This is a genomic window from Desulfuromonas soudanensis (genome assembly GCF_001278055.1).
In the GTDB taxonomy this organism is placed as follows: Bacteria; Desulfobacterota; Desulfuromonadia; order Desulfuromonadales; family WTL; genus Deferrimonas; species Deferrimonas soudanensis.
This window is the reverse complement of the sequence record NZ_CP010802.1, coordinates 1306553-1418310: the sequence shown is the minus strand read 5'-3', so window position 1 is coordinate 1418310 and position 111758 is coordinate 1306553. Positions and strand designations below refer to the sequence as shown.

110 protein-coding genes (2 of these 110 running past the window's edge) are annotated in these 111758 nt (G+C 63.6%); 17 read left to right on the top strand and 93 right to left on the bottom strand.

Annotation, left to right across the window (positions count from 1 at the left end; genetic code table 11):
- Window positions 1–591: the 5' portion of a tyrosine recombinase XerC gene (gene xerC / locus DSOUD_RS06320; RefSeq protein ID WP_053550213.1), read on the bottom strand. It extends 297 nt beyond the left edge of the window; the window shows 591 of its 888 coding nt (coding positions 1–591); its start codon is at window positions 589–591; the stop codon falls past the left edge of the window.
- A 156-nt stretch (window positions 592–747) separates the two neighbouring features.
- Here xerC and DSOUD_RS06315 point away from each other — a divergent pair, with 156 nt between their 5' ends.
- Together DSOUD_RS06315 and DSOUD_RS06310 are read left to right on the top strand one after the other, a co-directional pair.
- A complete protein-coding gene (locus tag DSOUD_RS06315) occupies window positions 748–1581 on the top strand; it encodes an esterase/lipase family protein (RefSeq protein WP_053550212.1) in 834 nt (277 codons plus the stop codon).
- The gene (locus tag DSOUD_RS06310; RefSeq protein ID WP_232426509.1) at window positions 1571–2728 is read left to right on the top strand and encodes a DUF362 domain-containing protein; all 1158 of its coding nucleotides are present in this window, start codon (window positions 1571–1573) and stop codon (window positions 2726–2728) included. Before DSOUD_RS06315 ends, DSOUD_RS06310 begins: the two co-directional genes overlap by 11 nt.
- Before the next feature lie 7 nt (window positions 2729–2735).
- Here the strand turns inward: DSOUD_RS06310 and DSOUD_RS06305 are convergent, their stop codons facing one another.
- From DSOUD_RS06305 to DSOUD_RS06280, 6 genes are all read right to left on the bottom strand, one after another.
- Window positions 2736–3305 carry a nicotinamidase gene (locus DSOUD_RS06305; RefSeq protein ID WP_053550211.1) on the bottom strand — a complete coding sequence of 190 codons (570 nt, stop codon included), beginning with the start codon at window positions 3303–3305 and terminating at the stop codon, window positions 2736–2738.
- An 18-nt stretch (window positions 3306–3323) separates the two neighbouring features.
- Complete coding sequence (locus DSOUD_RS06300; RefSeq protein WP_053550210.1) at window positions 3324–4196, bottom strand: alpha/beta fold hydrolase; 873 nt, start codon at window positions 4194–4196, stop codon at window positions 3324–3326.
- 173 nt (window positions 4197–4369) lie between these two features.
- Window positions 4370–4564 (bottom strand): hypothetical protein, encoded by a 195-nt coding sequence (locus DSOUD_RS06295; protein ID WP_053550209.1) that lies wholly within the window; start codon window positions 4562–4564, stop codon window positions 4370–4372.
- Between the two features lie 31 nt (window positions 4565–4595).
- Window positions 4596–4817, bottom strand: coding sequence for a NifU family protein (locus tag DSOUD_RS06290; RefSeq protein WP_053550208.1), 222 nt, complete (start codon window positions 4815–4817; stop codon window positions 4596–4598).
- Window positions 4818–4879: 62 nt separating this feature from the next.
- Window positions 4880–6052, bottom strand: coding sequence for a class I SAM-dependent methyltransferase (locus DSOUD_RS06285; RefSeq protein WP_053550207.1), 1173 nt, complete (start codon window positions 6050–6052; stop codon window positions 4880–4882).
- 219 nt (window positions 6053–6271) lie between these two features.
- Window positions 6272–6916 carry an HAD family hydrolase gene (locus tag DSOUD_RS06280; protein ID WP_053550206.1) on the bottom strand — a complete coding sequence of 215 codons (645 nt, stop codon included), beginning with the start codon at window positions 6914–6916 and terminating at the stop codon, window positions 6272–6274.
- Between the two features lie 347 nt (window positions 6917–7263).
- Between DSOUD_RS06280 and DSOUD_RS06275 the strand changes: the two genes are divergently transcribed.
- From DSOUD_RS06275 to DSOUD_RS18370, 5 genes are all read left to right on the top strand, one after another.
- Window positions 7264–8070: a rhomboid family intramembrane serine protease gene (locus DSOUD_RS06275; protein WP_053550205.1), complete on the top strand. Its 807-nt coding sequence runs from the start codon at window positions 7264–7266 to the stop codon at window positions 8068–8070.
- A 21-nt stretch (window positions 8071–8091) separates the two neighbouring features.
- Window positions 8092–8574, top strand: coding sequence for a Cys-tRNA(Pro) deacylase (ybaK, locus tag DSOUD_RS06270; protein ID WP_053550204.1), 483 nt, complete (start codon window positions 8092–8094; stop codon window positions 8572–8574).
- 138 nt (window positions 8575–8712) lie between these two features.
- Window positions 8713–9543, top strand: coding sequence for an SIR2 family NAD-dependent protein deacylase (locus tag DSOUD_RS06265; protein ID WP_053550203.1), 831 nt, complete (start codon window positions 8713–8715; stop codon window positions 9541–9543).
- Between the two features lie 36 nt (window positions 9544–9579).
- Complete coding sequence (locus DSOUD_RS06260) at window positions 9580–11013, top strand: nicotinate phosphoribosyltransferase (protein WP_053550202.1); 1434 nt, start codon at window positions 9580–9582, stop codon at window positions 11011–11013.
- Window positions 11014–11133: 120 nt separating this feature from the next.
- Window positions 11134–11712 (top strand): hypothetical protein, encoded by a 579-nt coding sequence (locus tag DSOUD_RS18370; RefSeq protein WP_157671778.1) that lies wholly within the window; start codon window positions 11134–11136, stop codon window positions 11710–11712.
- Window positions 11713–11918: 206 nt separating this feature from the next.
- On the opposite strand, the gene DSOUD_RS06255 is transcribed toward DSOUD_RS18370, so the two are convergent.
- The 10 genes from DSOUD_RS06255 to DSOUD_RS06210 form a co-directional block, all read right to left on the bottom strand.
- Window positions 11919–12566 (bottom strand): metal-dependent transcriptional regulator, encoded by a 648-nt coding sequence (locus DSOUD_RS06255; RefSeq protein ID WP_053550201.1) that lies wholly within the window; start codon window positions 12564–12566, stop codon window positions 11919–11921.
- Window positions 12563–12754 carry a hypothetical protein gene (locus tag DSOUD_RS06250; protein WP_053550200.1) on the bottom strand — a complete coding sequence of 64 codons (192 nt, stop codon included), beginning with the start codon at window positions 12752–12754 and terminating at the stop codon, window positions 12563–12565. Before DSOUD_RS06250 ends, DSOUD_RS06255 begins: the two co-directional genes overlap by 4 nt.
- Window positions 12751–14715 (bottom strand): ferrous iron transport protein B, encoded by a 1965-nt coding sequence (gene feoB, locus DSOUD_RS06245; protein WP_053550199.1) that lies wholly within the window; start codon window positions 14713–14715, stop codon window positions 12751–12753. Before feoB ends, DSOUD_RS06250 begins: the two co-directional genes overlap by 4 nt.
- A gap of 216 nt (window positions 14716–14931) precedes the next feature.
- Window positions 14932–15375, bottom strand: a complete 444-nt coding sequence (locus DSOUD_RS06240; RefSeq protein WP_053550198.1) for a Fur family transcriptional regulator — start codon at window positions 15373–15375, stop codon at window positions 14932–14934.
- Window positions 15376–15471: 96 nt separating this feature from the next.
- On the bottom strand, window positions 15472–16221 hold the full coding sequence (locus DSOUD_RS06235) for a cytochrome c biogenesis CcdA family protein (RefSeq protein WP_053550197.1): 750 nt from the start codon (window positions 16219–16221) through the stop codon (window positions 15472–15474).
- Window positions 16222–16224: 3 nt separating this feature from the next.
- Window positions 16225–16758, bottom strand: a complete 534-nt coding sequence (locus tag DSOUD_RS06230) for a TlpA disulfide reductase family protein (protein WP_053550196.1) — start codon at window positions 16756–16758, stop codon at window positions 16225–16227.
- A gap of 66 nt (window positions 16759–16824) precedes the next feature.
- Window positions 16825–17220, bottom strand: coding sequence for a metallopeptidase family protein (locus DSOUD_RS06225; RefSeq protein ID WP_053550195.1), 396 nt, complete (start codon window positions 17218–17220; stop codon window positions 16825–16827).
- Complete coding sequence (locus tag DSOUD_RS06220; RefSeq protein ID WP_053550194.1) at window positions 17217–17681, bottom strand: PaaI family thioesterase; 465 nt, start codon at window positions 17679–17681, stop codon at window positions 17217–17219. The genes DSOUD_RS06225 and DSOUD_RS06220 overlap by 4 nt, the downstream gene beginning before the upstream one ends.
- An 85-nt stretch (window positions 17682–17766) precedes the next feature.
- Entirely contained in the window at window positions 17767–19125 is a 1359-nt protein-coding gene (locus DSOUD_RS06215) for a sigma-54-dependent transcriptional regulator (protein ID WP_053550193.1), read from the bottom strand.
- A gap of 8 nt (window positions 19126–19133) precedes the next feature.
- Window positions 19134–20228: a two-component system sensor histidine kinase NtrB gene (locus DSOUD_RS06210; protein ID WP_053552312.1), complete on the bottom strand. Its 1095-nt coding sequence runs from the start codon at window positions 20226–20228 to the stop codon at window positions 19134–19136.
- A gap of 246 nt (window positions 20229–20474) precedes the next feature.
- Here DSOUD_RS06210 and DSOUD_RS06205 point away from each other — a divergent pair, with 246 nt between their 5' ends.
- On the top strand, window positions 20475–21422 hold the full coding sequence (locus DSOUD_RS06205) for an AEC family transporter (protein WP_053550192.1): 948 nt from the start codon (window positions 20475–20477) through the stop codon (window positions 21420–21422).
- Between the two features lie 48 nt (window positions 21423–21470).
- Here DSOUD_RS06205 and DSOUD_RS06200 read toward each other — a convergent pair whose 3' ends face one another.
- The 3 genes from DSOUD_RS06200 to DSOUD_RS06190 all read right to left on the bottom strand — a co-directional run bounded on the left by DSOUD_RS06200 (window position 21471) and on the right by DSOUD_RS06190 (window position 23312).
- Entirely contained in the window at window positions 21471–22028 is a 558-nt protein-coding gene (locus DSOUD_RS06200; RefSeq protein ID WP_198300375.1) for a menaquinol oxidoreductase, read from the bottom strand.
- 41 nt (window positions 22029–22069) lie between these two features.
- Entirely contained in the window at window positions 22070–22924 is an 855-nt protein-coding gene (locus DSOUD_RS06195; protein WP_053550190.1) for a hypothetical protein, read from the bottom strand.
- A gap of 151 nt (window positions 22925–23075) precedes the next feature.
- Entirely contained in the window at window positions 23076–23312 is a 237-nt protein-coding gene (locus tag DSOUD_RS06190) for a hypothetical protein (RefSeq protein WP_053550189.1), read from the bottom strand.
- Window positions 23313–23761: 449 nt separating this feature from the next.
- Between DSOUD_RS06190 and DSOUD_RS06185 the strand changes: the two genes are divergently transcribed.
- Complete coding sequence (locus tag DSOUD_RS06185) at window positions 23762–25174, top strand: sigma-54-dependent transcriptional regulator (protein WP_053550188.1); 1413 nt, start codon at window positions 23762–23764, stop codon at window positions 25172–25174.
- On the opposite strand, the gene DSOUD_RS06180 is transcribed toward DSOUD_RS06185, so the two are convergent.
- The 7 genes from DSOUD_RS06180 to DSOUD_RS06150 form a co-directional block, all read right to left on the bottom strand.
- The gene (locus DSOUD_RS06180) at window positions 25175–26770 is read right to left on the bottom strand and encodes a sensor histidine kinase (protein ID WP_053550187.1); all 1596 of its coding nucleotides are present in this window, start codon (window positions 26768–26770) and stop codon (window positions 25175–25177) included.
- A 95-nt stretch (window positions 26771–26865) separates the two neighbouring features.
- Complete coding sequence (locus DSOUD_RS06175) at window positions 26866–27522, bottom strand: cytochrome b/b6 domain-containing protein (protein WP_053550186.1); 657 nt, start codon at window positions 27520–27522, stop codon at window positions 26866–26868.
- Window positions 27519–28574: a cytochrome c3 family protein gene (locus DSOUD_RS06170; RefSeq protein ID WP_053550185.1), complete on the bottom strand. Its 1056-nt coding sequence runs from the start codon at window positions 28572–28574 to the stop codon at window positions 27519–27521. Before DSOUD_RS06170 ends, DSOUD_RS06175 begins: the two co-directional genes overlap by 4 nt.
- Before the next feature lie 49 nt (window positions 28575–28623).
- The gene (locus tag DSOUD_RS06165) at window positions 28624–28860 is read right to left on the bottom strand and encodes a hypothetical protein (protein ID WP_053550184.1); all 237 of its coding nucleotides are present in this window, start codon (window positions 28858–28860) and stop codon (window positions 28624–28626) included.
- A 408-nt stretch (window positions 28861–29268) separates the two neighbouring features.
- Complete coding sequence (locus tag DSOUD_RS06160; protein ID WP_053550183.1) at window positions 29269–32721, bottom strand: pyruvate carboxylase; 3453 nt, start codon at window positions 32719–32721, stop codon at window positions 29269–29271.
- Window positions 32722–33034: 313 nt separating this feature from the next.
- On the bottom strand, window positions 33035–33763 hold the full coding sequence (locus DSOUD_RS06155; RefSeq protein ID WP_423739493.1) for a slipin family protein: 729 nt from the start codon (window positions 33761–33763) through the stop codon (window positions 33035–33037).
- Window positions 33764–33823: 60 nt separating this feature from the next.
- Window positions 33824–35158, bottom strand: a complete 1335-nt coding sequence (locus DSOUD_RS06150) for an NfeD family protein (RefSeq protein ID WP_053550181.1) — start codon at window positions 35156–35158, stop codon at window positions 33824–33826.
- 145 nt (window positions 35159–35303) lie between these two features.
- Here DSOUD_RS06150 and DSOUD_RS06145 point away from each other — a divergent pair, with 145 nt between their 5' ends.
- The gene (locus DSOUD_RS06145; protein WP_053550180.1) at window positions 35304–36698 is read left to right on the top strand and encodes a sigma-54-dependent transcriptional regulator; all 1395 of its coding nucleotides are present in this window, start codon (window positions 35304–35306) and stop codon (window positions 36696–36698) included.
- A gap of 11 nt (window positions 36699–36709) precedes the next feature.
- Here the strand turns inward: DSOUD_RS06145 and DSOUD_RS06140 are convergent, their stop codons facing one another.
- Window positions 36710–37606 carry a selenium metabolism-associated LysR family transcriptional regulator gene (locus DSOUD_RS06140; protein ID WP_053550179.1) on the bottom strand — a complete coding sequence of 299 codons (897 nt, stop codon included), beginning with the start codon at window positions 37604–37606 and terminating at the stop codon, window positions 36710–36712.
- A 268-nt stretch (window positions 37607–37874) separates the two neighbouring features.
- Here DSOUD_RS06140 and DSOUD_RS06135 point away from each other — a divergent pair, with 268 nt between their 5' ends.
- The 3 genes from DSOUD_RS06135 to DSOUD_RS06125 all read left to right on the top strand — a co-directional run bounded on the left by DSOUD_RS06135 (window position 37875) and on the right by DSOUD_RS06125 (window position 40889).
- Window positions 37875–38288, top strand: coding sequence for a hypothetical protein (locus tag DSOUD_RS06135; protein ID WP_053550178.1), 414 nt, complete (start codon window positions 37875–37877; stop codon window positions 38286–38288).
- A 131-nt stretch (window positions 38289–38419) separates the two neighbouring features.
- Entirely contained in the window at window positions 38420–39709 is a 1290-nt protein-coding gene (locus tag DSOUD_RS06130) for a B12-binding domain-containing radical SAM protein (protein WP_053550177.1), read from the top strand.
- A gap of 31 nt (window positions 39710–39740) precedes the next feature.
- Complete coding sequence (locus DSOUD_RS06125; protein ID WP_053550176.1) at window positions 39741–40889, top strand: beta-ketoacyl-ACP synthase III; 1149 nt, start codon at window positions 39741–39743, stop codon at window positions 40887–40889.
- Window positions 40890–41029: 140 nt separating this feature from the next.
- On the opposite strand, the gene DSOUD_RS06120 is transcribed toward DSOUD_RS06125, so the two are convergent.
- From DSOUD_RS06120 to DSOUD_RS05955, 34 genes are all read right to left on the bottom strand, one after another.
- Entirely contained in the window at window positions 41030–41302 is a 273-nt protein-coding gene (locus DSOUD_RS06120; RefSeq protein ID WP_053550175.1) for a phosphopantetheine-binding protein, read from the bottom strand.
- Window positions 41303–41339: 37 nt separating this feature from the next.
- Complete coding sequence (locus tag DSOUD_RS06115; protein WP_053550174.1) at window positions 41340–42692, bottom strand: ABC transporter permease; 1353 nt, start codon at window positions 42690–42692, stop codon at window positions 41340–41342.
- Between the two features lie 37 nt (window positions 42693–42729).
- On the bottom strand, window positions 42730–43536 hold the full coding sequence (locus DSOUD_RS06110) for an ABC transporter ATP-binding protein (RefSeq protein ID WP_082351095.1): 807 nt from the start codon (window positions 43534–43536) through the stop codon (window positions 42730–42732).
- 31 nt (window positions 43537–43567) lie between these two features.
- Entirely contained in the window at window positions 43568–44569 is a 1002-nt protein-coding gene (darH, locus tag DSOUD_RS06105) for a BtrH-related acyltransferase DarH (protein WP_053550173.1), read from the bottom strand.
- The gene (locus DSOUD_RS06100) at window positions 44566–45012 is read right to left on the bottom strand and encodes a DarG family dialkylresorcinol biosynthesis protein (protein WP_053550172.1); all 447 of its coding nucleotides are present in this window, start codon (window positions 45010–45012) and stop codon (window positions 44566–44568) included. The genes darH and DSOUD_RS06100 overlap by 4 nt, the downstream gene beginning before the upstream one ends.
- 25 nt (window positions 45013–45037) lie before the next feature.
- On the bottom strand, window positions 45038–45604 hold the full coding sequence (locus DSOUD_RS06095; RefSeq protein ID WP_053550171.1) for an acyloxyacyl hydrolase: 567 nt from the start codon (window positions 45602–45604) through the stop codon (window positions 45038–45040).
- Entirely contained in the window at window positions 45591–46688 is a 1098-nt protein-coding gene (locus tag DSOUD_RS06090; protein WP_053550170.1) for a beta-ketoacyl synthase N-terminal-like domain-containing protein, read from the bottom strand. The genes DSOUD_RS06095 and DSOUD_RS06090 overlap by 14 nt, the downstream gene beginning before the upstream one ends.
- Entirely contained in the window at window positions 46685–47887 is a 1203-nt protein-coding gene (locus tag DSOUD_RS06085) for a beta-ketoacyl-[acyl-carrier-protein] synthase family protein (RefSeq protein ID WP_053550169.1), read from the bottom strand. The genes DSOUD_RS06090 and DSOUD_RS06085 overlap by 4 nt, the downstream gene beginning before the upstream one ends.
- Entirely contained in the window at window positions 47884–48138 is a 255-nt protein-coding gene (locus DSOUD_RS06080) for a phosphopantetheine-binding protein (RefSeq protein WP_053550168.1), read from the bottom strand. The genes DSOUD_RS06085 and DSOUD_RS06080 overlap by 4 nt, the downstream gene beginning before the upstream one ends.
- 4 nt (window positions 48139–48142) lie before the next feature.
- Window positions 48143–49111 (bottom strand): LpxL/LpxP family acyltransferase, encoded by a 969-nt coding sequence (locus DSOUD_RS06075; protein ID WP_053550167.1) that lies wholly within the window; start codon window positions 49109–49111, stop codon window positions 48143–48145.
- Entirely contained in the window at window positions 49098–50267 is a 1170-nt protein-coding gene (locus DSOUD_RS06070; RefSeq protein WP_198300374.1) for a DUF2062 domain-containing protein, read from the bottom strand. The genes DSOUD_RS06075 and DSOUD_RS06070 overlap by 14 nt, the downstream gene beginning before the upstream one ends.
- A 1-nt stretch (window position 50268) precedes the next feature.
- A complete protein-coding gene (locus DSOUD_RS06065; protein WP_053550166.1) occupies window positions 50269–51720 on the bottom strand; it encodes a B12-binding domain-containing radical SAM protein in 1452 nt (483 codons plus the stop codon).
- 7 nt (window positions 51721–51727) lie between these two features.
- Complete coding sequence (locus tag DSOUD_RS06060; protein WP_053550165.1) at window positions 51728–53092, bottom strand: lipid biosynthesis B12-binding/radical SAM protein; 1365 nt, start codon at window positions 53090–53092, stop codon at window positions 51728–51730.
- Window positions 53089–54354, bottom strand: a complete 1266-nt coding sequence (locus DSOUD_RS06055; protein WP_053550164.1) for a B12-binding domain-containing radical SAM protein — start codon at window positions 54352–54354, stop codon at window positions 53089–53091. The genes DSOUD_RS06060 and DSOUD_RS06055 overlap by 4 nt, the downstream gene beginning before the upstream one ends.
- Before the next feature lie 28 nt (window positions 54355–54382).
- Entirely contained in the window at window positions 54383–55126 is a 744-nt protein-coding gene (locus tag DSOUD_RS06050; RefSeq protein WP_053550163.1) for a beta-ketoacyl synthase N-terminal-like domain-containing protein, read from the bottom strand.
- Complete coding sequence (locus DSOUD_RS06045) at window positions 55123–56256, bottom strand: beta-ketoacyl-[acyl-carrier-protein] synthase family protein (RefSeq protein ID WP_053550162.1); 1134 nt, start codon at window positions 56254–56256, stop codon at window positions 55123–55125. The genes DSOUD_RS06050 and DSOUD_RS06045 overlap by 4 nt, the downstream gene beginning before the upstream one ends.
- A complete protein-coding gene (locus DSOUD_RS06040) occupies window positions 56253–56714 on the bottom strand; it encodes an acyl-CoA thioesterase (RefSeq protein WP_053550161.1) in 462 nt (153 codons plus the stop codon). Before DSOUD_RS06040 ends, DSOUD_RS06045 begins: the two co-directional genes overlap by 4 nt.
- A complete protein-coding gene (locus DSOUD_RS06035) occupies window positions 56711–57094 on the bottom strand; it encodes an ApeI family dehydratase (RefSeq protein WP_053550160.1) in 384 nt (127 codons plus the stop codon). The genes DSOUD_RS06040 and DSOUD_RS06035 overlap by 4 nt, the downstream gene beginning before the upstream one ends.
- Window positions 57084–57770, bottom strand: a complete 687-nt coding sequence (locus tag DSOUD_RS06030; protein WP_053550159.1) for a DUF3261 domain-containing protein — start codon at window positions 57768–57770, stop codon at window positions 57084–57086. The genes DSOUD_RS06035 and DSOUD_RS06030 overlap by 11 nt, the downstream gene beginning before the upstream one ends.
- On the bottom strand, window positions 57767–60136 hold the full coding sequence (locus DSOUD_RS06025) for an MMPL family transporter (protein WP_157671776.1): 2370 nt from the start codon (window positions 60134–60136) through the stop codon (window positions 57767–57769). The genes DSOUD_RS06030 and DSOUD_RS06025 overlap by 4 nt, the downstream gene beginning before the upstream one ends.
- A 3-nt stretch (window positions 60137–60139) precedes the next feature.
- Window positions 60140–60763: a LolA family protein gene (locus DSOUD_RS06020; RefSeq protein ID WP_053550157.1), complete on the bottom strand. Its 624-nt coding sequence runs from the start codon at window positions 60761–60763 to the stop codon at window positions 60140–60142.
- Window positions 60760–61218: a hotdog family protein gene (locus DSOUD_RS06015; protein WP_053550156.1), complete on the bottom strand. Its 459-nt coding sequence runs from the start codon at window positions 61216–61218 to the stop codon at window positions 60760–60762. The genes DSOUD_RS06020 and DSOUD_RS06015 overlap by 4 nt, the downstream gene beginning before the upstream one ends.
- Before the next feature lie 73 nt (window positions 61219–61291).
- On the bottom strand, window positions 61292–62878 hold the full coding sequence (locus DSOUD_RS06010) for an HAL/PAL/TAL family ammonia-lyase (RefSeq protein WP_053550155.1): 1587 nt from the start codon (window positions 62876–62878) through the stop codon (window positions 61292–61294).
- Window positions 62879–62883: 5 nt separating this feature from the next.
- The gene (locus tag DSOUD_RS06005; RefSeq protein WP_053550154.1) at window positions 62884–64245 is read right to left on the bottom strand and encodes a phenylacetate--CoA ligase family protein; all 1362 of its coding nucleotides are present in this window, start codon (window positions 64243–64245) and stop codon (window positions 62884–62886) included.
- A gap of 12 nt (window positions 64246–64257) precedes the next feature.
- Entirely contained in the window at window positions 64258–65058 is an 801-nt protein-coding gene (locus DSOUD_RS06000; protein WP_232426508.1) for a lysophospholipid acyltransferase family protein, read from the bottom strand.
- 9 nt (window positions 65059–65067) lie between these two features.
- The gene (locus DSOUD_RS05995; RefSeq protein WP_053550153.1) at window positions 65068–65331 is read right to left on the bottom strand and encodes an acyl carrier protein; all 264 of its coding nucleotides are present in this window, start codon (window positions 65329–65331) and stop codon (window positions 65068–65070) included.
- A complete protein-coding gene (locus DSOUD_RS05990) occupies window positions 65324–66559 on the bottom strand; it encodes a beta-ketoacyl-[acyl-carrier-protein] synthase family protein (protein WP_053550152.1) in 1236 nt (411 codons plus the stop codon). The genes DSOUD_RS05995 and DSOUD_RS05990 overlap by 8 nt, the downstream gene beginning before the upstream one ends.
- Window positions 66550–68040, bottom strand: a complete 1491-nt coding sequence (locus tag DSOUD_RS05985) for a phytoene desaturase family protein (RefSeq protein ID WP_053550151.1) — start codon at window positions 68038–68040, stop codon at window positions 66550–66552. The genes DSOUD_RS05990 and DSOUD_RS05985 overlap by 10 nt, the downstream gene beginning before the upstream one ends.
- The gene (locus DSOUD_RS05980; protein WP_053550150.1) at window positions 68037–69257 is read right to left on the bottom strand and encodes a beta-ketoacyl-[acyl-carrier-protein] synthase family protein; all 1221 of its coding nucleotides are present in this window, start codon (window positions 69255–69257) and stop codon (window positions 68037–68039) included. The genes DSOUD_RS05985 and DSOUD_RS05980 overlap by 4 nt, the downstream gene beginning before the upstream one ends.
- A 36-nt stretch (window positions 69258–69293) precedes the next feature.
- Window positions 69294–70022, bottom strand: coding sequence for a 3-oxoacyl-ACP reductase FabG (gene fabG, locus DSOUD_RS05975; protein ID WP_053550149.1), 729 nt, complete (start codon window positions 70020–70022; stop codon window positions 69294–69296).
- 80 nt (window positions 70023–70102) lie between these two features.
- Window positions 70103–70693, bottom strand: coding sequence for a hypothetical protein (locus DSOUD_RS05970; protein WP_053550148.1), 591 nt, complete (start codon window positions 70691–70693; stop codon window positions 70103–70105).
- 447 nt (window positions 70694–71140) lie between these two features.
- Entirely contained in the window at window positions 71141–71935 is a 795-nt protein-coding gene (locus DSOUD_RS05965) for an ABC transporter permease (RefSeq protein WP_053550147.1), read from the bottom strand.
- Complete coding sequence (locus tag DSOUD_RS05960) at window positions 71913–72680, bottom strand: ABC transporter ATP-binding protein (protein WP_053550146.1); 768 nt, start codon at window positions 72678–72680, stop codon at window positions 71913–71915. The genes DSOUD_RS05965 and DSOUD_RS05960 overlap by 23 nt, the downstream gene beginning before the upstream one ends.
- Window positions 72677–73414 carry a uracil-DNA glycosylase gene (locus DSOUD_RS05955; RefSeq protein ID WP_053550145.1) on the bottom strand — a complete coding sequence of 246 codons (738 nt, stop codon included), beginning with the start codon at window positions 73412–73414 and terminating at the stop codon, window positions 72677–72679. The genes DSOUD_RS05960 and DSOUD_RS05955 overlap by 4 nt, the downstream gene beginning before the upstream one ends.
- A gap of 60 nt (window positions 73415–73474) precedes the next feature.
- Here DSOUD_RS05955 and DSOUD_RS05950 point away from each other — a divergent pair, with 60 nt between their 5' ends.
- Entirely contained in the window at window positions 73475–74386 is a 912-nt protein-coding gene (locus tag DSOUD_RS05950; protein WP_053550144.1) for a zinc dependent phospholipase C family protein, read from the top strand.
- A 14-nt stretch (window positions 74387–74400) separates the two neighbouring features.
- Here DSOUD_RS05950 and coaBC read toward each other — a convergent pair whose 3' ends face one another.
- The 17 genes from coaBC to DSOUD_RS05865 all read right to left on the bottom strand — a co-directional run bounded on the left by coaBC (window position 74401) and on the right by DSOUD_RS05865 (window position 93715).
- On the bottom strand, window positions 74401–75591 hold the full coding sequence (coaBC, locus tag DSOUD_RS05945) for a bifunctional phosphopantothenoylcysteine decarboxylase/phosphopantothenate--cysteine ligase CoaBC (protein ID WP_053550143.1): 1191 nt from the start codon (window positions 75589–75591) through the stop codon (window positions 74401–74403).
- Window positions 75592–75672: 81 nt separating this feature from the next.
- Complete coding sequence (locus DSOUD_RS05940) at window positions 75673–76290, bottom strand: MBL fold metallo-hydrolase (protein WP_053550142.1); 618 nt, start codon at window positions 76288–76290, stop codon at window positions 75673–75675.
- Window positions 76280–77440: a 3'-5' exoribonuclease YhaM family protein gene (locus DSOUD_RS05935; RefSeq protein ID WP_053550141.1), complete on the bottom strand. Its 1161-nt coding sequence runs from the start codon at window positions 77438–77440 to the stop codon at window positions 76280–76282. Before DSOUD_RS05935 ends, DSOUD_RS05940 begins: the two co-directional genes overlap by 11 nt.
- Window positions 77441–79030, bottom strand: a complete 1590-nt coding sequence (locus DSOUD_RS05930) for an NAD(P)/FAD-dependent oxidoreductase (protein WP_053550140.1) — start codon at window positions 79028–79030, stop codon at window positions 77441–77443.
- A 78-nt stretch (window positions 79031–79108) separates the two neighbouring features.
- Window positions 79109–80272, bottom strand: coding sequence for a hybrid sensor histidine kinase/response regulator (locus tag DSOUD_RS05925; RefSeq protein ID WP_053550139.1), 1164 nt, complete (start codon window positions 80270–80272; stop codon window positions 79109–79111).
- Window positions 80273–80433: 161 nt separating this feature from the next.
- Entirely contained in the window at window positions 80434–80880 is a 447-nt protein-coding gene (locus DSOUD_RS05920; RefSeq protein ID WP_053550138.1) for a universal stress protein, read from the bottom strand.
- A 25-nt stretch (window positions 80881–80905) separates the two neighbouring features.
- The gene (locus tag DSOUD_RS05915) at window positions 80906–81304 is read right to left on the bottom strand and encodes a sigma-54-dependent transcriptional regulator (protein WP_053550137.1); all 399 of its coding nucleotides are present in this window, start codon (window positions 81302–81304) and stop codon (window positions 80906–80908) included.
- Window positions 81305–81418: 114 nt separating this feature from the next.
- Window positions 81419–82273 (bottom strand): purine-nucleoside phosphorylase, encoded by an 855-nt coding sequence (locus DSOUD_RS05910; protein WP_053550136.1) that lies wholly within the window; start codon window positions 82271–82273, stop codon window positions 81419–81421.
- 2 nt (window positions 82274–82275) lie between these two features.
- Window positions 82276–82800, bottom strand: coding sequence for a response regulator (locus DSOUD_RS05905; protein WP_053550135.1), 525 nt, complete (start codon window positions 82798–82800; stop codon window positions 82276–82278).
- A 47-nt stretch (window positions 82801–82847) separates the two neighbouring features.
- Window positions 82848–83600 carry a tetratricopeptide repeat protein gene (locus DSOUD_RS05900; RefSeq protein WP_053550134.1) on the bottom strand — a complete coding sequence of 251 codons (753 nt, stop codon included), beginning with the start codon at window positions 83598–83600 and terminating at the stop codon, window positions 82848–82850.
- A gap of 10 nt (window positions 83601–83610) precedes the next feature.
- Window positions 83611–84189: a hypothetical protein gene (locus DSOUD_RS05895; protein ID WP_053550133.1), complete on the bottom strand. Its 579-nt coding sequence runs from the start codon at window positions 84187–84189 to the stop codon at window positions 83611–83613.
- Window positions 84190–84211: 22 nt separating this feature from the next.
- The gene (locus DSOUD_RS05890; RefSeq protein WP_053550132.1) at window positions 84212–85123 is read right to left on the bottom strand and encodes a PfkB family carbohydrate kinase; all 912 of its coding nucleotides are present in this window, start codon (window positions 85121–85123) and stop codon (window positions 84212–84214) included.
- Window positions 85124–85205: 82 nt separating this feature from the next.
- Window positions 85206–86072 (bottom strand): S-methyl-5'-thioadenosine phosphorylase, encoded by an 867-nt coding sequence (gene mtnP, locus DSOUD_RS05885; protein WP_053550131.1) that lies wholly within the window; start codon window positions 86070–86072, stop codon window positions 85206–85208.
- 49 nt (window positions 86073–86121) lie between these two features.
- Complete coding sequence (gene rlmN, locus DSOUD_RS05880; RefSeq protein ID WP_053550130.1) at window positions 86122–87207, bottom strand: dual-specificity RNA methyltransferase RlmN; 1086 nt, start codon at window positions 87205–87207, stop codon at window positions 86122–86124.
- Window positions 87208–87459: 252 nt separating this feature from the next.
- A complete protein-coding gene (gene ndk / locus DSOUD_RS05875) occupies window positions 87460–87873 on the bottom strand; it encodes a nucleoside-diphosphate kinase (RefSeq protein ID WP_053550129.1) in 414 nt (137 codons plus the stop codon).
- A gap of 116 nt (window positions 87874–87989) precedes the next feature.
- On the bottom strand, window positions 87990–91913 hold the full coding sequence (locus DSOUD_RS05870) for a translocation/assembly module TamB domain-containing protein (RefSeq protein ID WP_053550128.1): 3924 nt from the start codon (window positions 91911–91913) through the stop codon (window positions 87990–87992).
- Window positions 91907–93715, bottom strand: a complete 1809-nt coding sequence (locus DSOUD_RS05865; RefSeq protein WP_053550127.1) for an autotransporter assembly complex protein TamA — start codon at window positions 93713–93715, stop codon at window positions 91907–91909. Before DSOUD_RS05865 ends, DSOUD_RS05870 begins: the two co-directional genes overlap by 7 nt.
- Before the next feature lie 201 nt (window positions 93716–93916).
- Here DSOUD_RS05865 and DSOUD_RS05860 point away from each other — a divergent pair, with 201 nt between their 5' ends.
- Window positions 93917–94114 carry a hypothetical protein gene (locus tag DSOUD_RS05860; RefSeq protein ID WP_053550126.1) on the top strand — a complete coding sequence of 66 codons (198 nt, stop codon included), beginning with the start codon at window positions 93917–93919 and terminating at the stop codon, window positions 94112–94114.
- 79 nt (window positions 94115–94193) lie between these two features.
- On the opposite strand, the gene DSOUD_RS05855 is transcribed toward DSOUD_RS05860, so the two are convergent.
- The 6 genes from DSOUD_RS05855 to DSOUD_RS05830 all read right to left on the bottom strand — a co-directional run bounded on the left by DSOUD_RS05855 (window position 94194) and on the right by DSOUD_RS05830 (window position 101639).
- Entirely contained in the window at window positions 94194–94784 is a 591-nt protein-coding gene (locus tag DSOUD_RS05855) for an XTP/dITP diphosphatase (protein ID WP_053550125.1), read from the bottom strand.
- 2 nt (window positions 94785–94786) lie between these two features.
- Entirely contained in the window at window positions 94787–95518 is a 732-nt protein-coding gene (rph, locus tag DSOUD_RS05850) for a ribonuclease PH (RefSeq protein WP_053550124.1), read from the bottom strand.
- Window positions 95519–95520: 2 nt separating this feature from the next.
- A complete protein-coding gene (locus DSOUD_RS18985) occupies window positions 95521–96591 on the bottom strand; it encodes an N-acetylmuramoyl-L-alanine amidase family protein (protein ID WP_053550123.1) in 1071 nt (356 codons plus the stop codon).
- A gap of 67 nt (window positions 96592–96658) precedes the next feature.
- Window positions 96659–97696 carry a DHH family phosphoesterase gene (locus DSOUD_RS05840; protein WP_053550122.1) on the bottom strand — a complete coding sequence of 346 codons (1038 nt, stop codon included), beginning with the start codon at window positions 97694–97696 and terminating at the stop codon, window positions 96659–96661.
- Complete coding sequence (locus tag DSOUD_RS05835) at window positions 97693–100371, bottom strand: heavy metal translocating P-type ATPase (RefSeq protein ID WP_198300373.1); 2679 nt, start codon at window positions 100369–100371, stop codon at window positions 97693–97695. Before DSOUD_RS05835 ends, DSOUD_RS05840 begins: the two co-directional genes overlap by 4 nt.
- 20 nt (window positions 100372–100391) lie before the next feature.
- Window positions 100392–101639 (bottom strand): tetratricopeptide repeat protein, encoded by a 1248-nt coding sequence (locus DSOUD_RS05830; protein ID WP_053550121.1) that lies wholly within the window; start codon window positions 101637–101639, stop codon window positions 100392–100394.
- Between the two features lie 247 nt (window positions 101640–101886).
- Here DSOUD_RS05830 and DSOUD_RS05825 point away from each other — a divergent pair, with 247 nt between their 5' ends.
- Window positions 101887–102378 (top strand): ferritin family protein, encoded by a 492-nt coding sequence (locus tag DSOUD_RS05825; RefSeq protein WP_053550120.1) that lies wholly within the window; start codon window positions 101887–101889, stop codon window positions 102376–102378.
- 57 nt (window positions 102379–102435) lie between these two features.
- On the opposite strand, the gene DSOUD_RS18825 is transcribed toward DSOUD_RS05825, so the two are convergent.
- Window positions 102436–104553, bottom strand: a complete 2118-nt coding sequence (locus DSOUD_RS18825) for a methyl-accepting chemotaxis protein (RefSeq protein WP_053550119.1) — start codon at window positions 104551–104553, stop codon at window positions 102436–102438.
- A 219-nt stretch (window positions 104554–104772) separates the two neighbouring features.
- The gene (gene cooS / locus DSOUD_RS05815) at window positions 104773–106719 is read right to left on the bottom strand and encodes an anaerobic carbon-monoxide dehydrogenase catalytic subunit (RefSeq protein WP_053550118.1); all 1947 of its coding nucleotides are present in this window, start codon (window positions 106717–106719) and stop codon (window positions 104773–104775) included.
- Window positions 106720–107009: 290 nt separating this feature from the next.
- Here cooS and DSOUD_RS05810 point away from each other — a divergent pair, with 290 nt between their 5' ends.
- A complete protein-coding gene (locus tag DSOUD_RS05810; RefSeq protein ID WP_053550117.1) occupies window positions 107010–107534 on the top strand; it encodes a heme NO-binding domain-containing protein in 525 nt (174 codons plus the stop codon).
- 106 nt (window positions 107535–107640) lie between these two features.
- Here DSOUD_RS05810 and DSOUD_RS05805 read toward each other — a convergent pair whose 3' ends face one another.
- The 6 genes from DSOUD_RS05805 to DSOUD_RS05780 all read right to left on the bottom strand — a co-directional run.
- Complete coding sequence (locus DSOUD_RS05805; protein ID WP_053550116.1) at window positions 107641–107949, bottom strand: rhodanese-like domain-containing protein; 309 nt, start codon at window positions 107947–107949, stop codon at window positions 107641–107643.
- A 41-nt stretch (window positions 107950–107990) separates the two neighbouring features.
- A complete protein-coding gene (locus DSOUD_RS05800; protein ID WP_053550115.1) occupies window positions 107991–108356 on the bottom strand; it encodes a YkgJ family cysteine cluster protein in 366 nt (121 codons plus the stop codon).
- Window positions 108337–109218, bottom strand: a complete 882-nt coding sequence (gene ylqF / locus DSOUD_RS05795; protein ID WP_053550114.1) for a ribosome biogenesis GTPase YlqF — start codon at window positions 109216–109218, stop codon at window positions 108337–108339. The genes DSOUD_RS05800 and ylqF overlap by 20 nt, the downstream gene beginning before the upstream one ends.
- A gap of 131 nt (window positions 109219–109349) precedes the next feature.
- The gene (locus DSOUD_RS05790) at window positions 109350–110180 is read right to left on the bottom strand and encodes a class I SAM-dependent methyltransferase (RefSeq protein WP_053550113.1); all 831 of its coding nucleotides are present in this window, start codon (window positions 110178–110180) and stop codon (window positions 109350–109352) included.
- Between the two features lie 31 nt (window positions 110181–110211).
- Window positions 110212–111309: a phosphotransacetylase family protein gene (locus DSOUD_RS05785; RefSeq protein ID WP_053550112.1), complete on the bottom strand. Its 1098-nt coding sequence runs from the start codon at window positions 111307–111309 to the stop codon at window positions 110212–110214.
- 150 nt (window positions 111310–111459) lie between these two features.
- A protein-coding gene (locus DSOUD_RS05780; protein ID WP_053550111.1) for a TlpA family protein disulfide reductase crosses the window boundary here: on the bottom strand, window positions 111460–111758 show its 3' portion. Its footprint extends 805 nt past the window's final position; the window shows 299 of its 1104 coding nt (coding positions 806–1104); its start codon lies off the right edge, out of view; the stop codon is at window positions 111460–111462.

Sequence of the window (111758 nt, the reverse complement as noted above, 5' to 3'; positions counted from 1 at the left end):
GGGGCCGCGCTCATCGAGATAGCGGGCGAGAGCCTCCCGGGCCTTGGCGCCGATGGGGACGATCCGCTCCTTGCTCCCCTTGCCGAGGACCCGCACCAACCCCTGCTCGAAATCGACGCTGCCGACGTTGAGGCCGGTGAGTTCACCGACGCGCACTCCGCTGGAATAGAGGGTCTCGACGATGGCCCGGTCGCGCAGGGCCAGCAGATCGCCGCGGTCCGAGGGGGGCTCCATCAGATTGTAGGCCTCGTCGACGGAGAGCGTCTTGGGGAGATATTTTTCCTGGCGCGGGGTGGCGACGAGTTCGCCGGGATTGACGGAGAGGACCCCCTCGCGCACCAGGAAGCGGAAGAAGGTGCGCAGGGCGGCGAGCTTGCGGGCGATGGTGCTCTTGCGGCAGCTACGGTGGAGCTGGGCCAGGTAACGGCGCAGCAGCAGTTTGTCGACGCGGCGAATATCGTTTCCCCCCGAGACCTCGGCGAGAAAAGCGCTGAAACCCTCGAGGTCCTGGCGGTAGGCCCGCCGGGTGTGGGGGGAAAGGTTGCGCTCCACCGAGAGATGTTTTTCGAACCGCTTGATGAGCTCCTGCATTGGCTGCCCCCCCTGAACCTGAATCGGAACTTGGACCTTAGCATGGATGACCGGCAAAAAGCGCGTATTCCCTGCAGCCGGCGGGTCCGCCGAGGCTCCCCATTAGCCGTTGACGCTCCGCATCCGCCGTGACATAATGTCGCCCCTGGAGGTCATATGTCTATTGTTTTCGGTATCTTACTTCTGCTATGCGGGGCCGCCGCCGCGGTGGTGCTCCTGAGCTATGCCTTTGCCTGGTGCGAGTACGCCAACAGCCGGCCAGCCGCCATGGAAGGCCGTTTCGCCCTCAAGCATCTCGGTCTGGCCTCCTGGCTCTTCCTTCTGGAAACGGCCTTCCTGCTGCTGAACCTGCTGCTGCACCCCCTCGGCTGGCATTCGCCGCGGGAGCGACCGCGGCAGGAGGAGCGCGGCATCCCGGTTCTGCTGCTGCACGGCCTCTTTCTCAACCGCGCCTGCTGGACCTGGATCCGGCTGCGACTGAGGCTTCAAGGGATCCGCAACGTCTACGCCCTCAACCTCCCCCCCTGGAAGGACGTCGAGTCCCTCACTGAACGGGTGTCGAAAAAGGTGGATGAACTGCGCCACACCACCGGCATCGAGCAGGTGCATCTGGTCGGCCACTCCATGGGGGGGATCATCGCCCGCAACTACCTGCAGATCCGCGGCGGAGCCCACAAGGTCGGGCACTGCGTCCTCCTCGGCGCCCCCAATCACGGCTCGCGCCTGGCGCCCTTCGCCATCTCCCCGATGGGGAGGCTCCTCCTCCCCGGATCGAAATTTCTCAGCCTCCTGGCCGCCGCGCCGATTCCGGACGAAGTCTGCATAACCAACATCTACACCCGCCACGAGAACATGGTTCTCCCCGCCGAAAACGCCCATCTCTCCGGGGTCAAAAACATCGAACTGGCCGGCATGGGACACCACGGCCTCCTCTACCACCCCCGGGCGGTTGCCGCCGTCCTCGACGCCCTGAAACAAGATGAGCCGTGATGCCGGGATGAGCAACCGCGTCTCGCTTCTGGCCGCCGCCGATTACACCCCGGCGCTCATCGAAGAGCGACTCGTCGCTCTCCTTGCCCCCCTGGGAGGGATGGCGGCCTTCGTCCGTCCCGGCCAGAGGGTGCTGATCAAGCCGAACATGCTCTCCGGCCAGGCGCCGGAGAAGGCGGTGACCACCCATCCCCAGCTGGTGCGGGGGGTGATCCGCCTCGCCCAGCAGGCCGGAGGGATTGTTTCCGTCGGCGATTCGCCGGGGGTCGGCTCACCCCTTCAGGTCGCCCGGCGCTGCGGGATTTTAGCCGTCGTCGAGGAGACCGGGGCGCACTTCGCCCCCTTTTCCGAGTCGGTGCGGGTGCGACCGGGGGAGGGAATTTTTCAGGAGCTGGAAATCGCCCGGGACATCATCGAGGCCGAGGTGGTGATCAACCTCCCCAAGCTCAAAACCCACCAGATGATGGGCCTGACCTGTGCCGTCAAGAATCTCTTCGGCGCCGTGGTCGGCATGCGCAAACCGCGCCTCCACCTGCAGGCCGGAACGGACAAGGGTTTTTTCGCCCTGATGCTCCTCGAACTCGCCGAGCACATCGCCCCGGCCCTGTCCATCGTCGACGCCATCACCGCCATGGAGGGGAACGGCCCCGGAAGCGGCGATCCGGTCCACATCGGCGCCCTGCTGGCCGGAGCCAACCCCCTGGCCGTGGACACCGTCGCCACCGCCCTGGTCGGCCTGCGCCCCGAGTCCGTCTGGACCCAGAAAACGGCTTTTGCCAGCGGCCGGAAGTACTCTTCCCTGAACGAAATCGAAATGGTCGGCGCCGACCTTGCCGACCTGCGGCCGCGCCGTTTCCGCCCGGCCAAAAGCACCGACGTCAACTTCGGCCTCCCTCCCTTCCTCAAGGAACCGCTACGCCAATCCCTGACGGCCCTCCCCAGGCCGGTGATGAAGGCGTGTGAGCGCTGCGGCCTGTGCGTCAAGCATTGTCCGCCGCAGGCGATGACGATTGCCGACGCCGATCTGGTGATCGACTACCGGCGCTGCATCGGCTGCTTCTGCTGCCAGGAGCTCTGCCCCCGGGGGGCCCTGGTCACCCGCCAGGGACTCCTGCTGCGCCTGAGCCGCTTTCTCCGCGGCGATTAACCCCTCTTCAGCCGGTCACGACCTGCGCCCCCGCCTTCGCCATCGTCTCCAGAGCCTCCTCCCCCCCATCCGCCGTCACCGGCCGACAACCGTCGCGCAGCAGCCGGACCTCGAAACCGAGGCGGCAGGCGTCGAGGACCGTCGCCAGGACGCAGACATCGAGAGCCAGCCCGCCGATCCACAGCCGTTCTATCCCCTCTTGCCGAAGACGCACCTCGAGTCCGGTCTGGTCGAAGGCCGAGTTCTGGTCCTGATCGAAGCGCACCCCCTTGGTGACCGGGACCGCCGTCGCCGGGAGGTGCAGCTGCGGATGAAAACGGGCGCCCTCGCTGTCCTGCAGGCAATGGATGGACCATTTCCCCCCGAAGCCGGCAAAGCTCGGATGCCCGGACGGGTGCCAGTCCCGCGAGGCATAGATCGCCGCCCCACCGGTTAGAGCCCTTTCGATCCAGCCGTTGAGGATTGGGACCACCTCGTCCCCCTCTTCGATGGGGAGCGCCCCTCCCGGACAAAAATCCTTCTGCACATCGACCAGGAGCAGGGCATCGCCGGCCGACAACTTTTTCGTCGTCTTCATGGAAAGTCCTCCGCTGTTTCATTCGACCAGGGCGCCGAGTATCTCCACCATATGGTCTACGGGGAGGGAATAGTGCCCTTCGTCGGGGAAAAAAGAGGGCCGGCATTTGGGGATGGATCCGGCGAGAAAACGCCCCATGGCCGGAGGGATGATGCTGTCGAGCTCGCCGTGCCAGAGGATGACCTCCCGGGGGATTTCCTGGAGAAGAAACCCCCAGGGGCGGCTGTAGAGAACCAGTTCCCGGGCGCCGCCCCGCGACCCGTCGGCGACCGCCGCCTGCGCGGAGGCGACGAGCACCCTCTGCACCTCGCTGCGGGCCAGGGCCTGCCGGTCGATCTCCGGAAGCGACTCGGCCATCTGTTCGAGGAAGCGCCGGGGGTCGCGACGGATCAATCGGCAGAAGCCGGCGTAGAAAATCCGCCCCAGGAGGGGGGAACCTCCGGCCAGACGCAGCCCCAGACGACCCAGGGGGAGCATCCTGAGGGTCGCCTCCGGGGCGCTCAAGGGGCTGATGCCGGCGACGATCCCGACCCGGGTGAGGCGATAGGGGATCCGGGCCGCACAGGCTGCGGCGTAGGGGCTGCCGCCCGAGACACCCAGCACGGCAAAGGTCGCCAGACCGAGGGCGTCGGCCAGTTCGAGAACGTCGGCGGGCCAGTCGGCAAAGGTGCGATTTTTCAGGTAGCTGGAGAGGCCGATCCCCGGGCGGTCGATGGAGATCACGCGGATGCCCTGTCTCTGAGCCGTCTCGTCGGCGATGGCGGCCTCGAGGCGCGAACCGGGAAAACCGTGGCAATAGAAAAGTGGCCGGCCGCAGGGATCCCCGTATTCGGCGTAGCCGAGGGTCCTTCCGTCCCGGAGCTGCATGTGGCGGCTGTCGGCAACAGCCATGGTCACCGTCCTTGAGGGCTTCTGCCCCCTTCATATCCGAACCATCCTCGTTCATTATACCGGGTAATTCAGCGGCCGCCTCATGAGGGGCCGGGTTCCACGGCAAGCCGCCGACAAAAAAAGGAGCCCCAGGGGCTCCTTTTTTCGTTGCGGCATTCATGACAGAGGAATGATCACTCCTCGTAGACGAGGACGCGGATCAAACCGATGGTCGAACCGTCCTCGGCCGTCGTGCTGTCGCTGACCGAGATGACCTTTTTGATACCGTGGTCGCGGAGAAAGGCGTTGACCCGGGCGTCGAGCTCATGGAGTTCCCTTTGGGTCTTGAACGGTTCCAGCGGTTCACCGAAGGTTTTCACCTTGATCATCGCATCCTCCTTGGATCGGTAAGGGGCGGTCTCAGACCTGGACCACCGATTTGACGGCGGGGATTTTTTCCTTGAGGGTCTTCTCGATCCCCATCTTGAGGGTCATGGTCGACATGGGGCAGGAGCCGCAGGCTCCGGTGAGCCGGACGCTGACCACGCCGTCCTCCGAGACATCGACCAGTTCCACGTCGCCGCCATCGGCCTGCAGGGCGGGACGGACGAGATTCAGCACTTCCTGGACCTTTTGTTTCATGGGATAACCTCCTTCTGTCGTGTTTAGTATAGCCCCCTCCAAGGGGGGCGCAAGGGGCGGACCTACATGCCGAGGGGGGGGAGGGGAAGATCCCGGAGGGCGCGGGCACAGAGGAGGTCGGGGCGCCCGACCCCCTTTCCCTGCACCAGAACCTTGAAGGTTTCCCCCATGCCGCCGTCGGGCATGATCAGGTTTTTCAGGGTCAGCCGCAGGGCCTGGGCCCTCTTCGGGTCGCTTTCCCGCGCCTGCAGCTCGATCAAGGCCTCGACAAAGCCGAGCCCCATGAGAAAACGGTACTGCTCGCCGAAATAGAGGGGGACGAGGCCCACTCCCTCCCCTTCCCGCTCGAGGGCGGTGAAGTCGACGTGGGCAGTGATATCCTGGGCACCGGGATTGCGGTAGGGATCGTCGCTGGAGCAGTGACGGTGATAGCACATCAGGGTGCCGTTGCGCCGGAAGGGGGCGTAGAGTTCGGCGGCGGGATACCCGTAGTCGACGGTGAGGACGAATCCCCGGCCGAGGAGGCGACCGACCTCGGCGACCCAGCGCCGGGCCTCGAGATTGACCTCGGCGCGGTTGCCCTCCACCGGCGCCACCCCCAGCCAGTGGAAGTGATCGGCCAGGGCTTCGGTGGCCGGCGGCCGCAGCTCCTCGGTGAGCTCTCCGGCGCTCTCCGTCACGTAGACTTCCAGCAGTTCGCCATCGCGCTTCTCCACCAGGTGCACCGGGAAGGCGTCGATGAGCTCGTTGGAGAGGACGCACCCTTCCATCCCCTGCAGATCCTCGAGGCGGCACCAGTCGACCCGAGGCAGGTGCCTGTCGAGACGCTGCCGCTGCCGCGACCGGTTGTCGGGGCTGATCTCCACCAGGAGGTAGCGCACCCGGCCGTAGAACTCGGGGTCCTCCTCGGCGAGGGCGTCGAGAATATCGAGGCAGAGGTGCCCTTCGCCAGCCCCCTGCTCGGCGATGGTGAAGTCGTCTTTTCCGAGGATTTCTCCCATCTGCCGCAGTTGCCGGGCAAGCAGACGGCCGAAAAGGGAATGGACGCTGGAGGAGGTGAAGAAGTCCCCCTCCTTGCCGATGCGGGTGCGCGGCGCCATGTAATAGCCGTATTCGGGATGGTACAGACAGAGCGCCATGTAGTCGGCGAAGGAAATCCCCCCTTCGTCGGCGATCCGGCGACGGATCTCCGCCTCAAGCTGCGGCTTGCTGTCGATGGCTTCGTTGCCCCTCATGCCCTGTCCTTCGGAAACGGATGAAAAAATATCCGGTTTTTCGCTTCGACCCGTAGAGTCAACAGGTTCCTCGATCGTCTGGAACATCGCCCGGGAGATGCCGACCTTTCTACCAGGAAGATCGAGAATGCGACACAGATTAAATGAAGGGCGGATTCTAACCCACGGGGAAGGGAATTGGCAAGACCTGATGTGCCATGGAGGAGTCCGGAGAAGAGATCAGGGGATTATGCCGAGGAGTTTGTGGATCTGCAGCAGGTCTCCGGTTTCGCCGACGAGCAGGGTCGGAATCCCCAGGGTCGAGGGGACCTTGAGGTCGACCTGCTGGCGGTCACCGATAAAGAGAAAGGTCTCCGGAGGGCCGCCGATATCCTCGAGGACCCGGCTCAGACTCTCGGGGTCCGGCTTGGGGATCCCGGTGAATTCGATGGTGTAGAGGCGTTTGAAGACTCCGTCGACGCCGAGGAGGGCGAGGATCTTCTGCGTCAAGGGGAGGCTGTTGTTGGTGTAGATATAGAGATCGCAGAGGTCGCGCAGGGAGTCGAGAAGGGCATAGAGAATCGGATCGGAATCGAGGTGCCGTTCCGGATGCACCCGATCGCGCAGGGCCCGGTGAAAGGCGGGGACTTCGATCCCCAGTTCCATGCAGGTGCGGGTCAGGGTCGGCTCCTCCTCCAGCAGCTCGGTGAGACGCCGCCGGGCGCAGGCGATGAGCTTTCGCCCCTCCTCCCGGCTGACCCCGCGGCTCTCCCCCACGAGAATTTCGGCGGCCGCGGCAATTTCGTCGGCAATGGCCTGACTGGTGTAGAGGGTGCCGTCGAGATCGAAGACGATGGAGCGGACCTGGTCGAGGTTTGTCAGCATGGCTTATTCTCGTTGGCCGATAAAGATGAATGAACAAATAAGCATTTTTCACCACGGAGGCACTGAGAACTCAGAGAAAGACACTTAATCAGATTCATAACTTCTCTTTTTTATTTTCCTCCGCCTGGCAACGAAGCGACGACTGCTGCCGCCCGGCATCGAAGCGTTCCCATTTTATCACGCCGTCATCGGCTGTCAAAACGACTCCTCCCCTTTCGATTGCAATATTGGCTAGTTATTGCCGGCCGCGGGGACGTTGCGGACGACTGCTTCCAGCGACAAGAGGGTTGCCCGGAGCCCCCTTTTCTGCGATAGTTGGAGCCTCATCCCCCGCAAAGGAGCCCCTTTTGGACTGGAAACGTTTCTTCGACAACCTCGGCATGAACGGCACCCGCTGGCAGTGGCGGATCATGAACTGGGAGCGCCGCCTCAAGGGGGGCCCGGGAGCCCCTCCCCTCTTCGGCCATGGCGGTCCGTCGCTCACCGGCATCCTGATCTTCGCCAACCTCGCCCTCTTCACCCTGATGGTCATTCACGGCACGATCCTCGGACTCGGGCTGCAGGCGATCCTCAACCCGCCGACCCAGCTCCTGGTCTACTGGGGGGGGCAGTACTGGCCCCTGGTCCTCGGACAGGGGGAGTGGTGGCGCTGCCTGACCTACGCCTTCACCCACGGCGGGCTCATCCATCTCGGCTTCAACATGATGGTCCTCTACCAGGTCGGTCCCCTTCTCGAGGCCGAGCTCGGCAAACCGCGCTTCCTCTTTCTCTATACCCTCACCGCCCTTACCGCCACGGGCCTCGGCTATCTCTGGCACCCGGCGGTCCCGGTGGTCGGCGCCTCCGGCTCCCTCTTTGGCCTGATCGGCTTCTCCGTCGTCTATTACCACCGGATGGGCCGCGCCGGGGAGCAGATCCGCAACTTCATGTTTCAGTGGGCGATCTTCGCCTTTATCTTCGGCCTGCTGGTCGGCGCCGATAACGCCGGCCACCTTGGCGGCGCTCTCGGAGGTGCTCTCCTTGGAGGGGTGCTCCCCATCGGCGTCCGCTCCCGCCGGATCATGGACCCTCTCTTCAAGGGGCTGGCAGCGCTGAGCCTGGCTGCCATTGTCGGCAGTCTCCTCCTGCTGGCGGCCTCCCTGCTGACCACCTGATAAACTGAAAAAGGAGAGCCCATGGCCAAGGACAAAACACCGGTCACGGCCGCGATTCGTCAACTGCGCCAGGCGGGGGTCAGCTTCACCGGTCACCCCTACGCCTATGAGGAAAAGGGGGGGACTGCCGTCTCGGCCCGGGAACTCGGAGTCGATGAACACCAGGTGATCAAGACCCTGATCATGGAGGATGAGAACAAAAAACCGTTGATCGTCCTCATGCACGGCGACCGCCAGGTTTCGACCAGGGAACTGGCCCGGGTCCTCGGCGTCAAGACCATCGCTCCCTGCGCCCCCGAGGCCGCCAACCGCCATTCCGGGTACCTGGTCGGGGGGACCTCCCCCTTCGGCACCAAAAAGGCGATGCCGGTCTACCTCGAAGAGACGATTCTCGATCTGCCGCGCATCTACCTCAACGGCGGCAAGCGCGGCTTTCTCGTCGGGCTCGACCCGGCCGATGTGGTGCGGATCCTCAAACCGACGCCGGTGCACGTGGCGATCTAGATTCAGGACAAAGGCTTCAACGCAGAGGCGCTGAGAAGGAGAGAAAGTCAAAAGGGTCAAAAAAATTTCAATGTCCTTTTTTCTCTCCGTCTCTCCTTTCTTTGCGCCTCAGCGTTAAAAAGGCCCTTTGAGGACTTTATGGACAAGAGTGAAGAGGTACAGAAGGCGGCGCGGATCATCCGCAGCGCCCGGGCCCTGGTGATCACCGCCGGGGCGGGGATGGGGGTCGATTCGGGACTCCCCGATTTTCGTGGCGACCACGGTTTCTGGAACGCCTACCCCATGTACCGGCACCTCGGCATCAGCTTCATCGCCGCCGCCAACCCCGCCCATTTCGAGAGGGATCCCCCCTTCGGCTGGGGTTTCTACGGCCACCGCACCAACCTCTACCGCCAGACGGTTCCCCACCACGGCTTCGAGCTGCTGCGCCGCTGGGCGGAGCGTTTCGACCTCGACACCTTCGTCGTCACCTCCAACGTCGACGGCCAGTTCCAGAAGGCCGGGTTCGCCGAAGAGGCCATCCTCGAGGTTCACGGCTCCATTCATCACCTGCAGTGCATCAAGCCCTGTTCCATGGAGATCTGGCCCAACGACGCCGAGATTCCCGTCGATCCGTCGACCATGCGCGCCGGCGTCATCCCCCGCTGCATCCGCTGCGGCGACACGGCCCGTCCCAACGTCCTGATGTTCGGCGACTCCTCCTGGATCGGCGGGCGCAGTCACGGCCAGCAGATGCGCTTCGATCTCTTTTGCGAACAGCACCGCGCCGCCCCCCTGGCGGTGATCGAACTCGGAGCCGGAACGGCCATTCCCACCATCCGTTATCTCAGCGAAGAGCTCGGGCGCTACCGGGAGGCCGGAGTGATCCGCATCAATCCCCGAGAACCCCACATCGGCCCCCCGCACGTCTCCCTTCCCTGCGGCGCCCTGGAGGGGCTGTCCGCCATCGAACGGGCCCTCGGAGAGTGACCGACTAATGACGACTTCAGTCCCCCCGGAGAAACCATGAAACGCAGCCAGTATTCCGCCCTCCTCACCGACCTCTATGAGCTGACCATGCTGGCCGGCTACTTCGACGAGGGGATGCACCAAAAGCCGGCGGTCTTCGACCTCTTTTTTCGCACCAATCCCTTTACCGGAAGCTATGCGGTCTTTGCCGGTCTCGAACCGGCCCTGCACTATCTTGAGGGCCTGCGCTTCACGGAGGACGATCTCGACTACCTGAAGAGCCTGGAGATTTTCAAGCCCGCCTTTCTTCACTTTCTGCGGGATTTCCGATTTACCGGCCGGGTCACCGCCCCGCCGGAGGGGACGGTCGTCTTTGCCAACGAGCCCCTCCTCACCGTGGAGGGGACGCTGGCCGAGGCCCAGTTCGTGGAGACGGCGCTCCTCAACATCATCAATTTCCAGACCCTGGCGGCGACCAAGGCGGCGCGCATACGGCTTTCTGCCGGCGACGGGGAAGTCCTCGAGTTCGGTCTGCGCCGCGCCCAGGGCCCTGACGGCGGGCTGTCGGTAGCACGGGCCGCGTTTATCGGCGGGGTGCGCAGTACCAGCAACGTCTGGGCCGGAGAGCGCTTCGGAATCCCCGTCAAGGGGACCCATGCCCACAGCTGGATCATGGCCTTTGCCGATGAACTGAGCGCCTTTCGCGCCTATGCCGACTCCTTCCCCGACGCCTGCATCCTGTTGGTGGACACCTACGACACCCTCAAAAGCGGCCTTCCCAACGCCCTCACCGTCGCCCGGGAGTTGCGGGAGAGGGGGCACGAGCTCTTCGGGATACGCCTCGATTCGGGAGATCTCGCCTATCTGAGCAAGGAGGCGCGCCGCCTCTTCGACGAGGCCGGCTTCCCCGGGGTGAAGATCGTCGCCTCCAACGAACTCGACGAGTACGTGATCCACTCGATCCGCGACGAGGGGGGAAGGATCGACATCTACGGGGTGGGGACGCGCCTGGCGACCTGCGACGGCGAAGGAGGAGGGGCTCTGGGGGGGGTCTACAAACTTGTCCGCTTCGACGGCCGACCGAAACTCAAGGTGACCAGCGACATCGCCAAGGCGACCCTGCCGGACTGCAAGCGGGTGCTCCGGGGAATCAAAAGGGACGGTTCCTTCCTCATGGATATTCTGTGCCTCAAGGAGGAGAATATCGCTTCGGGAGCCAGGGTCTACGACCCGACCAACCCCCTGCGCAACACGACGGTTCCCGAGGGAGTCACTCTCGAAGAGATCCGGCAGACCGTTATGGAAGGGGGAGAAATCACCGTGGAATCCCCTCCTCTGCAGGAGATGGCGGATCGCTCTCTTGCCGAACTGCAACGCCTCCCCGAAGGATCGCTGCGCCTCTTCAACCCCCATCGCTACAAGGTGGCGATGAGCCAGGGACTGCACGATCTGCGCAGCCGCCTGATGGAGGAAATCCGAAGGAACGACTAGCAGGCCGTTACGGCTTCCACCGGGTTCGATTCCTTGCCTTTACCCTTTCCGAGGAGTCGGACATCCGGATCGATGATCGACGTCTTCACCTACCCTGCAAACACATTGGCGGGAGGAACTATGATCAAGTCGACTCTATTCATATTGCTCTTATCATTAAGCTCCTGCGCTTATCATTCGGAGCCAAAAAACAATAGAGATTTCCAAAAGGTATCTAACCTTTCGGAGTTTGAAGGAATCTATAAAAACAAAGGCAATCCGTCAGGCTATCTTTCGCAAATCATTTGGAACGATTTCAAATTAGGCAATGACGATAAAATAGACCATGAAACAATCGAATTCATAGAAGTGATTGCAAGTGACAACTCACTCATAGTTAAAGCAATCACAAATGGCTGTACCTCATACGAAAAAAGTTACAATGAAGGCAAAGACTTCAAAATTACCGATGGAAAAATAACAATAAGGAGAGAGGCCTATCTGCTGTCACGAGGCAGCGGCGATGTTGTTGTTGGGCCAAGCTATGAACAATTAACTTTGGGTTTAGACACTAGCAAACATGGCAAATCCAAAAGATCGGAGTATGTCGCAGGCTTAGTTCTATTTATTTTACCAGTTTCAGTCTCCGACACCAGAGAGACCGAATATGAAAGAGTAAGCGACAAGCCCAGGGATTTCCGAAGCTGCAATAACCGCTAACCCTTATCAGGCCCCCGGCCGCGTAGAGGCAAATTTCATCGCGCACGGAGGGAAAGACCGGGTCGAGAAAAGACAAAGGGGTCCGAAAAAAGACAAAGGGGTCGCGTCTACACATTTCAGAAAATGAAATCTGTAGACGCGACCCCTAAAAATTTAAGAACGGCCTCCCCCCTGCGAAGTCGGGGGGACTGAGGGGGGTCAGAGTGCTACCCCTTGCGAATGAAGATCTCCCGCGCCAGCTCCTCGTCGACGGCGAACTCGGAGTTGCCGACCTTGAAGATGTAGGAGGGATAACTGCGGCTCAGAGACAGGGTGTTGCCGGGGAGGACTCCCATGCTCATGAGCTTCTGCATCTTCTTGGCGTCGACTGTGGAGAGATAGGCGATCTCCCCCTGTTCGCCCGCCTTGAGCTCGGTGAGGGCGACGACGCCGACCTCTCCGGCGGCGCGGGCCGCCTCGCAGCACTTCCCCGGGGGGATCGGCTTGCCGTGGGGGCAGGTGGTGGGATGGTTGAGGAGGGTGCAGATCTTGGTGTCGACCCCCTGGTGGAGGAGGTGCTCGAACTCGCAGGCGCGGGCGTCCCCCTTCTCCCCCTTGAGGTCGAAGATGTCCATCACCAACCGTTCGGCGAGGCGATGGCGGCGCACGGTCATCTGCGCTTCGGGGCGTCCTTCGGGGCGCAGGTAGACCCGTTCCCCTTTGATCTCGATATAGGCCAGGCGCACGAGTTCGCCTAGATCCTCGTCGTCGGGACCGACTCCGAGGGTTTCGAGATGGGCGGAGTTGTCTCCCCCCTCGACGGTGGCAAGCCACAGTGCCTCGAGGAGATCTTCTGCTTTGGCGGTCAGTTTCATCGTTTTTTGTCCTCTCCTGAGTCGTCACCGGCCTTGGCCAGACGTTTTAAAAAATCGGGGATCACCGGATTGGCGTAGCCGCAGTCTGGGCAGTGTATCTTGCGACAGCCGCCGCCGCACTGGCCGCACCCTTTTTGTTTAGTGTCGACCTCGTCGGGGAGGTCTTTGCCGCAGAAACCGCACTTCATGAGAGGACTCCGCTGAAGAGAAGGGCCTTGTTCAGAGCCCAACCGGTGGTGAAGGCCAGCAGGGTGACGAGGGCGAAGATCCCTCCCGAGACCTTCCACCCCCGCTCCTTCTGCATCATCAGAAACTGGGCGACGCAGGGGACGAAGAGGGTCAGGGTCACCGCGGCGACGGTGAGCTGCACCGGGGTGAGAAGGCCTGCGGTCTGCAGGTCGTAGAGACCGGCGGCGCCGAAGTCGCGGCGGAAGAAACCGAAGATGAAGGCCGAAGACGCTTCCTCGGGGAGGCCGAGGACGCGCATCACCGGGGCCATGACACCGACCAGCCACTGCAGAGCCCCGGTCATCTTGCCGGCCCAGAGGAGGACCGAGGCGATGACGAAGAGGGGGAAGATCTCCATGAAGTACCACTGCATGCGGGTCAGGGTCTTGACCAGAACGTTGCGGATCTGCGGGAGACGCAGCGGCGGAATCTCCATGTAGAACATCGGCCGCTCGCCGGGAACGAGATGGGCGGCGAGAAGGCCGATGAGCAAAAAGATGCCGACCATGGCGCCGGTCCAGACGGCCAGAGCGCCGGGGACGCCGGAGAGGAGGCCGAGGATGACGCCGAGCTGGGCGCTGCAGGGGATGGCCAGGGCGAGGAGGAGGGTGGCCAGGACGCGCTCGCGCACCGTCTCGAGGGTCCGGGTGACCATGGTCGCCATGGTGTCGCAGCCGAAGCCGAGAACGATGGGGATGACGGCACGGCCGTTGAGGCCGATCCTTTTGAAGACCCGGTCGACGAGCATGGCCAGTCGGGGGAAGTAGCCGGTATCCTCGATCACAGAAAATGCGATGAAGAAGGTGCCGACGATGGGGAGGACGAGGGCGACGGCGTAACGCACCCCGAGGGTGAAGACTCCGTACTCGCCGACGAGGAGTTCATGGAGCCAGTTCCAGGTCAGATAACGATCGGCGAGGGCGATGGCAAAGGGGTTGATGATTTCCTCGAAGAGGGTCCCCTCCAGGAAATCGACCACCGTACCGGCGCCGAAACCGCCGACGAACTTGTAGAGCCCGAAGTAGAGGACCAGCAGGAGGAGGGGGACGCCGGTCCAGGGGTTCATGGTCCAGCCGGAGAGGCGCTCGGCGAAGGGGATCCCGTCGCGCTGCTGCTGGGTGATGACCCCGGCGAGGAGCCCCTTGCAGACCCTTCGCCGCTCGAGACTGATGCGGAGGTGGAGATCGACGCGGCGCTCGAAGACCACCTCATTGACGGTGCGCTCGACGGCGCCCCCCCCTTCCCTTTCGGTGGCGCGGACCAGTTCGGCGATCTCCTGGTCTTTTTGCAGCAGGAGAAGGGCCAGGGCGCGGCGGTCGATGCGGTAGTCGCCGTCCAGGGCGGCGGCGACCTTCAGGATGTCCCGCTCCAGGTCGCTGGCGTAGGCGAAAACCGCCCGTTTTTCCGAGACAGGGGCGCCAAGGGCGGAGCGGATCTCCTTGAGGCCGCGCTTGCGGGCGGCGGCGGCGCCGAAGACGGGGATGCCGAGCTTCTCCTGCAGAAGGGGGATGTCGATGGCCATACCGAGACGCTCGGCCTCGTCCAGGATGTTGACCACCAGGACGACGGGGAGGCCGGCCTCCACCAGCTGCAGGGTCATCGGCAGCATCCGCTCGAGGTTGCGGGCGTCGATGACATGCACCACCACATGGGGATCTTCTGCCAGGAGGATCGCCCGGGCGACCCGCTCCTCTTCGGTAATCGGCAACAGCGAGTACATCCCCGGGGTATCGAGGACCTCGTAGCGCACCCCCGCCAGGTCGCAGTAGCCGCGGGAGACCTCGACGGAGGTCCCGGGATAGTTGGAGACGGTGGTGTAGGACCCGGTGAGGGCGTTGAAGAGAACGCTTTTGCCGACGTTGGGGTTGCCGACCAGAACGATCTTCGGCGGGGTGGCAAGGTTATGGGCGGTGGAGGTCATCGGAGTCTTTCCAAGGGCTTAAGATTGACAATCATTTTCATTCATTGAAACCGGGTTTGACTTAGCAGCCTGCTGGTGGAAACACTTTTCAACGCTGAGTCGCAGAGGGTCGGAGAGTCGCAGAAAAAACACCGAGCCCAGGTTCAACCCTATTTTCTCTTTTCTCCCCGCCTCTCCCTCTCTGCGCCTCTGCGTTGAAATCCTGGTCCTTGCAGATCAACCCGTTTGCGGCCGGGAAGAACAGGCGGAGCAGAGGCCGTAGAGTTCCAGGCGGTGGCTGGTGATGGTGAAGCCGTGGTCCTTGGCCACCTTTTCCTGGAGCTGCTCGATGCGCGGATCCTCGAATTCGCTGATCGCGCCGCAGGCGGTGCAGACCAGATGGTCGTGGTGCTCGGCGCTGGCCGTCGATTCGTAGCGGGTCTGGCCGTCCCCGAAGTGCCGGGCCTCGGCGATGCCGGCCTCGGCGAAGAGCTTCAGGGAACGGTGTACCGTGGCGTAGCCGATCCCCGGGTGCTTTTTTCGCAGCCGCAGGTAGAGCTCCTCGGTGGAGGGGTGGGAAGCGCAGCGCAGGAATTCATCGAGAATGAGGTCGCGCTGTCTGGTCGACTTGAGACCCTGCCGGACCAGATATTCGTGAAATTCCTTTTTCCCTGCCGCCATCAGCCGCTCCAGTTGAAATTGGATTTCAATTTAACAGCAGGGGGCACGCCTGTCAAGGGGAAAATCGCTCGGGCCTGGTACCTTCGGAGCCAGTCCCTAACCGGTGACGGGGAACCAGCGGTAGAGATAGCCGGAGAGCCTGCCGAGGAGATCGAAGAAGAGCATCGCCCCCACGACCATGAGGAGCACTCCGGTGAAGATTTCCAGGAGACGGATGTGCTTGCGGAAGCGGTTGAAGGCGGTGAGAAAGGAGTGAAAGAGCACCCCGGAGAGGAAAAAGGGGATGCCGAGTCCGGCGGAATAGGCGGAGAGGAGGAGGATGCCGTGGCTGGCGGTGGCGTTGGTTCCGGCGGCGAGGGCGAGAATGGCGCCGAGGATCGGGCCGATGCAGGGGGTCCAACCGGCGGCAAAAGCGAGGCCGACGAGGAAGGTACCGACAAACCCATGGGGTTTGCTGTGGATCTGCACCCTCTTCTCGCCGAGAAGGACGCCGAAATGAAAGAGGCCGGACATGTGCACGCCGAAGAGGAAGATCAGGATGCCGCCGACCTTCTGCACCCACATCAGCCCCTCGCGGAGATGTTCCTGAAAGGTGAAGGAGGCGATGCCGGCGATGGCGCCGAGGGTGATAAAGACCGCTGAAAAGCCGGCAATGAAGGTCAGGGAGTGGAGAGCGACGGTGATCCGCACTTTGGCGGTGGGGTTCTCATCCTTGAGCTGGCCGAAGGAGAGTCCGGTGATATAGGTGAGATAGGAGGGGATCAGCGGCAGCACGCAGGGAGAGAAAAAGGAGAGGACGCCGCCGGAAAAGGCAATCCAGAAAGTGACATCGGCACTCGGATTCATGGCCTATCTCCCGACCAGTTTCTTGAAATATTTCACCGTATCCTCGGAGGCCCAGTCGATGGCGCCGATGATGTGATCGGTGACGATGCCGTCCTTGCCGACGACAAAGGTCTCGGGAAAACGGTAGACGCCATAGCGCGCCTGGACCTCGGCTTCCGAGTCGAGAAGGATCGGAAAGGTGTGGCGATTTTTCTTGAGGAAGTGTTTGACGTTTTCCTCGCCGTCTTCCTCGACGTTGATGGCCAGCAGGACGAACTTCTCACCGGCCATGAGCGTCTGCAGCTTTTCCATACTCGGCATCTCTTCCAAGCAGGGGGGACACCAGGTGGCCCAGAAATTCACCAGGACCACCTGCCCGCGGAAGCTGGAAAGTTCGACCGTCTTTCCCTGGAGATTTTTCAGGGCGAAGTCGGGGGCGAGGGTCCCCTTGGCAACAGCTGTCGTCTTGGGCTCGGGGCGGCTCCCGCCGGCAAAAGCCGGGCTGAAGAGGGGGTGGAGAAAAATCGCGCAACCGAGAATCACCAGAGAAATACGCATGGAGAAGGGTCCTTTCCTACGAATGCCGTGAATAAAGGCCATTTCTACCCCCTGCCCTGAAAAATGTCAAGATGCGTCCTCCTTGCCCGCCCACAGGTCCTCGATCCGATCCATCTCCTCTTCGGAGAAGCCGAAGTAGTGGGCCAGTTCATGAACGACGGTCTGGCGGATGATGCGCAGCAGCGGCTCTCCCGTCTCCAGGCGGTAATCTTCCACCGCGCCCTGGTAGATGATGATCAGGTCGGGGAGACAGTTGCCGTACTCGTGGCCGCGCTCGGCCAGGGGCCAGCCGCGGTAATAGCCGAGGAGATCGCGGGGATCGTCGAAACCGACCTCGGCCAGGGTCTCGGGATCGGCCCAATCCTCGACCTGGATGGAGAGGTTTTTCACCTTGCCGAGAAATTCGTCGGGTATACCGGCCACCGCCTTGCGGACCAGCCCCTCGAAGGTCCGGCGGTTCATTCGTCGAACCCCTGGCCGCGGGCGACCCGGAAGACCGAAGTGAAGCGGGCCACCTCGCACCCTTCTTCGTCGCGGACCGTCGCCTCCCCCTGAAAGGTGCGCCCCTGCGGACCGGTCACGCAGGCCTCGGCGGTGACGCGCCCGCGGCACAGCGGGGCGAGAAAACGGGTGGAGAGTTCGGTGGTGGCAAAACGGGTCCCGGCCGGAAGAAGGGTCTTGATCGCCATGGCGACGGCGGTATCGGCCAGGGTGGTCAGGGCCCCGCCGTGCAGCACCCCTCCCCCCTGCGCCAGGCGCACGACGAAGGGGAGAGAGAGCCTTGCCCTCCCCTTCCCGGCACTCTCGATGACGATGCCGAGAAGATCCTCGAAGGGGGCGGTGTCGACCCACCCTTCGAGGGCGAACTGGGGAGGTCCGTCGGGGCTTACGGGCGTCATTTCAGGGACCAGAAGTCGTGCCATTGTTTCCTCTCGTTATTACCGGGCAATTTGACAGAAGAAGATGTGCCCTCTGTCCTGGGGGAAGACAGGGTTCATTGGCGTTCCCTCAGGAGGGTTTGCGGATTTCATATTTTTCCATGCGGTAAACCAGGGTATGGCGGGGGATGCGCAAAAAAGCCGCCGCGTGCGTCTGATTCCAATTGTTGCGCCGTAGCGCCTCGACGACCGCTTCCCGCTCGAGGGCTTCGAGGGAATACCCCTCATCGGGAAGGGTAAGGACTCCGCCCCTTTCCTTTTTCTCCCCCTGGCGGATCTTGGGAGGGAGGTCCGCCGCCTCGAGAAGGTCGCCGCGCCGCAGGATGATCATCCGCTCCACGGCGTTCTCCAGTTCGCGCACGTTCCCCGGCCAGTCATAGGCCTCAAGAGCGGCCATGGCCGAGTCGGCGACGGTAATTCCGGCACCGCCGTGCTTGGCGAGGAAGTGCTTCACCAGCAGCGGCACGTCGGCGGAGCGCTGGCGCAGGGGAGGGAGGAGCAGGGGGATGACCGCCAGCCGGTAATAGAGATCCTCGCGAAAGGTCCCCTCCTCCATCCCCCCCTCGAGATCGCGGTTGGTCGCAGCCACCACCCGGACATCGACCCTGCGCAGCCCCCCTCCCACCGGCTCGATCTCCCGCTCCTGCAACGCGCGCAGCAGCTTGGGCTGCAGGTCGAGAGGGAGTTCGCCGATCTCGTCGAGGAACAGGGTCCCGCCGTCGGCCAGTTCGAACTTCCCCTTGCGGTCCTTGACGGCACCGGTGAAGGAGCCGCGCACATGTCCGAAAAGCTCGCTCTCGAGGAGCTCCCGGGGGATGGCGGCACAGTTGACGGCGACGAAGGGGGCTCCGCTCCGATCACTGCCGCCGTGGATCGCCCGGGCGATGAGCTCCTTGCCGGTCCCGCTTTCGCCGCTGATCAGCACCGTCGCCTCGCTGGGAGCGACCCGCCGCACCAGGTTGAAGACCTCCTGCATTTCATCGGAAATTCCGACCAGGCGGCTGAAATCGACCCGGTCGGAGAGTTGTTCCCGCAGACGCCGGTTCTCCTCGACCATGCCGAGAAAGGCAAAACCCTTGGCGACCACCATGCGCAACTCGTCGCGGCTGAAGGGTTTGGTGATGTAGTCGTAGGCCCCCTCCTTCATCGCCTCGACGGCGTTTTCCACGGTGCCGAAGGCGGTGATGACAATCACCAGGGTGTCGGGGCGCTCCTCCTTGATGCGGCGCAGCACTTCATACCCCGAGAGGACCGGCATCTGGATATCGGTGATCACCACGGTTGGCGCCTCCCGGGTGAAGACGGCCAGACCGTCCTTGCCGTTGGCGGCCACCAGGACCCGGTATCCGGCCTCGGACAGGGTATATTCGGTGACCCGGCGCAGGGAATCGTCGTCGTCGATGACCAGTACGGTCTGTTTGTCTGCCACGGGGTCTCCTAGACTGCGTTGACGGGGAAGGTGAGGAGGAAGGTGGTGCCGGCGCCGAGGCGGCTTTCCACGGCGATGCGCCCTCCGTGCCCCTGGACGATGCGGTGGGTGATGGCCAGTCCGAGCCCGGTCCCCTCGTCGCGGGTGGTGAAGAAGGGATTGAAGATCCGGTCGAGGTCTTCCGGGGGGATACCGCCGCCGCTGTCGGTGAAGCGGATCTCCAGGACCCCTGCGGAGGCGGCGGTGGAAATATCCAGGGAGCCTCCGGCGGGCATGGCCTGCAGAGCGTTGAGGACCAGGTTGAGAAAGGCCTGCTTGAGCTGCTCCCCGTCCCCGTCCATTTCCGGAACCGCCCCGGCGTCGAGCCGGGCCGTCACCCCGTTTTTCAGGGCCGGCGGCCCGGTCAGGGTCAGCACCTCGGCCAGAAGCCTGTTGACGTCGACCAGATCCCGGTCGCCGGCCGAGGGGCGGGCGAAATCGAGAAAATTCTGTACCACCTTGTTGAGGCGATCGACTTCCTTGATGAGGATGCATGTGAACTCGTAACGGCGGTCCGCCGGGTCGATCCCCTCCTGAAGGATTTCCGCCGTCCCGCGGATGGAACCGAGAGGATTGCGGATCTCGTGCGCCATCCCGGCGGAGAGCTGGCCGAGGGCCGAAAGACGGTCGGCGCGGCGCAGCTGCTCCTCGATCTCGAGGATCTGGTCCGCCTGGCTTTTGAGCTTGTCGTAACTCTCTTCGAGACGGTGGGCCGCCTTCTGGTACCGCACCTTCTGGGTCTTTTCCTTTTCGGCGAGAAAACCGGTGAGAAAGCCGATGACGTTATAGAGGAGGATTTCCAGATACTGCTCGGGATCGGCGGCGGGATGGTGCCCCCACTGAAAGACGACGTGGGGGGCAAAGAGAACCGAAACGGCGATGGCGGTGGCCAGACCGCCGCGCAGGGTAAACCAGAGTCCGCCGAGAACGATGGGAATGTAGTAGAGGCGGCGATAGATGTCGTGAAAATGGACCTTCTGGGTGGTCGTCAGGTAGTGGAGGGAGGTGATGACCAGCACCAGGGCCACCAGGATGAGAAGGCGGATGATTTCGTTTTTTCGCATATCCGATTTGTAAACGATGCCTCCGGCCAGTACAAGCATTTTCCGCCCCGGCCCCTGCCGGTCGAAAAAAAACCCTTCCTTTGTGAAAAGGAAGGGAACAAGGAGGCAACTGACAGCGCGTTGTCCGTGCCTGTTGTTACTCTAGCAGCAAAGGGGAAAAAGAAAAGGTGTGCGGCACAAATAAATATTGGACACCCGCCGATTTGCTACGTTATGCTGGGCCGCGATCGCCCGCACGGAGGTTCCATGCCCCTGTTCCTCGAAATCCTGACCATCGTTCTCCCGGTTTTCCTCGTCATCGCCCTCGGCTATTTCCTGAAACGACTGGCCCTGATCGACGCCCCCTTTCTCTTCCAGACCAACCGCCTCGTCTACTACATCGCCCTCCCCCTCCTCCTCTTTTACAAGATCGGCAGCGCCGACTTCTTCGCGAGCTTCAACGGCACCCTGGTCCTCGGCTCGGCAGCGGCCATCGCCATCGCCTTCGCCTGCTCCTACGGCTACGCCGCCCTGCGCCGTTATCCCCCCGCCGCCCGGGGGGTCTTCAGCCAGGGAGCCTTCCGCGGCAACCTCGCCTATATGGGACTGGCCATCGTCCTCAACGCCTATGGCGACGAGGGTCTCACCCGGGCCGGCATCCTCATGGGATTTCTCGTCCCGGTGCTCAACTTCTTCGCCATCCTCGCCCTCCTCCTCCCCCATCGCCAGGACGGCACCGCGACCGGCAAAGGGTTCTGGACCCGGCAGATTCTCCTCAATCCGCTGATTCTCGCCTCCTTCGCCGGGATTTTCTGGAGCTTTTTCGACCTGCCGATACCGACGATACTCGACCGCACCCTGCATATCGCCACCGGAATGACGCTCCCTCTGGCGCTATTGGCCATCGGCGGTTCCTTCTCCCTGCAAAAACTCAAGGGAGACCTGGTGATGGCCGGATTCGCCACCGGCATCAAGATCGTCTGGCTCCCCCTGGTGGCCGCGGCGATCCTGGTCGCCCTCGGGGTGCGCGGTCAGGATCTGGGGATCGGCGTGCTGATGGCCGGCACGCCTGCCGCCACCGCCACCTACATCATGGCTCACCAGCTCAAGGGCGACGCCGAACTGGCGGGCTCGATCGTCATGATGTCGACCCTCCTTTCGGCTTTCACCTACACCCTCTCCCTCTTCATCCTGCGCGGTTTCGGCTTGCTGTAACCCTCCTTAAAGTCCCGGTCCTGATACCGCTGGACAATGGATAGGAAATCAGTCTCCCTCCCCTGGTTTTTCCTGCGCCGAAAGGAACCTCAGCACTTTCTCTTCCCGGCGTATCTCCTCCTGGCAGGCGGTCCAGAGGTTGAAGTACTCGAGGGCGAAGATGGTTATCCCCGCAGCGAAGATCGCCCAAAAATTCTCCTTCAGGGCCCCGGCATAGAGATAAAAGAGGAAAAAGCCCCCCATATACCCCAGGTGGACCCAGCCGCGGTAGCGCAGATCTCCCCCCATCATCCGGGAGAGGATAAGAATCAGGGCCGAAAAGCTGTAAACGACCAGGGCGATGTTGATCAGATCGGTTGACGGGGACGCACCGAGAAGGCGGCGCAGACCGGCGGGGATCACCGGGAAGAGGGCCTCGACCCGCAAAGCGAGAAGGCTCAGCAGGACGAAGAGGACCACCCCCAGTGCTCCCTGAACAGGTCGCCCCCGCAGCCCCTTGATTCTCAGGCTGCAAGCCTCCAGACGCCCACCCCCCTCCCCTTCGCTGCCCGCCGCGGAATTTGTCAATTCAGGCCCTTCCAGTCCCTTTTGCTGACCCGTTTCCATTTCCCGCCTCGTATGCACGGAATCGTCGATCCCTTTTCACCCTACTCCCCAAGGCGCTTCTCCAATGCGGCGATCCTCTGCCGCGCCGCGACCAACTCCTCCCGGGCCCGAAAAAGGGAGGCGCTTAAGTCCCTCACATGCCCGCCGATCTCTTCCACCTCCTCGGCGCCGCCGGAGAAAAAATGCTCTCCGGAGCCGTCGAGGGCCGCCGACCTGACATAACCCCGCAGACGGTAGAGGGGAAGAAAGACGTTGCGCAGCAGCAGCGCCAGCACGCCGCCGACGGTGAGAACCAGAACCATGGCGCAGAAGATCACCATCCGGCTTCTGAGGTTCAAAAGATTGCCGCGCAACTCGTGCTGGGAGAGACCGATGTCGAGAGTCCCGAGGACCCGGTTCCCCTCGGGATGAAAGTGGCAGGAGGCCTCGGCACACCCCGCTTCGTTGTAGATCGGCGCGGTAATGGCCAGGACCTCCTCCCCCCGGGCGTTATGGAAATTGCGGGCCTGTTCCATGGGGCCGAGGCGCAGGGCCGGAGTCTCCCCGGAGTGGCATTCGCTGCACCCCTCCGTCTCCTTGTCGACGAGGGCGCCGATTTCCCTCGGATCGGCGGAGAACATCACCAGCCCCTTTTTGTTGAACACCCGCACATGCTCGACCCCCTGCTGACTGCCGATATCATTTATCGTCTGACGCAGGGTTTCGCGATCGGCCTTGAGCATGGCATAGCGGGTCGACTTGACGATGGTGTCGGCCAGACCGATCTCCTGCCGCACCGCCGTACTGACCATGTCCGCCCGGATATACCCGTAGAGCAGACTGCAGCAGACAACAACAAAACCGGTGACGGTCAACGCAACCGGAACCACGGCCTTGGCCGCCAGAGTCCTGAGCATGGTCTCTCCTTTTGCAGAAAGTATTTCCTGGGATCAACGGCAAATTAACGTTCGTTGAATATTAGCACAAAAAAATGCGGAAGACGATGGCGTCTTCCGCAGCCAGGGGGCGTTAGGGCCCCGTTTTTTCCTCCATGCCGCAGTCCGCACCTCAGCGCAGTATCACCGGGCGGGAAACCTTTTTTTTGGCCATCGATTCCTCGATGAGGCGACGCAGCGCATGGAGAGCGACCAGCAGCTGGGCAATCACGATCAGGGCACAATAGGCGAGAAAGACCCAGATGACGACCCCGACAAATCCTTCCGTCGGTCCGGGAAGAGCCCAGGCTCCGCTGGCGGTGCCGCAGATCAGCGAGGCGACAAGCAGTAACCGTGCAACCGTTTTCATAGCTGACTCCTTTCGACGTGGGCGAGCCCCGAGCCTGGAGACACCTTGGGGGTTCATGGCCTCGACCTCACCTGAGCCCCCGACCTCCTCCCTCTTCACACTGGAAAAGAGCATAGGACGTGCCAGAAGCGATCCTTTTCTCGCTCCAGATTAAGTAATTGTTATTACAGCGCTTTTCATGACATGGAGAGGGAGGCAACATCATTTGCAGGCGCCGGAAATGTATAGGCGGAACAGGCACCCCGAGCCTTTCGGAAGGAAAAATCCCCCTGCCGACCGTTTAAATATTCGAAATCACAACTTTTTGTCACCGATCGAGCAGGAATGAGCGATTCAGGCACCTGTATATTCTGTAAATACACCCGTCGGGGAACTCCCAGCGGTTGTCTTTTTTGATTTCTCCGGGTAAGATTACACTAATTAACTGGCGATACAGGAGGCGGACGAAAATGAGCAGGCCGAACGTCCTGGTGGTGGATGATGAAGCGGTGATTCGTGAAGGGATGAGACGGATCCTCGAGGAACGGGAGTACCGGGTGCATTCGGCCGACAGCGGACATGCCGCTCTCGAGCGGCTGCAGCAGGACGCCTTTGATGTCGTCATTACCGACTTGAAAATGCCCGGCATGGGTGGGATGGAAGTTCTCAAGGCCATCCGGGTGTTGCAGCCGGAGGTCCCGGTGATCGTCATAACCGGCTACTCGGCGGTGGAAACCGCCGTCGAGGTGATGAAGAACGGGGCCTTCGATTATCTGGCCAAACCCTTCAATCCGGCCCAGATCGTCGGCATGATCGAAAAGGCCCTCGAGCAAAAGAATTTCATGATTCAATCGTCCCCGCCTGCGGGGGACTCGGAGGGAAACGGTTTCGATCTCTTCATCGGCAACAGCCCGCAGATCCGGCAGGTTTACCGGCGTATTCTTCAAGTGGCGCCGACGGACAGTACCGTCCTGATCCACGGGGAAAGCGGCACCGGCAAGGAGCTGGTCGCCCGGGCCATTCACAGCAACAGCCAGCGTCAGGGTCGCCCCTTCATCACCGTCGACTGCACTTCCCTGGCGGAAACGCTCCTCGAAAGCGAGCTTTTCGGTCACGTCAAGGGGTCCTTCACCGGCGCCTTCCAGACCAAAACAGGCCTTTTCGAGGCGGCCGACGGCGGCACCCTCTTTCTCGATGAAATCTCCAACATCTGCCTGACGACCCAGGCCAAACTGCTGCGGGTCCTTCAGGCGCGGGAAGTCACCCCCATCGGCGGCACCCGCCCGATCCCCATCAATATTCGGCTGATTGCCGCAACGAACAGGGATCTCAAGGAAATGCTGCGGGCGGGGACCTTTCGCGAAGACCTCTATTTCCGGCTCAACATCATCCCCATCCAGCTCCCGGTGCTGCGAGAGCGCAAGGGAGACCTGCCGCTGCTGGTCAGCCATTTCCTGGGAAAATTTGCCCGGGAAACGGGAAAGACGATCCGGGGCCTGACCCCGGGGGCGATGACAAGCCTGGAGAGCTATCCCTTCCCGGGGAATGTCCGCGAGCTCGAAAACATCATTGAACGGGCCGTCGTTCTCACCGGGGGGGACCTGATCCGTCCGGAAAACCTGGAGATGACCGGTGCCCAGTCCCTCGCCTGCGGGTCGAACTTCGGGGCGGTGCCGGAGACGGCCGAGGAACTCAAGGAGAGCAAACGCCGCATCCGCGAGGAGGCCGTCCACCCCATCGAGCGGGCCTTCGTGCTCGACGCCCTCAACCGCAACGGCTGGAACATCACCCGGGCGGCCCTGGAAGTCGGCATGCTGCGCCCCAACTTCCAGGCATTGTTGAAAAAACAGGGGATCTCCGTGCGCGACCGATCCCCGGCCTGATTACACCTCCAGCATCTCCCTGGGTGCCTCCTCCACCCCTGGGCCGGCCACCGGCAGGGAGATGGTGATGGTCGTCCCTTCCCCGAGCCTGCTCTCCACTTCGATCTGCCCCTGGTGATTCTCTATAATACCGAAGGAAACCGCCAGACCCAGCCCGGTTCCCCGCTGCTCCTTGGTGCTGAAGAAGGGATCGAAAATTCTCCCCAGATCTTCTTCGGGGATGCCGCAACCGGTGTCGGCTATGCCGATGCAGAGGGTCTCCGGCCGGGAGGACGCCTCGATCCTCACCGTCAACGTCCCCCCCTGGGGCATGGCCTGACTGGCATTGATGACCATGTTCATGAAGACCTGCTCGAGCTGGTTGGGATCGACGAGGACCGGCGGCAGATGGCCGGCGAAATCCCGCACCACCCGGATGTTCTGGACGGCGATCTGATGCTCGACGAGCCCGAGGGTCAGCTCCATGATCCGGGCCGCGCAGTCGAGGCGTTTTTGCGGCACCGTCTCCCGGGCGAAGTTGAGCAGTCCCCGAACGATCTCCGCGCAGCGTCCGGTTTCCCGGACAATCGTCTCCATATCCCCTTTCAGGGCCGGGTCAAGACGCCGGTCATCGATCACCATGGAGGAAAACATCAGAATCCCCGTCAGGGGGTTGTTGATTTCGTGGGCGATGCCGGCGGCGAGTTCGCCGAGAGAAGCGAGCTTTTCCGAACGCAGCAGCCGCGATTGCATCTCCTTGAGCTCGCGGGTTCTCTCCTCCACCCGCTGTTCGAGGGTGGAGGCCCAGCCGCTGATTTCCTCCCGGGCCCCCCGCAGGTTGACCGTCATGGTGTTGAAGGCGGTCGTCAGCTCACCGAGTTCATCGCTCCCACCCCCTTCCACCACCCCGTCGAACTCCCCCCGGGAGAGTTTGACCGTATGCAACAGGAGATTTTTGATCGGGCCATTGATCATCTTCTGCACCAGCAGGGTCAGGCAGAGGGAAAAGAGGAGGAGGAGGACAAAGGTCAGCGCCAGGATGTTGTTGCGATAGCTGATGGTCTGAGCCAGCATCCCTTCCCGGGAGACGATGACATCGAGAACCCCGAGGATCTTGGCGTCGGCCGGGTGGAAATGGCAGGCAGCGGCGCTGCAACTCCTTTCGCCGTAGATCCCCTTGGCCATCCCCAGCACCTGTTTGCCGTTGCGGTCGCTGAAGATGCGGCTGCGGTTCATGGAGGAGACATAGACCAGCGGCTGATCTTCGGCGTGGCACATGTTGCAGGCTTCCGTCTTTTTGTCGAGCATGGTGCCGATCTCGGCCTGGTCGGTGGAGAAAATGATCGTACCATCCTTGTTGATCAGGCGGATGTGTTCGATCTCCTTCTGGCTGCCGACTTCCCGGATCATCTGGTAGACCCGCTCACGGTCATCTTCGAGCATCTGGTAGTGGGTGGTGCGGATGATCGTCTCGCTCAGATTGTCCAGATCCCGGACCGCCTCCTCTTCCAGGAGGGTCTTCAGGGTCTGAATGTTGATGGCCGCCAGAAGAGCCATGCCGAAAAGGAGGAGGGCGGCGCTGACGAGAGTGAATTTGGTGATGAGTCTCAGGCGCACGGACTATCCCTTTGACGGCTGAACGGGTGAAGAACGATTCCTTCCCCCCGGCGGATCTCTCTATTTATACCCCACCTTGGCCTCCCGACAATCCATTAACCATGACCGGCCCCGATTTCCTCTTCTTTTTCCGCCTCCTCCCAGCCGGTCCACATCGGCTTGAAGTGCGCCAGGGGAGTATGGCCCATAGTCGCCAGATAGACGTGGGTGAAGAGAAAGGCACCGAGGGAACAGGCCAGGAGAAAATGGGCCCCGATGAGGAATTTGAGGCCGCCGAGGGCCAGCACCAGGGCGCGCAGGGGAGTGATGTTCATCAGCAACAGGCCGGTGACGATCACCAGGGGGACGAGGATCATCATGATCACCAGATAGGCCGATTTCTGCATGGGATTGAACTTGTCTCCCGGGGTGCTGTGGTGAGGGCTGGAATGTCCGAGAAAAAAGGTGAGAAAATAGTATTTGGCCTGGCGCAGGAGGCCGTATTGCAGGTCTAGCCGGTTGGGAACGTAGAGCCTTGAGAGGGTTCCGGTGACCAGCAGATAGTAGCCGAGCCAGAGCAGAAAGGAGACCGACACCACAATCCCCGCCGTGTTGTGCAGACGCACCGCCCCCTTGTAGCCGCCGAAAAGGTCGACATATTCGGGGAAGCGCAGCTGCAGGCCGGTCAGGCAGAGGGTGACGATCCCGAAGGCGTTGAGCCAGTGCCAGATGCGCACCGGCGTCGGAGTCAGATAGATTCGCTTTGCCGTCATGACTGGGGCCCCTTTCCCTTGCGGTTGTTGCGGGTGAGAAATCGCAGGCTGCCGTGGCCGACAGGAAGGACGAGGCCGCCGGCGAGGATCACCAAACCGGCGATGTTCATGGCCCGGCTCCGGGTCGCACCGAGCATGTAAAAATCGGGGGTGCCGTACAGGGCGTCGAGAACGGCCCCTTTTTCCACCGCCATCCGGCGGAAGCTGCCATCCTTCTCGGGAAAGGCGACAAAGCTGGTCTGCATCGCTTTCGGGCCCGAAGCGTGACAGAAGGAGCAGTCCCAGCGGCTCTCGAGAATCTCGTAGCTGTGGGTCAGGGTCGCCGGGGTCATCATCCCCTGGAGAATCAACTCTCCTCCATTATTTTGACGGTTGAAGACATAGAGTTCTTCGAGACTGATCCGGTCGTCGCCATCGCCGTCGATCAGGCGCTGAACGCTTGAGTCCCGGGCCAGAACGGAGAGTTCCTCATACCCCGCCGGGAGAAAGGACCCGACAGCATCCCCCGTCCTTTTCTTTCTCAGATAGAAGGTGATGACGTACTCCTGGGAACCGGTATGGCAGGTGATGCAGGGGAGCGCGCCGAGGTGCAGGTCGGCCTGGGGGAGCCATTGGCCATGACTCCCGGCCATTTCGGAACCGTCATGGCAGGCGACGCAGGGCCGGTTCATGTCGTATCCAGAGACTTCCTCCGAACCCCGCGAATTATGCGGGTTGTGACAGTCGTTGCAGGCTGCATTTTCCCCGTGCATGCTGGCGGCATATTCCGCCTGAATATCGTCATGGCAATTTTGACAGTGAGTCTTTTCCGGCAAAAGCCCGTCATCGGGATGGCTTGAGCCCACCGACGGATGGCAGGCGGCACACCCCAGCTCGGCATGGGCGGTGCTGTCGAAAGCGGCACCGACCACGTACTCGGCGCCGACGGCCGAGCTGTCTCCATGACAGCCGAGACAGTCGGCGCTTTCCATGGCGCCGGCCGCCGGCGATTGCATCGCCAGGGCCGGCAGCATCAGGAGGATTGTCATCACGCTTCTTGTGTGGATACCCATCTCACTCTCCCTTTCGATCATCGGGGGACTTACTTCCCGGTGCCGGAATTTATTCGACCGATTGTTTGACCGGCTCCTCCCGGGACTCGGTGATCCCCTTGACCAGGCCCAGCATCATCAGGACCGCCGGTACCAGCTGGGCCAGAACGATCAGGGCGCAGAAGCCGAGGAAGATCCATACGGCCAGTCCACTGCTGTCTTCCCGGGCACCGGATGCGGCAAAGGCGGGGTAAGCGTTACCGACGACGACTGCGATCATACTGGCGATGCGTCCGTTGGCTCTCATGACTGTCTCCTTTTCCTTGGAGGTTAAACTTCCAATCCCTTTGTCTTGTTTAATTAGCATTTGCTGTGCCAATAAAATTCAACAGGCATAAATAGACGACAAACCCTTGTTTCAAGGGGACTTAACCTCTCCGCTCCCCACCCCGGGCCGGGCATATTCATACCAGGCATGTATAACCGCTTCATACAGTCCCAGGATCCCGGGGGCGGGAAACGACTGCAAACCGCGTCAACCGGCGACTGAGCCCTGCATGAAAAAAATAGGCGCCTGCATGTTTTAAATACTCCGGGGGAAAAGCCCTCTCTGGGCCGCAGGGGGACCGGGATGCGCCGCTCCCCAAAGACAAAAAAAGGAGCCGGTTCCTTGCGGAACCGGCTCCCTGTCGGTCGTAGATCTGGCAGTCGACGATTATTTGAGAACCATCAGCAGATCCCCCTGCTGGATCTGTGCCCCTTCCTTGAAGAGAATTTCGGCGACGACTCCGTCCTCCCTGGCCTTGATGTTGGTCTCCATCTTCATCGCCTCGGTGGAAAGAAGGGTGTCGCCGGCCTTGACCGGGTCGCCGACGGAAACGAGAATCTTGAAGATCTTCCCCGGCATCGGCGCGCCGATTTCCTTGTCGTTGCCGGCTTCGGCCTTGACATGGGCCGCCTCATCGGACTCGACGGAGACATCCTTCACCGTCACCTGCCTCGGCTCGCCGTTGAGCTCGAAATAGATGTTGCGTGTGCCGTCCTTCTGCACACGGCCGACGGCGTTGAGTTTGATGATGAGGGTCTTTCCCGGCTGGATGTCGATGCTGACCTCGTCGTTGACGTCGAGTCCGTAAAAGAAGACCGGGGTCGGCATGAAGGAGGTATCGCTGTAGAGCTGGCGGTGACGGTCGAACTCCTCGAAGACCCCCGGGTAGAGGACCGCCGAAAGGACGTCCCGATCGCTGATCGGATGGCCGAGTTTTTTCTCCACGGCAATCTTCTTGGCGGCGAAGTCGACCGGCTCGAGGAGTTCGCCGGGGCGGCAGGTGAGAGGCTCCTCCCCCTTGAGGATGATCTTCTGCAACTTCTCGGGAAAGCCGCCGTAGGGCTGGCCGATCATCCCCTTGAAAAAATCGACGACCCCCTGGGGATAGGTGAGATCCTGGCCGCGCTCCATGACATCCTCGGGCTGCAGATTGTTCTGCACCATGAACATGGCCATGTCGCCGACGATCTTGGAGGAAGGGGTGACCTTGACCAGGTCGCCGAACATGTCGTTGACCTTGCGGTACATCTCCTTGCACTCTTCCCAACGGTGGCCGAGGCCGAGGCCTTCGACCTGGGGCTTGTAGTTGGAGTACTGGCCGCCGGGGATCTCATGGTGATAGACCTGGGCGGTGCCGCTGCGCAGTTCGGACTCGAAGGGGGCATAGCAGGGGCGAACCGCCTCCCAATAGTTGGCCAGCTTCTGCAGCCCTTCCTCGTCGACCTTCGGGTCCCAGATCGTCCCCTTGAGGGTCGACACCAGGGCGTTGAGGTTGGGCTGGGCGGTGAGCCCCGACACGGAGGAGAGGGCGCAGTCGACGATGTCGACGCCCGCCTTGGTCGCCATCAGGAGCATCGCCCCGCCGTTGCTCGAAGTGTCGTGGGTATGGAGATGGATCGGCAGGCCGATTTCGCTCTTGAGGGCCTTGACCAGCTTTTCGGCGGCAAAAGGCTTGAGGAGGCCAGCCATATCCTTGATCGCCAGGATGTGGGCCCCCATCTTTTCGAGCTCCTTGGCCATGTTCACGTAGTAGGCGAGGGGATACTTGTCCCGCTTCGGATCGCTGATGTCGCCGGTATAGCAGATCGAAGCCTCGCAGACCCCGCCCGATTTGCGCACCGCCTCCATGGCCACCTTCATCCCCGTCGTCCAGTTGAGGGAGTCGAAGACCCTGAAGATGTCGATCCCGCTTTTGGCGGCCTTGGAAACGAATTCCTGAACGACGTTATCGGGATAGTTGGTGTAGCCGACGGCGTTGGAGCCGCGCAGGAGCATCTGGAAGAGGATATTGGGGATCTTGGCCCGCAGCCGGTCGAGACGCTCCCAGGGGTCTTCGTTGAGGAAACGCATCGACACGTCGAAGGTCGCCCCACCCCACATCTCCAAGGAATAGAGGGAACCGCCGAGATGGGCGGTCGCTTCGGCGATGCGGTCGAGGTCGAAAGTGCGGAAGCGGGTGGCCATCAGCGACTGGTGGGCATCACGCATGGTGGTATCGGTCAGCAGAAGCTTTTTCTGTTTGAGGGTCCATTCGGCCAGACCCTCGGCCCCCTTGTCGAGGAGGATGTCGCGGGTGCCGCGGGGATGCGGCTGACCGTAGGGGATCTCGGGGACCTCGGGGTCGCGCAGGTCCCTGAATTTGAGCGCCTTCTCCCGCTTGATTCCTGGGTAGCCGTTGACCACCGTGTGGCCGATGAAATTGAGAATTTTGGTGGCGCGGTCCTTCTTCTGCGGCAGCTCGAAGAGTTCAGGATGATCGTCGAGAAAGGAGGTGTCGCACTTCCCCTCGAGGAAAACCGGGTGGGTGATGACCCGCTCGAGAAAGCCGATGTTGGTCTTGACGCCGCGGATGCGGAATTCCTGCAGGGCCCGGTGCATGGTCCGGGCGGCATCGCGAAAGGTCAGGCCGTTGGCGGAAATTTTCACCAGCAGCGAGTCGTAGTGGGGAGTGATCAGGGCACCGGCATAGCCGGCGGCGGCGTCGAGACGGACACCGAAACCGGCGGCGGTGCGGAAGGCCTTGATGATGCCGAAATCGGGGGCGAAGTTGTTCTGCGGATCCTCGGTGGTGATCCGCGACTGGATCGCATAGCCGCGCAACTGGATGGCGTCCTGGTCGGCAATGCCGATGGCCGGGTCGGAGAGCTTGTACCCCTCGGCGATACGGATCTGCGCCTGCACCAGATTGCGGCCGGTGACCAGTTCGGTGACCGTGTGCTCCACCTGGATGCGGGGATTGACCTCGATGAAGTAGAAGTTCTCCTCCTTGTCCATGAGGAATTCGATGGTCCCTGCGTTGATGTAGCCGACGGCCCGGGCGATCTTCATGGCATAGTCACAGACCTCCGCCCTCTTCGCCTCGGTCAGGTAGAGGGACGGCGCCATCTCGATGACCTTCTGATGACGGCGCTGAATCGAGCAGTCCCGTTCGTACAGATGCACCACGTTGCCGTGCTTGTCGCCGAGGATCTGCACCTCGACGTGTTTGGGACGCTCGATGTACTTCTCGAGAAAGACCGTGGCGTCGCCGAAGGCGGCCTTGGCTTCGGACGCCGCCGACTTGAGCCCCTCGAGAAGTTCCTTGCGGTCACGGGCCACGCGCATTCCGCGACCGCCGCCGCCGGCCGAAGCCTTGACGATGATCGGGTATCCCGAATCCTTGGCGAAGATCAGGGCCTGCTCCTCGCTGGTGATCGGTTTTTCCGTCCCCGGAACCACGGGAACCCCCGCCTCGACGGCGACCTGACGCCCGGAAACCTTGTCGCCGAGACGGCGCTGGATTTCCGGAGTCGGTCCGATAAAGACGATTCCGGCCCGTTCGCAGGCCTCGGCGAACTCGGCATTTTCGGAGAGGAAGCCGTAGCCGGGATGGATGGCGTCGACCTCCTTTTTACGAGCCAGGTCGATGATCTCGTCGATCCCCAGATAGACGTCGATCGGTCCCTTTCCCTTGCCGATGAGGTAGGCTTCATCGGCCTTGTAACGGTGGAGGGAGAGCTTGTCCTCCTCCGAGTAGATGGCGACCGTCTTGATCCCCAGCTCGGTGCATGCCCGAAAGATGCGAATGGCGATTTCTCCGCGATTGGCAGCCATGACCTTTTTGAACGTTCTGATTTCCATCAAATCTCCTCCGACCGATTCCCCGACAATTCCAGCGGCAACTTTTATTTAAAATAAAACAAATGTAATCAGGATAAACTTTTATTTAAAGTTAAATTTTTTAGCAATTATAATTGCTTAGCGGCACTCGCCACGGCTGCCCATGTAAGCAAAGGCCCGGCTTGCTGTCAAGATAAAATCTTGTTTGATTTTGTAAGATATTGATTTCAAAAGCCTACGGCTACCCTCTTTCACAAATATTTCCACATATCGCAATTCCATAACATTCTTCTAAATTATTGTCAAATACCCTGCAATTTCAAATCGTTGGACCCTATTTCTCCGATTTTTCCTTCTGCTGGAGAAAAGGGCTGATGAGATCGATGGGGATGGGGAAAATGATGGTGGAATTTTTCTCAGCCGAAACTTCGGTGAGGGTCTGAAGAAAGCGCAACTGCAGGGCGCCGTTTTCCGTCGAGATGATCTTGGCGGCGTCGGCCAGTTTCTGCGAGGCCTGGAACTCCCCTTCGGCATGGATCACCTTGGAGCGCCGTTCCCGCTCCGCTTCGGCCTGGCGGGCCATGGCCCGCTGCATCTCCAGGGGGAGGTCAACGTGCTTGATCTCGACGTTGGAGATCTTCACCCCCCAGGGATCGGTCTGGCGGTCGAGGATCTCCTGCAGATGCTGATTGATCCGGTCCCGCTGGGCCAGGAGCTCGTCGAGCTCGGACTGCCCGAGCACGCTCCGCAGCGAGGTCTGGGCGAGCTGGCTGGTGGCATAGAGGTAATTTTCCACCTCGATCAGCGATTTTTCCGGCGCGACGACGCGAAAATAGAGGACGGCGTTGACCTTGACCGAAACGTTGTCCTTGGTGATGACGTCCTGCGGCGGAACATCCATGGCGACGGTGCGCAGGCTGACCTTGACCAGCTTGTCGACCACCGGGATGATGAAGCGCAGCCCCGGCCCCTTGACCCCGGCAAAGCGTCCGAGGCGAAAGACCACCCCCCGTTCGTACTCGAAAAGGACCCGCACCGCACTCCCGACCAGGGCGACGCCCATCACCAGAACCACTCCCCAGCCGATCAGACCGAAAGAAATCATCTGCACCTCCCCAAGGTTTCAGTCTCCCTGTTTCTCTTTTTGTTCGGCGGCGCGCCGCACCTCGAGGCGCATCCCCTCCTCCACCCGCACCACCTCCACGGCCTCGCCGGCGGAGATCGGCGACCGGGACCAGGCGTCCCAGTATTCGCCATGAACGAAGACCCGCCCCGTCTCGGAGACGGCACTCACCGCCGCCCCCCGTTCCCCGACCATCCCCTCCACCCCGGAGAAAAAGCGCCCCTGCTGGGTGCGCACCACGAAAAAAACGACGAGAGCGAAGAAGCCGCCGGCAACAGCCACCGTCGCGGCGATCAGAGCCGGGGAGATGCGCAGGGCGGGGTCGGTGCTTTCGATGAGCATCAGGGACCCGAGGGCCAGGGCGACGATTCCGCCGACGGTGAGCATGCCGTAGGAGGCGACCTTGATCTCGAGGATAAAGAGAACGATCGCCAGGAGGATGAGCAGCACGCCGGTGTAGTTCACAGGCAGGGTCTGGAAGGCGAAGAGGGCCAGAAGGAGGGCGAGAGTGCCGATCGCCCCTGGGAGGATCACCCCAGGCTGGGAAATCTCGAAAAAGATCCCCATGATGCCGAGCATCAGCAGCAGATAGGCGACGTTGGGATTGCTGATGGCCGCCAGGATCTCCTGGCGCCACCCCATTTCGGCCCGGACCAGGGTTGCGTCGGCGGTGGTCAGGATCTGCGCCGCGCCGTCCCGCAGGTAGCGGCGGCCGTCGAGGGCGGCCAGGAGGGCGGCCTCATCGGCGGCGATCAGATCGATCACCTTCAACTCCAGCGCCTCTCCGGCGGAGGTGGAGATACTCTCCCGCACAATTTTTTCGGCCCAAGTGACGTTGCGCCCGCGCTGCTCGGCGAGGCTGCGGGCGTAGGCCACGGCATCGTTGACGACTTTCTCCATCATCGTCTCATCGCCGCCGCCACCGGGACCGATGGCCACCGGATGGGCCGCTCCGAGGTTGGTGCCGGGGGCCATGGCGGCAAAATCGGCGGCGAGGGTGATGAGCGCTCCGGCGGAGGCGGCCCGGGCTCCCGACGGATAGACATAGACGATGACCGGAGCCCGGGAACCGAGAATCTTCTGAATGATGGTGCGCATGGCCGAATCGAGACCACCCGGGGTGTCGAGTTCGAGGAGGAAGGCCCGCCCGCCCGACTGATTGACCCGGTCGAGCTCGGCGGCGACGAAATCAGCCACCACCGGACTGATGACGTCGGCGATGCGCACCACGCGGATCTCGGCGGACGGCGGCGCCGCCGCATCGGCCTTTGCGGCCAGCGGGGGGAGCAGGAGGGCCGCAAGGAGAAGAAAGAGGAGGGAGAATTGTCTCTTCATTGAAAAGAGATTAACAGGGGGGAGGCCCCTGTCAAACCGTCTCCGCCCGGGGAAATCTCCTTAATAAGCGCTCCTTGCGCCGCGCCGGGAACCATGCTAAATTGGCGCTCGTCAAACAAATGACGCAGCGCTCCCGGGAGTCCTCATGAAAAATCTCTCGCAGATTCTCCTCATCGATGACGAGGCGCACAACCGCGACGCCCTCTCTCTGCTCCTCACCCACGCCGGTTACCAGGTCGAGACCGCCGAATCGGGGGAAGAGGCCCTGGAAATCCTTCGGAAAACCCCCTTCGAGATCGTCGTCACCGACCTTTTCCTCCCCGGTGTCAGCGGCATCGACATCCTCAAGAAGGTCAAGGAAGACTCCCCCTACACCAACGTCATCCTCATCACCGGCAACGCCTCGGCCGAATCGGCCGTCGAGGCGATGAAGGAAGGGGCCTTCGACTACATCACCAAACCGGTCAATATCGAAAAACTCAAGATCATCGTCGCCAAGGCCCTGGAAAAAAGCCGCCTGGTCGCCGAAAACCTCTACCTGCGCCAGCAGCTGCGCGGGAAGTACAAGTTCGACAGAATTCTCGGCCACAGCCTGGCCATGCAGCAGGTCTTCGCGCGCATGGAACGGGTGGTCAACACCGACTCGACGATTTTGATCCTCGGCGACTCGGGGACCGGCAAGGAGCTTGTCGCCAAGGCGATCCACTTCAACGGCCCCCGCAAGGACAAGCCCTTTGTCGCCATCAACTGCGGAGCCATCCCCGCCGACCTCCTCGAAAGCGAACTCTTCGGCCACCTCAAGGGGGCCTTCACAGGCGCCGTGGCCGACAAGGCGGGGAAGTTCGAGGTCGCCAACAACGGGACCATCTTTCTCGACGAAATCGGCACCATGCCCCTGCACCTGCAGATCAAACTCCTGCGGGTGCTTCAGGAGCAGGAGGTGGAGCGGGTCGGGTCGAGCAAAACCATCAAGCTCGATGTCCGGGTGATCTCGGCGACCAACGCCAACCTCGAGGAGACGGTCAAACGGGGGCACTTCCGCGAGGACCTCTATTACCGGCTCAACGTCATCCCCATTCTCCTCCCCCCCCTGCGGGAACGGCGGGAGGATGTCGCCCTCCTCGCCCGGCATTTCCTGCAAAAGAGCTGCCGGGAGATGAAACGCCCGCTCATGTCCCTGTCCACCGAGGCGATGATCGCCCTCGAGACCTACGACTGGCCCGGCAACGTCCGGGAGATGGAAAACGTCATCGAGCGCTCCGTGGCGCTGACCGACGGCGAAATCATCGAGCGCCGCGATCTGCCGCCGAACATCGCCGGAGTCGACCCCAGGGGGATGCAGCAGGTCCTCTCCCCGCGGATCACCGCCGAGGGGGTCGATATGGTCAGGATCGTCGAGGAGATCGAGTGCGGCCTGATCCACGAGGCGATGGCCCTCGGCGGCGGGGTCAAGGCCCGGGCGGCGGCGCTGCTGAACATCAACCGCACCACCCTGGTGGAGAAGATCAAGCGCCTGAAGCTCGACGTGGAAAAGATCTGAAAAGAAGGATTTCAGGCGGAGAGGGACGCCCTGAGGTGATCGAGGAACGAGGCGGCGGCGGGGGAAAGCTTGCGGTTGCGGCGCCGGGCGACAAAGAGGGGGCGCTGAAGTTGAACGCCCTGCAGGGGAACGCCGACCAGGAGTCCGGCGGCCAGGTCTTCGGCAATCACCAGGGAGGAGAGGATGGAAATCCCGAGGCGGGCCCGGATCCCCTGCCGGATGGCTTCGCTGCTGTCCATCTCGGCGACGACCTGCAGACCGGAGGCTTCGAATCCCCGTTCCCCGAGGGCCTCGGCCAGCGCCGTCCGGGTGCCGGACCCTTCCTCCCGGAGCAGGAACGGCTCCCCGGAGAGCTCCTCCACGGACACCGACTCGCGCCGCGCCCAGGGGTGTTGCGGAAAGACCGTCAGAACCAGTTCGTCGACGAAGATTTTCTCCCACTCCAGCTGCGGCGAGGTGCGGACCGCCCCGGTCACCGCCAGCTCTATCCCCCCGGCGGCCAGTTCCTCGGCGACCCTGGCGGTCCCGGCGATCTTCAGGCCGAACCGGACCGCAGGATAGAGGGAGCGGAACGACTCCAGAAGGCGCGGCAGCAGATAGGTGCCGGGAACGGTCCCGGCGCCGAGGCGCAGCGTTCCGCTCACCGTACCGGCAAAGCTGGCGACGGCTTCGAAGGCCTCCTTCTGCAGCCCGACGATCCCGAGGGCGTAGCGATAGACGACCTCCCCGACCGGCGTCGGCAGCACCTCCCGCCCCAGACGGTCGAGGAGCTTCTCGCCGAAGGTCTCCTCGAGCTGGCGCACGATCTCGCTCACCGTCGGCTGGGCGAGAAAAACAGCCTCGGCGGCCCGGGTGAAACTCTTCAGCTCGACGACCTTGCAGAACACCTCAAGACGCTTTATGTCCATTCCGCCCTCCCGTTTCCATCCGCCGGGGCCCCGGCCCCGGAAAAGATCGGCCGATTCTATCAAAGACCGATCTCCAAGCAATAAAAATCCCCGACGCGCCGAACGTCCGTGGAGAAAAGCCCCTTGATTTTACCGCCGGCAGAAAGAACAAGATTTGCCACCGAGGCACTAAGTCACCAAGAAAACCTTGTTCATTACGTAACGCTTTGATCCCCTGGGACGAGGTGGATTTCATTCAAGACAGGCGCTTAAGCAGGAGTCTTGCTCCATGACCCGTACCGAACTGATGGCCTTCGTCAATGAAACCGCCGGACCGGGGATTCTCAGCACCGGCGACGGCGCCGGGTCGGTCAATGCCGCCGTCATCGGGGCGGTGCGGATGATTGATGAAGACACCCTGGTGATCGGCCTCGGAGAAAATCGCTCCCTGGGCTATCTGCGGCAAAACCCCCGGGCGGTCTATCTCGTCTCCCGCCCGGGCGCCTCGGTCCTGAGCTGGCAGGGCGCCCGGATCTATCTGCGGGTCACCGGGATCGAAACGGACGGAGCACAGCTGGAACGCCTGGTCCAGGAGGTCACCCAAACCGCGGGGAGAGGAGCCGGCCGAGCGATCAAATCGCTGGTGATCGGCAAGATCACCTCGGTTCGCCCCCTCCTTGACCTGACAAAACAAATCCCCTGATTTTCCCTTTTGGGGAATTTACATTTTTGCCAAAAAAAGGTAAGGTCGGGCCCGTTGTCCCGGATTTTAATTCTCCCCTGACTGCGACGGTGTTGCCCCCCATCCGGCACCATCGCCGGACCCGCAGGACCATGAAAATTCTTCTCGTCAATCCTCCCAATTGCGGGCGCAGCATTCCCGAGGAACGCTACGGCATCGATTCCCTGCGGCAGATTTTCCGCGGCGAACCGCTGGCCCTGGAAACGTTGGCGGGGAATCTCGACGGCCACGAGGTGCGAATCGTCGACCTCAAAGCCGCCCCGGACTCCCTCCCCCGGGAACTGGCCGATTTCCGGCCGGATCTGGCCGGCCTGACCGGGGTGACCTGCGAGGCCAATACCCTGGTGAAGCTGGCCGGGCAGATCAAGGAGAGCTGCGGCGCGACCATCGTCGTCGGCGGCGTCCATGCCTCCAACGACCCGGAATTCTTCAACCGGGCCGAAATCGATTACATCGTCGTCGGCCTGGGCAAACTGAGCTTTCGTCAACTCGTCGACACCCTTCCGGCCGACGGCGGCCACATTCCCGGAGTCGCCCGTACCCGCCCGGGAGAGCGTCTCTCCTTCACCGTCCGTTCCTTTTCGGGTGCCGACCTGGTGCAGTCGGCTCCGCCGCGCTATGACCTCGTGGAGCGTTACCGCCCCCACTACAGGCTGCAATCCCTGGGACTCGACATGGGGGCTGTCGCCTCGGCCTTCGGCTGCCCCTTCGAATGCAGCTTCTGCTGCATCGCCGGACTCACCGGCGGGCGCTACCTCACCCAGAGCTGCGAATCGGTCGTCCGCGACATCGGGCTGCTGGGAGACATCCCGGTCATCCGCCTCGTCGACGCCAACACCTTCGGGAATCCGGAGCATGCCCGAAGGCTCTGCCGGCAGATCCGGCAAGCCGGGATTAAAAAGAATTTCCTCGCCGACGTTCGCTCCGACACGGTGGTGCGCCATCCCGAGCTCCTCCGGGAATGGAAGGAGGCGGGGCTCCGCTCGGTGATCATCGGCTTCGAGGCGCTCGACGACGCCCGGCTGGGGGAGCTGAACAAGGCCAACAGTGCCGCCGCCAACCGGGAGGCGATCGGCATCCTGCACGAGATCGGCATCACCATCGTCGGGGATTTCATCATCTCCCCCGATTACGATGAGGAAGCCTTTGGGCTCCTCGATAAATATCTCGAGGACAACCCCATCGACCTGCCGATCTTCACGGTCCTCACCCCTTTGCCGGGGACCCCCCTCTACCGGGAGGAAAAGGAGCGGATCGTCATCGACGATCTCGATTATTACACCCTGACCAACGCCGTCGTCCCGACCCGTCTGGATGAAAAGATCTTTTACGAAAACTACGCCCGCCTCACCAGGAGCGCCCATGCCCGGGCAAAGCTTTAGGAGCCCGGGCCGAAAGAGAGAACCATCGTTCATGGCCGTATTCATCACCGACCTGGCAGCCTTCCTCCCCAATGCTCCGGTCTCCAACGAGCAGATGGAACAGATCCTCGGCATGGTCAACGCGGTACCGTCGCGGACCCGGGCCATCATCCTGCGCAACAACAGGATTCGCAGCAGGCATTACGCGCTCCATCCGGAAACGGGGCTTTCGACCCACAGCAATGCCGAGCTCACCGCCGAAGCGGTGCGCCGCCTCCGTCCCTATCCCGGCTTTTCCGCCGCCGACATCGAATGCCTCTGCTGCGGCACCGCCTCCCCCGACCAGCTGATGCCCGGCCACGGACCGATGGTTCACGGCGAACTCGGCGGCAAGCCCTGCGAGGTGGTGAGCACGGCCGGCATCTGCCTCTCGGGGATGACGGCCTTCAAGTACGCCTACATGAACGTGGCCCTCGGCCTTTCGAAAAACGCCGTGGCCACAGGCTCTGAGCTCGCCTCAACCTTCATGCGGGCGCAGCTCTGCAGCGACGTCGACCCCCGGAAGGCGGCGGCGCTGGAGGCGCAGCCGATCCTCTCCTTCGACGCCGACTTTCTGCGCTGGATGCTCTCCGACGGCGCCGGTGCGGCCTATCTCTCCGACACGCCGGCTCCCGAGGGGCTTTCCCTGCGCATCGACTGGATCGAACATCTCTCCTTTGCCCACGAGCTGGAGACCTGCATGTACGCCGGCGCGGTCAAAGGCGCAAACGGCCGAATCAAAGGGTGGCGGGAGCACGACTCCCTCCATGAGGCGTTCGATCAGGGCTCCTTCCTGATCAAGCAGGACACCAAGCTCCTCAACCGCGAAATCATCCGCACCGCAGTGGAGAGGACCCTCCCCCGCATCATCGAAAAACACGCCCTGTCCGCCGAAGACGTCCAGTGGTTTCTCCCCCACTACTCCTCCGATTACTTCCGCCAGGACCTCCATGACCGGATGAAGGGGATCGACTTTCGTATCCCCCAGGAGCGCTGGTTCACCAATCTCGCCGAGAAGGGGAACACCGGAGCGGCCTCCATCTTCATCATTCTCGAGGAACTCTTCCATTCGGGGAGAATCCAAAAAGGGGAGCGCCTCCTCTGCTTCATCCCCGAAAGCGGCCGCTTCTCCATGTGCTACATGCAGCTCACCGCCGTCTGAGCCGGAAAAAATCCGCTCCGACGCTTCCTCTTGAAAGACAAAAACGGCTGCGCCCTCTTAAAGGGGACAGCCGTTTTTTTGTCGGTTGTTGGGACAGAAAAATTGTTAAATCCGCGCCGGTCGGCCGCCGTTCCCGCCCTTTACATGCGAGACCGGCGGATAAAATCGGCCAGGGTGGCAATCGAGCCGAGAACCTCGCGGCTGGTGTCTTCGGCGCCGATGCGAACGTCATAGCCTTTCTGCACCGCCACGACGATCTCCACCGCGTCCAGGGAGTCGAGTCCCAGGGGGGAGTCGGGCCCGATCAGGGGCGCAGCGCTGTCCCGCGTTTCCGGCGGGTCGAGGACGTTGCACGTCGCGATGATCATCTCCCACAGCTCATTTTCCAGTCCGTCTTTTACTGCCAGCTCCATGAACTTCTCCCGATTTTGATCCCGGTTATTCGTTGCATCATCTCCCGCCCCGGTATCGCCGATAGAACGAGGCCCAGGCCATTGCCAGGGTCAGCGTAAAAAAAGCGAGGAGCGACAGGGCATTGTCGATAATGTCTAAAAACCCGGCGCGGCGCACGAAAATTTCCAGGAAACCTTCGAGCCCCCAACCGAGAGGCGAGAGGATGCTGAGTGCCTGCATCGCTTTGGGCATCACATAGACAGGGACCATGATCCCTCCGAGAGCGGCGGCCACAACTACCGAAACGGCCCCGAACATGGACGCCTGTTCATAGCTGCGCACCAGCGTCCCGATCAGAAGACCGTAGCCGGCCGCCGCCAGAGCCGCGCAGAGGGCGAGAAAAGCGACGGCCGGAAGGTGATCGCCGAGCTCGAGAACCGGCGTGCCGAAGAGCGGAAGAAGGGTCTTCCCCACCAGGAGCATCAGGGCGAACTGAACCAGGCAGACGGCCACATAGGCCAGGAGCTTGCCGGCGAGGAGCGACCCGGAGGAGACCGGGATGCTCAGCAGTCGCTGCAGGGTCCCTTCCTGGCGCTCGCGGATCAGATTCCCGGAGAGGGGAACGACGATGAAGAACATGCCGAAGAGCGCCCAGGCGGGGACGTTCTGCTGCACGGCATTGGGCATCAAAACCGCCTTCGCCCCCTCCCCTGCGGCCACCTGCGGCCGGACCGCCAGGAGCGACTCCCGTCCCCAGGCCGCCTGCAGATCGGGGAATTCGGCCAGGGCCTGACCCACCGCCATGGGGCTGAGGCGCTGGGCGAGAATTCTGGCGACGCTCTTTTTCAGGGAGGCGGACAGGACCCGCGCCTTCTCTTCGGCCTCCACCCCCTGAACGACCCGCTCCAGGGAACTGGTGACGGCGGTGCGAAAAACCCCCTGCACCGTCGGGTCGAAAAAGACGGTCAACGGGACGGCCTCATCGACGGCTCCCCCGGAGCTCGGGCTCTCCCCCTCGCCGGCCATCGCCCTTTCGGCAAATTCGGCGGCGCGGCGGTGCAGCGCCGCCGTGGCTCCGGCCGGGATGAGGATACAGAATTGGAAATCTCCCCGCGAGACCGCCTTCCGGGCGGCGTCGTCGGTGACCGGCTTTCCGTCGAGCTGCGAAACCAGGGCGAGGGCGCCTGAGGAGAGGAGGCCCTGGCGGATCTTCTCTCCCAGCGCCCCCTCTTCGTGGTCGACGAAGAGAACGCGAATGCTCCCCTCGCCGGTGGCCTCCAGGACGTTGTTCTGCACCAGGGAGACCACCAGGACGAGCACGGCCGGCATGACGAAGAGGACCAGCACCCCCCCCTTGTCGCGGGAGAGGAGGAGGAGTTCTTTGCAGAAGGTCGCCCAGAATTTATACATAGGTCCGTCGAATAAGGGGATGTCAAAAACGGCGGTTTCAGTCCCGCAGACGCTTGCCGGTCAGCTGCAGAAAAAGTTCTTCGAGGTTGGCGCACCCCGCGGCGCCGGCCACGAGCTCATCCGGCGGGCCCTCGGCAAGGACGCGCCCGCCGTCGACAATGGCCACCTGGGTGCAGAGCTGACGGGCTTCTTCCATATAGTGGGTGGTGTAGACCAGGGTCATCCCCCTCTCCTTCATCCGGCCGAGGTTTTCCAGGATCAGGTTTCGCGACTGGGCGTCGATGCCGACCGTCGGCTCGTCGAGAAAAAGGATCCGCGGCTCGTGGAGGACTCCCGCCGCCAGGTTGGCGCGTCGTTTCATCCCCCCGGAATAGGTCGAGACCGGCCGGTCGGCGCTCTCTTCGAGCCCGACCATCTCCAGGCACTCCTCGATCCTTCCCTCCAGCGCCTTCCCGCGCCGACCGTGCAGCCGCCCGAAGTAGCGAAGATTCTCCCGGGCGCTCAGACTCGGGTAGAGGGCGATCTCCTGGGGGACCAGACCGATCAGGCGCCGGGCTTCCCGGGGATTTTTCAGCACATCGACGCCGCAGAGCGTCAGTCGTCCCGAGGTCGGCCGCAGCAGGGTGGTCATGATCGAGATGGCGGTCGTCTTTCCCGCCCCGTTCGGCCCGAGGAGCCCGAGAACGCCCCCTTCGCCGATGGAAACGCTGAAGCCGTTGAGGGCGGGGACTGCGCTCCCCCTGTAGAACTTGACCAGATCCTCGACTTCGAGGACCGTCTTCTGTTCCGGACGAGGCCTCTCTTCCAGCCGGATCGTCTTCGGTCCCTTTACCAGCGCGCGCATCGGGTCGCTCCTTCCTTCGAGTCCGGGCCGCTCAGGCAAGGATCAGCAAGAGTTTGCGGAAGAGTTCTTCTTCGCGATCGGCGCATTCCCTCAGGATGCCGGCGAGCGCCGGGTAGGAGATCTCCTCCGCACCCCGCCCCTTGATGTGACGGGCTCCGAGAAGAGCGAAATCCCGCCAGCGATCGCCGACGGCGGTCATCTCCTTCGAAAGCTCCTGCAGCCGGCTCTCCCCCAGCAGATCCGCCACCTCCTGGAGAAAGGCGGCGTAGATGAAGCGAAAACCGCCGCCGCCGGTGCCGATCTCCTCCTGCATGCGGATCAGATGGCCGAGATGGAGAGACGCCTTGCGCGCCCCCAGCTTCTCCGGCCATTTTTCCAACCGCCTCGCCAGCAGACGAATCCCCTTGACGCCGATGAACGGCACCGGGGTTTTCACCATCCCCCGACAGGTCTCCCGGATGGCGGCGCGCACCGCCCCGGGGAGATCGAACTGATCGGAAACCCCTTCGAGAACGAACATCCTCCCCCGCGGCGCGAGGGCTCCCTTGGCGAACCGGGCCCGGGCCAGATCCTGCGGCGGGCAGAGGACCGTCTCTTCGAGAACCGGATCGCTGATGCGGTAGGCCTCCCCCTCCTTGCCGGTCACCACCAGGTTGTGGGCGTTGAAGTGGAAGCGCAGGGCCGGCGGAAAGTAGGGGAGCCAGAAGACCCCCGTCTGCAGCCCCGTGGGAATCCCCTTGCCGAGGTTCCGGTCGAGGGCGGCCATGGCCCTGGCCGGACGGCGAAAACGGGAGGTCTTCACCCGGGCCCCCAGGCGTTTGGTGACCCGCTTGAAGATTCCCCCGGGAGCGTTTCGGAAGGTGATGAGGGGGAGGGCGTTGATGCGCACCATGGGGAGGTAGCCGAAGAAGAGGCCGCTGCCGAGACCGAAGACCATCGCCTCGGAGAGGGCGATCCCCTGATGCCGAAAGAGGTTGGCCGTCACGCCGCTTTCGCAGTGCGCCGACTGCCGGTGGGAAAATTCGAGCTTCACGAAGACTGATCCTTCTCAAACCGTTGGAGGGAAACGGGGAGCTCGGCCCTGTCGGGGATCCGGCCGAGCATCTCCGGGGGGACGGCGAAAATATCGGCGTAGCGGGCCAGAAGAGCCGGCTTGAGCCGAGAAAAGACGGCCGGGCGAAGGTGCCGCCGCACTCGCCAGCGGGGCAGGCCGACATAGCTTGCCAGAAGGGAGACGTCCATCTGGCAGCGCGCCATGTGGACGTCGAGGGGACTCGTTTTCCCGCCGACCACCCGGCCGATGGCCGCAGCGATCTCCTCGCCGATCACTTCCCAGGCCTGCAGGTTGGCGAGGTTGGACGGGTCCCACCCGGCGCTCGGCGCCAGCACGTACCGCCCCGTCTCGTCGACGGCGTAACAGATCTCGTGCCAGGAACCGAGCAGGCAGGCGTCCTGGGGAACCTCTTTTTTGTCCATAAAACCCCCTAAAGCCCTGGCGCCATCAAAAATATTTGCCGAGCAAAAAGACCACCGAGTTGATCCCCCGGTTTTCGCTGTAGAGTCCGCCGTTGGAGACGTGATGCCCCCGGCAGGCCAGGTACCAGGGGGAACCGGAGGTGTCGCCGATTTCAACCCCCAGGCCGGCCTGAGGGTTGAAATTGAGCCGCAACCCCTGCCCCTCGACCTGGACATCCGTATAGATCACCCCGATCCCCGCCTCGACGTAGGGGCGCAGGGTCGGGGTGGCGAAACGGTCGAGATAATAGAGGGCGAGGATGTTGGCCGAAACGATCCCCCGGGGCTGGGGGGAGGTGATGACCCCGGCGCTCCCCTCCACCTTGAAGCGCAGCGCCTCCGGCGCCCGGTGGGGCCAGACCCGGTCGTAGTCGAAGAGGACCACGCCCGACAGGAGGGCGAAGTCGAGGCGATTCGTCGGATCGTAGGCCAGCCCGTAAGAGAGCCCCAGGCCGTAGCGGGTGGGGACAAGCTCCGTCTCGGCCGCCGCCGGGGAGACGGCGAGGAGGGTCACCACCAGAACGAGAAGAAGAAAACGTTTATGACGGGCCATGCTGCACCGTAAAGGAGCCGAAGACCCCTTCTCCATCAATTTTCAGGCCGCAGACAGGGCGGTCACCCAGGGTTCCAGTGGAGGCAGCCCGCCAGAGATCGTTTTCCGGTGCCGGCCCGGGCTGGGGGAAGACCCGTCCCTCGCGCAGCGTCAGACCGGCCACGGCGAGATCGAAGGCCGACCCGACGGGGAGAGAGCCGTAGAGGGGGGCGTAGGCGGCCACCTCGGCCCCCCGGGGGACAAGCGCTCCGTATCCGGCGCCGCAGCGGGCGTGGCCGTCGGCGCCGAGCAAAAGGAGGGCGTTTTCCGGCACCCTGGGCCCTCCGGCGGAAAGTCGGCCGAACCCGAGGTCGGAGAGAAATCCGTAACGACCGGCACCCTCCCCGCCGCGGGTGAGGAGGAAAAAAGCCGCCCCTTCGCCGACCACCGCGCTCTGCCGGTCGAACAGGAGGGGGGACATGGCCCTGACTCCCTCGCCGAAGAAGCGCTCGTGGCAATACCCGAGCACCGGGCCGCATTCGTCGACGCCGCCGAAAAGGACGGCGTCCACCCTCTTTTCCAGCAGCCACTGCCGGGCGGTGAGGAGGGCCGAGAAGACCGACATCTCGAACTGACTGACGGTGAGGCTCGGCCCGGTGGCGCCGAGGAGGATGGAGACGTGGGCCGCCGCGGCGTTATGGACCGAGTTGGAAAAGTTGGTCGGCGAGGCGCAGGTGTCGCCGTCGTCGAGAACCGAGTCGAGAAAGGAGAAGGTCGTCCGGGCGGCACCGTAGCCGGTGGCGATCACCACGCCGAGACGCTGCCGTCCTTCCTCCAGCCGTCCGGCATCCTGGAGTGCCAGATGGGAGCCGAGGAGAGCCAGGCGGGCGAAATGATCGATGCGGCGGAAGGCGCGCTTGGGGAGAAACGTCTCCAGGTGCGAACTCTCGGCGAGGAACGCCGGGCGGCTCCCTTCCTCCTCGCCGGGTCCTGTTCTAAGGGCCCCTATCGGGCTGACGCCCGAATCCAGCGCCTGGCGCAGAGCGTCCAGGCCGCAGCCGAAGCCGCCGATCACGCCGATTCCTTCGATGGCCAGAGCCGTCATGAGTTGTCTCCCGCGCCGAAAACGATCACGGCATTGTTCCCGCCGAAGGCCAGCGACTCGGAGAGGGCGACCCGCCCCCGGAGGGCGACCGCCTTTTCCGTCGGCCGCCCCGGCAGATCGGGATCGGGGATCGAAAAGCCGACGCTGGCCGGGATCTCCCGGCGCTCCAGACAGGCGACGGTGAGAGCGGCCTCGATCGCCCCCGCCGCCCCCAGGGTGTGACCGGTATACCCCTTGGTGGAGAAGAAGGGGACCTGCGGCAGGGCCTCGCAGAGCACCCGGCTCTCCACCCGGTCGTTGTCGGGGGTGCCGGTGCCGTGGGCGTTGACGAAGGCGATTTCGGCGGTCTCGACGCCGGAGGTCGCCAGAGCCTCCTCGATGGCCCGCCGCAACCCGGTCCCCTCGGGGCTCGGCGCCGTCAGGTGATAGGCGTCGCAGGCCGAGCCGTAACCGAGCACGAAAGCGCGCGCCCTCCCCTTTTTCTCTCTGCGGAGCGCTTCCGACTCGAGAATCAGCATGGCGGCTCCCTCGCCGAGGTTGAGCCCCCTGCGGGTGGCATCGAAGGGGCGGACCGGCTCGGTATCGGCGATCATCAGGGAGACAAAGCCGTTGTAGGTCACCCGGCAGAGCTCGTCGGCCCCCCCGGCGATGGCCAGGTCGCAGAGACCGGCGCGGATCCACGAGGCGGCCAGGCCGATGGCGTCCGTCCCCGAGGCGCAGGCGTTGACCACCGTCTGACAGGGGCCGTTGAGGGAGTAGGCCCGGGAGATTGCCGCCGCCGGGTTGCTCAGAAGAAAGCGTTCGATGGGAGTCATCTCCGGACGCCCCCCCTCCCGGTACTGGCGATAAAAGTCCTCGTTGTTCATGGCGCTCCCCACCGTCGTCCCGACGCAGACGCCGACCCGCAGCGCCGCCAGATCGGCGGGCGCCCAGCCGGCGTCGGCCACCGCTTCCCGGGCCGCCGCCAGGGCGAGGCGGGAGGTGCGCAGCAGTCCCTTTTCCTCCCCCGCCGTCTCGGCCAGGGCGGCCTCAGGGACCTCGAAGACGGGATAGGAGACCGGGTGCGTCGTGGAAAAACGGCCGGGGGGCGAAGGCGAGCGCCTGCCGGTAAAGAGCGTCTCGGTGCATTCGCCGAGATTGCTGCCGGCGGCGCACAGGCAGCCGAGGCCGGTCACGGCAACGGGAGCCCTGAAGGTCATTTGCCTTGCTTCTCTTCGATGAAGGCCGCCAGGGTGGCAACGGACTGCAGGGCGGGACGCCCTTCGTCCATGTCCTTGATCTCCACGCCGAAGTGCTTCTGCACCAGGACCACCAGTTCGACGGCATCGAGGGAGTCGAGGCCGAGCCCTTCGCCGAAGAGGGGGGCGTCATCGAGGATCTCCTCGGGGGTCATATCCTCCAGGTTGAGTTCTTCCACCAGCAGCTTCTTGAGTTTTTCCTTGATCGTCATCGTTTCATGCTCCTTGGGTTTTCGGGGCAGAACCCGCCCCGGTCCGGGGAGGGGAAGTTTGCCACATATCGTAAAAATTGAAAAACTGAAAAGGATGATCCCGGGTGAATTCTTCCAGAACGACGGCAAACTCCTGGGCGTAGGGAGCAAAGGCCTCGGCGCGACGGCCGAGATCGGGGGCCACCCGGATCACCCGGAAGAGCTTGAGTCGGTAGCTTCTCGGTCCGCTCTTCCAGGAGAGGAGAACGGCCACCGGAGCCCCCGTCGCCGAGGCGAGCTTGAAGGCGGAATAAGGGACAAGGATCGGGGCGCCGAGGAAGTTAACGGCCACGCCGTTGTGGTCGTCGCCGAGCATCCGGTCGCCCATGACCGAAAGGACTTCCCCCTTTTTCAGGACGCCGAGCATCTCCATGGTTCCGCCGAGAAAGCCCCGCGGGTCGATGATCCGGTAGGGGGAGTCGAGTCCGGCGTGCTCGAAGTAGTGCCGGTCGAGGTCCCCCTCCTCCCGCTGCATGAGAAGGCTCACCGGAACCGACAAAAAGCCGAGCGCCGACATGGCCACCTGCCAGCAGCCGACGTGGGCCGTCATCAGCACCAGCCCCTTCCCTTCGCCGAGGAGGGAGAGGAGTTCCTCCTGCCCGCCGAGGTCCACCGCCACTTCCTCGGGGCCGAGAATCCCCACCACCGCCCGGTCGACCAGGACCTTGCCGAGCTGCAGGCTCATGCGGTAACTCTTCGCCAGGCGCGCCATCGGCCCGTCCCCGGGGAAGCGCCGCCGCAGGTAGTATTCGCTCTTGCGCCGCTGATCGGGGCGCAGCAGAACGTAGTACAAAACGACGAAATAAAGGAGGAGATACGCCGCCCGCCGCCCGCCGAGGCGGATCAGCAGGTAGAAGATCCGGTGCTGCCAGCCGCTGCCGATACTGCGGCTGCTCCATTCAGCCTTCTTCTCCTCCCCTTCACCCTTCGACACGTTTTTCCCTCCGCAGGGCCGAGGCCATGGCGTAGATGACGCCGCCGACGACGGCCGCCAGAAAGGGGCCGAGGAGGAGGGAGCCGAGGAACCACTCGTAGAGCCGATCGAGCCCCTGGTAGCCGAGGGTTTCCAGGGAGATCTCGGTGAGAAACGACCCGTTGCGCAGGTAATAGCCGACCTCGATGCACAGCGCCGGGACCAGCGGGGGGATGCAGAGCTGGCTGGCGCTCACCGCCGCCACCTTGTTCAGGCGGAAGAAGCCGGAGGCAAAAAGGATGGCGATGGTGTGGAGGGCGATCAGCGGGACGGCGCCGAGGAAGACCCCCAGGGCTCCGGCGGCGGAGAGCTGCGCCGGCGAGGTGTTTTCCGTCAGGAGCAGGCGCAGCGAACGCCAGGGGTGCAGCACGCTCACCTTCGCTTGCCCGCCGGGGGCGACGACGATCCTGCGGTGCGGCCAGGGCGCCACCGAGCGCATGGTCAGCTTGGTATTGAGGAGGGTGAGGCGCAGGTTGTCCATAAAGCCGCGGAAGTGGGAGATCCTCTCCCCGGCGGGAGGATAGTAGACGGAGATGTCCACATCGGCCAGGGGGACCCCGGCCCAGGCCGCCTTCACCAGGACCTCGACCTCGAAGGAATAGTGAATCTCCTTCAGCTTCAGCCCCTCGAGAACGGCGAGGGGATAGGCGCGAAAACCGCTCTGGGTATCCCCCAGACATTGACCGGTCTGCAGGCGCAGCCAGAAATTGGAGAACTTGCGCCCGAAGCGGCTGGAGGCCGGTACGTTCTCGGTCTCGAAATTGCGTTTGCCGACCACCACCGTCAGGGGTCCTTCGGAGAGGCGTCGGAAAAAGAGGGGAATGTCGGCCGGATCGTGCTGGCCGTCGGCGTCGATGGTGAGGATGTGGGTCATCCCCTGCCCCCGCGCCTGGCGGGCGGCGGTCATGATCGCCGCCCCCTTGCCGCGGTTCTTCTCGTGGCGCAGCAGGGCGACGGGGAGCCCGCCCAGGGTGTCGCCGCCGCCGTCGGTGCTGCCGTCGTCCACCACCAGCACCTGGTCGTGGATGGCCAGGACCCCCTCGACCACCGCGCGCACCGTGGCGGCGTGGTTGTAGAGGGGGATGACGACGAGGGTTTTTTGTCGATCGAAAATCACTTTACTTCTCTCCCAGGCGATCGTTGCTGCGGGCGAAACGGACGAAGTCGCCGAGGTTGGCGACGAAGCGGCGCCAGCTGTCGGGAGAGCGCCAGAGCATCGCCCCGTAGCCGAGGAGGACCTGCGGCCGCATGAAATGCCGTTTGTAGAATTCCTGAAAGAGGACTTCCAGCCTCTCCCGGGTCATGCCGTGGGGAATAAACTGGAACTGCATGCAGTCCATCTTCTCCCAATCCTCGTCGAAGGACCCGAGCTCGTGGATCGTCTCGTAGAGGGGCGAACCGGGGAAGGGGGTGAACTTGGCGAGGTTGAAGTCGTCGACGGGGAGAGAGAAGACGTACTCCATGCTGCGGCGGATGCTCGTCTCGCTCTCGCCCGGAAGCCCCATCATCAGCAGCCCCTTGGTCCGGATCCCCGCCCCCTTGATCATGCGGATCTTCTCGGCGAGCATCTCCAGGTCGGGGTTCTGGCGGTGCTGGGCCAAAAGCTCCGGATCCCCGGTCTCGATCCCCAGGCTGGCCATCCAGCAGCCGGCCTTCTTCATCAGAGCCAGCAGCGCCGGGTCGATATGCTCGGCGCGCACCGCGCAGTTGAAGGTCATCCCCAGCGGCCGGTCGATCATCATCGTGCAGAAGGCCTCGACGCGGGCGCGGTTGAAGGTGAACTGGTCGTCGTAGAAGTTGACGTGCCGGATGCCGAAGCGCTCCCGCAGGTAGCGCAGGTGCTCGTAGAGGTATTCGGCCGAATTGTAGCGAAAGGAGCGGCCGAAGACCGAGCGGTCGCAGTAGCTGCAGGCGTAGGGGCAGCCGCGGCTGGAGATGCAGCTGGTGTTGGGTGCCTTGGGGTAGTTGAAGATCGGCAGGCGGTAGGCCTGCGGATAGCCGGCGAGCTTTTCGTAGGCCGGAAAAGGGAGGGAATCGAGTTCGATCCCCTTGGGGCGATAGCCGGTGAAAGCCGCCTCACCGTCCTTGCCGCGGTAGACGAGCCCCTTGATTTTCTCGGGATTCTCTCCGTCGGAAGATAAAAGCTCCTCCAGGGTCTCCTCCCCCTCGCCGGCCACCGCGAAATCGACCCCGGGGTAGTCCCGCAGCACCTGCTCCTTGAGGGCCGAGACGTGGGGACCGCCGAAGACGGCGCGGATGGACGGGATCTCCTCCCTGGCCAGGGCGGCGATCCTCACGCCGTCGAGAAAGCTCGACGTGGTGCAGCTCAGGCCGATGAACGCCGGCCGGTGCTTGCGCAGAGCCTCGCGAATGACGCTCTGTCCGTCGGGGTGGGCGTAGCAGTCGATGATCTCGGCACCATACCCCTTTTTCTCCAGGTAGGCGGCGATGCTCGCCAGCCCGAGGGGGGGCATGATGTTGGCCATGCGGGAGATGTCCCGCCCGGCGGCCTCGACACGGTACCCCAGGGGGTGAACGAGGAGGATGGTGCCCTTGTTGTAGGCTGTCATGGGATTCCTAAGCCTTTTTCCCGGCGCTTCGATAGGAGATGAGCTTGTCCCAGAGAATGCCGCGATAACCGAAGCGGTGCATCACCGCCATCTTCTCCTGGCCGTCGGAGGGGGGGAAGATGCGGTCGCGGCGCCCCTGGAAGGAGGCGAGGATGCGGGCGTTCATCGCCTCGGGATCGAGCCCCGGGGAGAAATAATAGGTCGGCATGAGGAGCGGCGCCGAGGCTTCGAGCACCCCCTCGCGCACCGCCTGGGCATGGAGGTCGGTGCCGGGGAGGATGCGGATGCCGGAGAAGGCGAAGACCACCGCATGCTCTAGCCGGGCGATGTTGGCCAGCCCCTCGTCCACCGTCTCCAACGTTTCGCCGGGGCCGCCGAACATGATGAAATGGGAGCAGGGGAGTTCCTCGGCGACGCAGGCCTCGTTGACGGCGAGGACGTCGGCAAAGGTGAACCCCTTGTTCAGGGCGCGCAGGGTGGTGTCGCTGGCGGCGTCGGTCCCGAGTTCCACGGCGTAGAGCCCCGAGGCCTTGAGGAGGGAGAGCTCGGAGCGCCCCAGCCCCTGAGGGCGGAAAAAGCCGCACCAGCGGACTTTCGTCCCGCGCCGGATCAGCTCCTCGGCCACCAGCAGGTAGTGACCGGCGGCGTCGTTGAAGACCGAATCGGTGAAGAAAAAACTCTCCGCGCCATGATCGCGCTGGATGCGCTCGATGTCGTCCACCACCGCTTTCGGCTCCCGGACCCGGAAGAGATTCCCCTCCAGGGCCGGATAGGTGCAGTAGCTGCAGTTGTGGGGGCAGCCGCGCTTGGTCTGCAAATTGACCATGCCGCTCTCCCCGACATAGAAATCGATGAGCTCCTGGTCATAGAGAGGGGAGACCATCTCCTCCCCGGAAAGCGGCGCCGCGTTTCCCGAAACGATCCGCGGAGGCTCCTCCCCCCGGCCGAGCGCTTCGATCAGGTCGCAGACCGCTTTTTCCCCCTCGCCGGCGACACCGTAGTCGGCGCCGATATAGGAAAGGATCTCTCCGGGCATGATGGAGAAGGCCGGGCCGCCGACGATGAGCGGGGCCTCTGTCACTTCCCGGATGAGCGCCACCTGCGCCCGGGCCAGGCCGAGGTACCAGGATCGCTCCGAAGCGAAGGAGTCGACGTTGTCGATGTTGCGCAGGGAGAGGCAGACGAAATCGGGGGCAAAGGCCCGCAGCGCCTCGCGCAGCTTCTCCTCCGAGCGCCCGGAGGCGAGATAGTCGAACTGCCGCACCTGGTGCCCCGCCCCCTGGAGGGCGGAGGCGACGACCGCCATCCCCAGGGGATAGACCGGATAGGGCTCGGTGGTGACGTTGCAGGAGAGGAGGAAAATCCGGCTCATGCCTGCCCCTTCTGCTTGTCGAAGGTGCGGCGCGTTTTCGGATTGTAACGCCGGTAGGTGCCGTCATCCATCTCCCTGCGGATGACGTTTTTAAAGAGCTCGCCCATCTTGAGCTGATGGCCGCCGCCGGCGTAGAAAGTGTCCCAGGCGTAGTGATACATCTCCTGAAGTTTCTCCGGAGTCATTTTTTTCGGCTGGAAAACGACCTTGCCGGCGGTGTAGTCGATCCAGTTGTTGCTCAGGATGCGCCCCTCCTTCTCCATCTGACCCCGGATCGGGGAATGGGGGAAGGGGGTGAGGATGGTGAATTCGGCCACATCCAGCTCCACCTCGAGGAGAAAGTCGACGAGACGCTTGATGTCGTCCTCGTCCTGATCGTCGGTGCCGAGAATGATCGTCCCTTCGACGCCGATGCCGTGGTCCTTGAGGCGCCTGATCCGGTTGCGGATCACGTCGGAGGTGTCGAAGACGGCCTGGTAGACGTACCAGGCGCCGGCGTCGGCGGCAAGGCGGAGGATTTCCGGGTCGTCGAGGATCGGGTGCGACACCCACTTCTTCTTGAGGGGAATCATCGCCGTAAAGAGGTCCTTGAGCCACTCCCGGTCCTGGGCGAGGGAGTTGTCGACGATAAAGAGGCGGTTGTTACGGATCGCCTCCATCTCCTCGATGACCTGGTCGACGGGGCGGGGACGGAATTTCTTGCCGCCGAGAAAGCCGGTGCAGCAGGGGAAGCAGTCGAACTTGCACCCCCGGGAGGCGTGCACCAGGTCGAGCATCTGCACCCCCCGGTAGTTGTAGAGCTCGCGGTTGAGGATTTCCCGGCGCGCCGTGCCGACCAGCTCAATGGCCGGCGGATTGTTCATGAAGTCGTAGACCTTCTTCAGCTTTCCCTTGCGGAAATCGTCGAAGAGGGCCTCGAGGCGCCCCTCGACCTCGCCGAGGAAGACGGAATCGGCATGCTGCATGACCTCCTCGGCGTGGAGCATGGTGGCGATGCCGCCGAAGATGACCGTGCGCCCCCGGGCCTTGAATTCCCGGGCCACCTCGAAGGCGCGCGGCAACTGGCAGGTGAGCATGGTGGAAATAGCCACCAGGTCGGCCGGGTCGTCGAAATCGATCGCCTCGAGGTTCTCGTCGGTGAAGGCGACCTCGATCCCCGCCGGGACGGCGGCGGCAAAGACGACGGGTCCGTGGGGGGGGAGGTGGAATTCGGTCTGCCGGTCGAGTTTCGGCCAGCGGGGGTAGACAAGTTTCAGTTTCATGGGGGCATTCTCCCGAAAAAGCGAAGGGTTAGCTGTTGATAGCGCTCATTTTTCCACCGGAAACCGGCGCCAGGAAGGCCCGGGCCACTTCGGTCCAGTCCCGGACCGGGACGCCGTCGATCTCCAGGTTTCCCCGGCCATCGAGGCCGAGGAGGGGGGAGGACCCCTTCTCACCCGGCAAGGAGAACTTCGACAGGACGAGGAAGAGGGCTCCGGGTGCCACCGGCGCCATGCCGGTCGTCTCAAGGGGAAAGGGGAGATCGCAGACGCCGGCGACAAGGACGTCGCACTCCCCCCAAAAAAGACTCTCGAGGGCCATGACCAGCGAGGTCAGGCGGCTCGCCCCAGTCTCGTTGACGACGAACCCCGGGCCGGTCAGGCCGAAGCGAATGGCGGCTTCGCCGAGAACGCAGTTGGCCAGGGTGTAGGCAAAGAGGTTGGGACTGGCCAGGGCGCCGCCGTCGCCAAGGACGGTATCGAAATAGGCGATGTCCGTCGTCAGGCAGCCGTAGGCGGAGGCGGCGATGAGACCGAAATTGCGCTTTTCCTGCCACTGGTCGAGTCCCGCATCCCCCAGGGCCAGGGCGATGGCCGAGAGACCGAGGCGGGAGAATTCGTCGAGGCGCCCGAAGCGCGGAAAGGGATCGGCGAAAAAATCCTTGCGGGCGATCTCCGGCAGGGTCCCGGCCGTCATGGCGAAATCGTCGGCGCCCCTCCCCTGGCCGAAGCCGGCGGCGGTAATCCAGCCGATCCCGGAAATCCTTGCCTTCATTCCTCGCCTCCTCTCCCGAGCAGAAGGGCGGCGTTGACCCCGCCGAACCCCGAGTTGGTGGTCAGCAGCACGTCTCCGGCAAAGGAGACGGCTTGACGACTCACGATCTCCTCCGCTCCCGCCTCGGGGGTCCGGAAACCGGCCGTCGGCGGAACGGTGCCGGCGGAAAGGGCCTTGAGCCCGAGGGCGACCTCGATCCCTCCGGCTGCGCCGAGGGTGTGGCCGATGGCGCCTTTGACCGAGTGGATCGGCTGCCTGCGGTCGCCGAAGACGGTGGCAAAGGCCGTCAGCTCCATGAGATCGTTGTAGACGGTGCCGGTGCCGTGGGCGCTGATGGCGGAGACGGCTCCAGGGGAGAGTTCCGCTTTGGCCAGGGCCTGCCGGACGGCGAGAACCAGACCGCAGCCGTCCCGGGCCGGGGCGGTGATGTGGGTGGCGTCGTTGGCCACCCCCCAGCCGAGAACCCGCCCGAGGGGGAGACGCCCGCAGCGCCGCGCCGCCCCGGGGCTCATCAGCACCAGGGCCGCAGCCCCCTCGCCGAGGGTCAGCCCGGTCCGCTCCCGATCGAAGGGGCGGCTCGTCTCCGGGGAGAGGGCCCGCAGCGCCGAAAAGCCGGAGAAGACGAATTCGCTCACCAGATCGAGACAGCAGACCAGAACCGATTCGGCCAAGCCCGAGGCGATGAGGGCGGCGCCCCGGGCCAGGGCGATGGTCGACGAGGCGCAGGCGGCGTTGATGTTCACCCCGCCGTCCCTGAGGCCGAACCGGCCGGCTACGGCAGCCAGGGTCGTCTCCGGGAGGAGGGGCGCAAGCAAGACCTCCTCTCCCCGGCGCTGCCGCTCCAGCACGTCGATCCCCCCCTTGGTGGTGGCCAGAAGGAGGCGGCTCTCCGGCGGCAGGTCGGGGAACCCTTCAAAGAGACGCTCGAGAAGGGGCGCCAGGAGCGTCTCCTGGCCGCCCCGGGAAAGTCCCGGAACGCAGGAGGCAAGCCGGCTCTGGTAGGCGCTGGTATCGAAGCGGGTCACAGAAGCGATGGCCGACTCCCCCTTCAAAAGGCGCCGCCAGGTCTCGTCCAGGCTGTCCCCCAGGCCGGTGACGGCGGCGGCGGAAGTCACCAGAACCGGAATCATGGCAGGTCTCCCCGGCGCCAGGAGGCGCAGAATTCCCGGTAGAAGGGGGGGAGAAGGAGGAGGAGGTTGTGCTCCAGATCCATCAGCATCTGCACCGTGTACCCGGTGGTCGTCACCTCGCCCGCCTCGTTGCGGAGGATGAATTCGAAGTTGAGCCGGGCGGCCTCGGACCAGTGAAGAATCCCCTCGATGGAAAAGGGCTCGCCGAAACGGAGGGGACGGTGATAGTCGAGGTGCATCTTCTTGATCGGCGCCAGGACACCCTGGCGGTAAAAATCCATGTAGCCGATGCCGTAACGCTCCCCGAGGGCGACCCGGCCGTCCTCGAGATAGCTCGGGTAGCGGCCGTGCCAGACGATCCCGAGGGGATCGACCTCCTCAAAGCGCACCACCCGGGGCACCCGCGTGGCAAGCGGCGCGGGGTCGCCGGGCTGGCCGGAAAAATAGGGTTTGTTCACGGCGTCTCTCCCGCGGCGGCCAGGCGGAGAACGAAAGAGGCGGCCAGGGCTCCCTGCACCTTCAGCTTCCCCTCCACCACCGGCTCCAATCCCCCCGAGCGCTCCCGACAGGAGACTTCGATCTCCTCCTCCGGCTGCAGCTGAAGGAGAAATTTGGCGTTTTCCACCCCGAGGAGGGTAGTGGAGCGCCCTCCGTCCATTTCGAAGAGAGCCTGGACCGTCCGTATCTGCACCACCGCCGGGACGATGGGAGCGCCGGGGAAGTGACCGGCAAAACCGGGGAAATCCGCGGGAAAGGAGTAGCGGCCGAGCAGCTCTCCCCCTTCCTGGCGCCGCGGTGCTGCGAGTGCAGCGGCATCAATGGCCCTTTTAATTCCCATCTTCGCTTCCTTTCACGCTTTCGAGCCAAAGGGTCAGCCGGTAGCCGGCCTTCTCGTCATCGAGAACGATCCCGGCGGGGTAGGTCAGGCCATTGTCGCATCGGTACTCGAAAAAACGCAACCGCCACCCCTCCTTTTCCCCCGCCGCACGTGTCTCCAGCCATTCGGGGCCGCGGCCGCCGAAGACGAAGGTGAGGTTTCGCCCGGCCTCCCGGCGCACCAGGCGGGCCTCTTGGGGATCGATTTCCAGGGCATCCTTTGGATCAGGGCGCGGCGTCAGGAAAATGCGCCGCACCGAAGCCGCCACCGCCCCGGCAAATCCGGGATATTTGGCCAGTTCGGGGAGGAGGAAGTGTTCCCTGACCCCCTTTTCCCCCACCTCCAGGTCGAAAAATTTCACCCCCAGATCGTTCATCCCCACCAGGCGCGCCGTGGCGGCGGCATTGTCGAGAACCATGAAACCGACCAGCGGCACCTTGCGCCCGCGGAACTCGAAGAGGCCCGATTGACGCATCCGCAGCGTCTGGGGGACGGCGGTCCAGGTCCGGGCGGCGAGCTCGGCAGCACTGATGTCCGCGGGGATCGGAACCGGTTCCGTCACCGCAAAGGGGAGGCGCGCGCAGCCGGTAACCAGCAGAAAGGCCGCCAGAAGGAGGGTGCCGAGGAGTCTCTTCATCGCCACTCCCTGCGGTAGAGCGCCGGGATCACCAGCAGGGCCGCCGGGATGGCGGCACCGATCCCGAGGAGGACGGTGACGCCGATGGAATGCAGGGCCGGATGGCGGGCCAGCACCAGGGCTCCGAAGCCGGCCAGGGTCGTCAGCCCCGAGACGAGGACCGCCCGGTCCACGGAGCGGTCCATCCCCTGGGTGAGCTTGCAGACCATGAAGATGCCGTAGTCGACGGAGAGGCCGATGACGAGGACCGTGGCGACGACATTGAAGAGGGTAAAATCGAGGCCCAGGGCCGCCATGGCGCCGAACATCGCAGCCAGTCCGGTGCCGACGGGGACAAGGGCCAGAAGGACCTTCCCCGGATGGCGAAAGAGCCAGACGAGAAGCAGGGTCACCGCCAGGGAGGCCAGGAGTATGAAGCGGAAAAAATCGCGGCCGATGGCCTTTCCGACCTCTTCTCGAAAGCGGGTCTGGCTGACGAGCCGCCAGTCGCTTTCGCCGGCCTCGCCGAGGAGGGAAGCCACCTCGGCGGTGTCGGGGACCAGGCTGAGGATGCGCACCATCTGCTCGTCCCGCAGCACCAGGGCACCGGCCAGCTCGCCGAGGCCGGCGGCACCGAGAGCCTCGAGGGTCACCGGGGGCGGGCTCTCCCTGAGCCGCTGCAGAAAGGGGGCAAAGGCATCCGGGGCAAAGCCGAGGACCGCGGCCTTCTCCTGCAGCCGGGCAATCACATTCTTCCCCCCCTCCCCTTGCCAGAAGGCCATCCACCGCGACCGGTTCTCGTCCTGCGTCGCCTCGGAAGGGAGGAGAGGAGCCAGACTGACGATCTCTCCGGGGGGCAAGGCCGAGGAGAGACGGACGAAGAGGCGGTCGTTGGCCGCCAGGGCTGACTGCAGATCTTCCCCTTCGGCAAAGATGAGGGCCTTGCCGCGAAAATCCCCCCAGGTCTCCTTGAGCTGCGCCTCGGCGGCGGCAAGCTCGGGCGGAACCAAGCTCAGGGTGCGCAGATCGCCGTTGAAGCGAAGTCCGCTCCCCTGCCACAGGGAGAGCAGCAGGAGTGCGCCCCAGCAAAAAAGAATCAGACGCCCCCTTTTCCCCCCGGGCGAAGCGGGCTCGGCGAGCCTCTCCTCCCCGGCGACGGCCGAGGGAACCAGATGCGGCAGGACGACCAGGGAAAGGAGGAGGGAGACCGTCAGGCCGACGATGGCAAAGACCGCCAGTTGCCGCTGGCCGGGGAGATCGGAGAAGAGGAGGACGGCAAAGGCGGCCACCGTCGTCAAACCGCCGAAGACCACCGGTCGCGCCACCTCGCCGACAACCTGGTCAGGCGCGCCGCCGCCGTGACGCAGGGAAAAATAGACATGCAGGGCATAGTCGACGGAGATGCCGAGGAGGACCGCTCCGAAGCCGATGGTCACCGCCGAAACCGAGGGGTAGACGAGGGAGACCGCCACCGCCGCCAGACAGAGAACCGAAAAGGGGACGGCAAAGACGAAGACTGCCCGCCAGTGCCGGAGGTAGATGAAAAAGAGGGCGATGAGCGCCAGGGTGGAGGCGCTGAGGATGACGACGAGGTCCTTCTTGATCGCCCCGGCGTTGGCCAGGGTGTAGCGATGACCGCTGACGAGGGTGGCGCTGATGGACGGCGGCAGGCTCCTGGCGGCGGTCTCGAACTCGGCGAGGAGCGCCCCGGCGCCCTCCGAATCGGTGATCGACACCGGCGTCTCGACGATGAGGAGGGAATGCAGGCCGTCGGCGCTGAGAAAATGACCGTTGTCCAGGCGCACCCTGGGGATGAGATTCCCGTGGCGCAGCTTGTTCAGGCCGAGGCGGTAGAAGGCGAAGGGATCGCTTCGGATCATCCCCTTGAGCGCCCACCCCTCCGGCGAGAGGAGCTGCCGGTAACTCTCGGCAAGGCGCTCGTCGACGCCGCTTTCATCGAGAGCGGAGGTGAGCGTCTCCAGTTCCTTTTCGGTGAGGAGGCTCGGCAGCGCTTCGCTGAGCCACGGCAGGAGATTCTGCCCGCCGAGGGGACCGGGGCCGGTCACCACCCGGGAGAAGAGGGGGGGAGAAAGGGCGGCGGCGAGACGGTCCGCCGACTCCGTCAGCACCCCCCTCCCCGATTCGTCAAGGGCTTCGAGGTCGATGACGATCTTGCGCAGCAGGGGGGCGCGCTGCAGGAGTTGAAAGTCGATGGCGGTCGAAGAGCCGTCGTCGGGGAGCATCGCGGCGATGTCCTCCTCCATGTGCACCCCCTGAAAGGCCAGGACACTGGCCAAAAGCAACAGGAGCGTCGCCGCAAAGAGGATGCGGCGGCGGCCGGAGAAAAACCGGTAAATTGATGCGAAAATCCCCTTGACGTCCATCATCACCTAGAAGAGATCCTTGGCCAGGGTCGTGTTGACCCGCGTATTCTCGAAGCGGATGCGGGTGAAATCCCCGTCCTTCTCGTGAATCTCCACCCCCTGGACGTGCCGGCCGTCGGTGGAAAAGACGATCTGCAGGTAGTCGATAAACCCGGCGGCACCCGTGGTCGGCTCGAGACGCAGCCTGACGGGCGCCTCGTCGAGGAGGACGATGCGGTACTCCCGGCGCAGCGCCGGGAAATCGGCCCGGGTCCAGGCGAGGAGCTGTCCGGCGACGATCTTCATCACCGGGTCGCTGTTGAGATCGAAGGTTTCGGACTCGCCGGTGCGGCTGTGCCAGCGGCGGCCGCTTTCCCCGTTGAGGACGAAGCCGCTCTGCACCGGAGTCAGAAGCTCCCAGCGCAGCCGGTCCTCCCGGGCGTAGTAAAAACGCCCCCGGGAGAGGAGCACCTCCTGAAAAACAGCCAGGTGTTTTTCCTGAACGAAATCGCTCTCCAGGGTCCGGACGCCGGAGGCCAGACCCTCGATCCGCACCAGCACCGGGTCGAGGGGATCAGGGGGCTTTTCTGCCCCGGCCGGCGTCCCGAGGGCGAAAAGAAGGATGAGGCTTGCAACCGTCAGTCGTTTCATTTCTTTTCCTCTCCCATCGGTCCGGCCGGCGGCACCCAGAGCTTGAGGTTGGCCGCGGCCAGGACCTCCCCTCCCCTTCGGACCTCCCCCTCGGCGATGGCAAAGCCTTCGATGGCTGCCAGGGTCCGGATCGCGACCTCCAGACGATCGCCGACCCTGGCCTTCCCGAAAAGCTGCGCACGGCGGATGCCGACGAGAAACCCCTGGCCCACCGCGCCCCCCTGCTGCAGATCGGCAAATCCCTTTACCGCCGCGTAGGCCTGGGCGAGAATCTCCACCAGGGCGACATCCTCGAGAAAACCCGAATCATCGAGAAAGAGATGGTCTCCTCCCACCGCCGCCTCGACGGTCCCCTCTCCGTCGGCAAAGCTCAGGAGACGGTCGATAAGGCGCATGGGGAGGCGATGGGGAATCAGCGCCTCGGCCGGCATCGGCAGGGCAAATTCAGCAGCCATGGTGACTCCAGGGGTTGGAGGACGGCCCATCGTCCAGGAGCCTGTCGGACGATAGGGGCGGAAGGAAAGACGCCTAGCGACAGTAAACGTCGAGATCGTCGAGGATCGCGGTGGAAAAGAGGAGTCGGCGGAATTTCACCAGATCCTCGTGAAAGATGCGGCCGTTGTCGTAGACGGCAAACTCCCGGAGCAGGATGTCGTAGATGCGCCCGATCCCCGTCCCCAATCCAGGGGCGTTGCGGAAGGAGAGGGCCTGGAGATCGGCCAATACTTCCAGCGTCAGGACGTGCTTGGCGTTGCTCACCGAGCGGAAGGCCTTGCGGGCGGCCACCGTCCCCATGCTCACCACGTCCTGGTTGGAGGCGTTGCAGGAGATGGTGTGGACGCTCATCGGCCCGGCGAGCTGGCGATTTTCGGCGGTGGTGGAGGTGGCCAGATACTGGGACCCCATGAAACCCATGGTCAGGCCGAGGGTTCCGGGGATGAGGAACTCGGGCAATCCCTCGTTGAGGTGCTTGTCGAGAAACTTGTTGGTGCGCCGCTCCGAGAGGTTGCACAGGGTGGACATGGCGATGCACAGGGCGTCCATGGCGAAGCTGATGCTCTGCCCGTGAAAGTTGCCGCCGTGAATGATCTTTTTCTTTTCCGGAATGATGATGGGGTTGTCGTTGGAGGAGTTGGCCTCGATTTCCACGGTGCGCGTCGCCGCTTCGATCGTCTCGGCCACCGGCGCCAGGACCTGGGGGGTGCAGCGCACCGAATAGACGTCCTGCACGTTGATGCTCGTCTCGAAGACCGGACCGTCCTTGTGCTCCAGGCGGATGCGTTCGTGCATGTCCGCCCGCAGGGTGATGTTTTTCGAACCGGTGTAGAGGCTGCGGATCGTTTCGGCGATGGAGACCTGCCCGGGATGGGGCTTGACCCGATGGAGGTCCTCGTCGAAGGCGTCGTCGATGCCGCCGAAGATCTCCAGAGCAAAGGCGCCGGTGACGCAGCTGGCGCGCAGGAGCTTTTTGGCGCCAAAGAGGGCGAAGGCGGCCAGGGCCGTCATGGCGCTGGTGCCGTTCATCAGGGCGATCCCCTCCTTGAAGGAGAGGCGCATGGGAGTCATGCCGAGGGAGGAAAGAACCTCCGATGCCGGCCGCAGCTCCCCCTGGTAATAGACCCTCCCTTCGCCGATGATCGCCAGCGACATGTGCGCCAGGTGAATGAGGTCGCCGGAGGCGCCGACGCTGCCGCACTCGGGGATGAAAGGAGCCACCCCGCCATTGATCATCTCCTTCATGAACTCGAGGAGTTCGAGGCGCACCCCGCTGTATCCCTTCACCAGGGTATTGAGGCGCACCACCAGCACCGCCAGGGCGATGTAGGGCTTGAGGGGGTCGCCGAGGCCGGCGGCGTGGCTGCGGATCAGGTTGACCTGCAGGGTTTCGATCTCCCCGTCCTCGATGATCTTGTTGCACATCGGCCCGAAGGAGGTGTTGACGCCGTAGATGATGCGCCGGGCCCTCACCTCCTCTTCGAGAAACTGCCGGCTGGCCCGGCAGCGATCGAGGGCGGCCGGGTCGAGGGCCACCACCTTGTCGCCGACCCCGATGGCGACGATATCTTCGATGGTCAAATCATTTCCGTTGAGAACGACAGTCGGACGCTCAGCCATGATAATCAGGAATCCTTTTCTGTTGAATAATTCGCACCGTCCTGTTTTCGGTCGTCAGAAAGGCCGGATCGGCGGTAATCGAAAAAAGTGACGGGTTTGCGTTTTTCCCCCTGGAGGGTGCGGCGGACGATCTCTTCGGGCGTGGTGAGGACGACCTCGGGTTTCACCCGGATGCGGGCGCCGATCCGTTCGGCGACCGTCTCGGCGCTCAGACCCGCCTCCCGGCTCCCCACCACCACGCGGATGCGGTCGGAGAGCTCGAAGTCGTCATAGACCTCGATGAAATACCCCTGAATGACCGCCCATTCCTGAAGGACGGCAAAAATAGCCGGCGGATAGACGGTGGTTCCCCGGATTTTGAGCATCTGCGCCTTACGCCCGAGAACCGGCCCCAGCCGGGGGGTGAGGGAGCCGCAGGGGCAGGGGTCGGTATGCAGTGTGGCGATGTCTCCCGTACGATAGCGCAGAAGGGGCATCCCTGTCACCTGCAGCGGCGTGGCGACGACCTCCCCCGGCTCCCCGGACGCCGAGGGACGTCCCAGCTCATCGACCGTTTCAACAAGGACCAGCTCGGGAGGGACATGACCGCCGCGCCCTTCGGCGCAGTCGGTAAAGGCCGTCGCCATTTCGGTGCTGGCATAGGTGCCGTAGATCTGCGCACCCCAGAGTTCCACCAGCCTTTGCCCGAGCACCGACAGGGAGAGGTCCGCCGAACGCACCGGCTCGCCGATGCAGATCAGCTTCCCCACCCCGAGGAGGGCCGGATCGCACCCTTCCTCCCGGAGGCGAAGGCCGAGGGCGGCCAGGAGGGAGGGAACCCCGACGATGGCCGTCGGCCTGTAGCGGCGAACCAGCTCGCCGAGGTGGGGCACGCTGCTCGAGCCGCCGCGGATCACCATCGCCCCGATCCGGGTCAAACCGAGAAAGTAGGCGAGTCCGGCCATGAAACAGCGATCGATGGCGGCGGCGATGAGCACCCGGTCATCGGCCTCGAGACCGGCGCGGCGGAAGGAGAGCTCTTCGTTGCAGGCGACCCGGTCCAGATCCTGGCGGGTCTGCAGCATGGCCACAGGTTTGCCGGTGGTCCCCGAGGTCAGGCACAGATCGACGATCTCTCTCCGGGAGGTGCAGAGCAGCTCCTCGTTGTACTCCTCGAGATCGGCCTTGGTCGTAAAGGGGAGCTCCCCCAGGTCCGACACTCCGGCGATGGCCGACGGATCGATGCCGGCGCCGGCCAGGAGGCGCCGGTAAAAGGGGGAATGCCCGGCGATGTAAGCGAGGTGCCGGCGCAGCAACTCGTCCTGATGCTTACGGAGAAGATCGCCCGCAGTCCTTTCCTGAGACAAGGCCCGCCGAACGTCAAACATGGCAACCCCTCCTCATGCCCCTTCCCCCCGTCGCATCTCCTTCAGATTGGCGGCAATCAAGGCCTTGACCTCCTTGCGCAACCGCGCATGGCCGTCGGGGCCGGGAAAATCCGCGGGATCGACGGGATCGAGGACGCGCAGGGTCACCGCCGCCGGACGCAGCCAGAACCGGCCGGGTGGGAGGAGGGTCTCGGTGCCGGTGATGCACAGGGGGACCACCGGCCGCCCCGTTTCCACGGCGAGGCGAAAGGCGCCGCTGTAGAAGTGCTGCAACTCCCCGTCCCGGCTGCGGTGCCCTTCGGGGAAGAAGAGGACCGAGCCCCCTCTGGCAAAAATCCCCTCGGCGCGGCTGGTGATCTCCTGCCACTCCCCGCTCTCCACATTGAGGTATTCGGCCAGGCGCATGAAGTAGGCGTACCAGATCATCCGGAAGGGCCAGGCCCGAACCGCAAAGGCGATGTCGAAAACGGGGAGCAGGGCCATGCAGTAGGTATCGAAGAAGGAGAGATGGTTGATGACCAGAATGCATGGGCCGGGCCTCTCCCGGGACAACCCCTGGCGGGAAAAGCGCACGAAGGGGGAGATGATGGCAATCCACCCCCGGCCGTAGAGCCAGATGAAATGGCGCATGATTTTTCCGGTGCTCCACCCCGTAAACACCTTCCAGACCCCAAGGCCCGGGAGAAAAAAGAAGATGCCAAAAAGGGTCCAGAGCGCCACCAGAGGATAGACGGTCAGATTCATGGCGATAGCGGTCAACCGGGCGAGCGGTTTCGGCTTTACGACCTTGCTGTCGGCATCGAAGGCTGTCACCGGGGGTGCTTACGCCCTCTCGTCCATCTGGCGCTTCTTGTTGATGACGAAGCGGTGAATGTCGTCGAGGGTGCGAATTTCGCGGATGGTCTCCTCCTCGCGGATCTTGAAACCGAAGGCCCCCTCGAGGACGATGACCATGTCCACCGTGTCGAGACTGTCGAGGCCGAGATCTCCGTAAAGGGTGGTTTCCGGGGTCATCTCGCCCAGATCGAGTTCGAACTCTTCGGCCAGGGATGAATTGATCCGTTCGATGATTTCCTGATCAGTCATGGGGGTAACTCCTTAATACGATCGATGAATTGACGCCGCCGAGGGCGAAATTGTTTTTGATGATCACCTTGACGCTCCCGCTCTCCGCCTGGCGCAGGTAGTTGAGGGGGGTGCAGGCCGGATCGACATTTTCCAGGTTCAGGGTCGGGACGAGGACGTTGCGGCCCATCATCCCGACGCAGGCCAGAAGCTCGATGGACCCGCTGGCGGCCATGGTATGCCCCAGATGCCCCTTGAGGCTGCTCACCGGGACGCGGTCGCCGAAGATCCTGAAGATCGCCTCGCTCTCCGCCACATCCCCCTGCTCGGTGGCGGTGGCATGGGCATTGACGTAATCGACCTCGTCGGCGCCGATTCCGGCGTCGGCGAGGGCCAGCTGCATGCAGCGCTCCATCGCCCCGGCGTCGGGGTTGGCGATGCTGCTCGGATCGGAGAGGGTGGCAAAACCGATGACCTCGGCCAGGATCGGCGCTCGGCGCGCCAGGGCCGCATCGAGGGACTCGAGGAGGAGGATGCCGGCCCCTTCGGCGCAGACCACGCCGTCACGCTCCCGGTCGAAGGGACGGGGGGTGCGGGTCGGGGAGTCGTTGAAGTGCACCGAGGCCGCGTTCATGACGTCGAAAGTCGCCGCCGTCAGGGGATGAAATTCGTCCGTTCCGCCGCAGAGCATCTGCTCCTGACGCCCCATGGCGATCATCTCGTAGGCGTAGCCGACGGCGTGACTGCCGGTGGAGCAGGCGGCCGATGGGGCGAGAATGCGCCCTGTGACGCCGAGGGCCTGGGCGACGTTGGCGGCGCAGGAGTGATTCATGATCTGGAAGAAGAAGGTCGTCTTCATCCGCTCCAGGCTGTGGTCGATGAAAAAGTCGCGGAAAAACTCCTCCGTCGTCGCCGTACTCCCGACGGTGGAGCCGACGGAGACCCCCAGCAGGCCGCTGCCGCACTCCTCATGGGAGAGGCCCGCCTGGGCCAGGGCATCATAGCAGGCCAGGGTGGCGTAAACGGACATGGGGGACATGGAGCGACGAAACTTGCGGGGGATTTCCTTCGGGTCGATGGACGGCACCAGGGCCGCCACCCGGCTGCGAAGACCGCCGATCCGCTCGAGGTCGGGGATGTTTCTGACCGCGCTTCGTCCCGCCAGGAGGGCGTCCATCAGGGTATCGCTCCCCCGGCCGAAGGGGGAGACGGACCCCGTCCCCGTAATCACCACACGTTTTAACGACATTGCTTCAATTCCTTTCGCAACCGCTCGTGGCCGAGAATGTTCCCGCAGGCCAGATACCCGGAGAGGACGGCTCCGAGAATGCCCGGCGCCACAACCCCCTGCCCGGCGAGCCAGACTCCCGGAATGCGCGTCGGCGGCTGGGGGTTGAACTGTCCGGCTTTGTGCTTGACGCCATAGAGACCGCCGCGGGGGGCCTGGGTGAAATGGCGCATCGTCAGGGGGGTGGCACCCTCCCGGGCCAGGCATTCCCCGCGCAGCTCGGGAAGCTCTTTTTCGAGGCGTCTCCAGAGCCGGTCCATGACCTCTTCCTTGTATCGCCGGTAGCTCTCCGGTCGGGCGCCGCTCTTCGAATCCGCCCACTCCTCCACCTCCCGGAAGCTGGCGGGACAGATGGCGATCAGGCCGCCGCGCCCCGAATCGCCGGGCGCCGGGGAAGCGGCGGCGACATAGAGGGAGCGGTCGTCGAGATCCCCTTCCGTGAGCACCGGCGGCCAGACGCCCTTGCCGCCGAAAAAGAGATTGCTCTTGTTCAGGCGCGCGACCGGCTTTTCGGTGACGGCGTAAAGGATGAAGGCCGAGGCGGTCTCTTCCAGATTCGCCAGCCGCTTACGGTAGGCGGGGCGCAGGGACGTATCGGCGGCCATTTCCAGAAACAGGTGCGGATGAACGGTGGAGACGCAGCCGCTGCAGGAGAGGACGTCTCCCCCTTCAAGGCGGATTCCGGCAAGGGTGCCGGACGGGGAAAGGAGGATCTTCTCCGCTCCCCGCCCGAGAAAGAGTTTCACACCCAGGGCGCCGAGGCGCTTTTCAAAGGCGTTGGCCAGACTCAATCCCCCCCCCTGCAGTCCGTGCACCGACCGATAATAGGTGCCGACCACGGAGGCATGCTGGGCAAAGGAGACCTCGTCCGGGCTTACGCCGTAGAGAAGAAAATGGAGCGACAGGAGCCTCTTCAGGGGGGCGGAGGGGGTCAGCTCATCGAGCACTTCGCGCAGCGTTTCGGACTGAACCTGGCCGAAGGACGAAAAACTCTCCCAGTCGGCATCGAGGTTGAGATAGGGAAAGGCGTCGCAGACCTTGCGGACCCGGCGCAGATATTCGGCGATCGCCGGGGCCTCGCCGGGGAAGGCGGCGCAGAGCGCCTCCCCCAGCCGCTGGTCCCCGACAGGGAAACAAAACCCGCTCCCCCCTTCCGGGCCGATGAAACAGTCGAAGGCGGACGGGTCGAAGGGATATTTGCAAAGATTTCCGGCGAGCCCCAGATGCCGGAAGGAGAGATCGAGAATCTCTCCGTCCCCCAGACCGCCGGTATAGTGGAAACCCGTATCGAAATAGACCCCCTGGCGGGAAAAGCCGCGCAACAAAGGAGCGAGCTTCGGCGCCTTTTCCACCAGCGCCACCTTGAACCCGGCCTGGGACAAAAGCACCGCCGTGGTCATCCCGGAGACGCCGGCGCCGAGAACCAGGTAGTCGAAATTCATTCGGAAAATCTCAGAACCAGACAGGAGTTGGTCCCTCCGAAGCCTGCCGAATTGCACAGGACATGCTCCGGCGCCCGGGGAATCGCCTCGGTCACGATCCGCAGCCGTGCCGAACTCTCATCCGGGGTGGTGAAGTTGACGTTGGGGGCGATGAATCCCTGCTGCGCCATGATCGTCGAATAAACGACCTGAGAGGCACCGGACATCCAGAGTTCATGGCCGGTCATCGATTTCAGGGAAGAGATCCAGGGGGTGCGACTGCCGAAGACGGCAACGATATTGTCCGCCTCGGCCGCATCTCCGGCCGGAGTCGAGGTGGCATGGGCACAGAGGTAATCGATATCGGCCGGCTTTCTCCCCGCCCCTTCGATCGCCTTGCTCATGGCCCGCTGCAGGCCGTCGACGCTCGGCACGGAAAGGTTGTTGCCGTCGGAGGAGAAGCCGTAGCCGCAGACCTCGCCGAGAATGGCGGCGCCCCGGGCTTTGGCCAGGTCGTAGCGCTCGAGAACCAGGGCGGCCGCACCGCCGCTCGGCACCAGGCCGTCGCGGTCGGCATCGAAGGGACGACTGGCGGCCTGGGGGGCGTCGGTGCGGATGGAGAAGGCATTGAGGGCGTCGAAGCTGCACATCGATTCCCAGTTGATTTCCTGCGCCCCTCCGCAGATGACGCGCTCCTGGCGCCCCATGGCGATGAGGTCGGCGGCCTGACCGACGGCATGCCCGCCGCTGGAGCAGGCGCTGCTGATGGTCCAGCAGGCGCCCCGGGTGTGGAAGAGGGTGTTGAGGTTCATGGTGATGCAGGAGGTCATGGAGCGAAAGACCAGGCCGCTGCCGATCTGCTTCGACTCCCCCTTCTCCCGCATTATATCGACCTGCTCGATGGCGGCGATGCAGCTGGAATCGCAGCCGAAGATCATCCCCGTATTCTCGTTCTGGATCTCCTCATCCTCGAGACGGGACATCGCCAGGGCATCCCGGGCGGCGGCATAGGCCTGGATGGCGAAGTCGGGCATCGTCTTGCGCTGTTTTTTGGAGAGGACGGCCGCCGGGTCAAATCCCCGGATGGCGCCGGTCAAGGGGCTGCGAAAACCGAGACGAACCCGCTCCTCGTCCACGACGATGCCTGAGCGCCCCTGGCGCAGAGCCTCGCCGACGGCGACGGCATCCTGGCCGAGGCAGGAGACGATCCCGATTCCCGTAATTGCGACCCTGTGCATGCATTCCTTTCCGATCTTGAAAAATCCCGATCATGCCTACATGTAGGCGCCGCCGTTGACGGAAAAAACCTGTCCTGTGATATAGGTCGACTTCTCGGAGCAGAGAAAGCTGACCATATCCGCCACTTCCTGGGGTTTCCCCACCCGCCGCAGAGGAATCATCGGCAGGATCTTATCCAGGGGAAGATCCCGGATCATCTCCGTCTCGATGAAGCCGGGAGAAACGGCGTTGACGAGGATATTGCGCCGGGCGACCTCGGCGGCCAGGGAGCGGGTCGCCCCGATGAGCCCCGCCTTGGCCGCGCTGTAGTTCACCTGCCCGGGGACGCCGCTCTCCCCGGAGGTCGAGACGATGTTGACGACCCTCCCGGCGCGCTTCTGGAGCATCTTGCCGACGACCAGCTTGCTCACATGGAAAAAACCGTCGAGATGAACGGAGAGCACATCCTTCCACTCATTTTCCTTCATCCAGACCAGAAGGCCGTCGCGGGCGAATCCGGCGTTGTTGACCAGGGCGAAGGGGACATCCTTCTCCAGGAGCGGCTCCAGGGCCTGGCAGGTTGCCCCTTCGTCGGCGACGTCGAAGGGGAGAAGAAGACATTGGCCGCCGACCCCTTCGATCTCCGCGGCGACCCGACGGGCACCTTCGGTGTCGCTGCGAAAATTGAGCCAGATGTCGAAACCGTTGCGGGCCAAATCGACGGCGATGGCGGCGCCGATCCCCTTGCTCCCCCCGGTGACCAGGGCAATTCTGCGTTTTTCCATCCGTTTCCCATCCCGCAGTGAGGTCTCCCCGAAGACAAAAGTTCTGTCTCCGGGGAGCCTAAAAAAAAGTGACTTTGACTTTAGTTTCTGACGTCCCGGACCTTCCCCTTGTCATCGAAGTCAACGGCCAGGGTGCGGAACCGGTTCGTCCAGTAGACCCAGGTCGTATTTTCCAGGGAAGGGGTCCGGTGGGCGGCGGGATAGCCGAGGGCCGTCATCACGCCGTCCCGGGTCATTCCGACCAGAGCCTTCCCCTCCTTGATCCCCTTCCGGTCGAGAGAAGAAAAGTTCTGCAGAGAAGGGGGTTGGGTGGAGGTGATCAGCCCGATGTATTGATCCACATCCATACCCATACGCGGCTGATGAAACTCGAAATCGACCCGGATCCCCTCGTTCTGGCTCAAAAAGGAGAAACCCTTGCGGGATTTTTTCTCTATCACCACCGGAGAGCCCGCCGGGATGATCATGTGCCCGGCGCCGGGATCGGTGTAATTGGCGTAACTGGCCTGATAGACGTGATTTCCCCTGCGATCGAGCTGATCCTGAAGGTGAATGTTGTACCGGGTAAAAAGGGTCTCGGCGGCGACAATCGACGGCGCCGGGGCCAGGAAAAGACCGAGCAAAACCAGCAGAACCATGAATCGACGGTTTTCAACAATCCTGTTTTTCATTCCCATGACCCTCCCAGCGCTGATTGTTGGACGATAAGGACCCCATATGAGGGCTCTCAAAAACCCGAACCAAGGATAATTGCAATAGAAACGGTCAAGGACCGGAAAACTTTTCCACCTGCCGGAGGACCAGGGGGACAGAAAAGGAACTCCGGGTCGAAGGGCCCTGGCGTCAGCACCATTTTAATGGCGTTGGGAGGAAAAATACCAGGGGGGAAAAAGGGGCGGAGTACACCTTTTGACAGCGGTCCGGTCGAATGGATCGCGCGGCTTGCGCCTCCTTCCTCTCCGGAAATTAATACTCGGCGGCGGAAGGGGAGATCCGTGTGCGCCAAACTAACCGAAATTGAAGAACGATTCAACTAAATTTAAGCAAATTAGAGGCCAAATCCCGACAGTTGCACGACAGGTCGAGTCCCTGCCGGAGAGGAAATACGGCCTGATCTGTCAGGTCCCTTCCCAGTCCCGCAACTGGTGGGCTGCGGTGAAGTAGGCCCGGTACCCCTGAACAAGGATCAACAGGGAGGTGACCGCGACACTGACGGTGATGACGCACATGATGGCGATCTGGTATTTAACGGCGACCACCGGCTCGGTGCCGGAGAGGATCTGGCCGGTCATCATCCCGGGGAGAAAGACGATCCCCATGGCGGCCATGGAATTGATGGAGGGGATCAAGGCCGCCCGGAAGGCGCTGCGAACCGCCTCGCGGGCGGCAAGACGGGAGGTGGCGCCGAGGGAGAGGGCCGTTTCGATCTCCCCCCGCCTCTCCTTCATTTCGGAAGCCAGGCGCTCGGCGGCAAGGCTCGCCCCGGTCATGGAATTGCCGATGATCATCCCCGCCAGAGGGATGAGGTAGCGCGGATCGTACCAGGGGTCGAGACCGATGATTACGGTACAGAAGAAGAAGGTGGCTCCGCCGCAGCCGAAGAGGATGGAGAGTCCCACGACCCGGTGGAAACGGGGCATCTTGAGGCGCACCCGCGCCGCCACCCCCTGCACGGCAAAGGCCCCCATCACCAGCAGGATCAGCAGGACCGGGGCCGGTGTGGACAGCGCAAAAACCAGGTGCAGCAGATAGCCGACGGCCAGCAGCTGCACGACCATGCGCAGCGAAGCCACCAGCATCTCCTTCTCCTGGCCGATCCCCTTCCAGCGGGCCAGGGCGATCACCAGCAGGATGGCGCCGTAGACGACGGCGAGATCGGCGTAGCTCAGATCAATAATCGCCTTGACCGCCATTTCCCCCGCTCCTCTCCCCAGCCGGTTGTCCGAGAAAACGTTTCAACGCATCGCTCTGCGGAGCGTCCAGCAGCGTCCGGGCCGGCCCTGCTTCGAGGATCCGCCCCCCTTCCATATAGGCGATACGGTCGGCCACCCGACCGGCGAGGCGCAGATCGTGCGTCACCAGAAGAACGGTCAGTTCCCCGGAGCGGCAGATGTCCCGGAAGGTATCGGCGAGATGGTCGGCGGTGGGGCGGTCGAGGGCGCTGGTCGGCTCGTCGAGGAGAAGGATCTCCGGACGGGAGACGAGAGCGCGGGCCAGGTTGACCCGCTGCTGCTCCCCTCCCGAGAGGGCCCGGGCATCCCGGTCGAGGGACTCGGCCGGAAGACGGCAGATTCCGAGAACGCGGACGAGCTCCGCCTCCTCCGGCGGAGAATCCTTGCGGTAGGACGCCGGAAGGAGCAGGTTGTCCCGCACCGTCCCCTCGAACATGGTCGGATTCTGCAGCATCAGGGCGACACGGCGCCGCAGCACCAGGGGATCAAGAGTCGATATGTCGTCCCCGCCCAGTAGGATCCGCCCGGCATCGGGATCGGCCAGGCGGTTGAGGAGGCGCACCAGGGTGCTTTTCCCACCTCCCGAAGGACCGACGATCGCCAGGATTTCCCCCCTGGCGACGGCAAGATCGATTCCCCTGAGAATCTCCAGGCTCCGCCGTTTTTTATGGAGCCCCTCGAGGACGAGAAGGGTCTCCCCGTTCATCGGCTCCCCCCTCCGCGCAGGCGCTTCATCACCCCTTTCATATCCTCCCACACCTCCCTTTTGCTCGCCGGGTTGCGCAGGAGGTAGGCGGGATGGTAGGTCGGCATGACGGGGATCGACCGGTACTCATGCCAGTGCCCGCGCAACTCCCCGACGGCCGTCGTCTCCTGGAGGAGGGCCTGGGCGGCGCATTTGCCGAGGGTGACGATCACTTCGGGGGCGATGGCCGCCAACTGCCGCTCGAGGAAGGGGCGGCAGGCCGCCACCTCCTCGGGTCGGGGATCGCGGTTCCCCGGCGGCCGGCATTTGAGGACGTTGCAGAGATAGACCTCCTCCCGGCTCAGCCCCATGGCAGAGAGGATGCGATCGAGGAGGCGTCCGGCCTCGCCGACAAAGGGCTCCCCCGTCTCGTCCTCCTCCCGTCCCGGGGCCTCGCCGATCAGCACCAGCCGGGCATGGGGATCGCCGACGCCGAAGACCAGATTGCCGCGCTCTCGACAGAGATCGCAGCAGGGGGAATTTTCGAGGTCGGCCCGAATCTCCTCCAGGGACTCGGGGCGGCAGGAGACGCCGGGCTCCCCGCCGTCGGCCCGGCCTGCCGTGCCGCAGCGGGGGAGTCCGGCGGTGGGCGGGGCCAGCGGAACCTCGTCAAAACCGAGGTTCTGGAGATCCTGCAGCAGACCGCGCACCTGGGCGGAGACCTCGAGCAATTCCCTGTTCAGACTCTCAGGCATAATCCCTTTACATCCCCCTGTCCGTGCATTATCCTTCTACCAGAAACGAAACCGAGGCCCATGGCTCTTCTCACCATTTTCCTGACGCTGCTCCTTGCCCTGACACCCGACCAGGCCTTTGCCTGGGGGGTTGGGGTCCATCTGCAGATCGGCTCCCACGTCCTGGCCAACCTTGCGACACTCCCCGCGGCGCTGCAGGGGTTGCTGGGGGCCTGTCCCCAGGACTTTCTCTACGGCTGCATCAGCGCCGACATCACCCTCGGGAAGAAATTCACCCACTACCTGCAACACTGCCACTCCTGGCGCATGGGAAAAAAAATCCTCGACGACGCCGGAAGCGATGCCGAGAAGGCCTGCGCCTACGGATATCTGGCCCACCTGGCCGCCGACACCGTGGCCCACTCCTACTTCGTCCCCTTCAAGATGATCCGCACCTTCAACACCGTTCTCCTCAAGCACGCCTACTGGGAGGTCCGTGCCGAGGCCAGTGTCGCTCCGGAGATCTGGCCCCTGGCCAGGACTATCGCCCGACAGAATTTCAGCGCCAACGACGCCCTGATGCGCCGCGTCCTCTCCAACACCCTATTTTCCTTCGCCACCAACAAGCGTCTCTTCAACTCCCTCCTGCTCCTCAGCCGACTGCAGCAGTGGCAGAAGATGACCCGCTCCATGAACACCGGCTCGAAGTGGACCCTCCCCGAAGAAAACCTCGCCGAATACCTCGGCCTGGCCCGGGAGGCCGCGCTGAGCGTCCTCGGTCTGATGGAGGAGAGCCCCTACTGGAAGGCCGATCCGACCGGCGAACGGGCCTTCAATGCCGCCAAGGTGATCCGCAAAAACCTCAACTACCTCTGGCTCGACGGCAAACTCCCCGCCGCGGAGGCCGACAGGCTCCTTGCCGAACTCCGGCCCCGTTTCCTGGCGGGAATTACCGACCCGGACCGCCTCCTCGAGCTCCTCTCCGAATTCTGATCCCCCTTAAAAAACTAGCGGCGGGCGGCGATCACGTCGAGAAGGCGCCCGGCGACCTCCTCCTTGCTCATCCGCGGGAGTTCCTGCACCGTCCCGTCGGCAAAGAGGAAGCGCACGATGTTGGTGTCGACGTCGAAGCCTGCCCCCTCCTCGGTGACGTCGTTGGCGACGATGAGGTCGAGATTCTTGGATTTGAGTTTCTTGCCGGCGTTGGCCAGCAGGTCCGCCGTTTCAGCGGCGAAACCGACCAGGTAGCGCGCGCCCTTGATCTCCCCGAGCTCGGCGAGAATGTCGGGATTTTTCTCGAGGACCAGCGTCATCTCCCTGCTCCCCTCCTTTTTGATCTTCTGCGCGGCCCGGGTCGCCGGACGGTAGTCGGCCACTGCCGCCGCCTTGACGATCACCGTCGCCTCCCCGGCTTTCCCGAGAACCGCCTCGCGCATCTGCGCGGCGCTGGTCGCCCCGAGGAATTCGACGCCGCAGGGGGGTGTCAGCGCCGTCGGACCGGAGACGAGGATGACCTTCGCACCGCGGTTGACGGCGGCGCGGGCGATGGCGTACCCCATCTTTCCCGAGGAGCGGTTGCTCAGGTAGCGGACCGGGTCGAGCTCCTCGCGGGTCGGTCCGGCGGTCACCAGCACCGTCTCCCCGATCAGATCCTGGGGGGTCAGCAGCCGGAGGCACTCCTGGAAAATCGCCCCGGGCTCGGGGAGCTTCCCCTGCCCTTCCCAGCCGCAGGCGAGAAATCCGCTGGCCGGCTCGAGGAAGTGGTAGCCGAGTCCCTTGAGCTTTTCCTCGTTCTGGCGGTAGAGGGGATTCTCCCACATATTGACGTTCATCGCCGGTGCGAAGAGAACAGGCGCCCTGGTCGCCATGATGGTGGTGGTGAGCAGATCGTCGGCGATCCCGCAGGAGACCTTGCCGATGACGTTGGCCGTCGCCGGGGCGATCACCAGGAGATCGGCGCGGTCGGCGAGGGAGATGTGGCCGATCTCCATCTCCTGCAGCAGGTTGAAGAGCCCGGTGTGCACCGGGTTCCCCGACAGGGTCTGAAAGGTCAGGGGCGTGACGAATTCCTGCGCGGCGTCCGTCATGATGACCTGCACCCGGGCTCCGGCCTTGACGAAGAGCCGCAGCAGCTCCACCGCCTTGTAGGCGGCGATACCGCCGGTCACGCCGAGAACGATTCTTTTGTCCTTGAGCATCGCAACCCCTCCCCCGAAAATTTACTGACGAAATTACCCCCCGAAGAGCGCCGCCTTCGGCGGAGCGCCGGCGACCGCGCCTTAAAGAAAAGGGTTCGCCTTTTTTTCCCGGCCGATGGTGGTGTCGGGACCGTGACCGGTGTGGACCAGGGTGCCCTCCGGCAGAGTCAGGAGTTTCTGCCGAATGCCGCCGATCAGCAGGTCATGATCCCCCCCGGGAAGGTCGGTGCGGCCGACGGAATCGAAAAAGAGGACGTCGCCGGCGAAGAGATGACCATGACCGTAGAGGCAGATGCCTCCGGGGGAATGTCCCGGAACATGGATGACCCGAAAGTGCAGGGTGCCGACGGTCAGGATCTCATCCTCCTGGAGGAAGCGGCTCGGCTCCGGCGACGGGACCGTCTCCAGACCGTACATCGCCGCAGCCTCCCGGGCCCGGCGCAGCAGGGGGAGATCGGCTTCATGGATGAGGAGCTCGGCGCCGGTCTCCTCCACCAGGAGGCTGTTGCCGCCGATGTGGTCGAAGTGGCCGTGGGTATTGACGACGGTCTTCAGGGTCAGCCCCAGCTTCGCCAGGGTGTCGAGAATCCGCCGCCCCTCGTCCCCGGGATCGACGACCAAGGCGTCCCTGGTTTCGGGACATCCGACGATGCAGCAGTTGACCTGCAGGGGACCGACGGCCAGGGTTTCAATGAGCATCGCCCGACTCCTTGTTCTCGTCCTCGGCGGTAAAGAGGTCGAGGTTGAGCCCCTTCATCTGCTCGCCGAGGGAAAAACCGAAGGGGCGGCCCCGCCCGTCCGGACGCACCTCTTTTTTAGCCGGCGAGGAAGGGGCCGGGGGCGCGGAGGCCGGGCGCGCCGGTTCCGGACCCGGTTCCGGCCCGGGCGCCGCGGCGGACGGGAGGGAGGGCTTGAAAAAGTAGCGGTCATAGAGGCGATGGTAGCTCGTCCAGGAGCTGGTGCTGTCGGGCTCCTTCTCGATGTGGGTGCGTACGCCGTTGATCTTGGAATCGAGATCGTCGACGAAGTTGAGGATCACCGCCTCCAGGGTCTTGGGGCGTTTGGGGGACCCGTACTCATACTGGCCGTGGTGGGAGAGGAGGAGATGCTTGACCAGGATCGCCAGAGGGCGGGGAAAGTCGGGGAGGGTGCGGACCTTCTCCTCCACCATCTCGACCCCCATGACGATGTGGCCGATGAGCTTCCCTTCGTCCGAGTAATCGAAGGAGCGCTGATAGCGCAGCTCCCCCACCTTGCCGATGTCGTGGAGAAGGGCGCCGCAAACGAGCAGGTCGCGATCGATCCCGGGGTAGCGGGCGGCGATGTCATCGGCCAGCTCCGCCACCGCCAGGGAGTGTTCGAGGAGCCCGCCGATGTAGACATGGTGCATCGCCTTGGCCGCAGGGGCCATGCGGTACTGGGCGAGAAAGGCGTCGTCGTCGACAAAGGCCTGCAGCAGAGATTTGAGGTGGGGGTCGGTCAGGCTCGCCGCCTTCTGCCGCAATTGGGCTTCCATGTCGGCGGCGCTGCGGCGGCAAACGGGGAGGAAATCGCCGAGATCGACCTCGCTGTCCTCCTGGCGCGACAGGTCCTGGATCACCAGCTGCATCTTCCCCATGTAGACGCTGGCCTTCCCCTGCACCCGGAGAAAATCGTCCTTTTCAAAGAGGCGGCTGTATTCATCGACCCGGTCCCAGACGCGCCCCTCCACCTCGCCGCTGCTGTCGACCAGCTTGAGGGTCATGTAGGGCTTGCCGTTCTTGGCCATGGCCATGATCTTGTCCCGAACGAGAAAGGTGCTGTCGACAAAGTCCCGTTCCCGGATCTGTTCAACGAATAATTTTTTCAACTAAGACTCCCGATGTTTGATTTGGTCTGCAATTCTCTCGGCCTGTTTCAGGCCGTCGAGGGCGGCGCTCATGATCCCTCCGGCATAACCGGCCCCTTCGCCGGTCGGATAAAGCCCGGGATGGGAAAGGGACTGGCCGTTTTCGCCGCGCAGTATGCGCAGCGGCGCCGAGGTGCGGGTTTCGACTCCCACCAGCGTCGCCTCCCCTGTGATAAAGCCGCGCATCTTCTTTTCGAACTGGGGAAGGGCGCGGCGCAGCCCCTCGCCGACAAAGGGGGGAAGCACCGCCGCCAGGTCGGCCTCCCGCACCCCCGGCCGACAGGTCGAAACGAGGGGGCCCTTGCCGCGGCCGAGAAAGGCGAGGAGATTCTGCGCCGGGGCATGGTAGTCCCCGCCGCCGGCGGCAAAGGCGACCTCTTCCCAGCGGCGCTGGAAGCGGACGCCGGCCAGAGGGTCGCTGTCGGAAAAATCGTCCCGGCGCACCGCCACCACCAGGGCGCTGTTGGAACGGGTCCCGTCCCGGTGCAGAGGACTCATGCCGTTGACCACCACCCCTCCCGGTTCCGAGGAGGAGAGGACCACCTCGCCGCCGGGGCACATGCAGAAGGAATAGACGCCGCGCCCCGAATCCGGATCGTTCCAGGCCAGGGCGTATTCGGCCGCCGGCAGCCGGGGATGACGGGGGTGCCCGTACTGAATGCCGTTGATCAGCTCCAGCGGATGCTCCACCCGCAGGCCGACGGCAAAGGGCTTGGACTCCAGGGCGACGCCGCAGGCATGGAGCATGCGGTAGGTCGGACGGGCGCTGTGCCCCGGCGCCAGGACCAGGGTGTCGCAGGGGAATTCGTCCCGGTCGTCGAGGATCGCTGCGGCCAGGCGCCCGGCGTGGAGACCGAGCCCCGTCAGCTTCGTCTCGAACCGGACCACGACGCCGAGGGCCAGGAGGGCCTTGCGAAAGTTGACCAGGACCAGACGCAGACGGTCGGTGCCGACATGGGGTTTGGCCTGCTGGAGGATTTCCGGCGGAGCGCCGAAGTCGACCAGGGTCTGCAGCACCGACCGGGTCCAGGGGTGATTGACGCGGGTGGTGAGTTTGCCGTCGGAGAAGGTCCCCGCCCCCCCCTCGCCGAACTGAACGTTGCTCAGGGGATCGAGCTCTCCGCCCGACCAGAAACGTTCCACGTCCCTGACCCGGGATTCCAGGGGGCGCCCCTGCTCCACCAGGGTCACCGCCACGCCGTAGCGGGCCAGGTGCAGGGCGGCAAAGAGCCCGGCCGGACCCATTCCGACGACGAGGGTTCGGTGGGCCCGCCCCAGGGGGGCGACGACGGGGACGGCCGCCTGGGGGGCCCGCTCCAGACGCCGGTTCTCCCGGTGCCGAACCAGCAGTCCCTCTTCGTCGGCGACGGAAAACTCGACGGTGTAGACCCGCAACACCCGCGGCTTCTTGCGGGCATCGATCCCCCTGCGGACGATGCGCACCTCGCCGAGAGCGTCGGTTTCGATCCCCAGTTCGCTGGCGACCTTCCCGGCGAGGGCCCCCTCGTCTTCGGCGAGGGACAGGGTGATTTCACGGAGCCACAACGCCATCTCAGCGTCCCTGCCGGCAGAGGGCGCCGGAGCGCCGCCGGGCCGGGAGTCGGATCGTTAGCATGGCAGATGTCATCTTCAATTCAGGGGCAGGCGGAGGTGGAAGGTGGTCCCTTCCCCCTCGACGCTGTCGACGGTGATCCGGCCGCCGTAGGTTTTGATGATCCGCAGCACGACGGAGAGACCGAACCCTGTCCCCTTGGCTTTGGTGGTAAAGAAGGGGTCGAAGATCTTGGAGAGATTCCCCTCGGGGATGCCGCCGCCGGTGTCGGAAATCGTCACCCGCAGGCTGGTCTCGTCGTGGGAGAGGGAGAGGGAAAGACGCCCGCCGTGCTGCATTTCATAGAGGGAATTGATGATGAGGTTGGTGAAAATCTGCTCGATTTCCGTCGGATCGGCCATGATCGCCGGCGGCTGGGACTCGAAGACCTTCTCAAGGTGGACCTTCTGGGCGGCCAACTGGGTGCTGAAGCTCTCCAGCACCTGATCGATGAGGGCAGGGACGGAGACCGGCTGCAGGGCGAAACGCGGGCGACTGCTGGTGGCCAGCAGCTTGACGAGAATGCCGTCGATGCGGTCGATCTCCTTGAGGATCTTCTCCACATAGGCGGTCTTTTCCGGATCGTCCCCGACGCCGGGGAGGAGGATCTGGGCAAAGAGGCCGATGGAATTGAGGGGGTTGCGGATCTCGTGGGCCATGCCGGCGGAAAGATGCCCGAGGCTGGCCAGCTTTTCGGCCTGCACGATCTCGGCGTGGGCCCGTTCCAGTTCGGCGGATTTCTCCTGAACCCGCCGCTCCAGCTCGAGATTCCACTCCTCGATCTCCCTCAGCAGGCGCTCCCGTTCATGGCGCAGCTCCTTGTTGTGGATTTCAATGCGGCGGATGTGCAATACATTCTCGATGCGCTCCACCAGGTCATGATTGTTGAAGGGCTTGAGGATGTAGTCCGAGGCCCCGGCCTTCATCAACTCGACGGCAATTTCCTCGCTCCCCTTACCGGTGAACATGATGACGTAGGTTTCGGGGAAACGCGCCCGGATGGCCCGCAGGGCCGTCATCCCGTCCATGACCGGCATCATGTAGTCGAGAAGGACCACCGCCGGATGCTCCCTCTCGATCACCTCGAGACCGTCGAGGGCGTTGTCGGCGGCAAAGACCTCATACCCCTTGCTCTTCAAAATCATCGAGGTGAGTTCGAGAATGATTTTCTCGTCATCCACCACCAGTATCCGCTCAACCATGACTCTTCGGCCCCTTGAAATCGGTTACAAAACGCATCGTAGCATAACCTCCCCCCGAATGTTTGACAAGGAGAAATGACCCGGCCGTCCCGGCTTAAAAAAAAGAAAAGGCAGCATTTACGCTGCCTTTTCCAAGGGTTGGGACCGGTCCCGTCCTGGAGCTATTCCTTGATGCGAACGGTCATGACAGGGATGGGCGACTTGCGCACGACCTTTTCGGCGGTGCTGCCGAAGAGGACGTGATCGAGACCGGTCCTGCCGTGAGTCCCGAGGAGGATCAGGTCGACACCGTGTTCCACCCCCTTCTTGATGATCTCGTCATAGGGGATGCCGGGGACGATGAAGGTCTCGTAATTGTCGTAGTCGCGGATGTTGGTCCGGCAGAACTTTTCCATCATTTTCTGGGCCCCTTCCTCGATCTCCTCTTCGAGTTTTTCGAAGGAGATGTGCGGTACATAAAAACCGCGCAAATCGACGGGCTCGTTGATGACATGGACGATCAGCAGCCGGGCGTTGAACTTCTTTGCCAGGGCATGAGCGTAGGTGAAGGCGTAGTCGGAACTTTCCGAAAAATCTGTGGCGAACAGGATGCTGTTGAATGTTTTCATGACTCCCCCCGGCTGTGAAGTGGCTTTAGGCCCCAGAGGCGCTCATGGCCTTGCTGCGGCTGAAAATTTTATGTATCACCGATTTCAACTCATCAAGCTTGACCGGCTTGTGAATGTATTCAAAAGCCCCCAGATTCATCGCCTCCAGGTAGGATTCGACCTCGCCATAGGCGGTGATCATGATCACCTCGGTACTCGGATACTGGCGGTGAAGCTCGCGCAAAAAAGTCAGGCCGTTCATCTCCGGCATATTGATGTCGCTGATGACCAGATTCACCTTCTGGCGGCGGAGAAAATCGAGAGCTTCGTAGCCGTTGCCGACACTCTCGACGTCATACCCTTCCTGGCCGAGGAGCTTGCTCAGGCCGAGACGGGCGTTTTCCTCATCGTCCACAACGAGAATTTTTTTAATTTTTTGCCCCAATGCGCTCTTCCCCCTCCCCCTTTTTGGCCAAAGTTTATCATGAGGCAAAGTCCTGTCAAGGTGCGAGTCATGCTGTTTTCCTGAGAAAATTTCTTGTATTTTCAGACGGTTAATTTAACTGACCGGCAATGACCCGCCGGGACTTGCCGAAGAATTGCCGGCCTGACGCCAGAGGCGGATCAGCTGGCAAAGAAGAGCAAGAAAACGCTCCGTCCCCTGGCGCCCGGCGGCAAGAACCTCCTGATGGTTCAGGGATGCGGTCCCCAGACCGGCGGCGGCATTGGAGAGAAAGGAGAGGCCGACGACCTCGAGACCGAGATATTTGCCGAGAATGGCCTCGGGAACCGTGGACATGGAAACGGCGTCGGCGCCCAGCAGGGCGAGGGCCCGGATCTCGGCGGGGGTTTCGTAGGAAGGACCGGGGAGGGCGGCCAGCACCCCGCGATGAAGGGAGATCCCTTCCCTTTGGGCGTGATCGTGGAGGGGGACGAAGAGATCCTGCCGGTAGAGGTGCGAGAGATCGATGAAGGGGTCGACCGCTTCGCCGCGCAAGGGGTTGTCCCCGAGGAGATTGAGGTGATCGGCGATGTACATGAAATCGCCGGCCCGATAGGTTCGGTTCACCGCCCCGCAGGCGTTGGTCAACAGGAGACGCGGCACCCCGAGGGCGTGGGCGATGCGGACGTTGACCGTCACCTGGCGGGCGTCGTACCCCTCATAGAGATGGTGGCGCCCCTGAAAGGCCAGCACCCTCCACCCCTCATAGGTTCCGGCCACCAACCGGCCGGCATGCCCGGCCACGGCGGAGGGAGGAAAACAGGGGAAATCGCCGTAGGGGAAGGAGACCGGATCGGCGAGATGGTCGGCAAAAGCCCCGAGCCCCGAGCCGAGCACTACGGCGAGGTCGAAGGGGACGGGTCCGGTTTTGCGGCGCAGGGTTGCAATCAGATCGTCAGGTGAAGAGTCCATGGTCAGATTTTCAGCATCTTGCGGATACGCTCCTGGAGCTGTTCCGGTTTGAAGGACTTGACGATGAAGTCATCGGCGCCGGCCCGCTCCACCTCCCGGATGTCCCCCTCCTTGCGGAAGACCCCGCTCATGGCCAGGAGACGGATCCCGCTGAGCCGGGCATCGCCCCGCACCTGGCGGATCAGCTCATAGCCGTTCATGCGGGGGAGATTGAGGTCGAGAAGAACGAGAACGGGACGCTCGCGGAAGATGGCTTCGAGGGCCTCGACCCCGTCGGCGGCGGTGAGGAACTCAAACGGCATGGGGGAAAGGATATCGAGAATCATGTCGCGGAAATATTTTGAGTCATCGACAACCAGAATCTTGGCGGCGCCGGGCGCCGATGCGACGGCCGGTTCGGCCGCCGGAGGGAGATCGATCTGGAAGGGGACGGAACATTTGGGGCAGCGGACCCGGGCCGTCGTCCCGGATACCTTGGCCGGATCCATCCGGTAACGGGCGCCGCATCCGGGGCACTCGATGGTCATCGCTCTTCCTCCGTTTTTCTGGGGCCGCCGGCTAAACCGGCGAGGCCCTATTTCAGTATTCCAAGATAGTCGGTGGAGAGTTTTCCCCACTCGGAATCGGGAGCCAGCCGGATCACCTCGCGAAAGGAGGAGAGGGCCTTGTCTCTTTGCCGATTCTTCACATAGGCCAGGGCGAGTTTGTAGTGGGCCAGGGGATAATCGGGAGTGATGGCAAGAATCTTCCGGTATTCGTCGATGGCCAGATCGGGGTTGTCGAGGACGTAATAGGTCTCAGCGAGACGGAAACGGGCCTGGGTAAAATTGGGGTTCTTCACCAGGGCCTTTTTAAAAGCCGTGACCGCCTCCAGGAAGTTCCCCTTCTTGAAATAGGCAAAGCCCTTTCCCGTCAGAGCGACCTCGGAGCGGGTGAAGAGGAGATTGGAGGCGGCCTGGTCGAAGGTGCGGATCGCCTCGTCCCACCGCTCCATATCGAGATAGAGGGCCCCCAGATTGTTGAGAAATTGCGGGTCGTTGGCGGTAAGGTGCAGAGCCCGGAGATAATGGCGCTCCGCCTCGGGATAGGCTTTTTTCATATGATAGGCCTGGGCCAGGGCAGCCTGGATTTCGGCGTTGGCCGGGTCGGCCTTTTCGGCGATGAGGAATTCGTTGAGAGCGCGGGTGGGGTTGTTTTCCCCGAGGTAGGAAAGCCCCAGGGTGTAATGCACCTCGGCGCTGTTGAGGTTTTTTTTCGATACCCCGCAACCGGCCAACAGGGCGATTGAAAGGAACATCGTGATCCAGACAAGATAGCGATCCAGCAAAGAGACCTCCTTAGAGTGAAGACAGAAAACGTCCGATATTTTCCAGAAAAGCCTTCTGCCGCGCTCTCTGCTCGGCGGCCGGGGGGATCTGTTCTTTTTGCGCCAGGGTCTCCCCGGTCGGGGGGGCGGACGGAGGGGGCGGTGGACTGACCGGCGGCGAGGCCTGAACACCCTTTGCCGCCGCCGGTTCCGCCGCCGGCGCTGCGGCAACGATCCCGGTCTTCAGCGGCAGGGACTGCCACACGGCCGTCCGTTCCCTGGGGGAGAGGCGTTGAAAGTCGAGATCGCTGAGGATGAAGCCCATCGATTCGACGAAGTGGATTCCTTCCTTGAGAATCCGGTTCGCCTCCCGCTGCTGGACCTCCCCCTCATTGTTGAGGTAGAAGAGGAGGCGCCGGCTCGACAGCTGGTGGAGAACGGCGACGATCCTGTATCCCTTGCCGGCGGCGAAGACACAGAGATAGGCGGTCGTCTCCTGGGACGTCGTCCCGGGGATGGCGACCTGAATGTTGGTCAGGGAGCGCTGGAGGAGGAGAACCCTCTCGGCGGGGACCTCGAGACGCTGTATTTCCTTGTGCAGGACGAACATCGGTTCCTCCGGTTGTCGGCCTTTACCCCAGTCCGTCGAACTCGGTCAGAAGTTTGAAACGGCGGAAGCGTTCCTCGATCTCCGGATACGCCAGGGCCTTCATGCGGTTGAGGCTGAAATCCTCGACGGTAAAGGAGGCCATGACGCTCCCCAGGACCGTCGCCTGGCGCAGGCTCCCCTCGGAGAGGTTGTTGGTGGAGGCCAGATAGCCCATGAACCCGCCGGCGAAGGTGTCGCCGGCTCCGGTCGGATCGAAGACCGACTCGAGGGGGAAGGCCGGAGCGGAGAAGATGGAGTGGGCACTGAAGAGAATCACCCCGTATTCGCCCCGCTTGACGACCAGGGTTTTGGGGCCCATGGCCAGGATGATCCGGGAGGCCTTCACCAGATTGGCCTCGCCGGCGAGCTGCCGCGCCTCCCCCTCGTTGATGAGCAGGATGTCGACGTGGCGCAGTGTGGCCAGGAGCGCCTCGCGCTTCCCCTCGATCCAGAAATTCATGGTGTCGCAGGCCACCAGCTTCGGCTTCTCCACCTGCTTGAGCACCTCGAGCTGCAGTTCCGGGTCGATGTTGCCGAGAAAAACGTACTCGGCCTGGCGGCAGGCCGCCGGAAGGTCGGGCTTGAACGTCTCGAAGACGTTGAGCTGGGTATCGAGGGTCTGCGCCTCGTTGAGATCGTAGCCGTAGCGCCCCTTCCAGCGGAAGGTCTGCCCCGGGGCCGTCTGCAGGCCGGAAAGATCGACGTTGCGGGAGCGGAGAAAATCGAGGTGTTCGGCGGGGAAATCCTCGCCGACCACGGCCACCAGGCTGACGTCGGTGAAGAAGCTGGCCGAGGTGGAAAAATAGGTCCCGGAACCGCCGAGGACATCCTCGACCCGACCGAAGGGGGTTTCCACCGAATCAAAAGCCACAGAACCGACAACCAGTATACTCATCCATCCCTCCTTGGGGGAAAAATCTATAATTTGCTAATTATACCCGATTTAAATTCCGGCGGCCGCGGGGACGGCAGGAAAATCAGCGCAGGTTCTGCCCCATGATGAGGTCGAGCCTGTCGATCGTCTCCTGCGGGATCAGGTCCTTGCGGGTCATGATGGCGTATTTCAGCGCCTCGCCGCAGGCACAGCCACGGACGCCGGAGAGCCTGTTCACCGCCTTGCGGATGATGTTGCGGGCGGTGGCCACATTCTGCTGGATGATGGCGATCACGGCCTCGACGGAGACGTCGTCGTGCTCCTGGTGCCAGCAGTCGTAGTCGGTGGCCAGAGCCACGGTGCCGTAGCAGATTTCCGCCTCCCGGGCCAGGCGCGCCTCGGGGAGATTGGTCATGCCGATGACGTCGACGCCCCAGCTGCGAAAGATATTGGACTCGGCCCGCGTGGAGAAATTGGGGCCCTCGATGCAGATGTAGGTCCCTCCCCGGTGAACGGTGGCGCCGACCTCGACGGCGGCCTGGTAGAGGACCGCCGAGAGATCGCCGCAGACCGGATCGGCGAACTGCACGTGCCCGACCACCCCCTCGCCGAAAAAGGTCGAGGCCCGCTTTCCCTGGGTGCGGTCGAAGAACTGATCGGGGATGACGATGTCACCGGGAACGATCTCCTCCTTCATGCTCCCCACCGCCGAAACGGAGATGATCCGTTCGACACCGAGCTTCTTCATGCCGTAGATGTTGGCCCGATAGGGGACCTCGGAGGGGAGGAGGCGGTGACCGCGCCCGTGACGGGGGAGAAAGACCAGCTTCACCCCCTCGAGGGTGCCGGTGATATAGGCGTCGGACGGATCGCCAAAAGGGGTTTCAAGACGGATTTCCTCGACGTTGGAAAAGCCCTCGATCTCGTAGAGACCACTGCCGCCGATGACGCCGATCACAGGTTGTGCCATGAAAAAACCTCCAGAATTGTAGTAATGATTCATTCAGTTCGAGGACCGTTCAGGCCGCCGATCCGGATTCCCTCTCCTCGCCGCCGGGGGTCGGAGCGGGGAGCTTCTTTTGGGCCCTCTCCAGCTTCCCCTTGAGCTGACCGCAGGCCGCGGAAATATCCTGCCCCTTGCTCGTCCGGCGGATGGCGACGATGTTGCTGTCGAGCAGGCAGGTCTGAAAGGTCTCGATCGCCTCCGGGGTCGGGGCGCGAAAGGCCGATTCCCCGTGTTCGTTGAAGGGGATCAGATTGACCTTGGCCTTGATCCCGTGCAGCAGTTTGACGAGGCGCCGGGCATCGGCGAGGGTGTCGTTGATGCCGCGGATCAGGATGTACTCGAAGGTGATGCGCTGGTGCGGCTTCAAGGGGTAATGGCGGCAGGCGGTCATCAGCTCCTTGAGGGGGTAGCGGCGATTGACCGGCATCAACTGATCGCGAACCGCGTCGGTGGTGGCATTGAGGGAGACCGCCAGATTGACAGGGATGCGCCGCGCCATCTCGAGCATCTCCGGAATCAGGCCGCAGGTCGAAAGGGTCACCTTGCGGGTCCCGAAGCCGAACCCCTCGTCGAGATAGAGGATCTGCAGGGCGCGCACGACGTTGTCGAGGTTGTGCAGCGGCTCCCCCATCCCCATGAGGACGATGTTGTTGATCGGCCCGTCCTTGGCCACGGCGCAGACCTGATTGACGATCTCCGCCGTTTCGAGATTGCGCACCAGACCGAAGGTCCCCGTCAGACAGAAGGCGCACTGCATGGCGCAGCCGACCTGGGTGGAGATGCAGAGCGTCGTCCGTGTCCCCTCCATGGGGATGCGCACCGACTCGACGGTCTGGCCGTCGGATAAGCGAAAGAGGTATTTCTTCGTGCCGTCGACGCTCTGCTCGGTGACCTCCGGCTCCCAGTCGGAGATGAAGGCCCGGGTTTCCAGCGACTCCCGGAGATCCTTGGAGAGATCGGTCATGGCGGCAAAGGAGGTCACCCCCCGCTGGTAGATCCAGCGGACGATCTGTTTGGCGCGGAACTTCTCCTTGCCGAAGGCCTGGATGAAGGCGCCCAGTTCGTCAAGGTTGAGGCTCTTGATGTCTGTCTTGGTCATGAAAAAACGATCCGCAGCTGGCAAAAGGAGGAAATTTCCTGAGCACCCCCGATTCTAGCCGACCCGCCCGGCCGGCACAAGGTCAAACCGGCCGAAAGGAGTCCATGGAAGATCACCGCTTCGGCGATGAAGCGGGGGGGGGAGACAGGTCCCGGTTGCACTGGCTCCGGGCAAGGGATGACAAAAAACAGGCCCTCGGGATCGAATCCGGAGGGCCTGGGAGCCAGACGTCGTGAGCGAAGACCCTCCGGCCTAGAGAAGCTCGAGTCCGGAGAAGAAGTAGGGGATCTCGAAGGCGGCGGTTTCGGGGGCGTCGGAGCCGTGGGTGGCGTTGTTGCCGATGGAAGTGCCGAATTCCTTGCGCATGGTGCCGGCAGCCGCCTCGGCGGGGTTGGTGGCGCCCATCAGGTCACGCCACTTCTTGATGGCGCCCTTGGCTTCGAGAACCATGACGACGCAGGGCCCGCTGCTCATGAAATCGGTCAGTTCGCCGAAAAAGGGGCGCGCCTTGTGGACGTAGTAGAAGCCTTCGGCCTCGACCTTGCTCATGTAGAGTTTCTTGAGTCCGACGACCGTGAAGCCCTCGGCGTAGATGCGGGCGAGAATCTTGCCGGCGTGACCGGCGGCGAAGGCGTCGGGCTTGATGATGGCGAATGTTTTTTCCATGGTGCAAATTCCTCCGGTGACTTTTTCGATAAAGGGTACAGAAACCGTGGATACTTAGCACCGCTGACCAGGAATGTCAAGGATTTCGGCTCGCCATCGCAGCCCGCCGGCTGTTTTCAGCGGAATTCGATCTTGTAAAAGAGATCGACCCCGCTCTCCTCGCCCACGCTCGATTCCGCCTGCCAGTGCTCGCTGATGCTGTAGCGCAGGCCGACGACATTGCTGTTGGTGAACAGGGAATGCCCAAAACTGATATAGAGCTTGGGGTTGAGGTATTTGCCGAGCGTGACGACCGATTCGGTGACGTCGCCGTTGCCGGCCTGGATGTCGAGGACGTCGAGTCCCACGCGCCGCCGCAGACGGTCCTGCAGCACCGTCGACTCCCCCTTGGATAGGAGCGCTCCGGCCGCCACCAGAAGGAGGCTGGCCTGTCCGGCATCGCTCCCCATGGGGCGGCCGAGAACGATATAGGAGAGGACGTCCGTGTCCGGCATCACCGGATCGGAGTAGAGGGTCACCAGCGGGGACCGCGGGGTGCCGCTGACCCGTACCCCGGCCTTGACCTCCCCGACGGTGCGCAGAGCAAGGATGTCGAGGGTCGGCTGATCGACGGGGCCGCCGGCAAAGAGGAGGGTCCCCCGGCTGATGTTGAGCTTCATCCCGTAGGCCGAATAGGTCCCTTTGGCGACATGGATCTTCCCCCGGCCGCTGACGGCGTCGAGACTGCGGGCGTCGATAAGAACATCCCCTTCCAGGCGGGCGTCGATCCCTCCGAACTGAACCAGGACCCGGTCGCCGAGCACGACTCTCACCTCGAGATCGATCTCCACCGGTGCCGTCCGGCGGCTTTGGCCTGGACCATTGACCAGAACGACATCGGGGTGCTGGTGCAGGGGGGCCTGAGTCTGCCGTCCCCGAACCAGGAGCTCGGGAACATGGATCTCCCCGCGGACCTTCACCCTCTTCGCCGTTCCCTCGACGGTCAACTCGGGGCTGACCGCCAGTTGCAACTCCGGGAGGTTGACGACCAGAAAGCGCTCCCCACCCAGGGTGCCGTGGAATTCGGCGATCTCCCAGCGCTCCAGACGAAGCTCCCCCTCCCCCTTGAGGCTCCCCTCCCCGGAAAAGACTTCCAGGGAGAGGATGCGCAACCGGTCGCCGGCGAATTCGGCCTGCAGCCTCAGGTCGCGCAGTTCGATGCCGGCCCGGGGGAGATAGGCCCCGGCCCCGGTCAGACTCAGACCGCCGGAGAACTCAGGACTTTGCCAGGTGCCGCCGAGGGCAAGATCGAGAGTCAGGTCGCCGTGACTCTCCCGCAACAACCCCGGCAGGAGGGTGCCCAGAAGCCCCCGCTCCCTGAAGGTCCCTTCCACCTCTCCCCACAGGGCTCCCGCCGGAGGGATTCGGAGCGGCCAGACGGCCGGCAGGGGGATGGAGAAACTCCCGGCGAGCTGACCGTCCTCGGCCAGAACCAGGGCGAGATCGAGGACCAGGGCTTTTTTCCGCCAGCGCCAGTTGAACTCGCCGCTGCGCAGCGCCACCGTCACCGTCCCCTGCTCTTCCCAGGTAAGGAGTCCGCCGTCGACGGCTGCCTCGCCGGAGACGTCGAAGGTTCCGCCGGGGAAAAGCTCTGCCGTCAGGCCGCCGGAAAGAAGCCCGTCGACGGTGAGACCAGGGGGCGCCCAGTCCTTGAAAAGCGCCAGATCAAGACCGGTCCAATCGACTTGCAGAGCAAGGCTCTGCGGCAGGGCAAGTCTCCCCTTTTCGGCGGAATCCAGACGCCCGAACAGGTTCCCCCCGCCAGAGAGATCGAGATCCCACAGGGCCAGAAGTCCCTTGTCATCCCAGGAGAACTCAGCCTCGAGGTGCCGGGCTTCCAGGACCTTGGATTGATGCTCCAGGCGGCCGGCGGCGACGAGTTTTCCCTTGAGCACCAGGGTGCCGTCTTTCCTCCAGGCCCCTTCCAGGGCGCCGGAACTCTTGCCGAAAAGATGCAACTCCGGAAGCCATGGGTTGGCGCGATCCAGAGTCAAATCCTCCCATTGGGCCTCCCCCTCCCCCCGTCCTGAGGCCAGGTCGTAATCGCCGGCCACCTCGAGGCGCTCTCCCCGATCGCTGACCAGCTCCAGGGGGGTGAAACGCACGACATCGCCTCCGGCGGCAAGGGTCACCGGGGAGGCCAGACGCCAGCCCCCCTGTTCCTCATCCTTTCCTTCCAGACGCACCAGCTCTCCCGTCCAGCGCCCCTCGCTGTACCCGCCTTCGGCAACGATTTCCGCCTGGCCCTGCGGCCACTTCAGGTCAAGACGCACCCGGTGATCCTGGAGCAGGCCGTCTCCCTGAAGTTCGAGGCGGTCAAAAAGGAGGTTGCGGTAGCGGATTCCGCCGAGATCGGCATGGAGCGCGATGGGGCCTCCGGGAAGCGGTCGCTCGAGCTGCAGGGCTCCCCTGTCGACGGCCAGCCCGGCATAGGCGAGAGCTGTCCCCTGTCCCTGGAAAACTCCGGAGAGTTCCCCTTCCCTCCAGCGCAGCCACCCTTCCCCCCTCCCCCCCCCGACGGCTCCCGGCAGCAGGTCAGCCAGGCGAGGGAGGACCAGGGCGAAATCGATCCGCTCCTTGAGGCGCCCTGCGGCCGTCAGATCGACTCCCTCCCCATGGAGTTCGAGATGACGCAGGAGGAGATCCCCCCCGACGAGACGGGCGTTGAAGACGCCGAAGAGCGGATGGCCCCGGAGGATGCTCTCCTCCAGGGACCCAACGATCTCCAGCTGCGGAGGGAGATCTGGCGGAAAAAGGAGGGTGCTGGTGAGATTGAAATTGACCCGGCCGGTGAGGGGGGGAGAAAGGAGTCCCGGGTCGAGATTCTCCCCTTGAAGGGTCCCGGCGACGAGGAAGGGGCCGCTCCAGTCGAGAGAGAGTTCGCCGCCGACCCGGCCGGCCAGAAGAAGACCGTCGAGGTCGGACAGGGAGATCCCCTCCAGGCCGCCGGAGAGGCGCCCGGCGAGCTGGAGATCGCGCCAGGACTCACCGGAGTTGGCCAGGTCGAACTCCCCCTCGTAGCGTCCCGGCGTCCCGGCGATGTCGAGAACCCCGGACAGGGCGGTCGACACCCCGGTTTCCGGAGCGAGATCGACCGACAAAAGGCGCAATTGAGCCGCCAGGGGTTGATTTTCGCCGTCGAAGCGCGCCTGAAGCCGACCGCGCACCTCCCCCGCGGCGGCGCTCCGGGTGAGGAGAAGCTCCCGGAGTTCGCCCCCCGCTTCGCCGAGACCGAGTTCGCCGAGGAGATGCCAGGTCTCATCGCCTGCCAGGCGCATGTCCACCTGGAGAGGACCGGCAAGGAGTTCCTCCCCCCCTCCGGCGCCAAGGTCGACCTTCAGCCGGACCGACTCGATCCCTCCCGGGTTATCGGCCGGTTCCCCCAGCAAATCGGCACGGAGACTCGGCTTCGTTAGACCCGCACTCACCTCCCCCGAAACTCTTCCGTAGGGGGTTTGCGCCTCGAGACGCGAGAGGGCAAGGACGCCGTCCCGCAGCTCGAGGTGCAGCGTCGCTTCTTCGAGCACCAGCGGTTTTCCGCCGAGACCGTGGATCGTCACCCGGGAGAGTTGCAGCGACTCGAGCGTCCCTTCCAATCCCAGGGGCGCCCCGGAGACCAGGGGCCAGAGGGGCCGGGCCCCCTTGCCGCCGGAGACGGACCCGCCACCCTTGCCGAGACGGATTTCCAGATCCGCCACCTCCAGTTCCTCGATCGCCAGATTCCCCTGGAAAAGCTGCCGCGGATTCCAGTTCAGGCGAAGGACGCCGGTGGCGGCCTCTCCCCGGGGCCAGTTCACCCGCACATTTTCGAGGAGGAGTTCGTCGGCCAGACGCCCGGAGACGGATCCGGCGTCGATCTTCAGGGGAGTCCAGAGGGAGACGGCACGAAGGAGGGTGCGGGTCCCGTTCGTGGTGCCGACGAGCCAGGCGCCGCCGGTCAAAAGGGCGAGACCCACCAGCAGGAGAGCCAGCGCCAGGTATTTAAGCCCGGTTCTCACCATCCGAACCCCACGCTGACATGCACCCGGTAGGAAGGGTCGGCGACGCCGATCTGCCGGGCGATATCGATCTTGACCGGGCCGACCATGGTATAGCGCCGCACCCCGAGTCCGGCACCCCGGGCCCAGTCGATCTCAGTGACGGAATTGAAGGCGCTTCCGAGGTCGAAAAAGGCCGCCACTCCCCAGTTTTCACCGATGGGAACCTCGAGTTCGACGCTCCCCACCGCCAGATGCTCGCCTCCGATCACCTTGCCGCTGGCGTCCCGGGGGCCGACGGTCTGATAACCGTAACCGCGCACGCTCTGGTCGCCGCCGGCAAAAAAGCGCAGGGAGGCCGGAACTTCCGAGAGCGGCTCGTTTTTCAGGGTCGTCCCCCCTTGGGTGCGCAGCAGGAGTTTGAGCTGCCAGGGGAGAGGGACGACGGCATTTCCTCCGGCGAGAAACTGCAAGAGTCCGGTGTCCGAGCCGAGGCTCTGGTGGGTTCCCCGCCCTTCCAGGGAATAGCGGAACCCCCGCTTCGGCCGAATCGGATCGGCGTAACTGCGATGACTGAAACGCAGACCGGGGAGGATCAATCGCGACCGGGAGTCCTGTAGCCCGACGATGTAATCTTCCTGCAGAAGCCGCAGATAGACGGACCCGATGCGCCCGCGGCCGAAACCGTGCAGCCGCTCGATCTCGGCAAACAGGGAGCGGGTCTCGAAGGTGCTGATGCTCTCCCGCTCGAAGCCGGCGCGCAGCGCGGTCTGGGAATCCATATTCTTCAGGCCGGGGAGAATGTAGCTGGAGGTGAGGGACTGGCGGTGCTCGGAAATCCCCAGGTCGGCGGAAAACTCATGACCGCGGCGCAACACATTGAGATCCCGGTAATTGACGGACATGCGGGCGCCGGTGTCGGTGCCGTAACCGATTCCCGGGCGCAGGCGGCGGCGCGGCGAAGAAACCAGTTTCAGATTGATCGGCACCCGCAGATCCCGGGTCAGGTCGAGGCGGGGGGTGATGATCACCTCGCGAAAGCGGTCGGAGTCGAGGAAATTAAGCTGCGTCTGGCCGAGACGGGGATAGCTGAAGACGTCTCCTTCGGCGAAGGCGATATAGCGGCGCAAAAAACGTTCGGGATAATCGGGGGCGCCATGCATCAGGACCTCGCCGAAGAGATACCGCTCCCCCGTCGCCAGCTCGAGGTCGATTTCGGCGCGCCGCTCCTGACGGTTCAGGAGGATCCGATGGACGGCGAAGTCGGCGTCGAGATACCCGAGGTCGAGGGCGCGGGCCTTGAGCGTCCCCCTGGCCCTGTCGTAGAGGTCCTGACGCAGCACCTCGCCGGGAAGCAGGGGGAAATCGCCGACCAGCGACTGCAATCGGGGTTCGTTCTCCCCCGGCCCGCTGAGGCGGACCCGAACCGTCGTCAGCCGCACCGGCTCCCCCGGAACGACCGCAACCGTGAGAAGATAATCGTTCTCACCCCTGACCTGCAGGTCGGTGCTGACCTCGGCCTCGTAGAAACCGTAGGGCTCGAGGGCCCGACGGACCCGCTCGGGAACCTGTCGCACGAAGCGCTCCAGCCACAACGGCTCGACCCGACCGTCCCGCACCAGGTCGGGGGGGAGGACGAGGGCCGCCCGGACGTTGTCCAGGGCCGCCTCTTCAACGCCGGTCACGGCGATCTCCAGGGGGTCGGCTGCCAGGGTGGTCGCGGCCAGCAGCAGAAGGAGGAGAGCCGTCAGCAGCCCGAGGCGATTCCAGAAATTCCCGATCGACGACCGAAGAAACGATTGCATATGGGGGAAAGGGTATTTCATCCATGATCCGCTGAGGAGAGTGCCACTAAATCATACAACAAAAAATGTCGATGCCGGAAAATCCTCCCACTCTCGACTGCGAAGCCATGATGAATAATTGACAACGGCCAATCTTGTGTTTGATTTTGCCGATAACGAGGATACTCCCTCCGGTAAAAGCCGGCAGAAGGAGAGACTCCACCCCCAATCCGGGAGGTTCCCATGAAAATAGTCGATGTTCGCGAACGCGCCAAAGACCTCGGCCTGTCCCAGATAAGCCGCCTGAAAAAGGGGGCGCTGATCCGCAGCATTCAACTGGCCGAAGGAAATTTCGACTGTTACGGCTCCCCCGGCCGCTACGACTGCCAGCAGTTCAACTGCTGCTGGCGCCAGGACTGCCTGACACCCAACCCCGGTTAGCTCCCCCCCCACTGTCTGCGCAGCAAAAAGGGCCAGCCGCACGGCTGACCCTTCCCAATTCCCTGCCGGATACCCGGCATCATACCCTGGTGCGCAGGACCTCGAGAGCCTGACGCAGGGCCTGCCCGCGGTGACTGATGCGGTTCTTGATCTCCATGGGGAGCTCCGCCATGGTGCGCCCGTATTCCCGGACCAAAAAGAGCGGGTCATAGCCGAAGCCCCCTTCTCCCCGGGGTGAATCGAGGAGGAGACCTTCGACCTTGCCGAAAAAGACCCGGCATTCCCCTTCCCTGTTGCACAGGGCCATGGCGCAGCAAAAGGCCCCCTGACGATTCTCCGCGGGAACAGAGGCCAGAGTCTGCAGAAGCTTGGCATTATTGTCGGCGTCACTGGCCGTCTCCCCGGCATAACGGGCCGAATGAACCCCGGGGCGACCGTCCAGAACTGCGACCTCAAGCCCCGAATCGTCGGCCAGGGTCAGGCGTCCGGTGGCCCGGGCGACGGTCACGGCCTTTTTGCGGGCGTTGGCCTCGAAGGTGGCGCCATCCTCTTCGATTTCGGGGAGGTCGGGGAAGGCGTCGAGACCGAGAACGGTAATCCCGCTCCCTTCGAGAAGGGCCCGGATTTCCCGGAGTTTTCCCTGGTTGCGGGTGGCGACGACCAGCTCCATCTTCACCCCTCCAGGGCCCGGTCCTGCAGGACGGCGAGCTCCCGGCAACCGGCCAGGGCCAGATCGCGCAGGGCATCGAGTTCGGCGAGGGAAAAAGGCTCCTCTTCGGCGGTCCCCTGGACCTCGACGAAGCGCCCGGACCCGGTGATGACGAAGTTCATGTCGACGGCGGCGTGGGAATCCTCGCCGTAGTTGAGATCGAGAAGGGGGGAGCCATCGACGATGCCGACGCTCACCGCGGCGACGCTCTCCTTCAACGGCGAGGAGAGGAGCAACCCCTTGGCGACCAGACCGTTGAGGGCATCGGCGAGGGCGACGTAGGCGCCGGTGATGGAGGCGGTGCGCGTCCCGCCGTCGGCCTGCAGGACATCGCAGTCGATCTGGATGCTGCGTTCGCCGAGCGCCTCGAGGTCGACCACCGCCCGCAGCGAACGCCCGATCAGGCGCTGGATCTCATGGGTCCGCCCGCCGACCTTGCCGCGGCTCGACTCCCGGGGGGAGCGGCTGTGGGTGGCGCGGGGGAGCATGGAGTATTCGGCGGTCACCCACCCCCTCCCCTGCCCGCGCATGAAGGAGGGGACGCTCTCCTCGACGGTGGCGTTGCACAGGACACGGGTTTCCCCGAAGGAGACGAGGACGGAGCCCTCGGCATAACGGGTGAAGCCCCGCTGAAAAGTCACCGGCCGCAGCGCCGCCGCAGACCTTCCGTCGTTGCGATTCTTTTCATCGTTCATTATCAGCGAAACTCCTTCAATTCATCGACAAAAGATTTCAGACCGTTGAGCAGAGCCATGGCCAGCTCATCCTGCCCGGCCGGATCGGAGAGCCGGAGGTTGTCCCGGGGGTTGGACAGGTAGCCGACCTCGACCAGGACCGTCGGCAGATTGCCGCGCCCGAGAGGGAGGAGGGGGGCGCGGACGATGCCGTCGACGGAGATACCGGAGCGTTCCAGGGCGCCGCGGAGCTTTTGGGCGAGCTTCATGCTCCCCCCCTCTCCTTCGACGACCTCTCCGCCGGCGGCCTCATCCCGGGGACGGATCACCAGTGTGACGCCGCCCGGCCGGTCGCTGAACGACGCCTGGGCGTGGAGGAGGATCAGGGCATCGACATCGGGACGGGCCACCGCCTCGAGGCGCTGCTGCAGATTCAGGGCATAGTCGTCGTTGCGGGTGAGGTAGGTGGGGATCCCCATCTGCATCTTGATCAGCTTGTCCAGGCGCCGGGCGACGCCGAGAGTCACGGCCTTTTCCTTGAGCCCCTTGAGGCCGATGGCCCCCGGATCCTGGCCGCCGTGGCCGGGATCGAGAACGATCCCGCGCAGCGCCGGTTCGTCGGCCGACTTCTTCTTTCGCAGCACAAAGGCGAAGAGCCGGTCGAGGGGGGTCTCCCCCACGTCGGCCCGCACGGCGGAGGGTTTGAGATTGCGGTAGTAGACCGGCTCGTCGAGGAAGGCCGGGAGCTGCTCGTTGACGAAATCCTCGGCGACCCGCAGACGGCCATCGATGAAACGGGGTTGGTGGGCCAGGGGAATGAAGCTCTCCCCCTGGCGCAGGTAACGGCTGCCGGGAGAGATCACCGCCGCTCCCCGCGGCGTCTGGAGGGTGTAGACATGCCGCACCGAGTCCCAGTCCCCCTTCAGCTCGAGAACGGCCAGGACGTCGTCGATGGCCAGATAGGAGACCCCGTCGCGCAGATAGACCTCGGTGAGGGTCACCGGCGGACGACCCTTCAGGGCCAGCTCCACGGCGGCATCGGCGGAGAAGAGGGGGAGGAGGAGGAAAAACAGGAGCAGAAGAGAGCGCAGCATGGTCACCTCGGGAAAAAGCCGACATGTTTATACCCCAAGTCAACCGGGGCTGTCAATCGACCCCCTCTCAGGAGGGGACCAGTCGTTTGGGGCGGCAGGGGGTTTTCCCCAGGGTCTCCAGGAGGCGCCGGGCCAGGGTATTCTCCAGCTCCTTCTGCAGGGCCCGATCCCCCTGCAGGGGATGGATCTGGCCGCCGGCGGTCATCCCGTGCCCCCCGGCCGTGCCGAGGCCGGCAACGACCGCCTGGATCACCTCGCCGGCATTGACCGAGAGATCGGTGGTGCGCAGGGAGAGGATCTCCTTGTCCCGGTAGTTCCCCATCCCCAGCACCAGGGTCACCCCCTCCATGCGCATCAGGAAATCGGCCATCTCGGCGACCATGTCCGGATTGTCGATGGCGTAGAGATTGAATACCAGGAGATCGCCGTAGATGCGGGCACTCTCCAGGGCCTGGTTGAAACTGAGGAAGTACTCCCGCGGCGACTCGGGGTGGGTGATATTGAAGAGGATGCGGTTGTTGGCCAGGGGGAAAAGATGGAGGTAGGCTTCCCGGTCGGCCCGGGTCCACTCCCGTCCCAGGTCCTGGGTTTCGGACTTGATGGCGTAATAGAGCATGGTTGCCAGCTTGGTTCCGAGGTAGATCTCCTGGGCCTGCAGGTACTCGAAGAGGATGGTGGCGCAGGCGCCGTATTCGGGACGGACATCGACCCAGCGGCAGCTGTCGCAGATCTCCCGGGAGGGATGGTGATCGATGACAACGTGCACCGGGCGATCGACGGGATAGGAATTATTCCCGGTCCCCGGCTGGGTGTCGACCATGCAGACGACGGGAAAGAGGGAGAGGTCGAGCTCATCCAGCGGTATGGCCTTGATCTCCAGTTCGCTGACCAGGGCGCGATTTTCGCCGCGGCCGATGACGCCGCCGAAGGCGATGGTCGCCTCCTGCCCGGTCTTGAGGAGGAGAAGGTGCCCCAGAGCAAAGGCCGAGGCCAGGGAGTCGGGATCGGGGTTGTCGTGGGCGACGATGAGGATTCGCCCCTTGCCCCGCACCCACTCGATCACCTGATCGGAAAATTCCCTGGCTTTCTGCAGATCGATGGTCATGATTGATCCCCCCCCGGAAGCTTGGCTGCATAACGCTTGAGCAGCAGACTGTTGGTCACCACCGAAACGCTGGAGAAGGCCATGGCCAGCCCGGCGAATTCAGGCTTGAGAACGATCCCGAAGGCCGGGTAGAGAACCCCGGCGGCGATGGGAATGCCGACGATGTTGTAGAAAAACGCCCAGAAGAGATTTTGCCTGATCTTGGCGAGAGTCTTTCGCCCGAGGCGGATCCCCCGCTCCACATCGAGGATGTCCCCCTTGACCAGGACGATGTCCCCGGTTTCCTTGGCGACGTCGGTACCGCTGCCGAGGGCGATGCCGATATCGGCCTGGGCCAGCGCCGGGGCGTCGTTGATCCCGTCGCCGACCATCCCGACCACCAGTCCCTGCGCCTGATAGCTGCGGACCACGGCCTGTTTGTCCCCGGGGAGGACTTCGGCCTCGACAGCGTCGATTCCGAGGAGGGCTGCGACGGCCTGGGCGGCTTCCCTGCGGTCGCCGGTAATCATCACCGTCTTCAGACCCAGGGCGCGCAAACGGCGGACCGTCTCGGCGGCGTTGTCCTTGAGGGTGTCGAAAAGCCCGAGAACCCCGAGGAGGATTCCGTTGCGGGCGAGATAAATCAGCGATTTGCCCACGGCTCCCAGGGCGGAGGCCTCGGCGGAGAGGGGAGCGACATCGACCCCTTCGCGCTCCATCAGCCGCTGGTTGCCGGCCAGCAGCGTCCCGCCCTCGACCTCGGCGAGGAGGCCGTGTCCGGCGACTTCCCGCGCCCCGCTGACCGCCGGGAGCTCGATCCCTTCCCTCCTGGCTCGGGCGACGACACCCCTGGCCAGGGGATGGTTGCTGGTCGACTCGAGAGCCGCCGCCAGCCGCAGCAGCTCCCGGGGATCGCCGCCGGGAACGGGGATCAGGTCGCTGACGGAAAATTCCCCCGTCGTCAGGGTACCGGTCTTGTCGAGGAGGAGAATCTGGAGACGGGCTATATTTTCCAGGACCGAGGCCCGTTTGAAAAGGATGCCGGCGGAGAGCCCCACCGCGCTGCCGACCATGATCGCCGTCGGCGTCGCCAGACCCAGGGCACAGGGGCAGGCAATGACGAGTACGGCGATGGCCATCTTGAAGGCGAAAATAAAGGGGGCATCGAGCAGAAGGTACCAGACGAGAAAAGTCAGGACCGAGATTGATACCACCGCCGGGACGAAGCGGTTGGAGACGGCGTCGGCCAGACGCTGAATCGGCGCCTTGTCCCCCTGGGCGTCCTCGACCATGCGGACGATCTGAGCCAGCACCGTCTCTTCGCCGATCCGCGTCGCCTTCACCACCAGGCGGCCGGTCTGATTGATGGTGGCGCCGGTCACGGCATCACCGGGGGATTTGTCGCGGGGGACCGCTTCTCCGGTGACCATCGCCTCGTCGACCGCCGATTCCCCCTCGAGGACTTCGCCGTCCACGGGAATCTTCTCGCCGGCAAGAATCACCACCCGATCCCCGACCCTGACCCGGCCGACGGGGACGTCCTGCTCCCGGCCGTCAAGGAGCAACCGCGCCCGGTCGGGGCGAAGCTGCAGCAGCGCCTTGAGCGCCTGGCTTGCCCTCCCCTTGGCCCGGGCCTCGAGCCACTTGCCGAATCGGATGAAGGTGATCAGCATGGCGCCGGTTTCGAAAAAGACCGTCCCGGTGAGCCCGAAGACCCCCAAAAGGGCCGCCAGCGAGTAGCCGTAGGCGGCACTGATCCCCAGGGCGACCAGTACATCCATGTTGGCGCTGCCGTTTTTCAGGGATGTCCAGGCGCCACGGTAGAAGGTGAGGCCGGCGCTGAACTGAACGGAGGTGGCCAGGAGGGCGATGAGGTAGACGGTGGCCTCGCCCCAGGGGAGGAAGTACATCAGGGGGAGGATCGGCAGGGTCAGAAGAGCCGAAAGGATCAGCCAGCGGCGCTGGCTGCGGGCTTCGCTCTCCTCCTCGGCGCTCCCCCGCCGCGCCAGGGGCGCATAGCCGGCCTCCTCGACGGCGGAGAAGATCTCCTGCCGGTCGAGACGCTGCGGGTCGAAGACGACGGTTGCCGTCTCCTCGGCGAAATTGACCGTCGCCGCGCCCATCCCCGGCAGGCTCCGGAGTTTTTTCTCGATCGTTGCGGCGCAGGACGCACAATGCATCCCCTGAATGGCGAATTTCAGCCTGCCGTCCTCCCCCTGTGCCGCGGGAAGACGGGCAGGATAGCCGAGATCGGCGATCCTGGCGATCAGGGTCTCGGCACCGAGACGGTCGGGATCACAGGCGGCGACCAGTTTTTCGGTGGCGAAATTGACAGAGACCGACTGCACCCCCGCCAACAGGGCCACCCTCCGTTCGATGGTTCGGGCGCAGTTGGCGCAGCTCATGCCGCCAAGCTGCAGGGTGATGCGAACGGCCTCTCCTCCGGGCACGACCGACGGTTCAGGGAGGGGCGCCCCCTCTCCGGGGACCGCGGCGACCCGGAACCCCGCCTCCTCTATGGCGGCGGCCAGGGCCGGCCCGTCCACGGACAGCGGGTCGTGAAGGATCCGGGCGCAACAGCCGGCGAGATCGACCTCGACCGTCCCGACCCCGGCGAGGGGGGCAAGAGCCGCGTGAACCTTGCTTGCGCATTTCTGACACTTCATCCCCCGGACGGGGAGGACGGTCTCGATCATGGTCAGATCCTTCGATCCGGCTATCCGGCCTTCCTGCGATTGAGCAGCCGCACAAATGAGGCCTTGTCGCGAATCCCTTCAAAATCAGGGTCCTGCAGGGCATCGGCGAGAAACTGCGCCTCCTGGGCCGAAGCCTTCGCCAGCTCCCGCACCGCCTCCTGCACCTTGCCGCGCCGGGCGAAGACGCAGGCGCGGTTGTAGTAGGCCAGAGGGTAAGCGGCAGTCCGCTCGATAATGGCATCGAAACAGGAGAGCGCCTCGTCCAGCCGGCCGAGGTCCATAAGGACGTTCCCCTTGTTGTTCAGGGTGTAGATCGACTCGGGATCGCGGCTCAGACTTTCGTCCAGAGCCACCAGAGCCCCCGCCGGATCGCCGAGTTTTTCCAGTATCACCCCGCGGTAGAAGGGGGGCTCGGGACTCTCGGGTTCGAGCTTTTCGGCGGCGTCGAGCGACTCCAGGGCATCGGCAAAACGGCCGAGGTCGGTGAAGAGGTTCGCTCGTTCGATATAGGCCTCGTAAAACTCGGGATCGATGGCCAGCGCGGCGGAAAATTCCTGCAGCGCCTCATCAGGGCGATGGAGACGGGCCAGGGAGAGGGCGCAATTGTAGTGATAGGTCGGAATCTTGTCGTCCTTGGCCATCGCCTTGCGGTAGGTGGCCACCGCCTCCTCGTCGCGGCCGAGACCGCCGAGGGCGAAGCCGAGGCCGTTGAGGGAAGCGGGATCGGAAGGGTTAATCTCGAGGGCCTTATGAAAACTGCCGACCGCCTCTTCGAAGCGGCCGAGCCGGTTGAGGGCATACCCCTTGTTGTAGTAGACGTCCGGAGCATCGGGCATCCGCCGCAGGGCCTGGTCGTACATCTGCAACGCCTCTTCGATCCGCCCCAGTTCATCGAGGGCGTTCCCCATGTTGATGTAGGCCTCGGGGAAATCCGGCTGCAGTTCGAGGCTGCGGCGGAAATGTACCAGGGCCTCCTCATACGCCTCGATGCGATCGAGGAGGACTCCGTAGTTGTGGTGGATGGCGCCGTTTTTCGGATCGAGACGCAGGGCTTTCTGATAGAGAGCCAGGGCCTTGGGGTTGTCGTCGAGATTGGAGGCGGCTACGGCACAGATATTGAGAGCCTCCACGTCGAGGGGATGACTCTCGAGATACTCCTCGGCCAGATCGAGGGCGGTCAGGTCGTCTCCCCGGTCGAGGGCGAATTGCGCCATCTCCAGGGTTTCATCGTCCTCTTCTTCCAGATATTCTTCGAATTCCTCGTCCATTGCGGCTCCGGATCAATTGATGATGGATCGCCCCCGGGGGCAGAACGGGGTACTATAGCAGACCCGATCAAGGGATGCACTCGTTTCTTGCCTCCTGCGGCCCAAGAGGGGCGCCGAACCGCCCCGGGACAAACGAAATTTCGCGGTTACAATTTAAGGGAACCAACCCCAGGGGAACCGGGACTACAGGACAAGGCAGGGGCGGCTTGTTATCAGAATAACACGCGCGGCAGAAAAGGAGACAGCCATGAAGAAACAGACCCAGGAGATCCTCAAGGAGTGCCTGCTCCACGAAAAGGAGGGACTCGATTTTTACCGCGAAGCGGCCTCCCGAGTGACCAGGGAACGGTCGCGGAGGGCTCTGGAAACCCTCATCGCAGAAGAGCAGGGACACATCGAAAGTCTCTTTTCCCGTTACAGCGGAGAAGAGATCGGCGATGTCCGCTCCTTTCTCGCCCTCCCCCCCCACATCGAGTCCCCCCTGATCAAGGCCCTCGAAACGGGGCTCGACCCGGAGATTGCCAGCCGCAGGGTCATGGAACTGGCGATGCGCCTCGAAGAAGAGAACCGCGATACCTACCGCAGTCTCGCCGCGGCCTGCAACGACCCCGAAATCAGGACGGTTTATGAGAAGCTGGCGCGGGACGAAGACCGCCACTACCAGATCGTCGAATCGGAATACGCCCATATGATGGCGATGGTGCACGAGACCGATATCGACACCTACGTGCGGGAATAGAACAGGGAGAAGGGAGAAGGGAGAAGGGACCGCCACGGAGGGGCGGTCCCTTTGACGTTAGGAGCCTGCGATCTGCAAGGACTGTCCCCCCGGACGCGTCCGGGGTGTTTCGGGGGCCTCAACGAGGTCTCCGGTGGAGAAGAAGGTCATCGTTTCGAGGAGCTGCATCGACTGGCTGGAGAGTTCTTCCGAGGTGGCCGCCAGTTCTTCGGCGACGGTGGCATTCTGCTGGATGACCAGGTCGAGCTGCCCGATGGCCTTGCCGATCTGCCCGGCCCCCATCGTCTGTTCCCTGCTGCCGGCGGCGATCTCCTGCACCAGTTCCGCGGTCTTCTGAATGTCGGGAACCATCGCTTCGAGCATCAGGCCGGCCCTGGCCGCCACATCGACGCTCGAGATCGACAGCCCGTTGATTTCCACCGCCGCCAGCTGGCTGCGCTCGGCCAGCTTGCGCACCTCGGCGGCAACGACCGAAAATCCCCGGCCGTGCTCCCCGGCCCGCGCCGCCTCGATGGCGGCGTTGAGGGCCAGGAGGTTGGTCTGCCGGGAGATCTCCTCGACGATCATGATCTTTTCGGCGATCTGCTTCATCGCCGTCATGGTGTCGCCCACCGCCTCCAGGCTCGCCTCGGCGTCCCCGGCGGCCTTGACGGCGAGCTGCTCGGTCTTCCGGGCATTTTCGGCATTCTGGCGGATGTTTGCCTCCATCTGCTCGATGGAGGCCGCCGCCTCCTCGGCCGCCGCCGCCTGCTCGGTGGCCCCCTGGGACATCTCCTGCGAAGCGTCGTTGAGGGCCCGGCTTCCCGAGGTGACGTTTTCCATCGCCCCCTTCACCTCGCCGATAACGTTATTGAGCGTCCCCACCATGTTGCCGAGGGCCAGCCCGAGCTGATCCTCCTCCGACGCCCTCACCACCGTCACCGCCAGATTCCCCCGGGCGATCTCCTCGGCCAGTTCGGCGGTGCGATGCAAATGCTCCGACATGCCGTCGAGCGCCGTTGCAAGCTGGCCGATTTCATCCCGCCGCTGCAGGTTGAGCCGGCAGGTAAAATCGCCCTTGGCCACCCTCTTGACCACCGCCGCCACCTGCTGCACCGGGCGGCTCAGAGTCCTGGCGAAGAGGGAGGCGGCAAGACAGGCCAGAAGAGCCAGCACCGCCGAGCCGGTGAGGATCGACTTCTCCATGGCGCTGAAGGACGCACCGACCCGGGTCGCGGCGCCGAGAACCTCCTCCTCGGCAACGGCGGCGCCGATGACCCAATTCAGGGGGGGGTAATAGGTGAAGCGATACATCATGCGATGCTTTTGGCCGTCCAGGGGATTGACCAGATCGAGCCACAATTCGCCGTATTCCCCTTGAGGAAGAGACAGGGCCCGATCGACGAGGGGCTGCAGAAAGGGAGTGCCGCCGCTGTCCTCCTCGGGAAGGGGAAGGGCCTTCCCGCCTGCTCCCGTCGGACTGGCGGCAAAGCCCTCGGACCGGCCGTCGGCGACGGAAACAGCCCAGATATATCCCAGTTCGCCGATGCGCAGCTGCTGCAGGCCGTTGACAAACCGCGAAAAGGCCGCCGCCTCCCCCTGGAGATCGTAGAGGCTCTCCAGTTCGTCGACGAAGACCCCCGGGGCAATGATCAGGTCGAGGGGTTGGAAATAGCGGTAGTAGACGGCCTTGTCACGCCCGGCGGTGACACTGTGATAGGTGATGAACCCTTCCTTCTTGTCCCGCATTTCATCGATGTGCGCCTCCCCTGCCAGGGACGTTCCTTCACTCTTCGGATGAACCGTCAACACCCCCTGGCTGTTCAGGCCGAAGGCATAGCCGCTGCCGCCGATGCGGGGAGAGAGGATTTCGCGCCGAATCGCCTCCTGCGCCGCGCCCCCCGATTCGCGGCGGTGAATCGCCTCGACCCTCTGGTAGAGACTGTCGGCCAGGGAACGGAGATAGTTCCTTACCGCCGCCTGGCGCTGCTCTTTCAGGGCGGCCTGATTGGCGTCGGCCAGGCGCAGAAGTCCGGCAATCGTATGCTCGAGATCGGCGTCTACCATCCGCTCGGCGGCGGCGACCGTTTCCTCCTGGGCCTTCATGGAATAGTGGGTGGTCAGGGCCAGAACCACCAGGAGCGGAAGGAGAGCCGCTGAGACGACGATGCCGATCATTTTCCACTGGAATGACATGAAACAACTCCTAGAAATAATCCGTTGCGGACCGGGGGGCATCCCGGCCGGAGTGCCGCAAGACTTGCAAAAAATAATCCCAAATGTCGGCCGTCCACATTATTTTAATCAAACCATAAAAACCCGCAAATACGGACCCTTGGGCTTTTCTTTCAGCGGATGAAGGGCCAGGTTTCCCTCTCTTTCCCCGGGGGTGGTCAAAATTGGTCACTTTCCCCTCTAACTCGCCAGATCCGCCGGGAGATCCTCCTCTTTGGACAGAAACCGGGCCCGGCGCTCATCGAGAACGGCGAGGATGGCCGCCGTGGCCGGCAGCAGCTCCCCCTCGACAAAAAAGTACCCGCCGAGAAGTCCCCGCAGATCCTCGGTGAGGATCCGGGTGACGGTGGAGCTCCCGGCAATGGGCGGCATATGGCCGAGATGCACGGGAACCCCGGAAGCGGCGAAATAGGTGCCGATCGTCAGGGCCTTCTCCGTGGTCCACTCCGGCGCCGAACCGACCACCGGCAGCTCCGAAACGTCGAGATCGAGGCGCTCGGCCAGGTCGCTGAAGAGGACCAGCAGCCGCGAACAGTCGACGCAGGATCCCATGTGCAGCACCGGCGGGAGGTTGTGGCGTCGGCAGAAGTCGCGCAGCCCGGCAGCGGCCTGGTCGGCCACCTCCAGCCCCATCAGGCCGGCCTTGGCCACGGCGATGGCCGAGCAGCCGGTGCCGACAACCAGGACCCCCTCCCGGATCAGTTCCCGGGCCAGACCGACGTGGAGGTAGTCCTGGGTGATTTTGGGATTGTTGCAGCCGACGATGCCGACGATCCCCCGGATGGTGCCGTCGGCCAGGGCCACGGCCAGGGGGTGCAGATCCCCCCCGAGGTGACGGGAGAGCTCCTCGACGCCGTAGCCGACCCGCGCCTCCATCACCTCCTGGGGAATGGAGACCTTGGCGGGGTTGCGGTCGGAAAAGGCGGCGATGGCGGTGCGCACCACCTCTTCGGAAACCCGGCGGGCGTTCTGCTCGTCGTACTGGATATGGATCGCCCCGGGAAACATCGCCTGGTCGCTGGTGGTGATGAAACGGGTGTGAAAACAACGGGTGAGGTTGACCATCGACGGCAGGATGCACTGGACGTCGACCACCACCGCCTCGATGGCGCCGGTCATCACCGCCAGTTCCTGGTGCAGGTGATTCCCCGCCACCGCCACCCCCTTGCGCATCAGGACCTCGTTGACGGTGCAGCACATGCCGATGACCTTGACCCCCTTGGCGCCGTGCTCCCGGGCGACCGCCTGCATCTCTTCCCCGAGGGAGCAGTCGATGAGTTTTTCGGAAAAGATCGGCTCGTGGCCGTGGACGAGGATATTGACATAGTCGGCGTCGATCACCCCCAGGTTGGCCTGGGCCGCCTTGGCCCGCGGCGTGCCGAATAGGACATCCTGGAGCTCGGTGGCGATCATCGAACCGCCCCAGCCGTCGGCCAGGGCGCAGCGCACCCCCTGGATCAACAGCGAGAGGGGATCGTGGTCGGTGCCGAAGGTGGTGCGGTGCAGCACATCCACCGGCTCCCGGTCGATGCTCCGCGGCAGGAACCCCGGGCGCCTCCCGGTAGAGGCGGCAATTTCCGTTTCGAGCCTTTGGAAGCGCTCCTGGCGGCGGGCCGGCATGTAGCGCTGGAGAAAGCGGATCGGCTCGCCGTCCTGTTTGCCGAAGCACTCAAGGGAGACCTCGGCCACCTCCCCGGCCACCTCCAGGAGGCTGAGCCCCTCGACGGCGATGCCGAGCCGGGCGGCGACGGCCAGGAGTTTCTCCGGATCCTTGATCCCGTAGTCGGCGTTGTGCCCGGCGGCGATCTCCCGGAGGAGGATGGCCGGCTTGCGGCCGTGATCCGAATGGGACGAGGCGCCGGCGGCGATCATCCGGATGAGGTTGCGGGCGACGATGGTGTCGGCATCGGCCCCGCACACCCCCCGGTCGGGCTTCTTCCCCGAGGGATTGATCCGGCAGGGGCCCATGGAACAGATCCGGCAGCAGACCCCCGTCTGCCCCATGCGGCACTGGGGCTGCTGCTGCTTCAAGCGGTCCCAGACGGTTTCGTACCCCTCCCGGTCCGCCACGGCCAGCATGGCCAGGGCGGCGGGATCGACACTTCGAACATCCTCGAGTTTGCTCATGATAAGGCTCCTTTGCTGCGTCTCCGGGAAAAAGTCGGCCGCAAAGGACGTCCGGTCCTCCACCCGTCATCATTTCCCTCGGCCAGAAAAGCACAGGCCATGATCGCCGACAATGGATACTTACCGCCCCTGTAAGATATGACAGGTCCCACAAAGGAAAGGATGAGTTACTCTCTTCCCCACTGATTTTAAAAGATTTTTTCCTTTCACAAGCCGTCTACTTCCCGCCGCAGGACAAACCGCCGCAAAGTTCCGACATTTCTTCAACCGCACTCAAAGGAGGTATCCCAGTGAAGGCCGTCATCATCAACTGTCTCGAGAGCATGATCAGCGAAGGGTACGGCAAGCCCAAGTGGGAGGCGACCCTGGTGAACGCCGGGTTGCCCGGCAACACCCGTTTTCTCGCCAGCCAGGACATCGACGACCGCGTCGCCATGAAAATTTTCGACGCCACCTGCACCACGCTCAACATCAGCAAACGCCAGGCCTCCGAAGCCTTCGGCGACTACTGGGTCAACGAGTTCTGCCAGAGGATCTACAAGGCCTACTTCCGCGGCTCCAAAACCGCCCGGGAACTGCTGCTGAAGATGGATCAGATCCACGAGAACGTGACCATGAACATCGAATCGGCGCGCCCCCCCCGCTTCGGCTACAAGTGGAAGGACGACAACACCCTGCTGATGGAGTACCGCTCCGGCCGCGGCATGATCGACTACCTGGTCGGCCTCGTCCAGGGGGTGGGGAAACACTTCCGGGAAAATCTCCGCGTCCGCAAGCTCAGCGAAAGCCAGCTGGAAATCACCTTCCCGGCCTGACGACTCTTTGAAAGAGAATGCAAAAAGGGCAATGGCCGGAACGCGTGTTCCGGCCATTGCCCTTTTTTGTTCCCCTCTCCCGGAATCGCTGCCGGTTGAGCGCAGTTTATTTTTCCAGAGGAAGTCCGCCGCGACGCCACCCTGCCATGTGCCCATCAAGGAGCTCGATGTCAGGATATCCGGCCAGCTTCAGGAGGGAGACGGCGATCTGGGCACGGGGGCCGTGTTCGCAGGTCACCACGAGCGACGTCTTTTTGTCCCCGGGGAGGGGGGAGAGGCGCAGCAGAATCCGCCAGGCAGGGGTATGGAGCGCCCCGGGGATATGCCCCGAGCGGAATTCGAAGCCACTGCGCACGTCGATGACGCAGGGCGCCGAGTTGCTCTTGATTTTCTTTGCCAGTTCCTTGGCCTGCATCCTGTCTCCTGTAAAAAAAATTGCGACGGACGGCGGATGAATCAATTTTCGGGGGGAAAGGCCGCTCCGGGGCAGCCGGTCTGGCGGGCGTGGCTTTCATCCTCGGGGTAGGCGCGGCAGTGGTCGGGCTTGATCGCTTCGATGGTGCAGCCAAAGCCGCCGCCGTCGGGGAGCTCGGCAAGCCAGGGACAGCGCTCGACGTCGTCCCGGGTGAGGGGATCGACCCAGGCGAGGTGCAAAACGTTCCCCCGGCCGAGGTCGAGACTCTCGATCCGGGAGAGGATGTCCGGCCGCCCGGCTCCCCTCCAGCGGGCGAGGTCGGCCGCCGAGACGCAGCCGGCAAAGGCGTCGACCAGGGTGAGACAGCAGTGCCCGCAGCGCCGGCAGTTAAAGGGGGGCGTACCCATTCCCCTCCTCCGGAGCGGCCTCGGCAACAATCTCCTCCCCCGGTTCTTCGAGGGAGACCCGGCCGATCCTCCCGCCGCGCAGATCGCGGAGAAAGGCCTCGCCGGCCCGCTGCAGGTTGATCTCTCCGCCCCCGACCAGGCAGCCGCGGCGGCGGCCGATCTCCTCGAGAGCGGCCGTGGGGCTCTCAGGAAGTGCCTGCAGGTCGTAGCGGGCGCAGAGGAGATCGGGATAGCGGCGCATCATGAAGGCGACGGCAAAAAGTGCGACATCGGCATAGTCGATGGCGCTGTCGCCGATGGCGCCGCTGGTCGCCAGCCGGTAGGCCCCCCGCTGATCGCTCATGACCGGCCAGAGGAGTCCCGGGGTATCGGAAAGGAAGATGCCGTTGCGCAGGTCGATCTGCTGCGGGCAGGTGGTGATGGCGGGTTTGTCGCCGATGCGCGCCATGCGCTTGCCGGCCAGGGTGTTGATCAGGGTCGACTTGCCGACGTTGGGAATCCCCATCACCATGACCCGCAGCGACTTCCACGGCTTGCCGGGACGGGAGACCATCCCCCGGCAAAGAGTGGGGATGTGGGCGACCTCGGTGCGCTGCTTCGCTTCGAGGGGGAGGGCCCGCACATTGGACTCCTCTTCGAAATGACGCACCCAGGCCCGGGTGACTTCCGGGTCGGCGAGGTCGTTCTTGTTGAGGATCTTGATGCAGGGTTTGACCCCCCGCAATTTGGCCAGGAGGGGGTTGGAACTGGAGGCGGGGAGACGGGCGTCGATGACCTCGATGACCACGTCGATGGTGGCCATCACCTCGATGATCTGACGGCGGGCCTTGGCCATGTGCCCCGGGTACCATTCTATTTTCATCGGAACTCTCGCGTGTTGCGTTAACAAAAGGAAAAATCCAGCGAACGGACATCCTAGCACAGTCGGCGAGCAAAATGGCGGATTTTCCGGGGAGCGGCACGAGGAGCCCCGGAGAGGGGTCGCAGCGACGCTTACTCCGGAGTCAGAAACCGCCCCTCCAGCTCCTCGAGCCCCAGGGTCCCGAGGAGCTCGCGGAGGCGTTCGGCGGGATGGCGGCGGGGGAGATCCTTGAAACGGGCGATGATGAGCTCGTTTTTCATCGAGTGTTCCCAGCCGACCAGCTCGGTCACGCTCACCTGATAGCCGTGGGCCTGCAGTTGCAGGCAGCGCAGGACGTTGGTGAGGTGGCTGCCGAATTCGCGGGTGTGCAGGGAGTGGCGCCAGATCTCCGCCAGGGGTCCCCGGGCCAGGGCGGCGGCCTTGGTCCGGCGCAGGGCCGTGGCCACCTCGGCCTGGCAGCAGGGGACCAGGACGAGGAATTGAGCCTTTTTTTTCAAACCAAAGGCGATGGCGTCGTCGGTGGCGGTATCGCAGGCGTGGAGAGCGGTGACGACGTCGACGGTCTCCGGCAGGGACACCGATTCCGTCGCCTCGGCCACCGAGAGGTTGTAGAAGGACATCCCGGGGAAGTTCAGGCGCGCCGAGAGCTCCCGGGATTTTTGCACCAGTTCGTCACGGGTCTCGATGCCGTAGATCCGGCTCTCGTCCGACCGCGTCTTGAAGAAGAGGTCGTAGAGGATGAAGCCGAGATAGGACTTCCCCGCGCCGTGGTCGACGAGGCGGATGGCGGAACGCTCCTGCAGCACCTCCTGCAGGAGCGGCTCGATGAACTGGTAGAGGTGATTGACCTGCTTGAGCTTGCGGCGGCTGTCCTGGTTGAGCTGGCCGTCGCGGGTGAGGATGTGCAGCTCCTTGAGGAGCTCGATCGACTGCCCCGGACGGATGTCGTGCTTTTCGCTCATGGCTGGAAAAATCCCTGCGGTTGCGACGCGGTCATTCGGAAAAGAGCCGGTCGATGTAGTCGAAGTCGAAACGTTTCTCCGCCAGTTTGTGGATCAGGACGATCTTCTCGGCATCCTCCGGGGTGAGCTTCGAGACGTCCTCGTGAATGGCGAGAAAGACGCTGTCGGTGCGCATGGTGGTGCGCAGATAGGGGAGACCGCTGCTGTCGAGAATCTGCTGGGTTATTTTCGAAATCGGCACCACCCCAGGAATCACCAGGCCGGCAATCTGCGCCCGGTATTCGGGGTGGGCGTAGAGGTTGGAGAGGGTCACCAGCAGCTCGTCCCGGGAACTGGTGACGATGAGGAGCGTGTCCTCTTCGAGCATATCCACCACCCGCTGGGTGGAGGCGGCGCCGATCTGGACATGGTGGACGATGCGCATCAGATCGGCGGCGTTGCCGTTGACCGGGATCCCGAGGACGTGAGCGATCCGCTTGAGGGTCGGATTGGCCAGCACCGGCTGGTAGTTGAAGCCGCCGATCACGCCGAGGCCGGCATCCTTGAAGGCAAGACGCAAATGGTGCATGGTCTTGTCGCGCTTCTCGGGAATCAGCTTGTTGGCCACCAGCAGCCGCACCTCGGACCCGCACTCCCGGTAGAGGGCCAGGTTCATGCAGACCGAGTCGATCACGCTCCCGAGACCGCCGCCGGTCACCATCAGCACCGGCGCTCCGAGGAGGGCCGCCACCCGGGCGTTGCTGAGGCCGAGAACCGAGCCGACGCCGCTGTGCCCCGCCCCCTCGATGACGAGAAAGTCGCACTCCTGCTCGAGGCGCTCCACCGCTTGCAGGATGCGCCCTTCGAGCTCGACGACGGAGATCTTCCCCTCGATCATCCGGTGGGTCATCCCCGGCTCCACCACCACCGGACACATGAAGTCGATGAGATGTTCGAGACCGAAAACCTTGGCGATCATCGCCGGGTCGGTGTCGATACGGCGGCCGAGGAAGTCGATCGGCTTGGGGCCGATCGGCTTGATGAAGCCGATGCGGCTGTATTTCTTCCGCGCCTGGTAGAGAAGGGAGAGGCTGGTCGTCGTTTTGCCGCAGTCCTGACCGGTGGCGGAGATGAAAATTTTTCGGGCCATGAATCAGATGCTCCTGCGACATCCACCCCGGGCAGCCTGCTGGCCGTTGAGAGGGATATCCCGAAAAAGTTTTCCGGAAAAAGCGTATACGACCGGAAAGGATAGCCTGTGCGGCGCTGGAGGACAAGGAGGAAAAGGGGCGCCCGTCCCTTACAGCTCTCCGGCAGCCTTCAATTCATCGAGGAGCTGCCGCCCCTGATCGAAGTTGTCGAAGATGATCGCAGAGGTCATGGTGGCGCTCGTTACCGCATCGACCTTCGGATCGAAATTCCACAGGCCGGTCATCGACCGGCCGACCACTCTTTTGGCAAAATGATCCACCTCCCCCTTGTTCCATTCGGCGTTGCCGTATTTGGTGAGGTGCAGCGGTTCGAAGGCAAGGATCTTCCCCTTGCTGTCGAAGAGGTAGAAGAAGTGGACGTTGTGGCAGACGTCGCAGATCGCCGAAC

Coding starts and splice junctions, on each gene's coding strand:
- DSOUD_RS06265 (WP_053550203.1), top strand. CDS start 8,713: ATGGACAAGAGTGAAGAGGTACAGAAGGCGGCGCGGATCATCCGCAGC.
- DSOUD_RS06145 (WP_053550180.1), top strand. CDS start 35,304: ATGAAAAATCTCTCGCAGATTCTCCTCATCGATGACGAGGCGCACAAC.
- DSOUD_RS05985 (WP_053550151.1), bottom strand. CDS start 68,040: ATGAATTTCGACTACCTGGTTCTCGGCGCCGGCGTCTCCGGGATGACC.
- DSOUD_RS06115 (WP_053550174.1), bottom strand. CDS start 42,692: ATGTATAAATTCTGGGCGACCTTCTGCAAAGAACTCCTCCTCCTCTCC.
- DSOUD_RS05855 (WP_053550125.1), bottom strand. CDS start 94,784: ATGGAGCTGGTCGTCGCCACCCGCAACCAGGGAAAACTCCGGGAAATC.
- DSOUD_RS06100 (WP_053550172.1), bottom strand. CDS start 45,012: ATGGACAAAAAAGAGGTTCCCCAGGACGCCTGCCTGCTCGGTTCCTGG.
- DSOUD_RS06005 (WP_053550154.1), bottom strand. CDS start 64,245: ATGTTTGACGTTCGGCGGGCCTTGTCTCAGGAAAGGACTGCGGGCGAT.
- DSOUD_RS05890 (WP_053550132.1), bottom strand. CDS start 85,123: ATGAGTATACTGGTTGTCGGTTCTGTGGCTTTTGATTCGGTGGAAACC.
- DSOUD_RS06225 (WP_053550195.1), bottom strand. CDS start 17,220: ATGAACCGCCGGACCTTCGAGGGGCTGGTCCGCAAGGCGGTGGCCGGT.
- DSOUD_RS18825 (WP_053550119.1), bottom strand. CDS start 104,553: ATGTCATTCCAGTGGAAAATGATCGGCATCGTCGTCTCAGCGGCTCTC.
- DSOUD_RS06230 (WP_053550196.1), bottom strand. CDS start 16,758: ATGCGTATTTCTCTGGTGATTCTCGGTTGCGCGATTTTTCTCCACCCC.
- DSOUD_RS06185 (WP_053550188.1), top strand. CDS start 23,762: ATGAGCAGGCCGAACGTCCTGGTGGTGGATGATGAAGCGGTGATTCGT.
- DSOUD_RS05925 (WP_053550139.1), bottom strand. CDS start 80,272: ATGGTTGAGCGGATACTGGTGGTGGATGACGAGAAAATCATTCTCGAA.
- DSOUD_RS06195 (WP_053550190.1), bottom strand. CDS start 22,924: ATGCTCAGGACTCTGGCGGCCAAGGCCGTGGTTCCGGTTGCGTTGACC.
- DSOUD_RS06235 (WP_053550197.1), bottom strand. CDS start 16,221: ATGAATCCGAGTGCCGATGTCACTTTCTGGATTGCCTTTTCCGGCGGC.
- DSOUD_RS06250 (WP_053550200.1), bottom strand. CDS start 12,754: ATGAAGTGCGGTTTCTGCGGCAAAGACCTCCCCGACGAGGTCGACACT.
- DSOUD_RS06010 (WP_053550155.1), bottom strand. CDS start 62,878: ATGGCTGAGCGTCCGACTGTCGTTCTCAACGGAAATGATTTGACCATC.
- DSOUD_RS06120 (WP_053550175.1), bottom strand. CDS start 41,302: ATGGAGCTGGCAGTAAAAGACGGACTGGAAAATGAGCTGTGGGAGATG.
- DSOUD_RS06130 (WP_053550177.1), top strand. CDS start 38,420: ATGAAAATTCTTCTCGTCAATCCTCCCAATTGCGGGCGCAGCATTCCC.
- fabG (WP_053550149.1), bottom strand. CDS start 70,022: ATGGAAAAACGCAGAATTGCCCTGGTCACCGGGGGGAGCAAGGGGATC.
- cooS (WP_053550118.1), bottom strand. CDS start 106,719: ATGAGCAAACTCGAGGATGTTCGAAGTGTCGATCCCGCCGCCCTGGCC.
- ylqF (WP_053550114.1), bottom strand. CDS start 109,218: ATGAAAATAGAATGGTACCCGGGGCACATGGCCAAGGCCCGCCGTCAG.
- DSOUD_RS06140 (WP_053550179.1), bottom strand. CDS start 37,606: ATGGACATAAAGCGTCTTGAGGTGTTCTGCAAGGTCGTCGAGCTGAAG.
- DSOUD_RS06255 (WP_053550201.1), bottom strand. CDS start 12,566: ATGAAACTGACCGCCAAAGCAGAAGATCTCCTCGAGGCACTGTGGCTT.
- DSOUD_RS06165 (WP_053550184.1), bottom strand. CDS start 28,860: ATGAGAGCCAACGGACGCATCGCCAGTATGATCGCAGTCGTCGTCGGT.
- ybaK (WP_053550204.1), top strand. CDS start 8,092: ATGGCCAAGGACAAAACACCGGTCACGGCCGCGATTCGTCAACTGCGC.
- DSOUD_RS06025 (WP_157671776.1), bottom strand. CDS start 60,136: ATGATGGACGTCAAGGGGATTTTCGCATCAATTTACCGGTTTTTCTCC.
- DSOUD_RS05870 (WP_053550128.1), bottom strand. CDS start 91,913: ATGGTGAGAACCGGGCTTAAATACCTGGCGCTGGCTCTCCTGCTGGTG.
- DSOUD_RS18985 (WP_053550123.1), bottom strand. CDS start 96,591: ATGCTGCGCTCTCTTCTGCTCCTGTTTTTCCTCCTCCTCCCCCTCTTC.
- DSOUD_RS06055 (WP_053550164.1), bottom strand. CDS start 54,354: ATGAAACTGAAACTTGTCTACCCCCGCTGGCCGAAACTCGACCGGCAG.
- DSOUD_RS05955 (WP_053550145.1), bottom strand. CDS start 73,414: ATGCCTGAGAGTCTGAACAGGGAATTGCTCGAGGTCTCCGCCCAGGTG.
- DSOUD_RS05910 (WP_053550136.1), bottom strand. CDS start 82,273: ATGGACTCTTCACCTGACGATCTGATTGCAACCCTGCGCCGCAAAACC.
- DSOUD_RS05970 (WP_053550148.1), bottom strand. CDS start 70,693: ATGAAAAACAGGATTGTTGAAAACCGTCGATTCATGGTTCTGCTGGTT.
- DSOUD_RS05990 (WP_053550152.1), bottom strand. CDS start 66,559: ATGTCGTTAAAACGTGTGGTGATTACGGGGACGGGGTCCGTCTCCCCC.
- DSOUD_RS06155 (WP_423739493.1), bottom strand. CDS start 33,763: ATGGGCGTCGCCCTGGTCGGGAGTGCGGTGCGGGTCCTTTTCGAGTAC.
- DSOUD_RS06295 (WP_053550209.1), bottom strand. CDS start 4,564: ATGATCAAGGTGAAAACCTTCGGTGAACCGCTGGAACCGTTCAAGACC.
- DSOUD_RS06135 (WP_053550178.1), top strand. CDS start 37,875: ATGACCCGTACCGAACTGATGGCCTTCGTCAATGAAACCGCCGGACCG.
- DSOUD_RS06260 (WP_053550202.1), top strand. CDS start 9,580: ATGAAACGCAGCCAGTATTCCGCCCTCCTCACCGACCTCTATGAGCTG.
- DSOUD_RS05895 (WP_053550133.1), bottom strand. CDS start 84,189: ATGTTCGTCCTGCACAAGGAAATACAGCGTCTCGAGGTCCCCGCCGAG.
- DSOUD_RS05995 (WP_053550153.1), bottom strand. CDS start 65,331: ATGACTGATCAGGAAATCATCGAACGGATCAATTCATCCCTGGCCGAA.
- mtnP (WP_053550131.1), bottom strand. CDS start 86,072: ATGGCACAACCTGTGATCGGCGTCATCGGCGGCAGTGGTCTCTACGAG.
- DSOUD_RS06280 (WP_053550206.1), bottom strand. CDS start 6,916: ATGCTGACAAACCTCGACCAGGTCCGCTCCATCGTCTTCGATCTCGAC.
- DSOUD_RS06080 (WP_053550168.1), bottom strand. CDS start 48,138: ATGACGATCAAGGAAAAACTCAAGAAGCTGCTGGTGGAAGAACTCAAC.
- DSOUD_RS05800 (WP_053550115.1), bottom strand. CDS start 108,356: ATGGGTACGCCCCCCTTTAACTGCCGGCGCTGCGGGCACTGCTGTCTC.
- rlmN (WP_053550130.1), bottom strand. CDS start 87,207: ATGACCAAGACAGACATCAAGAGCCTCAACCTTGACGAACTGGGCGCC.
- DSOUD_RS06175 (WP_053550186.1), bottom strand. CDS start 27,522: ATGACGGCAAAGCGAATCTATCTGACTCCGACGCCGGTGCGCATCTGG.
- DSOUD_RS06150 (WP_053550181.1), bottom strand. CDS start 35,158: ATGAAGAGACAATTCTCCCTCCTCTTTCTTCTCCTTGCGGCCCTCCTG.
- coaBC (WP_053550143.1), bottom strand. CDS start 75,591: ATGCTCAAGGACAAAAGAATCGTTCTCGGCGTGACCGGCGGTATCGCC.
- DSOUD_RS06020 (WP_053550157.1), bottom strand. CDS start 60,763: ATGAAACGACTGACGGTTGCAAGCCTCATCCTTCTTTTCGCCCTCGGG.
- DSOUD_RS06205 (WP_053550192.1), top strand. CDS start 20,475: ATGCCCCTGTTCCTCGAAATCCTGACCATCGTTCTCCCGGTTTTCCTC.
- DSOUD_RS18370 (WP_157671778.1), top strand. CDS start 11,134: ATGATCAAGTCGACTCTATTCATATTGCTCTTATCATTAAGCTCCTGC.
- DSOUD_RS05960 (WP_053550146.1), bottom strand. CDS start 72,680: ATGAACGGGGAGACCCTTCTCGTCCTCGAGGGGCTCCATAAAAAACGG.
- DSOUD_RS06210 (WP_053552312.1), bottom strand. CDS start 20,228: ATGCGAAAAAACGAAATCATCCGCCTTCTCATCCTGGTGGCCCTGGTG.
- DSOUD_RS05865 (WP_053550127.1), bottom strand. CDS start 93,715: ATGAAATACCCTTTCCCCCATATGCAATCGTTTCTTCGGTCGTCGATC.
- DSOUD_RS05825 (WP_053550120.1), top strand. CDS start 101,887: ATGAAGAAACAGACCCAGGAGATCCTCAAGGAGTGCCTGCTCCACGAA.
- DSOUD_RS05980 (WP_053550150.1), bottom strand. CDS start 69,257: ATGCACAGGGTCGCAATTACGGGAATCGGGATCGTCTCCTGCCTCGGC.
- DSOUD_RS05930 (WP_053550140.1), bottom strand. CDS start 79,030: ATGGCGTTGTGGCTCCGTGAAATCACCCTGTCCCTCGCCGAAGACGAG.
- DSOUD_RS06300 (WP_053550210.1), bottom strand. CDS start 4,196: ATGGCTGTTGCCGACAGCCGCCACATGCAGCTCCGGGACGGAAGGACC.
- DSOUD_RS05950 (WP_053550144.1), top strand. CDS start 73,475: ATGGCTCTTCTCACCATTTTCCTGACGCTGCTCCTTGCCCTGACACCC.
- DSOUD_RS05965 (WP_053550147.1), bottom strand. CDS start 71,935: ATGGCGGTCAAGGCGATTATTGATCTGAGCTACGCCGATCTCGCCGTC.
- ndk (WP_053550129.1), bottom strand. CDS start 87,873: ATGGAAAAAACATTCGCCATCATCAAGCCCGACGCCTTCGCCGCCGGT.
- DSOUD_RS05785 (WP_053550112.1), bottom strand. CDS start 111,309: ATGGCCCGAAAAATTTTCATCTCCGCCACCGGTCAGGACTGCGGCAAA.
- DSOUD_RS06285 (WP_053550207.1), bottom strand. CDS start 6,052: ATGAGGGGCAACGAAGCCATCGACAGCAAGCCGCAGCTTGAGGCGGAG.
- DSOUD_RS05860 (WP_053550126.1), top strand. CDS start 93,917: ATGAAAATAGTCGATGTTCGCGAACGCGCCAAAGACCTCGGCCTGTCC.
- DSOUD_RS06065 (WP_053550166.1), bottom strand. CDS start 51,720: ATGACAGCCTACAACAAGGGCACCATCCTCCTCGTTCACCCCCTGGGG.
- DSOUD_RS06045 (WP_053550162.1), bottom strand. CDS start 56,256: ATGATTCCGGTTCTGGTGACTTCCGCCGCCGCCGTCACCGGCCTGGGG.
- DSOUD_RS06305 (WP_053550211.1), bottom strand. CDS start 3,305: ATGAAGACGACGAAAAAGTTGTCGGCCGGCGATGCCCTGCTCCTGGTC.
- DSOUD_RS06110 (WP_082351095.1), bottom strand. CDS start 43,536: ATGCGCGCGCTGGTAAAGGGACCGAAGACGATCCGGCTGGAAGAGAGG.
- DSOUD_RS06200 (WP_198300375.1), bottom strand. CDS start 22,028: ATGGAAACGGGTCAGCAAAAGGGACTGGAAGGGCCTGAATTGACAAAT.
- DSOUD_RS05805 (WP_053550116.1), bottom strand. CDS start 107,949: ATGCAGGCCAAGGAACTGGCAAAGAAAATCAAGAGCAACTCGGCGCCC.
- DSOUD_RS06050 (WP_053550163.1), bottom strand. CDS start 55,126: ATGAAGGCAAGGATTTCCGGGATCGGCTGGATTACCGCCGCCGGCTTC.
- rph (WP_053550124.1), bottom strand. CDS start 95,518: ATGAACGATGAAAAGAATCGCAACGACGGAAGGTCTGCGGCGGCGCTG.
- DSOUD_RS06095 (WP_053550171.1), bottom strand. CDS start 45,604: ATGGCCCGTCATAAACGTTTTCTTCTTCTCGTTCTGGTGGTGACCCTC.
- feoB (WP_053550199.1), bottom strand. CDS start 14,715: ATGACCTCCACCGCCCATAACCTTGCCACCCCGCCGAAGATCGTTCTG.
- DSOUD_RS06035 (WP_053550160.1), bottom strand. CDS start 57,094: ATGGGAATTAAAAGGGCCATTGATGCCGCTGCACTCGCAGCACCGCGG.
- DSOUD_RS06220 (WP_053550194.1), bottom strand. CDS start 17,681: ATGGCACGACTTCTGGTCCCTGAAATGACGCCCGTAAGCCCCGACGGA.
- DSOUD_RS05835 (WP_198300373.1), bottom strand. CDS start 100,371: ATGATCGAGACCGTCCTCCCCGTCCGGGGGATGAAGTGTCAGAAATGC.
- DSOUD_RS06170 (WP_053550185.1), bottom strand. CDS start 28,574: ATGGGTATCCACACAAGAAGCGTGATGACAATCCTCCTGATGCTGCCG.
- DSOUD_RS06190 (WP_053550189.1), bottom strand. CDS start 23,312: ATGAAAACGGTTGCACGGTTACTGCTTGTCGCCTCGCTGATCTGCGGC.
- DSOUD_RS06240 (WP_053550198.1), bottom strand. CDS start 15,375: ATGGCGGCAGGGAAAAAGGAATTTCACGAATATCTGGTCCGGCAGGGT.
- DSOUD_RS06290 (WP_053550208.1), bottom strand. CDS start 4,817: ATGAAACAAAAGGTCCAGGAAGTGCTGAATCTCGTCCGTCCCGCCCTG.
- DSOUD_RS06060 (WP_053550165.1), bottom strand. CDS start 53,092: ATGAGCCGGATTTTCCTCCTCTCCTGCAACGTCACCACCGAGCCCTAT.
- DSOUD_RS06315 (WP_053550212.1), top strand. CDS start 748: ATGTCTATTGTTTTCGGTATCTTACTTCTGCTATGCGGGGCCGCCGCC.
- DSOUD_RS05905 (WP_053550135.1), bottom strand. CDS start 82,800: ATGACCATCGAGTGCCCCGGATGCGGCGCCCGTTACCGGATGGATCCG.
- DSOUD_RS05790 (WP_053550113.1), bottom strand. CDS start 110,180: ATGAGCGAAAAGCACGACATCCGTCCGGGGCAGTCGATCGAGCTCCTC.
- DSOUD_RS05940 (WP_053550142.1), bottom strand. CDS start 76,290: ATGCTCATTGAAACCCTGGCCGTCGGTCCCCTGCAGGTCAACTGCTGC.
- DSOUD_RS06085 (WP_053550169.1), bottom strand. CDS start 47,887: ATGACCTTCAGGGCTCCCGTTGCCGTGACCGGCCTCGGCTGCCTGTGC.
- DSOUD_RS05920 (WP_053550138.1), bottom strand. CDS start 80,880: ATGAAAACATTCAACAGCATCCTGTTCGCCACAGATTTTTCGGAAAGT.
- DSOUD_RS06090 (WP_053550170.1), bottom strand. CDS start 46,688: ATGACGGCTCTGGCCATCGAAGGAATCGGCGTGATCGGCGGCTTCGGC.
- DSOUD_RS06015 (WP_053550156.1), bottom strand. CDS start 61,218: ATGGCTGCTGAATTTGCCCTGCCGATGCCGGCCGAGGCGCTGATTCCC.
- DSOUD_RS06125 (WP_053550176.1), top strand. CDS start 39,741: ATGGCCGTATTCATCACCGACCTGGCAGCCTTCCTCCCCAATGCTCCG.
- DSOUD_RS05840 (WP_053550122.1), bottom strand. CDS start 97,696: ATGACCATCGATCTGCAGAAAGCCAGGGAATTTTCCGATCAGGTGATC.
- DSOUD_RS05830 (WP_053550121.1), bottom strand. CDS start 101,639: ATGGACGAGGAATTCGAAGAATATCTGGAAGAAGAGGACGATGAAACC.
- DSOUD_RS06160 (WP_053550183.1), bottom strand. CDS start 32,721: ATGGAAATCAGAACGTTCAAAAAGGTCATGGCTGCCAATCGCGGAGAA.
- DSOUD_RS06030 (WP_053550159.1), bottom strand. CDS start 57,770: ATGAAGAGACTCCTCGGCACCCTCCTTCTGGCGGCCTTTCTGCTGGTT.
- DSOUD_RS06310 (WP_232426509.1), top strand. CDS start 1,571: ATGAGCCGTGATGCCGGGATGAGCAACCGCGTCTCGCTTCTGGCCGCC.